The organism is Schaalia odontolytica (genome assembly GCF_005696695.1).
GTDB classification, from domain to species: domain Bacteria; phylum Actinomycetota; class Actinomycetes; order Actinomycetales; family Actinomycetaceae; genus Pauljensenia; species Pauljensenia odontolytica_C.
In genome coordinates, this window is the sequence record NZ_CP040006.1 from 1034318 (window position 1) to 1149660 (window position 115343).

The following is a 115343-nucleotide window of genomic DNA, read 5'->3' on the forward strand; positions in this document are numbered from 1 at the left end:
TCACCGCCGTGGGCGCTGCGCAAGATCCTCGGAGGCGGCGAGTTCATCGGCTGGTTCCAGACCTTCGTCTGCTTCGTCATCATGGTCTACTACGGCGCCGTCCTCGCGTGGGGCGTGCAGTATACGATCTACTCCGTGAACGAGGCCTGGGGCGCCGACCCGACGACGTTCTTCCTGGAGTCCTTCCTTGAGAAGGTTCCTGGCGACACCTTCTCGTGGGCCCCTGCATGGGCCGTCATGATCCCGCTTGCTCTCGTGTGGGTTCTCGTGCTCTTCGTCATCGGTCGCGGCCTGTCCAAGGGCGTCGAGGCTGCGAACAAGGTCTTCCTGCCGCTCCTCGTCATCCTCTTCCTCGCGCTCGTCGTCCGAGCACTCTTCCTGCCGGGCGCCGTCGAAGGCCTCAACGCCTTCTTCACCCCGAACTGGAGCGCTCTGGCCGACCCCAACGTGTGGCTGGCTGCCTTCGCGCAGATCTTCTACTCGCTGTCCGTGGGCTTCGGCATCATGCTGACCTACGCCTCCTACCTGAAGCCCAAGTCGAACCTGACGGGCACGGCTCTGGTCGCCGGCTTTGCGAACTCGTCCTTCGAGATCCTCGCGGGCATTGGCGTCTTCAGCGCCATCGGCTTCATGGCGCACCAGGACGGCGTGAGCGTCTCCAAGGTTGAGGGCCTGACTGGCCCGATCCTCTCCTTCGTGACCTTCCCGAAGATCATTTCGATGATGCCCGGTGGGCCTCTCTTCGGCGTGCTCTTCTTCTCGTCCCTCGTTCTGGCCGGTGTCACCTCGCTGCTCTCCCTGCTTCAGGTCGTCTCCGGTGGCCTGCAGGACAAGTTCGGCTGGTCGCCCGCCCGCTCGGCGCTGGTCCTCGGTGTGCCCGCGACCGTCATTTCCCTGGTGCTCTTCGGCACCCGATCGGGCCTGAACAACCTCGACATCGTCGACAACTTCATCAACTCGGTTGGCGTCGTGTCCTCGGCGATCCTGTTCGCTGTGCTGTGCGCAGTCGCTGGCCCCCGCCTCGGGGTGCTCCGTGCACACATCAATTCGGTGTCCAGCGTGAAGGTCCCCAAGCTCTGGGAGCCCCTCGTTGGCATCGTCATCCCGGTCGTCCTCTTCGTTATGATGGCGATGTCGATCGTGCAGGTCCTGCAGAAGGGCTACGAGGGCTACCCCAGCAGCTACGTGCTGATCTTCGGCTGGGGCTCCGTGGCGATTGCTGTTGTTGCGTCCCTGATTTTCACGTTCATCCCGTGGAAACACCGTCCGCTGGACACCCACGCGGCGGTCGCCCAGATCCTCGCTGACGACGCCGAAGACACCGCTTCGATCGAAGGAGGCGCCAAGTGACCGCTCCCGCTATCGCTCTCATGGTTTTGACGATCCTGCTCGTGTGGGGTGGCCTCGTCGCGTCCGTCGTGCTGCTGCAGGTCCTCTCGGTGCCCACCGATGAAGAGACCGAGGCCGCGCAGCGCGCTATCGAAGCCGCGGAAGCTGCAAAGCAGTAGGGTGGCATCGTGAAGCTCGTTGCCTTCGATCTCGATGACACCCTGGCGCCCTCGAAGTCGCCGCTGCCGGCCCGCATGGACGTCGCTCTGCGGTCCCTGCTGGACCACGTGGAGGTGTGCATCATCTCCGGCGGCCAGATGGGCCAGTTCCGCACCCAGGTGCTGGACAACCTGCACGCCACGGACGAGGAACTCTCTCGCCTACACCTGATGCCCACCTGCGGCACGCGCTACTACCGCTATGAGGATGGGGCCTGGGTCGAGCGTTACGCGCACGACCTGGATCCCGAGGTTGCCGCACGCGCGATCGCCTCGCTCGAGCGTCACGCCCGTGAGCTCGGCCTGTGGGAGTCCAACCCGTGGGGCAACATCATCGAGGACCGTGGCTCGCAGATTACCTTCTCCGCTCTGGGCCAGGAGGCTCCGCTCGACGCTAAGCGCGCCTGGGACCCGGACGGCACCAAGAAGGCCGCTCTGCGCGATGCCGTGCAGCCCGACGTGCCCGAGCTCGATGTTCGTGGCGGTGGCTCGACCTCGGTCGACATCACCACCCGTGGCATCGACAAGGCGTTCGGCATGGGCAAGCTCGTCGAGGAGACGGGCATCCCCGCTTCCGAGATGCTCTTCGTTGGCGACCGCCTGGATCCGGAAGGCAATGACTACCCCGTCAAGGCCGCCGGCTACGCGACGCGTGCCGTGTCCGGATGGGAAGAATGCGTGGACGTCATCGACGAGATCGTGGCATCCATGAGCTGACACGTCGCAGCAAACGCTGACGAGGCCGGGGCTGGGTATCCAGCTCCGGCCTCGTTGTGTGCGGCTGCGGCGCAATGCGGTGACGCGTTACTGCGCGCCGACGCCCCTGGTGGCCCAAAATACGACGGCGGATGCGGCTGCGACGTTGAGCGAGTCGACCCCGTGGTCCATGGGGATTTTGACGGTGTAGTCGGAGGCAGCGATGGTGCGCCGTCCCAGGCCGTCGCCTTCGGTGCCCATCACCATTGCGAGGCGGGCGTCCGGCCCCTGGAGGGCGGGCAGTGCGGCGAAGTCGTCGAGGGACACCGAATCGTCCGACAGAGCCAGCGATGCGACGGTGAAGCCAGCCTCCTGGAGGGTGACGATGTCGCCTGGCCAGGACTCGAGGCGGGTCCACGGCACCTGGAAGACGGTCCCCATGGAGACGCGCACGGATCGTCGGTAGAGGGGATCAGCGCACTGTGGGGTCACGAGGACAGCGTCGACGCCGAGCGCGGCGGCGCTACGGAATGCAGCGCCCACATTCGTGTGGTCGACGAGGTTCTCCAGGACGACGACGCGACGCGCCGGGGCGCCGCCCCGAGCAGTTGCGAGCAGGTCTGCGAGGGTCGGCAGGACGGGGCGCTGCATGGCGGCCAAGGCACCGCGATGCAGGTGGAAGCCGGTCATCTGCTCCAACACGTCCTCGTCGGCGACGAAGATCGGAATGTCCGCGCCGTCGGGGCCACCTGTTGCCACCTCGATGAGGTCGGTGAGGGTCGGTAGCCAGCGCTTCGACATGAGGAACGAGCGCGGGCTGTGGCCGGCGCGGATTGCGCGTTCGATGACGTTCGCGGACTCGGCCATGTACAGGCCGCGTTCCGGTTCGATTTTGGAACGAAGTTTGACGTCTTTCAGGCGCGTGTAGTCGTCCAGGCGCGAATCTGCTGCCAGGTCCGCGCTGGTGAGCTCGATAATCACGGCGGTCCCTTACGCGCGCTGGAGGGCGCGCGATACCTCGCCCGGCCAGGACGGGCCCTCGAAGATGAAGGCAGAGAACGCCTCGACCAGGTCGGCGCCCGCGCTGATCATGCGCAGCGCATCCTCGGGCGAGGAGATGCCACCCGTGCCGATGAGTATCTGGTCGTCGTCGAGATGACGTGCCACCAGGGAGACGACCTCCAGCGCACGGGGCAGAAGCGGAGCGCCGGAGACGCCGCCCTCGCCCAGGTCGTGGTTGATCGTCGTGTTCGTGGCGACGACACCCGCCAGGCCGAGCTCCTTCGTCAGCTCGACGACGGCGACGATGTCCTCGTCGGCCAAATCGGGAGCGATCTTGACGAAGAGCGGCATGGTGCGATCGGGGGCACCTGCCTCGCAGCCGCGGCGAGCGGCCTGCAGGATCGGGCGCAGGTGATCGACGGACTGCAGATCGCGCAGGCCGGGCGTGTTGGGGGAGGAGACGTTCACGACGACAAAGTCCACCCAGTGGGCGAGTGTCTTGGCGCAGTACTCGTAGTCGGCGGGGGCGTCCGCCTCAGATGTCACTTTGTTCTTGCCGATGTTGGCACCGACGATTGCAGCGCGGCCCGCAGGGGTCGAGCGCAGCTCGCGCAGCTTCTCGGCGGCGGCATCTGCTCCGGCATTGTTGAAGCCCATGCGGTTACGCAGGCCGCGTTCCTCCATGAGGCGCCACAGGCGCGGCGCGTCGTTGCCGGGCTGGGGACGAGGAGTCACGGTACCGATCTCGACGAAGGCGTAGCCGAGGGCGCACATGCCGAGCACTGCCTCGGCATCCTTGTCCATGCCGGCTGCCAGACCGAGGCGGGACGGGAGGCGACGTTCACCCAGGGTCAGGGGGACCTCGACGCCGCCAACCATTCGCGTGGGGGAGTGCGTCGGATCGAGGTAGCCCAGCGTGGCACGCATGAGTCCACGCGTCGGCGCGAATCGTCCAGCCAAGGAAATTGCTCCCAGACCCCAGTGGTGTGCATCCTCCGGGTTGGAACGCGAGATGAAGTGTGTGAAAGCCCAGTTGTACGCGCGTCGGATCATGTTTCCTAGGATAGTTGATCAGTCCCACCATGCCCACCACCACCGCGTGGCTGATCCGTCTCGAATGAGCACGCGCATTTCGTCCGGCGGAATCGCCTCCTCGCCGAGGCCCAGGACCGAAGCGAGGGTGAGCCAGTGCTGGTAGCTCGGATAGCGCTCCTCGTCGATGGGAGATCCGGCGTGAGCAATGATCGCGGATTCGGGGACGAGCACGGTGTCGATGCTGACGCGTTCGTCTCGTCGTGGCGCGCGAATGACGTAGCCTTCGAGGGAGAGTCCGTCGATGCGGGAGGCGGCGCGTAACAGATCGATGATCCGAGGAGCGTTGTTCTGCCGATCGTTGCGTGCATCCTTCGGCAGTAAGGATGCGAGACGACGAGCGTCGGTCCCGGATAGGTCCGCGAAGCGTGCGTAGTCCCCCAGGTCCCACCCATCGCACAGGTAGGGAGCTAACAAAGCGGAGATGCCTCGATCCTCGAGCCATCGAGGTGGGCCGTACATGCCGTCGGGGCAGGGCTCCTCCTCGTCGAGCATGACGTCGCAGGTGGCGGGCAGTGTGATCGTTGTGTGCATGATGCTTCCTTGTCGTTCGCGACGGAGCGCCGATGCTCCGACACGGACAGGATCATGCACACGAGGACGTGGCGGCCAGCGTCACGGCACCCGCTGTGGATAACGGGAGAGCCGCCAGGTGCCCTGTGGATAAAGCACATCGGCCCCGCACCCATGTGGATGGGGCGGGGCCGACGAAAGAACGACTACTTCGGGAACTGTCCGCGGTCGACCTGCGGGCGAGGCGAACGCCAGCGCCGCGGCATGATCATGCGGGAGAAGGCGTAGTAGGCGGTACCGGAGGGAATGTCCTCGCGCGGGTGTGCCTCGGTGAAGACACGCTTGATCGTGCGCCACACGAAGAACGCCTCGATGGCGGTGATGATGAAGGAGCCGTACATGAGGATGGACGAGCCATAGAGCATGTACGCCTGGTACTGCAGCGGGATCTTGTTGCCCAGCATCGACAGCACCATGATGAGGATGATGGACACCATCATGACGGCGAGGATCCACTCGGAGAAGGAGTGGCGCGCGTCGACGTAGTCGCGCACGAACCGTCGTGCACGTCCCTTGTCGCGGGCCGGCAGGTACTTTTCCTCGCCGGTGATCATCGCGCGCTGCTCGGCGTCGAAACGCGCGTTGCGGGCGGCGCGGGCGGCACGCTTGGCCTCCTTGCGGTCCTTGGGGACCAGGGGGCGGATGCGGGCGGCCTCGGCTGCCTTGCGCTTCGGCGTGGGGCGACCCTTCTTGCCGTCGGGCGTCGTGGAGACGGGCTCGACATTCATCGAGGTCTCGTCGTTGTTGTTCTTGCTTCGTCCAAACACGATTCAAGGCTAGCGGATAGCCCACCCGCCTCGCACTCCCATGGTCTACCCTGGTCGTATGGCTGATACTTCACATGCACTGTCCACGTCCGTTTTGAAGGAGCGCCTGGAGGCTGCTTTCCCGTCCCTGCTGGAGGAGCTCACGCAGCTCGTCGCGATTCCGTCGGTGTCGTCGGATCCCGCGCATGCAGCCGACGTGGAGCGCAGCGCTGAGCATATCCGCGAGCGTTTCGCCGCCCTGGGCCTGGAGGCCAAGGTTCTGCGCGAGACCGCCGCTGATGGCACCGAGGGCAAGCCTGCCCTCGTCGCGCACACGCCCCACATCGAGGGCGCGCCGACCGTCCTGCTGTACGCACACCACGACGTGCAGCCGGTTGGCGAGCTGAGCCGCTGGAGCATGGATCCCTACAAGGCCGAGGTTCGCGGCGATCGTATCTACGGCCGTGGTTCCTCCGACGACGGCGCCGGCATCACTGTCCACCTCGGCTCCCTGTCGATCCTCGGCGAGGACCTGCCGGTCAACGTCGTCGTGTTCATCGAGGGCGAGGAAGAGATCGGTTCCCCCTCGTTCACAGCATTCCTCGATGCCCACAAGGACGAGCTCGCCGCGGACGTCATCGTCGTGACGGACTCGTCGAACTGGAAGGTGGGCGAGCCCGCCGTCACGTCGACCCTGCGCGGCAACGCGATCGTGACCGTCGACGTGACCGTCGCCGATCACGCGGTGCACTCGGGCGCGTTCGGTGGCCCGCTCCTTGATTCCGTCGCGATCTCCTCAATGCTCATCGCCTCGCTCTTCGACGAGAAGGGTGACGTGGCGGTTCCGGGCCTGGGCGGCTCGGATCATGCGGACGTGGATTGGCCGGAGGAAGAGCTGCGTGCCGCGGCAGGCATGGTTGAGGGCCTGCAGCTGGCAGGCTCGGGTGACATCGCCGCCCGTATGTGGACCAAGCCGTCGATCTCGGTCATCGGTTTCGACGCTCGCCCGGTCTCCAATGCCTCGAACACGATCGCCCCGCACACGCGCTTCCGCCTGTCGATGCGCACGGTGCCGGGCGTGGATCCCACCGAGGCCCAGGCCAAGCTCGTCGACTACCTCCTCTCCCATGCCCCCTTCGGTGCGCGCGTCGAGGTCACTGCCGAGGATGCGGGTGCGGGCTACCAGGCCGACATGGATTCCCCCGTGACGAAGGCTCTGCACGAGTCCCTCACCGAAGCCTGGGGCGTTCCCTCGGTCAACATCGGTGTGGGCGGCTCGATCCCGTTCATCTCGGACTTCCAGCGCATCTTCCCCAACGCCCAGGTCGTCGTCACCGGCGTCGAGGATCCGCTGACGAACGCTCACTCCGAGGACGAGTCGCAGTCGATCTCCGACCTGAAGGCGGCGATCCTCGCCGAGGCGCTTCTGCTGACGCGCGTGGCCTCCCTGTGAAACGTGTCGTTGTCGCCGGTCGGTGGGATGGGGGAGTTCCCGCCTCGCCGACCGGCGAGGCACTCGACGCCATCCGCCGGGGTGTCGTAGCTGGCGCTTCAGAGCCCACAGTCGTCACGGTTCCGTTCGGAACCGGACCCACCTTCGACGAGGCCGTGGCTGCGCTGGGTTCTCAGGCCTCGTTCGTGCGCGTACCCACCCGGGCCTCGTCGTCGCGCGAGGCGGGTGAGCGCGTGGCGGATTCACTCCGCAACGGCGGCACCGTGATTGTCGAAGGTGGACATAATTCCTCTCCCGATTGCGGCGCCGGGTTTCTTGAAGGCCTCCTGGACGTCCCCGGCATCGATCCGTGGCACCCTGAGGCATTCGCCGATGGCCTGACGCGCGCGCAGAGCCTCGTGGCCGAAGCGGGTGTGGATCTCGTGTGCGCTGCCTCGACCGCGCGCCCGCTTCTGGGCCTCGACTCGGTCCTCGCTGTTGCTCCTGACCTGGAGCCGATTGAAGCACAGGACACCGCTCTCACCGCCGCTCTCACGCAGGCGTTCGCCCACCGTCCGCTCGGGCGCCACCAGCTGCTCGACGGAGCTGACGTGCACCCGGCTCGCCAGCGCGGTTCCGGTGCAGGTGGCGGCGTCGGAGCAGTCATCGCGGCCATCGGTGGACGCATCGTTGCAACGGGTGATCTGCTGTCTTCGCTTATGGGTCTGGAAGAGATGCTTGATGGTGCCGACCTCGTGATCGTCGCCGAGCCTGAACTGGCCTCTCCAGTGCTCGCCGAGTCGACCCTCGACTGCGTAACTCGCGTGGCTGCGACGCACGCGCTGCCGGTCGTCGCTATCACCCACAGGTCCAGCCTGTCGCACTTCGAGAAGGCCGAATGGGGGCTCCATGGCGTCTTCGAGACGGAGGGATCCGTCACGCTCGAAGACGCTGGACGCCGCGTTGCCCGCACCTGGTTACGCTGAGCGCGCATTCCACCCGTGGCGCGGGGCGCCTGCGGGGGAGTAGTGTGTCAAGGGAATACGTCTATCCGCAACAATAAGGAGCATCATGTCCGAGTCCGCAACTCAGGCTCCCACCCACGAGGTCATCCTCACCGACGTCGCTGCCGCGAAGGTCAAGAGCCTCCTCGAGCAGGAGGGTCGTGACGACCTGCGCCTGCGTATCGCCGTTCAGCCGGGCGGCTGCTCCGGCCTGATCTACCAGCTGTACTTCGATGACCGCACTCTTGACGGCGACGCGATTCGTTCCTTCGACGGCGTCGAGGTCGTCGTCGACCGCATGAGCGTGCCCTACCTGAGCGGTGCCACGATCGACTTCGCTGACACGATTGAGCGTCAGGGCTTCACGATCGATAACCCCAACGCCCAGAACACCTGCGCCTGCGGCGAGTCCTTCCACTGAGCCGAAAGAACACCATCTCATGATGTCCTCTCTGCGCCGCCTCGGCGCCCTCGCCGGCGCAGCCGCGCTTGTCCTCGGACTCGCCGCATGCACCGACGCGACCTCGTCGTCTTCGTCCTCGGCTCCCGCTGCTGCGGATATCGACTACTCCGCCTGTGCGACAGACGACTCCGCCGAACAGAACACGAACGTTGACCGTAGCGGCACGGGTAACTTCCCGTCCGTTTCCGGTGAGGACACTCCCGTGATTGCGGCGGGCAGTGGATCCCAGCCCACCTCGAAGGTCCTTGTCAAGACCCTCAAGCAGGGTGACGGAGCGGTCGTGTGCCCGGGTGCGACGATCAAGGCGAACTACGTGGGCGCCCTGTGGGACGGCACCGTTTTTGATTCGTCCTACCAGCGTGGCGATGCCAGCGAGTTCTCCCTTAACCAGGTCGTCAAGGGCTGGACCTACGGCCTCGCGCACACCCATGTCGGCGATCGCGTCGAGCTCGTGATTCCGGCGTCTCTCGGCTACGGCGGCCAGGCTCGCGGCAACATTCCCGCCAACTCGACCCTCGTGTTTGTCGTGGACATCGTGGGCGTCGCGACGCAGGACGTCGCGGATGACTCCGTTCTCAGCGGCGGAGTCGCGACCGGCGAGGAGCTTCCCGCGGGGATCACCGTTTCCGGTGACCCCGGCGTCGAGCCAACCCTGACGATCGACGAGAGCGTTGCTGCCCCGACCGAGCAGAAGATGTACACGATTTACAAGGGCACGGGAGAGGCGCTGACCTCTGATCAGACTGTCCTGTACAAGCAGGTTGTTGGTGGTTTTGGCGCTAAGGGCCAGACTCAGTCCTCGTGGAGCCAGGATCCTCTTCAGGCTCCCGTCGCGCAGGCTGATCTCGCGGGAGTGACCGTTGGATCGCGCATCCTCATCGTGGCTCCGATCCCGCATCAGGAAGCGCAGTCTGGGCAGGAGGCGCCCCCCGCGCAGGCGACGGTATTCGTCGTCGACATCGTGGGTACTTCTTCGATGCAGTGACCGCGTCACGACCTCGGTTGACGGTAGCGGGCGGCTCCCAGTGGGGGAGCCGCCCGCTACCCGTTAGAATGGGGTTATCGCGTCGATTTGGCCGACATATGCAAGGAGAGCTTCCATGAGTGAAGAAACCGTCACTATCCTGGTTTTCAGTGACGACAAGGATCGCCGTCACGCCGTCGTTAACGGCATTGGCCTGCGTGCCTCCAAGGACACGCCCCGCATCGAGTGGGTCGAGGCCGCAACCGGTTTCGGCGTTCGCGATGCGTTCGATCAGCAGGATTTTGCGATGCTGATCCTCGACGCTGAGGCGAAGAAGGAAGGCGGCATGTCCATCGCTCAGGACCTGCGCGAGACCCGTGACGGTGTTCCCCCGATCGTTTTCCTGACCGCCCGAGCCCAGGATGAGTGGCTGGCTACGTGGGCCGGAGCAGCAGCCGTCGTGGCCGATCCGATCGACCCGATCATTCTTCAGGAGACCGTCGCCGACGTGCTGCGTGGAGCCAAGTGATGGCCACGCAGGAGTGGGCGCCGATCATTGCTGCCCTCACCGCCGGCGAGAGCCTCGACTACGGCCAGTCCTACTGGCTGATGGACCAGGTCATGAGCGGCGAGCTCGGCGAGGCGCGTCTCGCATCCTTCCTGACCGCGATGGCCATCAAGGGCGCCACGGTCGATGAGATCCACGGCCTGGCTGATGGCATGCAGGATCACGCGGCACACGTTGAGCTGCCCAGTCGCGCTCTCGACATCGTGGGTACGGGCGGAGACGGATACAAGACCGTTAACATTTCGACGATGTCCGCCATCGTGCTTGCCGCGATGGGGATTCCGCTCGTCAAGCACGGTAACCGTGCATCGACGTCGAAGTCTGGCTCCGCGGATGTCATCGAGGCACTCGGCGTCAACCTTGACCTCGATGCCGACGCGCTGCGCCGCGTCTTTGACGAGGTTGGCATCGCCTTCCTTTTCGCGAACAAGATGCATCCGTCGATGCGCTTCGCAGCCCCGGTGCGGCGCGCTCTCGGCTTCCCGACGGCATTCAACGTCCTGGGGCCGCTGACCAACCCGGCACGCGTGCAGGCGTGCGCGATTGGTGCGTCTCGCGAGGAGAACGCGCGTCTCATGGCGGGCGTGTACGCCTCGCGCGGGCTCAGCGCGCTCGTCTTCCGTGGAGCAAACACCGGCCTCGACGAGCTGACGACGACCGATGCGAATCAGGTCTGGCTCGTGTCGGGTGGAGCGGTTGTGGAAACCACGTTCGATGCGCGTGAATCCCTGGGTATGGCCTCCTCCTCGATCGAGGACCTCGCGGGTGGCGAGGCGGCTGAGAACGCTGCGGTCGCTCGCGACGTTTTGTCGGGCGGTGGGGCGGACGCTGTTCGCGACGCTGTTGCCCTCAACGTTGGAGCTGGCATCCTGGCCTGGGAGGGGCTGGAGAACCCTGTGACGTGCTCCGACTTCGAGCCTCGCATGCGCGGCGCCGTCGAGCGCGCCCTGGCTGCGTTGGCCGACGGTTCGGGCGCCCGACTCGTTGAGCGTTGGGTGGCTGCCTCGAACGCGTAAGCAAAAAGCCTGCGTCAGGTGCGCGGGGACAGACGCTGCTGGGCGGTTGCGTGGGCTAATAGCTCGCGCAACCGCCCGTCGCGTAGCGGGCTGTCAACGTGCTGCGCCCAGGGGAGGGGACCGTTCCATTCGACGAGGCGCGTCCCTTCGCGGCACAGCTCGGCGCACAGGAGTGACGTCTCAGCCCACGAGGCGACGGATGCGGCCATCCCGCCGGTCTCGATCGGCTCCGTGGAGGTGAGAAGATCGATCCACGGCGACGGGGCGGAGCGCGGGGGCACGACGACCGAACTGAGGTGGCGTCCGTAGGAGGCAACATGCAGAATCCAGCCGGGTTCTCCACCGTCGCGACGCGCGCCCCAGACGATACGCGGGGCCGCCAGGATGGGGCGCATGGTTGCGCGCTCAACGCCAGCGATGTAGGCGCTCAGCTCGTCGCGCGCTCCAGCCGCGGCCTCGAACAGCCCCTGCGCGGACAGGCGTTCCATCAGGGAAGTGAGCGCGTTCGGGACCGCTAATGACGAGGCTTCCACGGCCTCGTCGAGGATGGCGCCCGAGGAGTCGTGATCGGCCTGGGCGAGGACCCGCTCGATCGCTCCTGCAGCCCGCTGAGCGTGCGCGCGCGTCCCGAACGGACCGAGGGCGCGGGGCAGGTCGCCCAGCGTCACGGACGAAACGACGCGGGCGCGGCCGGCCTCGGCGATGACCCAGTGCTGGGATCCCTGCCGTCTCGACGCGGAGTTGTAGGGCGGGGCGAGGGCCTTGATGTCGCGCAGTTCTCGGATCCTCGCCTCGAGAATCGAGGCGGTCGGATAGGGGCGCACGCCCGCGGCCAGGGACACCATGCGCTGCACCTTCGGGCGCTTCTCGCCCTTCGTGTAGTAACTGCCCACGCGCGAGCGCAGCGACGAGGCCGACCCCACGTAGAGAGTGTCTCCCGCGGTGTCGATGAAGTGATAGACCCCGGGAGAGGTCGGCAGGTCCGCGACGAAGTCGGGCGTTGATGGGCGCCGCGCCGGAGCCTGATCCGTCAGCACGATCAGGTCCTCGACGTCAGTCGCGCCGGCAGCGGCGAGCAGGTCGATGAACCCCAGGAGGATCTCTGCCGTCGCTCGCGCGTCTCCAAGTGCTCGGTGCTCGGGAACGGTGGCGGTACCGAAGTAGGAGGCGACTGTGCCGAGCTTGTGGTTACGCACGAGCGGGCGTGGCAGGGCGAGCCGCGCGAGTGCGAGCGTATCGACGACGCGCACACGAGGCCACGGGCGAGCACACGCGCGGGCCGCACGGCGTAGGAAACCCACGTCAAAAGACGCGTTATGTGCGACGAGGACGGGGGAATCCGAAGCTCCAAGGCCTGACCACTCCATGAAGCGTTCCAGAATGGATGCGATCGGGTCCGCCTCCGCCACCATCGCTGGTGTGATGCCCGTCAGCGACGTGATGAAGGGCGGGATAGGACGCGAGGGTTTCACGAGGGAAGAAAACTCGTCCACGACCGCTCCGTCGCGGATGCGCACAGCGCCGATCTCAGTAATTTCCGCGCCCGCACCCAGGCCCGTCGTCTCGAGGTCGACGACGATCCAGTGCCCGCCTGAGGCCGGCGTCCCGACGGCGTCGAGGCTGGGTTGAAGCTCCACCGACGAGGCCCTCGAAAGGGCCGCAGATACCACTGATCGAGCGAAAGGACGAGCCGATTCGCCGGGCGCTATGGTTTCCCCACAATCGCGCACGGGAGTTCGTTTCGTCATACAGTTGATACTAATTCGTTCGCGCGCTCGCGCGCCCCTCGAGACTTCAGGAGTGACAGTGGCGTTCTATCAGGCTCTCAAGGCGACCGGCAGCCCCATTCTGAAGGCCGCCTATCACCCGTGGATCCGCGGCAAGGAGAACATTCCCGCCGAGGGGCCCGCTATCCTCGCGTCCAACCACAACGCTGTGTGGGACTCCGTCTTCCTGCCGATGATGCTCGACCGTGAGGTCGTTTTCATGGGCAAGGCCGACTACTTTACGGGCACCGGTCTCAAGGGGTGGATGACAAAGGAATTCATGCGCGCAGTTGGCACCATCCCCGTTGACCGCACCGGCGGTCGCGCATCCGAGGCAGCACTGAAAGCGGGACTGAAGCGACTGCGCGAGGGCGAGCTCTTCGGCATCTATCCCGAGGGCACGCGCAGCCCCGACGGGCGCCTCTACCGCGGCAAGACCGGCGTCGCGCGCCTCGCACTCCTGTCCGGCGCCCCCGTCATCCCCGTCGCCATGATCGGCACCCATGCGGCACAGCCCATTGGCCAGAAGATCCCCTCGCGCACGAACATCGGCATGGTGATTGGCGAGCCCCTGGACTTCTCGCGCTACCGCGGCCTCGACAAGGACCGCTACGTCCTGCGCGCGATCACCGACGAGATCATGTACAACCTGATGCTCCTGTCCGGCCAGGAATACGTGGACCTGTACGCCGCCGACGTGAAGGCCCAGCTGGCAGCCGAGGGTGCCTTCGAGGGGCCCGTGCCCTCCAATGGTCGTCCCGCGCCCGGTGGGCGCACCGCCCCCGAGGTGCCCGTTCCGACCGCTCCCGAGGAAGAGGGCAGCGAGGACGAGAAGGCCTCAGACAAGGAGTAACAGGGCCGAGCCGTCACCGATGGTTGGTGCTTGCAATCGCGTTTCGTGGGACGGGCGTCCTTGGCGAAACGTGATGTGAGCCGGGTAGAATGAACTGTGCCCTGCGCACGCGCGCGGGCCCGTACCTAACCAACCTGAGAAAGGTGACATTCATGTCGGTCCGTCGTGTTGCCCTGCTGACCGCAGGTGGCTTCGCCCCGTGCCTGTCCTCCGCCGTCGGTGGACTCATCGAGCGCTACAACGAAATTGATCCCACGGTTGAGATCATCGCTTACCAGAACGGCTACCACGGCCTGCTCACCGGCAACTACGTGCTGGTCGACGAGGAAGCGCGCAAGCACGCTGCCGTCCTTCACCGCTTCGGTGGTTCCCCGATCGGTAACTCCCGCGTCAAGCTGACGAACAAGAAGAACCTCGTCGAGCGCGGCCTCGTGTCCGAGGATGAGGATCCGCTGCAGAAGGCCGCCGAGCAGCTGCGCGCCGACGGCGTTGACGTCCTGCACACCATCGGTGGCGACGACACCAACACGACGGCCGCCGACCTGGCCGCCTACCTGGAGGAGCACGACTACCACCTGACCGTCGTGGGCCTGCCCAAGACGATCGATAACGACGTTGTGCCGATCCGCCAGTCCCTGGGTGCATGGACCGCCGCTGAAGAGGTCTCCGAGTACTCCCAGAACGTCATCGGCGAGCACCGCTCCAACCCGCGCATGCTCATCATCCACGAGATCATGGGTCGCCACTGCGGTTGGCTGACCGCCGCCGGTTCGAAGTGCTACCACGACTGGCTGAAGACCCAGGAATGGGTGCCCTCGATCGGGCTGTCGCAGGAGCGTTGGGACATTCACGCTATCTTCCTGCCCGAGATGAAGATCGACCTGGACGCCGAGGCCGCGCGCCTCAAGGCGATCATGGACGAGCAGGGCAACGTCAACATCTTCCTGTCCGAGGGCGCTGGCGTCCCCGAGATCATCGCGGAGATCGAGGCTGCCGGTGGCGAGGTCCAGCGCGACCCCTTCGGCCACGTCAAGCTCGACACGATCAACCCCGGCCAGTGGTTCGCCAAGCAGTTCGCCGAGAAGATCGACGCCGAGAAGGTCATGGTCCAGAAGTCGGGCTACTTCTCGCGTTCCTCGCGCGCCAACGCTGACGACCTGCGCCTCATCAAGTCGATGACCGACCTCGCCGTCGAGTGCGCCTTCAAGGGCGAGTCCGGCGTTATCGGCCACGACGAGGAGGACGGCGATCGCCTGAAGGCCATCCCGTTCCCGCGCATCGCGGGCGGTAAGCCCTTCGACATCTCCCAGCCCTGGTTCCTCGAAATGATGGCCGAGATCGGCCAGACCGTCGAGCCTGCTGGCGAGTGAGTCGCTTCGCGTGATTCCTTCGATCACTCCCGGACGCGGCGGAGAGCCTGTGCGTAAGCCTCGCTCCCGCCGCGTCCCCGAGCGTCTCTGGTCGCCCGAGTCCGGGGAGCTTGCTCCCTGGGACACGTGGCGCGGCCTGGACGCTGCCCAACAGCCTTCCTACGCGGACGCGGAACACCTCAGTGACGTGACGGCGCAGCTGCGCCGTCAGCCGCCGCTCGTGTTCGCCGGGGAGGTTGACGACCTGCGCACGTGGATGGGTGCGGCTGCACGCGGCGAGGCCTTCGTCCTGATGGGCGGGGACTGTGCCGAGACCTTCGCCGAGGCGACGGCGGACCATGTGCGCCTGAAGATTCAGACGCTGCTGCAGATGGCGGTCGTCCTGACCTACGGCGCGTCGCTGCCGGTCATCAAGGTCGGCCGTATCGCCGGCCAGTACGCTAAGCCGCGTTCGTCGGATATGGAAACGCGCGACGGCGTCACGCTGCCCAGCTATCGCGGCGATGCCGTGAACTCCTTCGAGTTCACTCCCGAGGCGCGCGAGCCCGACCCGCAGCGCCTGCTGTCGCTGTACAACCACGCGGCTTCGACCCTGAACCTGATTCGCGCCTTCACGAAGGGCGGCTACGCCGACCTGCGCCAGGTGCACCGCTGGAATCAGGGTTTCATGTCGAACCCTGCCTACGCGCGCTACGAGTCGCTGGCAGAAGACATCCACCGGGCGATCAAGTTCATGGGTGCCGCGGGCGTCGACTTCGAGACGCTGCGCGACGTGGACCTGTTCTCGTCGCACGAGGCGCTGCTGCTCGAGTACGAGTCGGCGATGACGCGCATTGATTCGCGGACGGGCGAGCCCTACAACACGTCTGCCCACTTCCTGTGGGCGGGGGAGAGAACGCGCGAGGAGGAGGGCGCTCACATCGAGCTGCTGTCGCGTGTTCGCAACCCGATTGGGGTGAAGCTCGGCCCGTCGACCACGCCGGATCAGATGCTCTCGCTCATCGATCGCCTCAACCCGGATGGTGAGGAGGGGCGCCTGTCGTTCATTACTCGCATGGGCGCCGGTCGCATCCGCGAGGCGCTTCCGCCGCTGCTGGAAGCCGCGCGTGAGGACGGTCGTCCGCTCACGTGGATGACGGATCCGATGCACGGCAACACGATCACGTCGTCGACCGGCTACAAGACGCGTCGCTTTGAGACGGTCATGGACGAGGTGCGTGGCTTCTTCGAAGCACACGAGGCCGCGGGAACTGTCCCGGGTGGCTTGCACGTCGAGCTGACCGGTGACGATGTCACCGAGGTGATCGGCGGTAGTGAGCACATCGATGACGAGTCGTTGCGCGACCGTTACGAGACGCTTGTGGATCCACGCCTGAACCACCAGCAGAGTCTGGAGATGGCTTTCCAGGTCGCCCAGTACCTGGCGAAGGGGTCCTCCCACGAGGAGTGAGTTCACCGCACATAAGTATCCCCGGCCTCGTCTGTCATGGACGAGGCCGGGGATACTTATGACGGGCGAGTGTCTCGGCCGTGCTCAGACGATCGTGATCGTGACGACGCTGCCCTTTTTCAGCAGTGTTCCGGCGGCGGGATCGGTCTGTCGGACGGTTCCGAAGAAGCCGCCGAGGATTGCCTCCTCCTGCACGGTGAAGCCGGCTGCCTCGAGGGCGGCGCGAGCATCCTGGCGCTGTCGGCCGACGACGTCGGGCACCGCGACCTTCTCGGGTCCCTTCGATACCGTGTAAGCGACGGTGTCGCCACGGTGCAGGATCGTGCCCTCATTGGTCTGCTGCGAGATGACCTGGCCTTCGGCGACGGTGTCGGAGAAGGCCTCCGTTGGCACCGCGACGAGGCCAAGTCCCTCGATGGCGCTCTTCGCAGCATCAGCGCTCATCCCGTTCAGCGACGGCACGGTGAGGGGCTCGCGGCCCTTCGACAGCACCACGTCGACGGCGCTGTCGTGCGCCAGCTGTGAACCAGATGCCTGGGACTGCGAGATGACCTGGCCCTGCGGGACGTCCTCGGAGTATGCGTCGGTGATGGCCCCCAGTGCGAGGCCGGCCTCCGTGAATGCCTTGCGTGCGTCCTCCTGATTCTTACCAACGACGTCAGGGACCGTCTTCATGTCCACGCCCTTGGAGACGTGGAGTTGGACCTCGGCGCGTTTGTGGACGGGCTCGCCGCCTTCCGGATCGGAGCGAGTGATCGAACCGGCGGCGACGTCGTCAGAGAACTCCTCCTCAACGGAAGAAGCAAGTCCCATCGCGTTCAGCTCAGCCTGAACATCCGCGAGGGGGCGACCATCCGTCGCGGGCATGGTCAGGTAGGAGCCTGGGCCGTATTCGGTCCACCACCAGCGTCCACCAACGACTGCGGCGGCGAGGAGCAGAACGACGAGGGTAGCCCACAGGGCGGCGCGCTTGTACGTTTTGGTGCCGCCGTTCTCCGAAGCATTGGGAAGCGGGGCCGACGTGTGGACAGTGGCGACCGTCGATGGCGCCGGGAGGGGCAGAGGCCTCGTGAACTGAGCCGAGATCAGCTCGGTGTTGAGCGCGCTCGTTTCCGAGGCGCCCGCCCGGTCAGCCGGCGCGATGTCCGCGCGGTGGTTGGCCAGCTCCGACGGAATGGCGGCAGCAGCGCGAGTGACGAGGTCGATCGCGTCCGATGCGTCGGCGGGGCGCGAGGCGGGGTCGCGGGCGGTCAGGGCGGCGACGAGATCGTCAATCTCTCGTGGAATCCACGGCTGGGCCTCCGACGGGCTGGGTACGTCGTCGGAGACGTGATGCGTCGCGATCTGCAAAGGTGACTCACCCGCCCACGGAACGGAGCCCGTCAGCATTTCGTAGAGCATGATGCCGACCGAATAAATGTCCGAGCGCGCGTCGGCCTGCCCGGTCGTTGCAATCTCAGGGGCGATGTACGCAACCGTGCCGAGCATGTTGCCCGTCGAAGACATGGAGACTTCGGAGGCAGCTCGTGCCAGCCCAAAGTCGGTCACCTTCGCAGGACCGTCGGTCGGAACGAGAATGTTCTCGGGCTTGACGTCGCGGTGAATAACGCCGACGCGGTGGGCTGCGCGCAGCGCCTCAAGAATGTCAGTCGTGTAGCGCAGAGCCTGCGGGATCGTGAAGGCACCCTGCGCGCGCAGAAGCTGGCGTAGGTTCGTGCCGTCGATGAGTTCCATGACGAGGAACCCCTGGCCCGTCACCACGCCCTGGTCAAACACGGAGACGACGCCGGGATGAACGATGCGCGCGGCGGAGCGCGCCTCGCGACGGAAACGTGCGACGAAATCCTCGGAGTCCGCCAGGTGCGGGTGCATGACCTTGAGCGCGACGGGGCGATCAAGGCGTTCATCCTGCGCGATGTAGACGGTGGCCATGCCGCCACGCGCCAGCCTGCGCGTCACCCGGTACCGTTCGTCGACGAGGAGGCCGATCAACGGGTCCGTCTGGTCGAATGTCTGTTCATCGCTCACTTGCTCGATTCTATGGGAGTTTTCGCAAAATCATTGGAAGTGCCCACGTCGGTGCGGCGCATGAATGGGGTAGTCTTGCGCTCATGACCAGTGTTGATATCACCGTGCTCTCCACCGACGAGGTCTGCCGTCTCCTCGGCATCGAGGAACGCCGCCTCAAGCAGCTGATCCGCGATCGTGTGCTCATCGAAGCGCGCGACGCCAGCGGGGCGCGCGGCGTCCCGCAGGAGGTGATCGTCAAGGGCGACAATGGCTGGGAGCCACTGCCGTTCCTGCAGGGCACACTGACCCTGCTTGCTGATGACGGCTTCACGGCGGAGGAAGCAGCGGCGTGGCTGTACACCGTGCAGGAGGAGCTGGGCGAGCGCCCGATCGATGCGCTCACGTTGGGCCGTCATCACCGAGTGAATCGAATCGCCTCGACGCTGGCCTTCTGAGGCTAGCCCTTCTTTTCAGGCCCGCCTGGCGGTCAGGATCGAGCACAGTTCGCGCAGCATGGCGCGAGCATCCTCGTCGAAGGTGCTGGCCTCAAGAGCGGCATCTCCGTCGGCGACTAGCCGTGCAATCTCGGCCTCGTGCGCGGCGCGCCCGTTGCGCTCCACGATCTCGGTAGCAGTCGCAATCTGCTCTGCCGAGGCCTCGGCCACCCCGAGGACGTCGGTGAGAGCGCGCCGCTCGGCGGGGGAGGAGGCCTCCCACGTCAGCGCCAGGAGCGCAGTGCGCTTTCCTTCGCGCAAGTCGTCGCCGGCCGGCTTGCCCGTGACTGCCGGGTCTCCGAAGACTCCGAGATCATCGTCGCGCAGCTGGAAAGCCAGGCCCCACGGGGTCAGAATCGTCTCGAGAACATCGAGCAGGTCGGCGACGTGATCGAACGATGAAGCTCCGCAAATCGCGCCGAGGAGCGCCGGGTGGACGACCGAGTAGTGGGCCGACTTGTGCAATGCCACCTCGAGCGAGTCGCTTGTGCTGAGTGCATCGGTGCGCTCAGGATCGAGCGGTGTTTGTTCGGCGGTAATGTCGAGGTACTGGCCCAGCGCAACCTCCGCGTGCATATCGGCAAACCGGTGCGAAAAAGCACGTGCGCAGTCCTCACGCAGTGTCAGAGCCTGTTCGCCTGCGGCAGCCGTTGCCGCCGAAAAGAGGAAGTCGCCGACCAAAATAGCGCCATGTCGACCGAAGTCCGTCGACGATCCGATCCACGACTGCGTGGCGTGGTAATCCGCGAGCGTGCGGTGAGGGGTGGGCATACCGCGTCGTTCGTCGGCCTTGTCGATGATGTCGTCGTGGACGAGGGCGCTGGCCTGATAGAGCTCCAGTGCCGCGCTGAGATGGGGGAGTGAGACTTCCTCGATGGAAGTTCCGGAACTGAGCGCGTAGCCCACGTGAGCCATGAGGGCGCGGAAACGCTTCCCTCCGGATACGGAGGCGAGGACCGCACGAGAGAACTCCTCGGATCGGCCGGAAGCTCCTGTGCGGGCGAGGAGATGTGCGAGGCTGGTGGCCGTCGCCTGGTCGATTGATGGACGCAGCGTTGCGAAACTGTCGCTCAGAGTCATACGCCCACTCTAACCGAGGTTCGAGTTCGTGCGTGAGCCCAAGGCGGGGGATCCTCACACCTACCGTCAGGAAAACTAAACGGCAAGGCACTAGACTTGGCGCTGGTATGCCGATTTGCAATCGGCTCCGTTGTGCATGCCCATCAATGAAAGGGACCCGTGTGAGTGCATCTCGCGCTTCGGCAAAGGACTCCGCGACGACTGAGGAAACCACGGAGGTGAAGACCCCCGCGAAGAAGACCACGCGCGCCAAGAAGGCTGCCGCCACGGTCGACGCGGCGAGCGCCCCCGCCGAGGAGAAGAAGTCTGCCGCGAAGAAGGCCCCGGCGAAGAAGGCTCCCGCGAAGAAGGCTACTGACGCTGCAGATGCCGAGCCGAAGGCTTCGGCAAAGAAGGCAACTGCCAAGAAGACCACGAAGAAGGCCGCCGACGCCGCAGAGGCCGAGCCGAAGGCTCCTGCGAAGAAGGCGACTGCCAAGAAGACGGCGAAGAAGGCCGCTGACGCTGCAGAGGCCGCCGAGAAGGCCCCCACGAAGAAGACGGCTGCTAAGAAGACGGCGAAGAAGGCCACCGTCGCTTCCGAAGAGAAGACGACGAAGAAGCCTGCTGCGAAGAAGACGCGCGGTCGCAAGAAGAAGGAAGAAGAGATCGTCGAGGAGGCCGTCGAAGAGCTCGTTGACACCGTCGACGAGGACTTTGAGCCGACTGGCGAGGATCTCGAGGACCCCGAACTCGATACTGAGACCGTCGACGAAGACGAGGTCGACGCAGAGGACGAAGCGGAGGACGAGGATCCGAAGCTCGCTGAGGGCGCCGCACTCCGTGAACGCACGAACGACGGTATCCACGTCAAGGGAGGCTTCGTCGTCTCCGATTCCGACGAGACCGACGAACCCGTCCAGCAGGTGACGGTCGCCGGTGCAACCGCCGACCCGGTGAAGGACTACCTCAAGCAGATCGGTAAGGTCTCGCTGCTGAACGCCGAGCAGGAAGTGGACCTCGCCCGCCGTATCGAAGCCGGCCTCTACGCCGAGTACAAGCTCAAGAACCAGGCCGATGAGATGACCAGCCGCGAGCGTCGTGAGCTGCACTTCCTTGCACAGGATGGTCAACAGGCGAAGAACCACCTGCTCGAGGCGAACCTCCGCCTCGTCGTGTCGCTGGCCAAGCGCTATACCGGCCGCGGTATGCAGTTCCTGGACCTGATTCAGGAAGGCAACCTGGGCCTTATCCGCGCTGTTGAAAAGTTCGATTACACGAAGGGCTACAAGTTCTCCACCTACGCCACCTGGTGGATTCGTCAGGCAATTACCCGCGCGATGGCGGACCAGGCTCGCACGATTCGCATCCCCGTGCACATGGTCGAGGTCATCAACAAGCTTGCGCGCGTCCAGCGCCAGATGCTCCAGGACCTGGGTCGCGAACCCACTCCCGAGGAACTGGCGAAGGAACTCGACATGACCGCCGAGAAGGTCGTCGAAGTTCAGAAGTACGGTCGCGAGCCGATTTCGCTGCATACGCCTCTCGGCGAGGACGGCGACTCCGAGTTCGGTGACCTCATCGAGGACTCTGAGGCCATCGTGCCCGCGGACGCCGTGTCCTTCACCCTGCTGCAGGAACAGCTCCACCACGTCCTGGACACGCTGTCCGAGCGTGAAGCCGGCGTTGTGTCGATGCGCTTCGGCCTGGGCGACGGTCAGCCGAAGACTCTCGATGAGATCGGCAAGGTCTACGGCGTGACGCGCGAGCGTATCCGTCAGATTGAGTCCAAGACCATGTCGAAGCTGCGCCACCCCTCGCGTTCGCAGGTGCTGCGCGACTACCTCGACTGACGCGCTATCGACACGTTCGAGGGCCGGGAACAAACGTTCCCGGCCCTCGTGACAACATCGTCACAATGCGTGCATGTGCGGGTGGCATCGTCGCGCATTGAGGTTTTCGTAAGGCAGGATGATCACATGCTTGAGGGTGCATTGATTCTCGTTTTGACCGTCGTCCTGGTACTCGTCGTCGCTGGCGGCGTCGTCGCTGTCCTGGCGCTGTCGCGCCGTAGCGCGGACGAGTGGAAGGGTGTCATCAAGCGAGAGAGCGAAGAAATCGCCGACGAGGTGAAGACCCATCACTCGCTACCCAAGCGTGCCTCCTCCTCACCCGACGGACCCGTGGTTCCGCGTACGGCGTCCCTGCAGTCGCTCCTGCAAAGCGGCGACTCGAAGAGCGCCTACTTCGACGCTGACCGCCTACCCGGCATCGACCGCCTCGAAACGGTGACCGACCGCGTGAGCGTGCGCTTTGACCGTGGCCGTCGGAGCGCTGACGAAGGCGGCGAGTCCGTGCAGGAGTCAACGCAGTCATAAGGCAGTGATGCCGCACTCAGGTTTTCTGCCTGGAGCGTCCATAGGGGATAATGACCCTATGGACGCTTTTATTTCCACCCTCCAATCGCCGTGGGCAGTCGTTATCGCCCTGGCGGTCGCCGTGCTTATCGGCGTCGTTATTCGTCTCGTCGTGAGTTCGCGTCGCCGTTCCTCGCAGGACGTGACCCCTCAGCCGCAGGCTCAGGCTCCCGTCGAGGCTCGTCCCGATTCGCCTACCGAGGCATCGCTTGATACCGCGGACCAGCCTCGAGCGGGTCCGGCAGATGAGCTTGAGGCCACCCCCGAGCGCAGCCCTGAGGCTCCCGCAACCCCGGCCTCGTCCATCGAGCGCCCCGAACCCGTGCGCGGCCGCATGGAGCGCCTGCGCGAACGCCTCGCGTCTTCCGGCTCGCTCGGACGTGCGATCCTCGGCGTTCTCAGCCGCGGCCAGCTCGGTGCCGCCGACTGGGAGGAGATCGAGGAGTCTCTCCTCATCGCTGACCTTGGCCTGGAGGCCACTGACACGCTGATGGAAGCCCTCAAGCGTCGCGTCGCGGTCGAGTCCGTGACTGACGAAGCGCGCATCCGTGAGATCCTTCGCGAGGAGCTCCTGGCCCTCGTCGATCCCTCCATGGATCGCTCTCTCAACCTCGAGCGCCCCGAGGTCGACGGCTCCGTCAAACCCGCGGTTGTCCTGATGGTCGGTGTGAACGGCACCGGAAAGACCACGACCGTTGGCAAGCTCGCGCGCATCCTCGTCGCGGAAGACAAGTCCGTGATCCTGGGTGCCGCCGACACCTTCCGTGCGGCCGCCGCCGATCAGCTGGCGACGTGGGGCGAGCGAGTCGGTGTCGATGTCGTGCGCAGCGACCGCGAGGGCGCAGACCCGGCCTCTGTTGCTTTCGAAGCCGTGCGCGAAGGCGTCGAGCGTGACGTCGACGTTGTTCTCGTCGACACCGCGGGACGCCTGCAGAACAAGTCCACGCTGATGGACGAGCTCGGCAAGATCAAGCGCGTCATGACCAAGCAGGCCCCGGTCTCCGAGGTCCTTCTGGTGCTCGACGCAACCACCGGCCAGAACGGCATGAAGCAGGCCGAGGTCTTCGCGGAAGCTACCGGCGTGACCGGCATCGTTCTGACGAAGCTCGACGGTTCCGCCAAGGGTGGTATCGTCGTCTCCGTCCAGCGTGCGCTGGGCGTTCCCGTCAAGTTCGTCGGCCTCGGCGAGGGGGCCGACGATCTGGCTCCCTTCGATCCGCAGGGCTTCGTTGACGCGATCGTGGGTTCCGCGCAGGGCTGAACCCCGCCACCATGACGCGTACCTCGGCCCCGGTGAGACGACTCCCGGGGCCGAGGTGCGCTAACCTGTGCCTAGTACAGCCGCCATCTTGGGAGTAAACACGTGTTTGGAAACCTGTCAGATCGTCTGAGCCAGTCGTTCCGTAGCCTGCGTAGCCGCGGCGTCCTGACCGAGTCGGACGTCGATCACGCGATTTCCGACATTCGTCGCGCCCTCATCGACGCGGACGTTGCGCTCCCCGTCGTTCGCCAGTTCACCACGCAGGTTCGCGAAAAGGCCTACGGCGCAGCCCGTTCCAAGGCGCTCAACCCGGGCCAGCAGGTCGTCTCCATCGTGCACGAGGAACTCGTCGAGATCCTCGGTGGCGCCACGCGTGAGCTGACCTTCGCAGAGTCCGGCCCGACCGTCTTCATGCTCGCCGGCCTCCAGGGTGCCGGTAAGACCACGCTCGCCGGAAAGCTGGGTAAGTGGCTGCGCGAGGAGGGCAAGACCGTCCTGCTCGTCGCCTCCGACCTCCAGCGCCCCAACGCCGTCCAGCAGCTCCAGGTTGTCGGCGAGCGAGCCGGCGTCAAGGTGTGGGCACCCGAGCCCGGAAACGGCGTGGGCGACCCCGTCGAGGTCGCGCGTAGCGGCGTCGAGTTCGCCCGCCAGAGCGGCATCAACGTGGTCATCGTCGATACGGCAGGCCGCCTCGGCGTCGACCAGGAGATGATGGACCAGGCGATCGCCATCCGCGACGCCGTCAACCCCCACGAGATCATGTTTGTCCTTGACGCCATGGTCGGTCAGGACGCGGTCTCCACCTCCACAGCCTTCCGTGACGGCGTCGGCTTTACGGGCGTCGTCCTGTCCAAGCTGGACGGCGACGCGCGCGGTGGTGCCGCACTGTCCGTTCGCGGCGTGACCGGTGCTCCGATTCTGTTTGCCTCGACGGGCGAGGGCCTCGATGACTTTGAGCGCTTCCACGCCGACCGTATGGCCGGCCGCATCCTCGACATGGGTGACATCCTTACCCTCATCGAGCAGGCCGAAAAGAAGATGGATGCCGAGGAGGCGGAGAAGGTCGCGGCCAAGGCAATGGCCGGCCAGCTCACCCTCGGCGACTTCCTGAGCCAGCTGCAGCAGATCAAGAAGCTCGGCTCGATGAAGAAGATGCTCGGCATGATCCCGGGCGCTGCCCAGATGCGCGAGCAGATCGAGAACTTCGACGAGCGCGAGGTCGACCGCGTGGAGGCCATCGTCCGTTCGATGACCCCGGCCGAGCGCGAGGACGTATCGATCCTTAACGGCTCTCGTCGAGCGCGTATCGCCCGCGGTTCCGGCACGACTGTCACCGAGGTGAACCAGCTCGTGCAGCGCTTCGAGGCAGCGCGCGAGATGATGGCGCAGATGGGCCAGATGGGTGGCGGTGTTCCCGGTATGGGCGCACTCCCCGGCCGCGGCGGCAAGGCGAAGCAGAAGGCCAACGCCCGCAAGGCTCAGGCCCAGCGTGCCCGCATGAAGAAGAGCGCACGCTCCGGTAACCCCGCCAAGCGTCGCCAGCAGGAGCTGGAGGCCATGCTGCCTCCGTCTGAGCGCAGCGCACCCCAGGGTTCCTCCTTCGGTGTAGCCCAGGAGGCCCCCGCTTCGCGTCCGACGATCGACGATCTGCCGGACGACGTCAAGCGCATGCTCGGCCAGCTCTGAGGCATGGAGTTCAGTGGGCTCGCCCTGTGGGCGGATAACGAGACCGAGCGCCCGTCGTGGGTGCGCGGCACGTGGCGCGTCGACGGGGGAGTGATCCGCCGCGTCTCCGATAGGGAAGAGGCGCCGTCGGCGGGATGCATCGTCCCTGGCATGGTGGATACGCACTGCCACATTGGGTACTCGGATACCGGTTCGGTGTCCGAGGCTGAGATGGTCGAGCAGGCGCGCGCGACGCTCGCGAGCGGCGTGACCGTCGTGCGCGATTGCGGCGTGCCGGTCGATAACTCGCCTGCCGCTCGCGCAACCGGTCTGCACCTGATCCGCTGTGGCCGCCATGTTGCGCGTCCGAAGCGCTACATGCGTGACCTGCCGCTGGACGTCGACGATCAGAGCGAGCTTCCCGCGGTCCTCGCGTCGATGGCACACTCCTCCGACGGGTGGGTGAAGATCGTCGGAGACTGGATCGACCGCAGCGCCGGGGCAGACTCGGACCTCATGCCCCTGTGGGACCCCGCCGTGTTGATTGACGCTGTTGCCGCCGTGCACGAGGCCGGGGCGAGGATCGCCGTGCACGCCTTCTCCCACCGCGTCATCGACTCGCTCATTGAGGCCGGCGTTGACGACATTGAACACGGCAGCGGTATCGATGCGGATCAGGCTCGCGAGATTGCCGCACGCGGCATCGCGGTGACGCCGACGCTGCGCCAGGTCGAGCTCTTCAAGGATTTTGCGGCCCAGGCGGGTGCGAAGTACCCCGTCTATGCGGCGACGATGCAGGCAATGTACGACGAGCGACGCTCCCACTTCGAGATGCTCGTCGACTCCGGGGTCCTTCTCCTGATGGGAACCGACTCGGGGGGCTACCAGGATCACGGCACGATCGCCGGCGAGCTTGACCTGTGGCTCCAATGGGGCGCGCCCGCTGAGTTCACGATCGACGCTGCGACGTGGGTGAGCCAGCGCTACCTCAGTTACCCCGGCCTCGTCGAGGGGGCTCCCGCTGATTTCCTCATCCTGGACGAGGACCCGAGGGCCAACCCGGCGATCCTCGCGAACCCCGCGCGCGTGACGCTGGGTGGAACGCCCGTGTGGGAGCGTCTGCCCGCCTGAGCTCGCTGTAGTGATCGATTTAACCGATTCGCGCGACACGGCACTCGCTCCTGGCTTGGGATTCAGGGGCGAAATATGGCATAATCGCTAGCTGTACCCGGCGGTTCGTAGACCCTCTCACTGCGTGCCGTCGTGTCCCGGTCCAATGCGACCCCTGTGTTTCCCACCTTGGGACGCAAAGGTCCACACCAATCTGAAATGGAGAGACCACTCAAGTGGCAGTTCGAATTCGCCTGAAGCGCGTGGGTAAGATCCACGCTGCCCAGTACCGTGTTGTCGTTGTCGATTCGCGCAAGAAGCGTGACGGCCGCGTCATCGAAGAGGTCGGTTACTACGATCCTCAGCCCAACCCGTCGATCATCCGCATCGACTCTGAGCGTGCCCAGTACTGGCTCGGTGTTGGCGCTCAGCCTTCCGACCAGGTCCGCAAGCTGCTGGTCCTGACCGGTGACATCGCCAAGTTCAACGGCAAGGCCGACGCTGTTTCCCGCGTCATCGTCTCCGAGGCCGACAAGGCCGCCCAGGCCGAGCAGGCCATCAAGGACGCCGAGGCTGCTGCCGAGAAGTCCAAGGCCGCTGCTTCCGCCAAGAAGGCCGAGGAAGAGGCCGCCGCTGCTGCAGCCGCTGCTGAGGCTGAGGCCGGCGAGCAGGCTTCCGAAGAGGCCGCCGGAGAGGATGCCTGAGCATGCTCGCCGACGCGTTGGAGCACCTGGTCAGCGGCATCGTTGACCACCCCGAAGATGTCGAGGTGACGCCTCGTTCCATGCGACGTGGCCAGCTTCTTGAGGTTCGAGTGAACCCCGAGGATCTGGGTCGCGTCATCGGACGCGGCGGTCGGACGGCTCGCGCGCTGCGCACCGTCATGGGTGCGTTGTCCACGCGTGGCACCGTCCGTGTTGACGTCGTCGACACGGATCGCGAGTAAGACTCGCACACGTCACGAAGGGGTCCGGCACTGCCGGGCCCCTTCGTTGTATCCTTCGGGGGAGTCCCCGTTTATCGTCAGGAGAACACATGCAGCTCACAGCCGCTATCGTCGGCCCCGCCCACGGCTTGCGAGGCGAGGTTATCGTGGACGTGCGCAGCGACGATCCCGAGGTCATGGCACCCGGTTCGCGCTTGGACATTGCGGGAGATCAGCGCAGCCTCACTGTGCGCACCGTTCGCGTGCATAAGGATCGCGTGCTCGCATCGTTCGAGGAATGCGTGACTCGCGAGGATGCTGAGGCTCTGCGCGGTGCCCGACTGCTCGTCGATGCTCATCCCGAGGAGGATGCCTGGTATCCGCACGAACTCAAGGGTCTCCAGGCGCGTACTCCGTCCGGCGATGTTCTCGGTACCGTTAGCGGGCTGACCCCGGGCGCGGCTCAGGATTTGCTTCTCGTTGCCACGGATCGCGGCACTGTCATGGTTCCCTTCGTGACGGCCCTCGTTCCGACCGTCGACGTCGAGGGTCGATGTGTCGTCATCGATGCGCCCCCCGGCCTGTTTGACGACGATGCCGTGTCGGAGCGCGAGGGCGACTGAGACCGTGCGCTTCGATCTCATTTCGATTTTTCCTGACTATTTTGCGCCTCTTCGCCTCTCGCTGATGGGGAAGGCTGAGGACGCCGGCCTCGTGCATCTCCAGGCGCACGACCTGCGCGAGTGGGCGACCGGCAAGCATCGCAGCGTCGATGACACCCCCTACGGCGGTGGCGCGGGCATGGTCATGCGTGCGGATGTGTGGGCTCGCGCCCTCGACGAGGTCCTTGCCATGCCGCTCGCGGAGCGCGACGGCGATGGGTCCCAGGCCTCGCCGCGTCGCGTCCTCGCGATCCCGACGCCGTCGGGAACGCCGCTGACCCAGGCGCGGGTTGAGGATCTCGCGCGCGCCGACCAGATCATCGTCGCCTGCGGGCGTTACGAGGGCATCGACGCGCGCGTCGCTGAGCACTACCGCGGCGCTGGCGTCGAGGTCGTCGAGTTTTCTATTGGCGACTATGTCCTCAATGGTGGCGAGGTCGCAGCGATGGTTCTCACCGAGGCGGTCGCGCGCCTTCTTGACGGTTTTATGGGAAACCCGGACTCGCTCGTTGAAGAGTCTCACTCGGGTGCGGGCCTCCTCGAATACCCCGTGTTCACCAAACCCAGGGAGTTCCGCTCCCTCGCGATCCCCGAGGTGCTTCTCGGCGGTAATCACGCGGCGATCGAGCGGTGGCGCCGAGATCGAGCGATTGAGAAGACCGCTCGCGTGCGCCCTGATCTCGCGCTGTCACTGGATGCTTCGTCGCTGACGCGCGAGGACCGTGCGATGCTGGCCCGATGCGGTGTTGCGTACCCGCGAGGTGGAGCGGCGGAACGGCTCAACGTGCGACAGGCTGGGCTTGAGGACGTCGTTGCAGTCAGCGAGCTCGCGGCACGCACGTTCCCGGATGCTTGCCCGGAGAACCTGCCCGAGGAAGCGATTGCGGAGCACATTGCCACGCAGCTCACCGCCGACGTGTTTGACGCTCTTATTTCCGATCCTGAGCGTCACCGCCTGTTCGTCGCCGAGGTCTGGGGTGGCCTCGTCGGTTACGTGCTCACCCACGTCGGACCCGATGCGTTGCCGAGCGACATGGTGCGTCCCGGACGCGTGGAGGAAGGTAGTGCCTACCTGTCCAAGTGCTATGTTGACGAGGCGTGGCGAGGCAGCGGTGTCGCGGACGCGCTCATCGAGCGCGCCATTGCCGATGCGCGAGACTTGGGGCATGCCGCTGTTGTGCTCGGCACCAATCGAGGGAATAAGGAGGCGCAAGCCTTTTACAAGCACCACGGATTCCGTAAGCGTTCGAGCCGAACCTTCGATGTGGGCGGCGTACGCAACTACGACGTCGTCATGGTGCGTGATCTCACCGCATAACACGTCCGCGCACTAGCTCTGGTGCGTCCTACTGTGGGATAATAACCAGGATTGTGCGCGGTTCATCCTGCCGCAGGGGGACACCGAGGCGCACGATCACACGTCAAGTGAGCGGGTTCGACCCGCCCAACCAGGCGCTTCCGACCTGCGGCAGTTGCGTCAAGGAGAAGAAATGCAGAAGCTGGACGCCGTTGATGCGGCTTCGCTGCGCGATGACATCCCCTCGTTCCGAGCTGGCGACACCCTCAAGGTGCACGTCAAGGTCATCGAAGGTAACCGCTCTCGTATCCAGGTCTTCCAGGGTGTCGTGATCGCTCGTCGCGGTCACGGTGTGTCCTCCACGTTCACCATCCGCAAGGTTTCCTTCGGTGTGGGCGTCGAGCGTACCTTCCCGGTTCACGCCCCCACGATCGACCACATCGAGGTCGTCACCAAGGGCGACGTGCGTCGCGCTAAGCTCTACTACCTGCGTGAGCGTCACGGCAAGGCCGCGAAGATCAAGGAACACCGTTCCGGCAAGTCCGCCTGAGGCTTGCCAGGCATACGCCTTGGCATTTTTCACGGAAAGGCCCGACACCGCGCGCCGGTGTCGGGCCTCGCCGTATCCTGGGATGGTTGACGCAACGACAAGGAGATTGCATGACCCCGACAGCAGGACCGTCGCTCGGACCACTGCATTCGCCTTCTCTTCGGGATCGTGATCGCGCGGAGGCTCGCGCTCGTCGCAACCCGCTCGTGTGGCTGCGCGAGATCCTCATGATCATCGTGGTCGCCCTCGTGATCTCGTCGCTGCTGCGTGCCTTCATCGTCCAGGTCTTCTGGATTCCCTCACCGTCGATGCACAACACTCTGGTGGAGGATGACCGCATCGCCGTCTCGCGTATCGACGCGCTTCGTTCGAACGTGCACCGCGGGGATGTCGTCGTCTTCGATGACACGCTCGGCTGGCTGGGTTCGTCGCAGGCGACGTCTCCCTCAGTGCTGCGCCGTCTGGGGGAGTTCACCGGTTTCGTCCCGGGAGGCAGTGAGCAGACGCTCGTGAAGCGCGTCATCGGCGTCGGTGGCGATCGTGTGTCATGCACCAGTGCGAACGGCAAGGTGAGCGTCAACGGAGTTGAGCTTGACGAGACGTACGTGCCCGATGGGCAGGTTCCGTGTGGCGAGCGCACTTTTGATGTTGTCGTTCCCGAGGGACACCTGTGGGTGATGGGTGACAACCGTTCGAACTCGGCTGATTCTCGCTACCACATGGGGTCGGGACAGTCGCCCTACGTGCCGCTTTCCTCGGTCGTTGGTACCGTTCAGGCGGTCATCTGGCCCACGTCGCGTTGGACGACGGACATCGCGCACCACGAGGTGTTCGCGTCTGTTCCTGACGCCTCATGACGACCGCCTCGCGTGACCTCGAGGTCTCCCTCGCGCGTCGGTGGGGGATCGTTGCGGGGATGGACGAGGTAGGGCGCGGAGCGCTGGCCGGTCCGGTTGCCGTGGGTGTGGCGCTCATCGGTGTCGATGCCCCACCGGTTCCCGAAGGCCTCACCGACTCCAAAGCACTGACCGCTCGTCGGCGCGAGGCCCTTGTCGATCCCGTGCGTGAATGGGCCTTGGCTTGTGCAGTCGGCTACGCCTCCCCGCAGGAGATCGATGACTGGGGCATCATCGCCGCGCTTCGCCTGGCGGGCCGGCGCGCTCTGGCCGAGGTAGCCAGCCATGGCCTCGTTCCCGGCGGTGTTCTGCTGGATGGCTCCCATGATTGGCTGTCTGCACCCGACGATCTGTTCGGTGCCATCGACGGGCCTGAGGATCCTTTTGGCATCGAACTGCCTGTCCAGATGCAGGTGAAGGCCGACGCGTCCTGCGCGGTCGTTGCCGCAGCCTCCGTCCTCGCGAAGGTTGAACGCGACCACCTCATGCAGGAGCTTGAGGATCCGGGCTACGGATGGGCATCGAACAAGGGCTACGGGTCGGCCGCCCACACTCGCGCGATCGTCGAGCTCGGCGTGTCGGATCAGCATCGTCGCTCCTGGAAGATGCCGACGCAGGCCACAAAGTAGGGCGCGCCGGGGTGGCGTGGCTCGGCTGGGCGCGCGGCCCGGCATGATGGGTGCGTGAGCGAAGAAATCGAAGGTTACGAAAACAATCTGGAGCTGGAACTCTTCAAGGAGTACCGCGACGTCATCGGGTTGTTCAAGTACGTCGTGGAAACCGAGAGGCGTTTCTATCTGTGCAACCACGTTGATGTGCAGGCACGCCCGGTCGGCGGCGACGTCTTTTTCGAGCTGACGCTCAGCGACGCGTGGGTGTGGGACATCTACCGCTCGTCGCGCTTCGTGCGCTCGGTGCGCGTCATCACCTACAAGGACGTCAACGTCGAGGAGCTCTCCAAGCCGGAGCTCGACATCCCGTAATCGCGGATGAGCCGCACCGCGGTTATCCACAGGCCTTTTTGCGAACCGCTCCCTATCCACAGGGGGCGGTTTTCGCATTGTGTCACTGACTGTCTCGGGCGCACTGTGGGTGCGGAGGTGATCCGTGATGGGATGCTTAATACGGCCCGACCGTCGGGCCATTGGCGCTGCGGGAGAATATACCGCCCGACTGGCGCTCGAAGAGGAAGGCCTGCGCCTTCTTGACACCAACTGGCGAGATGGTCGTCGGGGCGAGCTCGATATCATCGCGCGTGACGAGACCGATCCATCGCGTTCGTGGACCGTGATCGTGGAGGTGCGCACCAGGGTCGGGCGCAGGAAGGGGAGTGCGCTCGCTTCGGTCGACCATCGCAAGGTGGCGCGGCTTCGAGCCCTGACGGGTGCGTGGTGCAGGGCCCACGGTCACCTCGCTTCGCGTGTGCGTATCGACGTCGTCGCCATCACCGTGGACGCGCGGACGCTGGAATCCTGGCCGGGGTCCATGGACGAGGTCGTGGATCTTCGCGCTCTGGGGGCACAGCTCGTGTGGTTACGGGGTGTGCAATGAGAGGGCCGGGACTTGCGCGCACGTATTCCATGAGTATCGTCGGCATCGAGGGGCACCTTGTCGACGTGGAGACCTACGCGGGGTCGGGCCTCGTGGCGTTCACGCTCGTCGGCCTGCTCGACACCTCCGTGCGCGAGGCGCGTGATCGCGTGCGCGCTGCGTTCGAGTCGTGCGGCCTGGACGTCTTGGACCAACGCATCACCGTAAATCTGTCCCCTGCGGGCATTCCGAAGTCGGGGTCGGCTTTCGACCTCTCGATCGCGGCGTCCATTGCTCTGGCCACGGGCCTCGTCTCGCCGGTGGCTTTTGAGGACGCGGTCCTCGTCGGCGAGCTTGCGTTGGACGGCAGTATCCAGCCGGTGCGCGGGGTGCTGCCGGCTGTGCTGGCCGCACGTTCGCGGGGCGTGCGCCGCGTGATCGTGCCGTCGGCATGCGCCCAGGAGGCGCGTCTGGTCAGCGGCATTGAGGTCCTGGACTTCGCGCATCTGGCTGACCTCATCGCGTGGGCCGGGGGAGAGGCTGTGAAGGCTCCGTTCCACGGGAGAATGGGCGTGCGCTGCGAGGGGGAACGTGACGGTGATCCGACCCTCGCAGACATGGCCGACGTGCGTGGTCAGCCCGAAGCAATTGCGGCGATGGAAGTTGCAGCTGCCGGTGGGCACCACGTGTTTCTTCTCGGAGAGCCCGGATCCGGCAAGACGATGCTCGCCTCCCGACTGCCGACGATACTTCCCGACCTCGACGCCGACACCGCTCTCGTCACCACCTCGTTGCATTCGGTGGCGGGCCTGTTGCCTTCCTCGATATCGCTGATGACGCGTCCTCCATTCCAAGCCCCACACCACTCGGTGACCATGCCAGCGCTGATCGGCGGCGGCACGCGCACGCTCGTCCCCGGGGCAGCGTCGCTGGCGCATGGAGGGATCCTCTTTCTCGACGAGGCCGCAGAGTTTGCGCCCTCGGTCCTTGACTCGCTGCGTGAACCCCTTGAATCGGGTGTCATCCATGTGCACCGATCCGGCGTTCAGGCGCGTTATCCCGCCCAATTCCAACTGGTAATGGCGTCCAATCCCTGCCCGTGCGGTGGCGGATACGGAGGGCGGCGGTGCACATGTTCCTCGATGAATCGACGCAGGTATCTCGCGCGTTTGTCCGGGCCATTGCTGGATCGGATGGACATCCGCATCGACGTGCATACCCCCAGTCGGGCGGACCTGGCGTCGACACAGACACGCGATTCCGCGTCGATACGTGGGCGTGTTATCGAGGCGCGCTCGAGGGCACGCACGCGCCTGAAGGGCACGCCGTGGACCATGAACGCGCAGCTTCCAGGAGCGTGGCTGCGCCACCACTCAGGCATCGATGCTTCTCTCATTCATCAACTTGATCGGCTCGTCGATTCCGGTCACTCGTCAATGCGCGGAATCGACCGGATGCTACGCCTGGCATGGACGCTCGCCGATCTCGAGGCTGCGCCTCGGCCGACCTTTGACCACATTGTTGCAGCGCAGCAGCTGCGGAACGGAGCGGATCACTATGAATGACACAGAACTGTGGGAGGCTGCCTGGTGGTCTGCCGTCGCTGAGCCGGCTGATCCGTGCGCACGCATCCTTCGTCGGGCCTTAGGGGATCGAGATGCGCGCGCATGGCTGATCGGAAGCTGGTCGGCACCGCCGTTGGTGCTTGCCCGTCACTCGAGGGTTGACTGGCACACGCAGTGGAATCGGTGGAGGCAGCGCGCCCTCTCGGTCGACATCGACAGTGAGCTCAACCGAGTCGCTCGTGCGGGCGGCGGATTCATGACACCTGGCGATCCACGCTGGCCAGAGCACCTTGCGTGCCTGGGGGAGGAGGAGCCGATGGGGTTGTGGTTCCTCGGCGACCTGCCCGAGGCTCCGCGGGCGGATCGTCATCTGTCTATCGTGGGAGCTCGCGCTTCCACCGGCGCGGGAAACAGGTGTGCACGCAACATGGCGGCATTCGTCGCTGCGGCAGGCGTGACGGTGGTGTCCGGGGGAGCGATTGGCATTGACATTGAGGCTCACCGCGGTGCCCTGTCTGCGCGTGGGCGCACGATCGGCATCCTCGCAGGGGGCGTGTGCAATCCCTACCCCGCGTGCCACGGTGGCGACTTTCGTGCCGTCATTGATGGCGGTGGTGCCCTGATCTCCGAGGTTGCTCCCACCGCGAGGCCGGCGAAGTGGCGCTTCCTCACGCGAAACCGACTCATTGCCGCATGGAGTGGGGCTACCGTGGTCGTCGAGGCGGGAGCGCGCTCCGGCGCCCTTGCGACGGCGCGTCGCGCCATGGAATACGGGCGTGAGCTAGGCGCAGTCCCCGGCGCGGTCGACGCACCGATGTCGGTGGGGTGCCTGGAGCTTGCACGCAACGGAGCGATGATCATCCGCGATGGGCGCGACGCTCTCGAACTCGTGCGCCCGGTGAGCGTTGACGCCGCCCAGCCTCTGTTCGGTATGCCCGTCGACGACGATCATGGGGTTGATGCCCTAGAGATGACTCAGCGTCGGGTGTGGGAGGCGCTTCCCAGGAGTGCTCCCGCGTCGGTCGAAGCGATCTGCGTTGCCGCGGCGCTGTCGCGCGAAGAAGTGAACTATGCGCTCATGGAGCTCTCGGTTGCGGGGCTAGTGTCCGGATCGACGCGTGGCTGGACGCGAACGGGCGGAGGTAGACCGTAGGATATCGATATGGCTGGCAACGTGGGGGAGCGCTGGGAAGAGTACCTGCGCCTTGGGCGGCGGATGAGCCCCCACACCGTTTCCGCGTACCTCGGGGATCTTCACTCGCTGATGGAGTTCCTTTCGCTCGACGTTGATACGAGCCCTGAGCAGCTCCAAGAGGCGCTCACACAGCGCGCAGTGCGTTCCTGGCTTGCTCGCACCCTCGCGGATGGGGGAGCGCGCTCGACGATCGCGCGCCACACCGCGGCGATTCGCAACTTCACCGCCTGGGCAATGCGTGAAGGAATATTGGCGAGCGACCCCGCGGCGCTTCTGTCATCTCCGCGTGCCGACCAGCGTCTGCCGTCTCCACTCGACGAATCCGACGCGAGGGTTCTCCTCAATACTGCTCGCGATGAAGCGGCGGCGGGAGGGGCCTCCCAGATCCGCAATTGGGCGATCCTCGAGCTGACGTACGCATGTGGCCTTCGCGTCTCCGAAGTCTGTGCCCTCGACATCTCGTCCCTGAACCGTGAGGCCCTCACCGTGCGCGTCGTCGGTAAAGGCAACAAAGAGCGGGTGGTTCCCTACGGTCCTCCTGCTGCCGACGCCCTCGACCATTGGCTGGTACGAGGCCGTCCCCAGTTGGCCGGGGAGCGCAGCGGGAACGCCCTCTTCCTTGGCGATAAGGGTGGGCGCATCGATCCGCGCATCGTGCGGTCGATGGTACACAAGATGGCGGCTCATGCAGGCGTGCACGACATCGCGCCACATGGGCTGCGCCATTCCACGGCGACGCATCTGCTGCAGGGCGGAGCCGACCTGCGTGCGGTCCAGGAGATGCTCGGCCATTCGTCGCTGTCGACCACTCAGCGCTACACCCACGTGGATACCGCTCGTCTGAGCGCGATCTATCAGCGGGCGCATCCCCGGGCCTAGGACCCGTGGGATGGGATGTGCTGTCTCGTCGGTGATCGCCGATCGCGTTCGGCAATTCGCATGAGGCTATCGAGCCAACGTGTCGTCCCAGGGGAGAAGGCGCGGGCGCCCAAGCGTCATACGTATTGGATCGATGTACGTACGCCTGCCGGTCTTTGCGCCCCAGTGCAGCGTGGGTGAGTCTCCTTCGACGAGGCCGATGATGCTTCCTTTCTGGACGTGATCGCCAACAGCAACGGATGGCGTCACGGGAAGATACGTCGACCAGACAACGCGGCCGCCGACCTCGTGCCGAATCGAAATGACGCCCCGGCCCGCGATGGGACCGGCAACAGTCACAGTGCCCGATGCGCATGCGTACACCGGGGAGGGAGCCGGATACTGCAACGTCACCCCACGCCGCCCGGGAAGCCAGTCGTGGGCGGGTGGGGCGAATCCTTCGACGACGGCCACGGGCCCACCTGTTGGCCACTGCCACCGCTCGCGGTGCGGGGTTGCTACGCCCGGCGGTACCGCGACAAGGAGTAGCGTGCCGACGAAGGCGGCGATTAGTGATAGCGTGCTGAAGCGGCCACGGTTCGGGATTACAGAGGTCATGACATCAGCGTGAGGGGACACGGCGCACAGGTCTAGTCGCCCGGTGTCGGTTGTGGATACTGGCGCGACGCGAAAGGACCCTGTGGATAACCAGCGAAGACGGCGTGTCTGTGCCGAGCTGCCCCGGCCTCGTCGAAGAAGAATCCAGTAGGCAACGTCTCATCCGCTTGGTTTCGGACATTTGTGCACTTGTGAGGTAAGATAGCCGGGCACTTGCCCTGTGCAGGTGACTTCGCGTGCCATTATCGCGACCCACGGGAAACCGCCAGGGGAGCGAGGCGCGGCGGCTTCGGTCCTTTCGGGGATGGTCGCCGGTCATGGCACCAGGGTGCGCAACGCGCACAGCAAACCGATAACCCCGGGGGAAACCCCACTGATCACTCGCGACTTGCGGGGAAAGGACGAACCATGGCAGTCGTTACCATGCGTCAGCTCCTCGAGTCCGGTGTCCACTTCGGCCACCAGACTCGCCGTTGGAACCCGAAGATGAAGCGCTTCATCCTCACCGAGCGCAACGGCATCTACATCATCGACCTGCAGCAGACCATTGCTGACATCGACATCGCCTTCGACTTCGTGAAGCAGACCGTCGCCCACGGTGGCACCCTGCTCTTCGTCGGCACCAAGAAGCAGGCCCAGGAAGCCGTGGCCGAGCAGGCCCAGCGCGTCGGCATGCCCTACGTGAACCACCGTTGGCTCGGCGGCATGCTCACCAACTTCTCGACCGTTGCCACCCGTCTGCAGCGCCTGAAGGAACTCGAGCAGATCGACTTCGACGACGTGGCCTCCTCCGGTCACACCAAGAAGGAACTCCTCATGATGCGCCGCGAGAAGGACAAGCTCTCGCGCACCCTGGGCGGCATCCGCGACATGACCAAGGTTCCCTCGGCCGTGTGGATCGTCGACCCCAAGAAGGAGCACCTTGCGGTCTCCGAGGCTCGCAAGCTGCGCATCCCGATCGTCGCCATCCTCGACACCAACGCTGATCCGGACGAGGTCGACTACCGCATCCCCGGCAACGATGACGCCATCCGCGCCGTCGCGCTGCTGACCCGCGTGATCGCCGACGCCGTCGCCGAGGGCCTGATCGCTCGCTCCGATGTCCGCAAGGGCAAGGGCGAAGAAGCCGCCGCTGAGCCGCTGGCTGAGTGGGAGCGCGAGCTCCTCGAGGGCGAGGTTAAGGCCGACGAGGCTGCCGCCGCAGCTGAGGCCGCCGAAGCCCCCAAGCAGGACTGAACTTTTAACTGAGAGGAATCATCCGATGGCGAATTTCACCGCTGCAGATGTGAAGGCGCTGCGTGAGCAGACCGGCGCCGGCATGATGGATGTCAAGAAGGCTCTGACCGAGGCCGACGGCGACGCCGAGAAGGCTCTCGAGATCATCCGCCTGAAGGGCCTGAAGTCCCTGTCCAAGCGCGAGGGCCGCCAGGCCTCCGCCGGCCTGCTGGCCGCGCAGACCGACGGCACCGTCGGCGTGCTGGTCGAGGTCAACTCCGAGACCGACTTCGTCGCCAAGAACCAGAAGTTCATCGACTTCTCCAACGAGGTTCTGGCCGCCGCCGTTGCCTCCAAGGCTGCCGACCTGGACGCGCTGCTCGCCGCCCCCATGGGTGAGGGCACCGTCAAGGACCGCCTGGATGCCTTCGCCGCCATCATCGGCGAGAAGCTGCAGGTTGGCCGCATCGTGCGCGTCGAGGGCGAGAACGTCGACCTCTACCTGCACCAGACCAACCCCGACCTGCCCCCGCAGGTTGGCGTCTTCGTCGTGACCGATGCCGCCGGCAAGTCCGTTGCCCACGACATTGCGATGCACGTTGCTGCTTACATGCCCGCCTACCTCGATCGCGATTCGGTTCCGGCCGACGTGCTCGACAAGGAGCGCGCTACCCTCGAGAAGATCACGCTTGAGGAAGGCAAGCCCGCCAACATCGTTCCTAAGATCGTTGAGGGCCGCCTGAACGCGTTCTACAAGGACAACTGCCTCGTCGACCAGGCCTTCGCGCGTGACCCCTCGAAGTCCGTTGGTCAGGTCCTCAAGGAGGCTGGCGCCACGGTCACCAACTTCGTGCGCGTGCACGTGGGTGCCTGATCTGGCCACGTCGTCAGCTTGCTGACAAATGGGAGCGGTCCCGCCGAACGGCGGGGCCGCTTCCCTTTTACCAGGTAGTATGGTTCTTAACCGTTCCGCCCTTCCCGGGCCGTTACAAAGGAGAAGCGTCATGTCGACGAACCGCCGCGTTTTGCTCAAGCTGTCCGGAGAAGCATTCGGGGGTGGATCGATCGGTTTGGACCCCAAGGTTGTCCGCAATATTGCGGAGCAGGTCGCGACGGCTGTGCGTGAAGGTGTCCAGGTGGCGATCGTCGTCGGTGGTGGCAACTTCTTCCGTGGTGCACAGCTTGCTCGCGAGGGTCTTGAGCGTTCGCGCGCGGACTACATGGGCATGCTTGGCACCGTCATGAACGCGCTCGCACTCCAGGACTTTATTGATCAGTCCGGTGTCCCCGCCCGTGTGCAGACGGCCATCACGATGGCTCAGGTTGCCGAGCCCTACCTGCCGCTTCGAGCGATTCGTCACCTGGAGAAGGGGCGCGTCGTTGTCTTCGGCGCTGGCGCGGGCCTGCCGTACTTCTCGACGGACACCGTGTCCGCTCAGCGTGCCCTGGAGATTCACTGCGACGAACTCCTCGTCGCCAAGAACGGCGTGGACGGCGTGTACGACGATGATCCGAACAAGAATCCCGACGCCCACCGCTTCGACACGCTGACCTATTCTGAGGCGCTGCGTCGCGATCTCAAGGTGATTGACGGTTCGGCGCTGGCCCTGTGCCGTGACAACGGACTGACGACGCGCATCTTTGGCATGGGTGGCGACGGTGCCGTGACCCGCGCGCTGATGGGCGATGAAATCGGTACCCTAGTGACGGCGTGATATAACCTTCACAGACCACTGACTTAAAGGAGCTCATAGTGATCGACGATATTCTCCTCGAGGCCGAGGAAAAGATGGACAAGGCCGTGGAAGCGGCCAGCCACGAGTTTTCGAACATTCGTACCGGGCGTGCGACGTCTTCGATGTTCGAGCAGCTTCTGGTGGACTACTACGGCGCTCCGACGCCGATGCAGCAGCTTGCTAGCTTTCAGATTCCTGAGGCCCGCACGGTCCTGATCTCTCCCTTCGATCGCACCGCGACCCAGGAGATCATCCGTACTCTGCGTGAGTCGGACCTTGGCGTGAACCCGACCGACGATGGCAACGTTGTGCGCGTCGTTCTGCCCGCCCTGACGGAGGAACGCCGTAAGGAGTACGTGAAGCAGGCCAAGAGCAAGGCCGAGGACGGTCGTGTGTCCGTGCGCGGCGTGCGTCGTAAGGCGAAGGATCAGCTCGACCGCCTGAAGAAGGACGGCGAGGCCTCCGAGGACGACGTCGAGCGCGCTGAAAAGCAGCTTGATGGCCTCACGAAGGCCCACACCGAGCAGATCGACAAGATGCTCGCGACGAAGGAAAGCGAACTGCTGACGATCTGATGGCATCGACGGATCCTTCACTTCTTGCCCGAGTCTTCTCCCCGGGCCCCACTCGCGACAATCATCCCGTGGGTGGGGCAACGGGGAAGGCTGGGCGTAATCTTCCGCAGGCGATCACAACCGCTGTTGTCCTGATTGCTGCGGTCGCCATTCCTCTTTTCACCTCGCTGCCTGCGTTTGTCGGCGTCATCGCCTTCGTGTGCCTGGTTGGAATCTGGGAACTCGCGGGTGCTTTCGCTCGCATGGGTATCACGCTGACGGTGACGCCCCTGTATGTCGGCGCTATCGGGATGGTGACCTGCGCGTGGTGGTTGGGCACAGAGGGCATGCTCTTCGCCCTGTACATCACCGTGTTCGTCTGTGCGGCGTGGAGACTCCTGGACCGTCGTCAAGAGTCGCGAATGAGCGACGTCGTGTCGTCAACGTTTGCTGCCGTCTACGTGCCGTTCCTGGCTTCGTTCGTGGTGCTCATGATGGCGGCGTGGCACAACGCCTGGGTGTTTGTCGTCTTTGAGCTGATGGTCATCGCCAACGACACCGGCGGCTGGGCTGCTGGCGTCATGTTCGGCAAGCACCCGATGGCTCCCGCACTGTCTCCCAAGAAATCCTGGGAAGGCTTCGCAGGTTCTGCCCTGACGGCCATCGCCGTCGGCGTGGTCGGGTTGTGGCTGCTGGGAGCTTCCTGGTGGTGGGGTGTCGTTGCGGGGATCTCCATCGCCTTTGTGGGTACGATGGGCGACCTGACCGAGTCTCTCATTAAGCGTGAGGCCGGTCTGAAAGACATGTCGCAGATCCTGCCGGGACACGGTGGTGTTCTCGACCGAGTGGACGCGCTGCTCATGAGCGCGCCGGTCGCCTACTTCATTTTCGCGTGGGCGCTGCCGGGTATTTCTTGGGAGTCTAGCCATTGAGTCAATCGACGAAGGGGCCCCGCGGGGCGCAGGCACGTACGCCGAACACCCTGGGGGTGTCGGATCTTCAGCGTCGCAGCCCGCGTCGTGAGGTTCGTCCGACCGATCAACCGCCGGAAGGGGCGACGCATAAGGACGCTAAGCCCGTCCTGTCGTTCACCGCGAAGCGGCGCGGAAAGGCCCCGTCGCATCTCGCTGATCTGGATGCAGCGTCCCGTAAGCAGGTGCTCAAAGACCTGGGATTGCCCGCTTTTCGCGCCGATCAGCTGTCGCGCCATTACTTCACGCATTTTGAGGCCGATCCTGCGAACATGAGCGATATCCCGGCCGGGATGCGCGACGCGGTCTCGGACGCCCTGTTGCCCAAGCTCGTGACGAAGGTTGTGTCACTGGAAGCTGACGGCGGGCGCACCATCAAGGATTTGTGGCGCCTGTACGACGGCGCGCAGGTCGAGTCTGTTCTCATGCGCTACACCCAGCGAACGACGCTGTGCGTCTCGTCGCAGGCGGGCTGCGGCATGGCCTGTCCGTTCTGTGCGACGGGTCAGATGGGCCTGACGCGCAATCTTTCGACGGCGGAGATTGTCGATCAGGTTCGCGAGGCCCATGCGTCGTGCCGTGACGGAAAGCTCGCGGGTGGGCCGACGAAGCTCTCGAACGTTGTCTTCATGGGCATGGGCGAGCCTCTCGCGAACTACAAGACGGTTGTCGCCGCGCTCCACCGTTTGATCGATCCGGCGCCGGAAGGCTTCGGTATGAGTGCCCGCAACATCACCGTGTCCACGGTAGGCCTCGTTCCCGCGATCAAGAAACTGGCGGGGGAAGGAATGCCGGTGACGCTCGCGGTTTCGCTCCATGCGCCCGACGACGATCTTCGTGACGAGCTGATTCCGATCAACTCGCGGTGGAAGGTCGGCGAGCTGCTCGATGCGGCGCGCGGGTACTTCCTCGCGACGGGTCGGCGCGTGTCGATCGAGTACGCGCTCATCAAGGACATGAACGATCAGGAATGGCGCGCGCAGCTGCTGGCCGATGAGCTCAATAAGCGCGGCCACGGCTGGGTGCATGTGAACCCCATTCCCCTGAATCCGACGCCCGGGTCTATCTGGACGGCATCGACGCGCTCTGCTCAGGAGGCGTTCGTCAAGCGTCTGCAGGACAACGGCATCGCGACGTCGATCCGCGATACGCGCGGCTCGGACATTGACGGTGCGTGTGGGCAGCTGGCGACGGCGGTTGCTGACGGTAAGCGCCCGGTCGGGGAGGTGCGCGCGTGATCCGGACAGATTTTTCCCGTAGTTTCCTGCGCATGGGCTACGACGTGAGCGAGGTCCTAACTTTTCTCGCGGACGTCGAACGCACACTGACTGGCGAGGAGACGGATCCTGAGCGAGTCGTCACGGCTCAGAAGGCTCTGGATGTGGAGTTTTCTACGAAATTGCGCGGCTTCAATGACGAGGAGGTCGACGCAGAGATCGACCGTCTCATTGAGATGCTGCGTCACGCCGAGCGCAGGCGAGTGACGCGCCGTGAGAACAGTGTGGGCAGTGACGTTCACGCTGCGACGCCGCCAGCTGCGGAGTCGACTACCGTTTCCTCTGAGTATGCTGATTTCGGCACGCCTGAGGCCGTCGAAAAGATTCTTCGTTCCATGACACAGGAAAAGGAGCAGTCATGACTGAGTTTCCTAGGGTTGGTCTCTTCTCGAAGGGCTACGACTGCGCACAGGTCGATGCGTTCTTTGAAGACGCTCGCCGCGCCTACGAGGGCGGTGTTCCCCCGGAGCAGTTCAGCTCCGAGCAGGTGCGCCTGGCCACTTTCGAGCTGAAGAATCGCGGCTACAACATCGATGCCGTGGACGGCGCGATGAACCGCCTGGAGGCGGCTTTCGTGAACCGTGATCGCGCGGATTCCGTCGCAGCCGAGGGTGAGGCAGCGTGGTACGACAGGGTTGCTGACCGTGCGACGACTCTCTACCCGCGTCTGCAGCGCCCTCGCGGCGAGCGCTTCGCACACCCGACCTCGGGACGTGGCTACTCCTGCGAGGAAGTCGACGATCTGCTGGATCGTATTGCAGCGTACTTCGACGAGGCCGGGGAGCTGACCGCTGACGAGATTCGTCTGTCGACCTTCCGCCCCAAGCGCGGCAAGAAGGCCTACATGGAGGGCCCCGTGGACGCCTACCTCGGGCGCGCCGTTGAAATTCTGCTTGCGGTTGACTGATGCCCGTGTCGGTGGAAGAACACACGTCCACTATCCCCGTCGTCCTGCTTGGCTCGACGGGATCGATCGGTACCCAGGCGCGTGAGGTCATTGAGGCGAACCGCGGGCGTTTCGACGTCCTTGGCCTCAGCGCCGGCGGTGCGTCGATCACCGAGCTTGCCGAGCAGATCGTCGCGTTGAGTCCCGCGTACGTGGGCGTGGCTCGCGACGTTCGCGAGGAACTGTCGGCTGCTGTGGAGTCGATGGGTGGCACGTGCCCGGAGCTTTTCGTCGGCGAGAACGCGTCCGTGGAGGTTGTGTGCGCGTCCGTTGAACGTGCGGTGCAGCTGTACCCGCGAGCGACGCCGGTGGTACTCAACGGCATTACGGGTGGCGTGGGCCTGTCGTCGACGCTTGCGGCTCTCAAGTGCGGTGCGCGCCTTGCGCTGGCGAACAAGGAGTCGCTGGTCGTCGGCGGTGCGCTCGTGAAGAACGCGATGCGTTTCCCGGGGCAGATCGTCCCGGTTGACTCCGAGCACTCTGCGATCGCCCAGGCGTTGGCTTCGGGCGTGCATGAACGTGGCCTGACCTCTCCGGTGGTTTCCGGCCGCTCCGAGGTCGCGGACCTGGTTCTCACCGCTTCGGGTGGTCCGTTCCGCGGGCGCAGGCGCGATCAGCTGCGCGGCGTGCGCGCCGAGCAGGCGTTGGCGCATCCGACGTGGCAGATGGGGCCCGTCGTCACGATCAACTCGTCGACCTTGATCAACAAGGGCCTGGAGCTCATTGAGGCTCACCTGCTGTTCGACGTCGCGCCCGAGCACATCATCGCGACCGTTCACCCGCAGTCCATCGTGCATTCGATGGTGACGTGGTGTGATGGCGCGACGACGCTCCAGGCCTCGCCTCCGGATATGCGTCTGCCGATTGCGCTTGGGCTTACCTGGCCCGAGCGACTTGCGGATGTCGAGAAGCCCCTGACATGGGCGTCCGCGTCTGAATGGACGTTTGAGCCGGTGGATAACGAGACGTTCCCCGCGATCAACCTCGCTCGCTTCGCGGTCGCGGCCTCTGCGACGCATCCCGCGGTGCTCAACGCCGCGAACGAGGTGCTGGTTGACGCGTTTATCGCGGGGGAGGTGCCGTGGCTTGCGATCGTGGACACGGTGTCGAGCGTCGTGCATGAGCACGAGGGCGTCGCTGACCCCTCGTTGGAAGACATTGTGGCCGCACAGCGCTGGGCTGACCAGCGTGCGCGCGAACTCGTTCGCGCCGGCCAGTGGAAGGATATGTGAGCGTGGGCTCAATCGTCGGTATCGTCGTTGTCGTTATCGGAATCTTGGCGTCGGTCGCCCTGCATGAGGTGGGGCATATGCTCCCCGCGAAGAAGTTCGGGGTGCTCGTCCCCGATTACGCGGTGGGTTTTGGTCCGGCGCTGTGGAAGAAGAAGATCGGCGACACGACGTACGCGCTGCGCGCGATTTTGTTGGGTGGCTACGTCAAGATCGTCGGCATGTACGCGCCGGCGCGTCCGGGCACTCGGCTCGTGGGTCGCGGCGGTAAGCCGACGCTCGCGCAGGAGGCCCGTGAGGCCTCGGCCGAGGAGATCCCCGAGGGCCAGGAACACCGTGCCTTCTACCGTCTGAGCGCCCCGAAGAAGATCGCGGTCATGCTCGGCGGTCCGCTCATGAATCTGCTGATTTGCATCGTCCTGTCGGCAGTGACGATGATCGGCATCGGCGCTCCCACGGCCTCGCGCACGATTGCGGACGTCCCGGCCACGATCATGAGCGCTTCCGGTGAAGTCGCTTCTCCCGCGTACGAGGCAGGGGTCCGCCCCGGGGACACGGTCGTCGCGTGGAACGGGCAGCCGGTTGCCACCTTCGCGGAGCTGCAGCGCGCGGTTGGGGCCACCCAGGAGGGTGAGTCTGCCGTGCTGACGGTGGAGCGCGACGGCACCACGGTTGACCTCACGGTCTCTCCAGTGACGGGCGCTCAGGGGGCGCGCTTGGTGGGCGTGACGGCTGGATACGAGTACGTGTCGGCGTCGCCCGCCGATGTGGCGGCGGCGAACTGGCAGATGTTTACCGGGACGACGGCGGTCGTCACCCGGCTGCCCCAGGCCGTGTGGCAGGTCGGCCGCTCCGTGTTCACTGACGAAAAGCGCGACTCCTCGGGTGTCGTGTCCGTCGTGGGCGTGGGGCGCCTGGCCGGTGAGGTGACGGGTGATTCGCAGGCGCTGGGTCTGCGCGACACTCGTCAGGTTGTCGCCGTGCTGCTGAGCCTCTTGGCGTCGCTCAACATGGCCCTTTTCGTCTTTAACCTGATCCCGTTGCCGCCGCTGGACGGTGGGCACATTCTCGGGGCGATCTACGAGGGCATGCGCCGAACGGTGGCCCGCGTGCGTGGGGCGGAGGATCCCGGCCCGGCGGACACGGCTCGCCTCGTTCCCGTTACCTGGGTTGTTGGCGGCCTGCTCGTCGCGATGAGCGTCATTTTGATCGTTGCAGACATCGTGAAGCCTGTGTCGCTCGGCTGAGATCCGGCACGACACACACATCTGCCCGAAAAGCGACTCTGACCACGCGTTCGTGGTCCGTGTGGGAAGGAAGGCCACTGTGCGCGATAATGACACGGTGAGTGAAATCAATCTTGGTATGCCCGAAGCCGCGGCGTCGCCGTTCCCGCGCAAGCAGACGCGTCGCATCATGGTGGGCGACGTTCCCGTGGGCGGTGGCGCGCGGGTCTCCGTCCAGTCCATGACGACGACGAAGACGCACGACATCGGTGCGACCCTCCAGCAGATCGCCGAGCTGACGGCCGCGGGCTGCGACATCGTTCGTGTCGCCTGCCCGACGGATAAGGACGCGGACGCGCTGCCGATCATCGCGAAGCAGTCGCGTATCCCGGTGATCGCTGACATTCACTTCAAGCCGAAGTACGTGTTCCAGGCGATCGAGGCCGGCTGTGGTGCCGTGCGCGTGAACCCGGGCAATATCCGCAAGTTCGATGACCAGGTGAAGGACATCTGCAAGGCCGCGTCCGATCACGGCGTGTCGCTGCGTATCGGCGTGAACGCAGGATCGCTCGATCCTCGACTCCTCAAGAAGTATGGCCGTGCCACGCCCGAGGCCCTCGTCGAGTCCGCGATCTGGGAAGCCTCCCTGTTCGAGGAGAACGACTTCCACGACTTCAAGATCTCGGTCAAGCACCACGACGTGCTCACCATGATCCAGGCCTACCGCATGCTGTCCGAGGCGGGGGACTGGCCCCTGCACCTGGGCGTCACCGAGGCGGGCCCCGCCTTCCAGGGCACGATTAAATCCGTGTCCGCTTTCTCGGTGCTTCTTGCCGAGGGCATTGGTGACACGATCCGTGTCTCCCTGTCCGCTCCTCCCGTTGAGGAGATCAAGGTGGGCACGAAGATGCTGGAATTCATGGGTCTGCGCGAGAAGACTCTCGAGATCGTCTCGTGCCCGTCGTGCGGCCGCGCCCAGGTGGACGTATGGACGCTCGCCGAGGACGTCACCGAGGGCCTGAAGGACCTGACGGTCCCGCTGCGCGTGGCCGTGATGGGCTGCGTCGTCAACGGCCCGGGCGAGGCTCGCGAGGCCGACCTGGGTGTCGCCTCCGGCAACGGCAAGGGCCAGATCTTCATTCGCGGCGAGGTCGTCGAGACCGTTCCCGAGGACCAGATCGTCGAGACCCTGATCCGGCGCGCGAACGCCCTCGCCGAGGAGCTGGGCCTGGAGCCCGGTTCCGGCAGCGTCGAGGTTGCCCCGATCACCGCCCCGGATGTCAAGCTCCCGGGCATCGACTTCTGAGTTGTTGATAAGGACTATCGCATGCGTATTCGCACTCTTGCCGCTCTGTCCCTCGTCGCCGGCGCATGCGCCGTTGCGGCTACCGGCTTTCCTCGTCGCATCGGCCTGACGGCCTCGCAGGCGGACGTGTCGCTGCCGGGAGATCTCATCCTGCCCGGCGCGAACGTCGTGGTAGATCGCGGTATCGCGATCGACGCGCCCGCGTCCGTCGTGTGGGATGTCCTCGGCCACGTGTTCGAGCCGGAGGATGAGTCGACGATCATTGATATTGAGGACGAGGACCATATCCTTATGCGCGTTGCGCCGCCGGCTGCCCCGGAAGGCGCCGATGCCTCGGGAACCTGTGTCATCGCTCTGCTGCCGCTGTCTCCCTCGCGCACGCTCCTGCACATCCGTGAACGTCACGAGGCGCAGGGACGCGACCGCGTGCTCGCGTGGGCCGGTGTCGCGGCCGAGTCGCTGTCCTCGCTGTCGATGCTGCGCGATCTGCGCGATGCATGCGTCGGCGGGCTCATTGATGCCTGATTAGTCTCGTTCCCGCCGTTTCGGTTGGACATTACTCCCCGTTGGTGTTGTAGTATCGGCCTGTACGCAACGCCAACGGGGATGTTGCATTGTCCGAAGGGGGACGCTGTGTCCAACTCCACCGCCGTCATCGCACTGGTCGGTCTCGTCATCGCATCCGTGTGGGCGTGGGCGTGGCTCGGTTTCGGCGCGAGCGCCCGACGTATGTCGGTGCGTCTGGAGATCGGCGGTGGCAGCGCGGCTGGTGAGATGTCGGCGCTCGTGTGGCCCCTCATGCCTTTCCTCTCCCTCCTGTGGTTCCTGACGGGCGATCTTGTGGCCCGTGAAGCCTCCGGCTTCGCTACGGCAGGCACCTGCATGCTTATCGCGCTCGTCCTTGCTGCGATGGTCGGCGTCGCCGTGCGCGCCCTGTACCTGGGGGGCCTTCCCGCGTGGGCGTACCCGGGTTGGATGGCTCGCCGCTACTACGCCTCGCACCCGGGTGCCCGTGAGCGCGAGCTCGGTGCCCGCGCGGTCATCTGAGGGGTTCGCCAACGCCTCGATGAGAGGCTCCACGGCTGTGCCAGTGGCCCCAGGGCCTTCGCGTGCCGTACTCTTGGAGCATGCTTCGAAATCTCTCGACTTTCTTCCTGCGAACCCTCCGTGAAGACCCGGCCGACGCCGAGGTCAATTCGCACAAGCTTCTGGTGCGTGCCGGCTACATCCGCCGCTCCGCCCCCGGCATCTACACGTGGCTGCCTCTCGGCCTGCGCACGCTGCGCAAGATCGAGGACATCGTCCGCGAGGAGATGGATGCGATGGGCGCTCAGGAAGTTCACTTCCCGGGCCTGATCCCCGCCGAGCCCTACAAGGCTACCAACCGTTGGGAAGAGTACGGTCCGACGCTGTTCAAGCTCAATGACCGTAAGGGCGGCGACTACCTGCTGGCCCCCACGCACGAGGAAATGTTCACCCTGCTGGTGAAGGATATGTACTCCTCGTACAAGGACCTGCCCGCCACGCTGTACCAGATTCAGACGAAGTACCGTGACGAGGCCCGCCCGCGCGCCGGTCTGATCCGCGGCCGCGAGTTCGTCATGAAGGACGCCTACTCCTTCGACATCGACGACGAGGGTCTGAACGCCTCCTACCAGGCTGAGCGTGACACCTACGAGCGCATCTTCCAGCGCCTGGGCCTGCGCTACGTCATTGTGTCCGCGATGAGCGGCGCGATGGGTGGCTCCCGCTCCGAGGAGTTCCTGCATCCCTCGCCGATCGGTGAGGACACCTTCGTGGCGTCCCCGGGTGGCTACGCCGCCAACGCCGAGGCCGTGACGACCCCCGTGCCCGAGGCCCAGGACGCGTCCGGTGTGCCCGCGCCTCTTGAGGTTCCGACCCCCGACGCTCCGACCATCGAGTCGCTTGTTGATCTGCTCAACGATCAGTACCCGCGCGAGGATCGCCCCTGGACCGCCGCCGACACGCTGAAGAACGTCGTCGTGACGCTGACGCACCCGGATGGTGAGCGCGAGCTCCTCGTCGTGGGCGTGCCCGGTGACCGCGATGTCGACATGAAGCGCCTGGAGGCCGCCGTGGCCCCCGCCGAGGTCGAGATGGCCTCGGATTCCGACTTCGAGCCGCACCCCGAGCTGGTGCGCGGCTACATCGGCCCCACGGTTCTCGGACCGAACTCCCCGAAGCGCGTCGTGGACGAGGAAGGCAACGCCTCCGGTTCCGTGCGCTACCTGGTGGACCCGCGCGTCGTCGAGGGCACCGCCTGGGTGACGGGTGCAAACGCCGAGCAGCGTCACGTCCTGAACCTCGTCATGGGTCGCGACTTCACCGCCGACGGCACGATCGAGGCCGCCGAGGTGCGCGAGGGCGACCTGGCTCCCGACGGCTCGGGCCCCCTCCACCTGGAGCGCGGCATCGAGATCGGCCACATCTTCCAGCTGGGCCGCAAGTACGCCAAGGCCCTGGGCCTGACCGTCCTCGACGAGAATGGCAAGACCCAGGTCGTCACCATGGGCTCCTACGGCATTGGCGTTACCCGCGTCATGGCAGCCCTGGCCGAGGCCAACTGCGACGACAAGGGCCTGAGCTGGCCCGCGCAGATTGCTCCCTTCGACGTGCATGTCCTGGCTACCGGCAAGGGCGACGATGTCTTCGAGACCGCGCAGTCTCTGGGCGAGCAGCTCGATGCGGCCGGCCTGGATGTTCTCGTCGACGATCGCCGCAAGGTGAGCGCCGGTGTCAAGTTCAAGGACTACGAGCTCGTGGGCGTGCCCTTCGGCCTGGTCGTCGGTCGTTCTCTGGCCGACGGCGAGGTGGAGATCCGCGTGCGTGCCACCGGCGAGACCATCGTCGTGCCCGTCGAGGAAGCTGTCGCGCGCCTGCGCGAGCTTCACGCAGCTGCCCTGAAGGGGGAGTGACATGGCTATTCGTCCCATCCGCATCATCGGCGACCCGGTCCTGCGTACCGTCTGCGATCCGATCACGGAGATCACGCCGAACGTGAAGGCGCTCGTCGAGGACCTGCTCGAGGGCGTCGACATGGAGGGCCGCGCCGGCCTGGCCGCGAACCAGATCGGCGTCAGCCTGCGCGCCTTCTCCTGGAACATCGACGGCGAGATCGGCTACGTGCTGAACCCTCGCATCGTCGCTCTGAGCGAGGATGAGTACCAGGACGGCGACGAGGGCTGTCTGTCTGTTCCCGAGCTGTGGTACCCGACTGAGCGCGCCTGGTATGCGCGCTGCGAGGGCACCGACCTGGATGGCAAGAAGGTCGTCGTCGAGGGTGAGGAGCTCATGGCGCGCTGCATCCAGCACGAGTGCGACCACCTGGATGGCCACATCTACATCGACCGTCTCGATCGGGCGACCCGCAAGAAGGCGCTGCGCGACATCCGCAACGCTGGCTTCTGAGCATCTGGCCTCGCAGAGGCATGGACGCGCCGGGGAATGGAGTGCATTCCCCGGCGCGTTCGACTATTCTGTAACCACATCGTGTGCGCCGTCTCGGCGCAGATCATTGCGACTCACGGCAGTTTAGGGCGTAGGGGAAGACGATCCTGACAAAGCCAACAGGAGGAACAATGAGAGGGTCATACACCCGCGGTGTACTTTTCGTGCACTCAACACCGCCTGCTCTGTGCCCGCACATCGAGTGGGCGCTGGGCACCGCGCTCGGCCAGGAGGTTCACCTCCAGTGGTCGGACCAGGAAGCGGCGCCGGGCATGGTTCGCTGCGAGTTCTCGTGGGTCGGACCGATCGGCTCGGGCGCCCGTTTGGCGTCCGCTCTGCGCGGTTGGGAGCACCTGCGTTACGAGGTCACGGAGGAGGCCACGGCCTCGAGCGACGGTGGCCGCTGGTGCCACACGCCCTCCCTCGGTATCTTCCACTCCCAGATGGACACCATCGGCAACGTCGTCGTTCCCGAGGATCGCATCCGTGCGGCCCTGGAGTCCGCCACGACGTACGAGGAGCTGCGCGAGGGTCTCGACCTGGCTCTTGGCCAGGCCTGGGACGATGAACTGGAATCCTTCCGCCACGCGGGTGCAGGTGCACCCGTGCGCTGGCTCAATAACCGGGTCGGCTGATGGGCTCCATCGCCGACCTGCTCGGTGACCAGCTGCGTGCAGGCTTAGCGCAGCTGGTCGACCCCGATGCGTCCGACGAGGCGCCCGACGCGGCCCCTGCCTCGTCCGAGAGCGCCGTTGAGACTGCCCAGGACCGCGCCCGCCAGGCCGCGATGGAGGCAGTTCTCGACGAGGCGGACCTCGACCCCGCCGGCGCGCGCGGAGAGCTCACGCTGCGCGGCGATCTCGACATGGACGACGTGTCCCTCTACGCCGTCGTCGCGCGCGTGGAGCGCGAGGCGAAGGTGACGCTGAATGACTCTCAGATTGAGCAGTGGGTGACGCTCGCTGACCTTCTTGACGCCGTTTCTGACGCCGCGTCCAATCACTAGCGAAAGGCCGCGCCAGCGGAGCTTCAACGACGCTTCCAATGTTCGTAAAGTGCCGGAATTTCGGGCCTACAGGGCCTACCATGGAGGCGCAGCCGCCGGAAAGACCCGGCAGGTGAACTGACGGAAGGAACAACGTTGACCCGCACCGAAGAAGATCTGCTCGGCACCCGCGAAGTACCCGAGGACGCGTACTGGGGCATTCATACGCTGCGAGCTATCGAGAACTATCAGATCTCGGGTCGCACCATCAATGAAGCCCCCGAACTCATCCGCGCGTTTGCGCAGGTGAAGAAGGCGTGCGCCATGGCGAACATGCAGCTGAAGGCGATGAAGCCGGCCAAGGCTGAGGCGATCATCGCTGCGTGCGACGAGATCATCGAAAACGGCCGCTGCATGGACCAGTTCCCCGTCGACCAGTTCCAGGGCGGTGCCGGTACCTCCGTCAACATGAATGCGAACGAGGTCATCGCGAACCTGGCACTCGAGATCCTGGGGGAGGAGAAGGGCCGCTACGACATCATCAACCCCAACGATCACGTCAACCGCTCCCAGTCGACGAACGACGCGTACCCGACGGCCTTCCGTATCGCCCTGTGGCGCAAGGTGAACCGCCTGCGCAAGGCGATCGACGAGCTCGCCGACTCCTTCGATGAGAAGGGTGCTGAGTTCCGCCACATTCTCACGATGGGTCGCACGCAGCTGCAGGACGCCGTCCCGATGTCTCTCGGCAGCGAGTTTTCCGCCTTCGCGCACACTCTGCGCGAGGAGGATGAACGCCTCGTCAACAACGCCGAACTGCTCTTGGAGACGAACCTTGGCGCAACCGCCATCGGCACCGGCCTGAACACCCCGGACGGCTACCAGCAGGTCGTCGTGCGCCACCTGCGCCGTATCACGGGGGCGCGCGTCGTCGGCTCCCCGAACCTCCTCGAAGCAACGTCGGATACGGGCGCCTACGTGTCCATGCACGCCACGATCAAGCGCAGCGCCGTCAAGCTGTCCAAGATCTGCAACGACCTGCGCCTGCTGGCTTCCGGGCCGCGCGCCGGCCTCAACGAGATCAACCTGCCGAAGATGGCTGCAGGCTCATCGATCATGCCCGCCAAGGTCAACCCCGTCATCCCCGAGGTCGTGAACCAGGTCTGCTTCAAGGTCATCGGCAACGACCAGACCGTCACCATGGCCGCCGAGGCCGGTCAGCTCCAGCTCAACGTCATGGAGCCCGTCATCGCACAGGCGCTCATCGAGTCCATCAACCTGCTCGTCAACGCATGCGATACGCTGCGGGACCGCTGCATCACCGGAATCACCGCGAACCCCGACGTGTGCCGTCACTACGTCGAGAACTCCATCGGTATCGTCACCTACTTTAATGACGTGATCGGTCACCACCTGGGCGACGTCGTCGGTAAGCGCGCCGCCGCTGAAGGCAAGACCGTCCGCGAGGTCATCCACGAGATGGAGCTCCTCTCGGAGGAGGAGGTCGAGCGCATCCTGTCGCCGGAGAACCTCGCGCACCCGAAGTACGCGGGCACCGACGAGAGCTGAGTAGCCTCTACGTACAGACGAGGCCGGGGATCCTGCGTGGGTCCCCGGCCTTTGTTGTTGGTACGTGGCATCGCTAGGGGAGGAGAGACTCCTTGAAGGAACGCACGAAAGTGCCAAAACGCTCCACACGGTCCGAGAAGTAGCGGTAGATGCGCCTGCGCGCGTCTCCGACGTATTCGACGGTCTGCAGATCCTCGTAGCGGAAACGGCCCTGCTCGTCGATGAGTGACGGGTTGACCAGGCGCTGGGTGATCTCGCAGCGGAAGTGCGTGTAGGTGCCGTCCTCCGTTGCCTCCAGGACGCGGCAAACGAGGCTCATCTGGGAGTCGTCGAGGATGGGGACGCCGTCATAGTTGCTTGATGCCACGTGGGCATCGCCAAGTTTATTCCCACCAGAGACGGTGCCCGCATACTCGAAGAGGCCCATGGCCTCGGGCCCGAAAAGGTTGAGCGAGCAAACTCCCGAGCGCTTGATCGAACGGGCAGCATGCGTGGTGGAGTCGCAGCCGATCATGACCATCTGCCCCAGCGAGTATGACGAGGAACCCGTGGTGATGCCGACGCCGACGGACTCGTCCGGGTAGGCCAGGATGTAGACGGGGAAGCCGTAGTAGAACTTCTCGGTTTCGTAGGGAACGTGCATGGGTCTATTGTCTGCCGGATAGGGCGGGCAGGCAGTGCCGATCCCATTGCTTGGCGCAAACGACGAGGCCGGGGACCCCGCGTGGGGCTCCCCGGCCTCGTTCTCATGACCGCTGGGCGCCGCGATGGAGGAGCGCGGGCCTAGCGACGATCACTCCTCGCCAGCGTGGTCGTTGCCCTGGATCGCGTAGTTGAAGAGCTCGTACTTGTCGATCGCCTGCTGGACGACCGACGGGTCAACCTGGCCCTTGTCGGCGAGGGCAGCCAGCGTGCGCACGACCATCGACTCGGCGTCGATGTGGTACCAGCGGCGGGCGGCGCGACGGGTGTCGGAGAAGCCGAAGCCATCCGCGCCGAGCACGTGGTAGTCGCCGGGGATCCACTGACGGATCTGGTCAGGCAGCATGCGGTCGAAGTCGGAGGAGGCCACGAACGGGCCCTCGCGACCCGCGAGCTTCGTCGACACGTAGGGCGTGCGGCGGGGCTCGGACGGGTGCAGGAAGTTGTGCTCCTCGGCATCCAGGCCGTCGCGGCGCAGCTCGTTCCACGAGGTCACGGACCATACGGCGGCATCCACGCCCCAGTCGCGGGCCAGCAGCTCGCGGGCCTCGCGCGCCCACGGCACGCCGACGCCGGAGGCAAGCAGCTGAGCCTTGGGGCCACCGAAGTTCTGGTGCTCATCGATGTTGTAGATGCCCTTGATGATGCCCTCGACGTCGACGTTCTCCGGCTCCGCAGGCTGATGAATCGGCTCGTTGTAGACGGTGATGTAGTACATGACGTTCGGATCGCGGCCGTCCGCGTCGCCGTACATGCGCTCCAGGCCGTCCGCCATGATGTGGCGGATTTCGTACGCGTAGGCCGGGTCGTAGGACACGAACGCGTGGTTGGTGGCAGCCAGGACCTGCGAGTGGCCATCCATGTGCTGCAGACCCTCGCCTGCAAGCGTGGTGCGGCCCGCGGTGGCGCCGATGACAAAGCCCTTGGTCAGCTGGTCACCTGCTGCCCAGAACTGGTCGCCGGTGCGCTGGAAGCCGAACATCGAGTAGAAGATGTAGATCGGCACCATCGGCAGATCGTGCGTGGCGTACGCCGTGCCGACGACCTGGAACGCGGCGGCCGAGCCGGCCTCGGTGATGCCCGTGTGCAGGATGCGGCCCTGCTCGGACTCACGGTAGGACAGCATCATGTCCGCGTCGACGGGCGTGTAGGACTGGCCGGTCGTGTTGAAGATCTTCGCCGAGGGGAAGATCGCGTCCAGACCGAAGGTGCGGGCCTCGTCGGGGATGATCGGCACGAAGTACTTGCCGACCTCCTTGTCCTTGAGCAGGTCCTTGATGAGGCGCACGAGGGCCATGGTCGTGGCGACCTCGAGCTTGCCGGAGCCCTTCGAGAGCGCCTCGAAGGGGCGGGTGGGCAGCTCGGGGAGCTTGGGCTGACGGTCGGCGCGGCGCTCGGGCACCCAACCGCCGAGGATCTCGCGGCGCTCCTTCATGTACTGCAGGGCCGGGTGATCGGCCGGCGGCATGTAGTACGGGGGCATGTAGGGATCGCGCTCGAGTTCCTCGTCCGTGATCGGGATCTGGAGGCGATCGCGCAGCTGCTTGGCGTCCTCGAGCGTCAGCTTCTTCATCTGGTGCGTCGAGTTACGGCCGGCGAAGTGCGTGCCCAGCGCGTAGCCCTTAATGGTGTGCGCGAGAACGACGGTCGGCTGGCCGGTGTGGTCCATGGCGGCCTTGTAGGCAGCGTAGACCTTGCGGTAGTCGTGGCCGCCGCGCTTGAGCTCCCAGAGCTGCTCGTCGGTCCAGTTCTTGACCATTTCCTTGGTGCGCGGGTCGCGGCCGAAGAAGTGCTCACGCACGTAGGCGCCGTCGTTCGCGCGGAAGGTCTGGTAGTCGCCGTCCAGGGTCTCGTTCATGACGTGGACGAGGGCGTCGTCCTTGTCGGCGGCGAGCAGCTGGTCCCAGCCGCGGCCCCAGATAACCTTGATGACGTTCCAGCCGGCGCCCTTGAAGAACGCCTCGAGCTCCTGGATGATCTTGCCGTTACCACGCACTGGGCCGTCGAGACGCTGCAGGTTGCAGTTGATGACGAAGGTCAGGTTGTCCAGGCGCTGCTGGGCGGCGAGCTGGAGCATGCCGCGGGACTCGGGCTCGTCCATCTCACCGTCGCCGATGAAGGCCCACGTGTGCTGCTGCGACGTGTCCTTGATGCCGTTCATGTGCAGGTAGCGGTCGAACCAGGCCTGGTAGATGGCCTCGGCGGGACCCAGGCCGAGCGAGACCGTCGGGAACTCCCAGAAGTGATCGAGCTGGCGCGGGTGCGGGTACGAGGGCAGGCCGTGCTCCGTGGAGACCTGCTGACGGAAGCCGTCCATCTCCTCTTCGGACAGACGCCCCTCGAGGAACGCGCGGGCGTAGGGGCCGGGGGAGGCGTGTCCCTGGAAGAACACGTGGTCGCCGCCGCCCGGGTGGTCCTTGCCGCGGAAGAAGTGGTTGAGGCCGACCTCGTAGAGGGTGGCAACCGATGCGTAGGACGAGATGTGTCCGCCCACCTTGACGCCGGGGCGCTGGGCGCGCGTCACCTGGACTGCGGCGTTCCAGCGGATCCAGCGGCGGTATTCGCGCTCCATGGCTTCGTCGCCGGGGAAGTACGGCTCCTGGTCAACGGGGATGGTGTTGACGTAGGGGGTCGTGTATTCCTGGGGGAGCTGAACGCCGTTGCGGCGCGCTTCGTCCAGCATGTGCAGCAGGATGTAGCGTGCGCGGGGGCCGCCCTTTTCGTTGATGAGCCCGGACAGGGACTCAACCCATTCGGCGGTCTCCTGGGGGTCGTTGTCGGGAACCTGGGGAATCAGGCCGTTGACGACGGGGTGGGACTCGTGGAGTTGGCTCACGGTGTACCTTCTCGCTTGACTCGGTGCTGCTTGCGCAGCGTGCGTGAGCGGTGTCCTCTGGCGACACCGCACATATCGGGACCATTGTCCCACTATTGGGGTGTCTTTGCGAGTGTTTGCCTTGCGTATCGACTATGAGGTGCGTATCACCGGACTGCGGGCGGCTAGCCTCGGGTAATTCCCCAGTTCAGACGGGGCAGTGCTCGTAGGGGTCTTTTATCGTGGTCCATCCCTTGCATTCGAGTAGCTCCAATGCCCTAGGATGAAGGCGTGAACGTTGATATGACACTGAGCGCCAGCTCGTTGATGGGCGGTGCTGCGTGATGGCAGTGAGCCTGGGTTTTGCGTCCGATGCGATCGTGCAGGAGTTCTACGTCGATGATGACGTCGATCAGCGCGTGCGCGATGCGATTGAAGGGGAGACGGGGCATCCGCTCGTTGACGTCGATTACGCGGACGTCGTGGACGGCGCGATCGTCTGGTGGCGCGCGGACGACGCCGAGGAAGAGGACCTCGCGGACGTGCTCGTGGACGCGATGTCGAACCTGGACGATGGTGGGCTTATTTGGGTGCTGATTCCCAAGCCGGGCCGCCCCAACTCCGTGCGCGTGGGCGACGTGGAGGAGGCTGCGGAGATCGCGGGCCTGCACGCGACGACGTCGACTGCGCTGGGGGATAACTGGGCGGGCGTGCGCCTGACCGCGCGTCCCCGGTCGCGCCGCTAGTTTCATTCACGAGGCCTGGGCGGGCCAGCGCTGTTCTGTGCTGTGACGCTCAGCCTCGGATGTGACCGTGCGTGCCAGTTCTGGTAGATTGGCGCGTGCGTGGGGCCTTTAGCTCAGTTGGCTAGAGCGTCTGGTTTACACCCAGAAGGTCATCGGTTCGAGCCCGGTAGGGCCCACAAACGGTAGGGGCCGGAAGCAAAAGCTTCCGGCCCCTCAGCGTTTGTTTGGAGCAGTGCGTGCGACGCGCGTCAGTCCTCCTGAGCGCGCTCCTCGGCGACGTCTTCACCGACGACAAGCTTGCCGGATGCGCCAGCGCCGAGCTGCTCCAGGGCCAGGCGGCCCACCAGCTGCTGGTTCGTGGTCGTGCGCTGGGGGCGTGCGCCGGACAGGAAGCTGAAGAACCAGCTGACCAGTGTGCCCACCTGGGACTTGAAGCCGACGATGTAGAGCAGGTGCAGGAAGCACCAGGCCACCCAGGCGACGAAGCCGGTCAGCTTCTTGTTGCCCATCTTCACGACGGCCTGGAAACGAGAGATGGTCGCCATCGAGCCCTTGTCGTTGTAGACGAACTCGGTGGTCTTGGGGGCGCGGCCCGCTAGGCGAGCGGCGATCGTGTCGGCGGCGAAGCGCGCGGACTGGATCGCGCCCTGTGCGACGCCGGGGACGCCCGGGAAGGCCATCATGTCGCCGAGCACGAAGATCTCGGGGTGGCCCGGCAGTGTGAGGTCCTTGTTGACGGTGACGCGCCCCGCACGGTCCACCTCGGCACCCGTCGCCTCACCCAGCGCGCGGCCCAGCGGGCTCGCCGCGACGCCAGCGGCCCACACCTTGCACACGGACTCGATCCGCTCTTCCTCGCCCGACTTGTACTTGAGGGTGACTCCCTCGGAGTCCACGCCGGTGACGAAGGCGTTCATCTTCATCTCGACGCCAAGCTTGGCCAGGGCCTCTTCGGTCTTGAGGCCGAGCTCCTCGCCGAACGGGGGGAGGGGGTGCTCTGCGCCGTCCACCAGGATGACGCGCGCCTTGGTCGGGTCGATGTTGCGGAACTCGCCCTTGAGCGTGTGCGAGGCGAGCTCGCGGATCTGTCCGGCCATCTCCACGCCGGTCGGTCCGGCGCCCACGACGACGAAGGTCAGGAGCTTGTCGACCGCAGTCGGGTCGGTCTCGATCTCGGCCAGCTCGAAGGCGCCGAAAATACGCGCGCGCAGCTCGAGGGCGTCGTCGATGGTCTTCATGCCGGGGGCGAACACCGCGAAGTGGTCGTTGCCGAAGTAGGACTGGCCCGCACCCGCCGCGACGATCAGCGTGTCGTATTCGGTGCGCTCGTGCTTGTTGTGGTTGCGCCACTTGACAGTGCGAGTCTTGACGTCGATTTCCTCGACGAGGGCCTGCAGGACGGTCACGTTCTTCTGGCCGCGCAGGATCTCGCGCGTGGTCGGGGCGATGTCGCCCTCGGAGAGAATGCCCGTGGCCACCTGGTACAGCAGAGGCTGGAAGAGATGATGCGAAGTACGGGCCAGGATGGTGATGTCGGCGTCGGCGTTCTTCAGTCGACGAGCTGCTGTCAGGCCTGCGAAGCCGGAACCGATGATGACAATGCGGTGGCGGGACATAAGACTCTCCTTCAATTAAGCAAGGCTAATCTTACCTAAATATGGTGCTTGCACTTTGTGAGGTCTGGCGCACTAGGGCCCAATGTCCTCACGCGTCGAAGAGGCGTGCTGCCGCGACCGGATCCGGCTTGCCCGTCGTCGTGGTCGGCAGCGCGTCGACGACCAGGGCTCGACGCACCTTCTCCCACGGAGCGAGGGAATCTCGCAGGGCATTGGACAGTGAATCAGCACTTATGGACGAGGCCTGGGCCCGGCCCTGCACAGAAGGCACGATAAGCGCCGCGACGATCTGCCCCCAGCGCCCATCCGGCAGTCCCACGACGAGCGCATCCGACACCTCGTCGAGGGAGCGCAGGGCGCGTTCGACCGTCGGGGGAGCGACGAGCTCTCCGGCCGTGTTGATCATGCGGTGGGCGCGTCCCACCATGTGCAGCCAGCCGTCCGTGTCTCGCGTCGCCAGGTCGCCGGTGCGCAGCCACTCCTCGCCGCTCACGACACCCGGACCGCGCACCCAGATCTCGCCCATCTCATCGACGGCTGCTTCGCGCTCGTCGGTGGCCATGACGCGCAGGTCCACGTAGGGGAAAGGAACCCCCAGCGATCCGGCTGGCGCCAAGGAATCAGGAGTCGCGACCGTGCCCGCACCGGAGGTCTCGGTCATGCCCCACACGTGAATGGGGGACAGGCCGACCGCTCGCATTGCATCCGCGAGGTCCGCCGTCATCGCGTCGCCGCCGATGAGGGGACGGATCCACGACGACAGGTCGCCGCCGGCGCGCTCATGCTCGTCGAGGATTGCACGGACGATCGCGGGTACGGCGAACATCATCGTGATCCCGTAGCGCTCGATCGCGTCGATGACGCCGCGCGCGTCGAAGGAGCCCGGAAAACCGAGCGTCACGAGGGTTCCGCCGTGAGTCCACACGTCCATCGAAGTGCCGTTGAAGCCTCCTATGTGGCTCGCGGGCGCGCACACACCCACGACGGACGACGTCGGCGCGTAATCGAAGCCCTCGCGGAAATTCGTCGATCCCCACCACATGACCTCGTGCGTGAGTTCGACGGGGCGAGGATTTCCTGTGGACCCAGAGGTAAACAAGATGGCGGCGAGCTCGGTTCCGCAGCGCGCGGGAGCCGTTTCGATGGGAGCCGTGCGATCCACCCACGCCGCCAGATCCGTGAACGACGCGACCTGTGCGCCCGCGTCGGTCAGTGCGGGAGAATGGGGCGCGCAGGCCTCGTCGAGAAACACCCACGAGACGCCCACCTGCTCGCACATCGAGGCGAGCGCAGCCGAGGGCATACGCGGGGACAGTGGAACCGTCACCGCGCGTAGCCACGAGGCCGCCACGTGGACGACGTAGTGCCACGGAGAGTTCGCCCCGATGACCGCGATGCGCGTTCCCTCTCCGATACCAGCAGCGTCGAAAGCAGCGGCGAGGCGAGCGACGGTGTCTGCCGCCTCGCGCACGCTCCACTCCTCGCCGGTCGCCGCGTCCACCAGGGACAGCCGGTTCGGAAGGCGGCGCGCCGCCGCGAGGAGCGCTCGCGCGGGCGAATAATCGGGGATCACGAGGCCGAGGCGGCCTTCGCGGCCATCGCCGCGTGACGCTCCGAGCGCTCCTTCAAGCGCGCCAGGACGGAGCCGGCCTCCTGCAGCGTCGACCCGGAGTTTTCGATGTGGCGCAGCTGCTCGGGGATCTCAAAGCCGCGGGCGCGCATGCCCTTAGCCCACAGCAGACCCGCGCGGTACGAAGAACGCACGAGAGGGCCTGCCATGACGCCGGCGAAGCCCAGCTCCTCGGCCTCGGCTGCGAGCTCGACGAACTCCTCGGGGTGGACCCAGCGGTCGATCGGGTGGTGCAGGGGAGAGGGACGCAGGTACTGCGTGAGGGTCAGCAGGTCGCAGCCCGACGCGTGCAAGTCGCGCATGGCGGCGCTGATCTCCTCGCGCGTCTCGCCCATGCCCAGGATGAGGTTCGACTTGGTGACCATGCCGCCGTCGTGGGCGCGCTTGATCATCGCGAGGGAGCGATCGTAGTTGAAGGCGGGGCGGATCTTCTTGAAGATGCGTGGCACCGTCTCGAGGTTGTGCGCGAAGACCTGCGGGCCTGCCTCGATGACCATGTCGATCGACTCGGCCTGACCGCGGAAGTCGTCCACGAGGAGCTCCACGCCAGTGCCCGGATTGAGCTCGTGGATGAGGCGGCAGGTTTCGGCGTAGAGCCACGCTGCGCCGTCGGGCAGATCGTCTCGGGTCACGCCCGTGATCGTCACGTAGCGCAGGTCAAGGTCTCGCACGGACTCAGCGATACGACGCGGCTCGTCCTTGTCGTACTCAGTGGGACGGCCCGTCGCGATATCGCAGAAGTCGCAGCGGCGCGTGCACAGTGCACCGCCGAGCAGGAAGGTCGCCTCGCGGTCCTGCCAGCACTCGTAGATGTTGGGGCACCCGGCCTCGGCACACACCGTGTGCAGGCCCTTCGCGTGCGAGAGTGAGCGCATGTCCTGATAGTTCTCGCCAGCCTTGGCGGTCGTGCGAATCCACTCGGGCTTCTTCTCGATCGGAGTTTGCGAGTTACGCACCTCGATGCGCAGGAGCTTGCGTCCTTCGGGATCGGGCAGGGTGCTCATAGCGTTGACCTCGTCGTGTAGGAAACGGAAGTGGGAGTGGTCGCCAGGCACGGGGAGATGTGCTCCACCATGCGCGGGAGAAGTTCGGATGCGGCGTCGGAGACGGTTGTGTGGATGCCTTCCCACGACAGGGAGGTCACGTCGGCGTCTGTGAGGCCGCAGGGGATGATGCCCTCGAAAGCGTGGGCCGGGTCGATATCGACGTTCAGGGCGATGCCGTGCAGGGTCGCTCCGCGCGCGACCTTCAGGCCGATCGCGCAGATCTTGCGATCGCGGCACCCCTCTTCGGTGAGCCACACGCCCGCGCGGCCCTCGACGCGGTGGACGGGCAGATCCCAGACCTCCCGTACGGTGTCGATCACTGAGGCCTCGACAGCGCGGATCCACTGCACGAGGTCGACGGGCTCGCGCAGGCGAACGACGGGGTAGACGACGACTTGTCCGGGGCCGTGCCACGTCGCGGAACCAGCGCGGTCGGTGCGAATCACGGGAACAGTCGTGGAAGGAATGTCCTCAGGCTTTGTGTGGCGGCCCGCCGTCCACGTAGGCGTAAATTGAGAAACGATGAGAGTGTCCTCGCCACCGGCGAGGACCTCCTCATGCAGGGAGCGCTGAAGCGCGTCAACCTGCGTGTAATCGACCAACCCCTGGTCGAGTAGGCTCAAAATCTGCACGTTGTGATCATAGTCGCGGGCAGGGTCCCTTGCTAGATGGGGGTCCGGTATGCTTGACGCATGCAGTCTTCGTCTCACCTCAACGGCCCGACGACCGCGGTCGATACGTCCACTTCGAATTGGACTGTCGGTGACGTCATGGCACTCATGGAGTCCTGGTATCCGGCGGCTACGGCGCAGTCCTGGGATCGGGTTGGTCTCATTGTCGGCGACCCTGCCGCGCCCGTGCGTTCGATCCTTCTCGCGCTTGATCCTACGGCGGCCATCGCGGACCAGGCCGTCGCCGGTCCCTCCGGTGATGAGCAGTCTTTCGACATGGTGATCACCCACCATCCGCTGCTCCTGCGCGGCGCGTCCTTCCTGCCCGTGACGGACCCGAAGGGCGGCGTCGTCACGACCCTGATCCGCTCCGGTATCGCACTGTTCAACGCTCACACCAACGCTGACGTGGCCTGCGACGGCGTCGCGACGGCGCTCGCCGATCTGATCGGCCTGCGCGATACCGTGCCGCTGGAGCCGTGTGGCACCGATGCCGAGGGACACGAGATCGGCCTGGGGCGCGTCGGCACCGTCACCGAGACCACGCTCGGTGCCTTCGCAGACCATGTGGCATCCGTCTTGCCTGCGGGACCCACGGGTCTGTTTGTTGGCGGCGACGAGAACGCCACGGTCCGGCGTGTAGCCGTTCTGGGCGGTGCGGGGGATAGCGCGCTCGAGGCGGCGCGCGCCGCTGGAGTTGACGTGTACCTCACGGCAGACCTGCGCCATCACCCCGCCTCCGAGCACCTCGAGGGCGGCGCTCCCGCGTTGCTGTGCGGATCCCACTGGGCGACGGAGTCCCCGTGGCTCCCCGTCCTCGCGCGCAAGATTCGCGAGGCCGCCCGCGCCGCCGATGTGGAACTTCGCGTCGAAGTCTCTACGATTGTCACCGAGCCATGGACCAGCCACCGAGTCACCCAGGGAGAACTAGCGTGAAAGCATCGCACACCGACCAGCTCGAGCTTCTCGAGCTCCAGAAGCTCGACCAGAAGGAGTCGGCGCTGCGCCACAAGCGCGATTCTCACCCCGCGCATGAGACGGTGCGTGAGTTTGCGGGCCGCGTCGCTGACCTTCAGCGCGCCGCGATCAGCCAGAGCGCCGTTATCGCGGACACGATGCGCGAGGTGACTCGCATTGAGGATGAGATCGCGAAGGTCACTGAGCGTCGGAAGCGTCAGCAGAGCCGTATCGACAACAACCAGGTCCCCCTGCGCGATATCTCGGCCATGGAACACGAGATCGCCCAGATGGACCGCCGCCTCGCCAAGCTCGAGGACGATCAGGTGGAGGCCGAGGAACGCGTCGAGGCAGCCCGCGCGGCTCAGGAACGGATGAAGGCCGAAGCTCAGGCCATCGCCGCCGACATCGAGGCGCTCAAGGCCCAGTTCGAGGCCGACGTCGCCGATTCCGATGAGGAACTGCGTCGCGTCATCGCAGCACGTCGTGAACTCGCCGATCGTCTGCCCGCGGACCTTCTCGAGGAGTACGAGGATGCGCGCCGCCGCAACGGCGCTCTCGCCGTCATCGAGGTCCGTGATGGCTACGGCATCGGCGTCGCCGCCGACCTGAGCCCGATGGAACTTGAGCGTATTCGCCTGACGCCCGCTGACGAGCTCTACCTGACCGAGGACACGGCACAGATCGTCGTGCGTACGGCGGCGAACACGCCGCGCTGAGGCTCAGGCCTCGATAGCGTAGGCGTCCGCCAGGTAGAAGCCCTGCCTGCTCTTCGTGACCGTCACCCGGACCTGGGTGGCGGTCACGGGCTTTTCCAGGGTGATGATGCGGCGGTATCCGACGCACTGGACACGAGCAATCTGCTGCTCATAGTCGTCGTCGACACACGCGGTCACCACGGCCTCGTCGATGCGCTGACCCTGGGCGATGTCCTCCTCAAGGACGATCGCGCCAACAGTGCGCGGCTCATCAAAGCGCAGGGTCACGACGTCGCCGTCGTCCTCGCGCGATGCCTCGATGCGACGCGAGCGGAAGTCCGCGATCTTTTCGCCCAGGCGTGCCAGGACCTCAACGTCGGCGTTCGCGAGGAGACCGTCGCGGTTCGGGGGCACGTTTAGGAGGAACGTCGCGTTGCCGCCGACCGAGCCCTTCCAGATCGAGAACAGCTCGTCGACGCTGCGCACCTGGGAGTCTTCGACGTCGTGGTGGAACCAGCCCTTACGCGTGGAGGTGTTGACCTCGGCGGGGTACCAGGCAAGAGGGCCAGAATAGTCGGCCAACGCCTCGCGCGAGCCCAGATCTTCGTCGCCGGAAGCCACCTGACGAGAGAACTCGCCGTCGTCGGCCTTCTGAGACTTCTCCGCGGTGCGCTCGGCCTCGCGCAGAGAAGCCGGAACGACCGACCATTCGTTGGCTCGCACAGAGCCGGCCTCGTTGCCACACCAGCGCACGTCGGGGCCGCACACGGAGATGACGGCCTCGGGTGCCAGCGCGCGAACCGTGTCGTAGATGCGCTGCCAGTCGTAGACCTGCACTTTGCCGTTGGGGCCCTCGCCGCACGCGCCGTCCAGCCACACGGAGAAGACCGGGCCGTAGTGGGTGAGCAGCTCGATAAGCTGGTTGATGTAGAAGTCGTTGTAGGCCTCGCCCTGGCCGTAGGTCGGCTCGGTCATGTCCCAGGGGGAGAGGTACACGCCGAACTTGAGGCCGTGACGCGCGGCCGCATCGGACACCTCGCGCACGAGGTCGCCGCGCCCGCCCTTCCACGGCGAAGACTCCACCGAGTGCTTCGTGTAGGCCGACGGCCACAGGCAGAACCCGTCGTGGTGCTTGCATGTGAGGATCACGCCGGTCATGCCGGCGCTGACGAGGGCGCGCATCCACTGATCGACATCGACGTTGCCCGGATTGAAGAGCGCCGGATCCTCGTGGCCCTCGCCCCACTCGCGGTCCGTCATCGTGTTCATGCCGAAGTGGATGAACGCGTACATCTCCATCTTCTGCCACTGAAGCTGACGGTGGGTGGGCCGAATATTGGCCAGGTAGTCCTCGTTGATCATGCCTATGGTTTCCGCTTGATGGCCGATGCCTCGGCCGGTCCTGCACCCTGCAGGTTCCGGAAAAAGGATAGCCTACCTATCAGTGCGTGACCAACGTTACTGTGCGTGTCGATCCGCCCTTTTTTGTCTGTTTTTCGGGGCCATATTCCACGTCAGTGACGCGGTGTTCGTGTCCCTTCGCGTCAGCCAGTGACAGCGAGTACGCGGCCTCCTCCAGGGCCTTCTCCGCTGCCAAGGTTTCTTCGGCCCGATAGCCGTCAGAGGCCAGCAGCAGGCCGGTGATGGCGCCGCGCCAACGCTTCGCATCGTGGGAGATGACCGAGCGCTTGCCGTCCGCCTCGCGCTCGACGCGCAGCTCCCAGACGCGCGCCCACGGTGCTTTGCACGCGGCGCGATAGGGGCCGGATCGGCCGTCGACGATGATCCGCTCCGATGCCTCGGGGGACAGGGCCTCATCGAGTCGCGGCGCCCACCAGGTCGACAGGACACCGAGGTCGGGCAGGGATACTCCCATCGCAAGGCGGTGGTCCGGAATGACGTCGCTGGGGGAGAGGACGCCAAAGAGCCCTGAGAAGATCGACACGTGCGCCGCACCTGTGCCCGACCACGCGTTCGGCGCGCACTCCTCGATCGCCTCGTAGAGGACTCCGGTAAACAGCGACGAGGCCGGGGCACAGGGAGCGGAATCGAGCGCGGTGTTGACGGACAGGTCGATTCTTGCGCCGACCTTCAGGACGGCAGCCGCTTCGGGACCGTCCCCGAGGGCCTGGAGAGTCTCGCACACGGCGCGGCGGCTCGATGCGAGGATGGGGCGGGACAGAGTGTTGACATCGAGAGACGGGCCGTGCGCAGGCGCGTTCTTTCCCTCTGACGGGGGCAACCAGATCAGCATGGTGACCACCCTATCGCGGGGGCGCGGCCATGCGCGCTATGATCGATGCGGATCTGCCGGCCGGGCGGCCGCGCGCGGAAACGCTCGAGGAACGTCCGGGCTCCACAGGGCAGGGTGATGGCTAACAGCCACCCGGGGTAACCCGCGGGATAGTGCCACAGAAAACAAACCACCGGCGCGTATGCGGCGGTAAGGGTGAAAAGGTGAGGTAAGAGCTCACCAGCGGCGCAGGTGACTGCGTCGGCTAGGTAAACCCCACCCGGAGCAAGACCGAGCAGCAGGCAGGGCGGCCCGTCCGATGCCTGCGGGTAGGTTGCTGGAGGCCGTCGGTAACGACGGTCCTAGATAGATGGTCGCCACCGCACGGCCGGTAACGGCGTGCGTGACAGAACCCGGCGTATAGGCCGACAGATGCCAGAAGGACCCCGACTCGCGTCGGGGTCCTTCTGTGTGCTCGGTGCGTCCGCGATCAGGCGCTGTGCTGTGCCGCGTAGTAGGCGGCGCCGACGATGCCGGCGGTGTTGAGAAGCTTCGCGGGGATCATCGGGGTCTTCAGATCCAGGAGCGGCATGAACTTCTCGTGGTTCTCAGATACGCCGCCACCGACCACGAAGAGGTCGGGGTTGAGCAGGAACTCGACGTGACCGTAGTAGCGCTGGAGGCGCTGCGCCCACTGCTCCCAATTCAGGCCCTGGAGGGTCTTCTGACCCGAGGAGGCGTTCTTCTCCGCGTCGGTGCCGTCGATCTCGAGGTGGCCGAGCTCGGTGTTGGTCAGGAGCGTGCCGTTGACGATGATCGCCGAACCGATGCCCGTGCCCTGGGTCGTAAACACGATGACGCCGTCGCGGCCCTTGGCTGCGCCATAGGCGACCTCGGCGATGCCCGCCGCGTCTGCGTCGTTGAGCGCGACGACAGCGCGTCCCAGGTAGCGCTCCATCAGCTCGTCCACATCGACGTTGACCCACGACTGGTCAAGGTTCGCCATGTAGGGAATGACGCCGTCAAAGACGGGAGCGGGGAAGGTCACGCCGATCGGAACGCCGACTTTGACGTCGAGCTGGTCGATGACCTCGCGGCACACCGCGGCGACGGCGTCGGGCGTCGCGGGATCCGGGGTGGGGATTCGAACCTGATCGCCGATGTACTCTCCGGTTTCCAGATCAACGAGCGCGCCCTTAACGCCCGATCCACCGATATCGATGCCGCATGCGACCTGAACCATGACCCCTCCTCGGGTAATGAAATCCTGTTGTCCGCGAGCCCCTGAAGCCCGTCGTACCCGAATTGTATGGGATGTCACGACCAATAGCGAAACCCGCCTCAGACTGTGAGAGTCAAAGGCGGGCCTCGGAGAATGAGGGTCACGGAAGGGTGAGAATCTCAGCCCCATCCTCTGTGACGACGATCGTGTGCTCGAACTGGGCCGTGCGGGAACGATCGGCGGTCACGATCGTCCAGTCGTCGTCCCACTGCTCCCACTCGACCGTGCCGAGTGTCAGCATCGGCTCGATCGTGAAGACCATGCCGGGTTCCATGACCGTGTCGTACGCCGGGGCTGCGTCATAGTGAGGGATGATCAGTCCGGAGTGGAAGGCCTCGCCGACTCCGTGTCCGGTGTAGTCGCGCACCACGCCGTAGTCGAAGCGCTTCGCGTAGGCCTCGATGACGCGACCGATGACGTTGATCTCGCGGCCCGGACGGACGGCCTTGATGCCGCGCATCATCGCGTTTTTCGTGCGCTCGATGAGCAGGTGCGACTCCTCGTCGACGGTGCCAACCTCGAACATTGCGCACGTGTCGCCGTGGACGCCGTCCTTGTAGGCCGTGATGTCGATGTTGATGATGTCGCCGTCTTCGAGTGGACGGTCGTCCGGAATGCCGTGGCAGATGACCTCATTGATGGAGGTGCAGATGGACTTGGGGAAGCCCATGTAGCCCAGGCATGAAGGGTAGGCGTCGTGCGCGATGAGGAATTCGTGGCCGATGCGGTCGAGTTCCTCGGTGGTGATACCGGGGGCAATTGCGGCGCCGACGGCTTCGATAGCGCCCGCCGCGATACGTCCGGCCTCGCGAATCTTCGCGATGGTCTCGGGGCTCTTGATCTCCGAGGCGGTGACGCGCTCGGGTCCGTCGTGGAACATGTACTCGGGGCGCTCGATGTGCTCGGGGACCGCACGCATCGGTGAGACGCGTCCCGGCTTCAAAGTGCCCAAAGGGGCGCGGCGAGCGAGTGCGGATGCTTCCATGGGGTGTTCCTCCTGCGATCGGGTAGCGTCAGTCGTTCTTGTAGTTGTCGGGTCCGGGGAAGGAGCGCTCGCGCACGGCCTCCACGTACTCTGATGCAGCCTCGCGCAGGGCTGCTCCGAGCTGGCCGAACTTGCGAACGAATGACGGCGTCCACTCGGAGTAGCCAGCCATATCGGACCAGACGAGCACCTGGCCGTCCGTGTTCGGACCTGCGCCGATACCGATGGTCGGGATACTCAGGCTCTCGGTCAATTCGGTGGCAATCGATGCTGGTACCATCTCGAAGACGACGGCGAAGGCGCCGGCCTTCTCGATGGCCTCGGCGTCTCGGCGAAGCGCATCGGCGCCGGCTCCACGGCCCTGCATGCGGGGGCCACCCAGGGTGTTTTCGGACTGGGGCGTGTAGCCCAGGTGTGCGCACACGGGGATACCAGCCGAGACGAGGCCCGCAATGATATGGGCGCGGCTCTGCCCGCCCTCTAGCTTCACTGCGTGTGCCCCGGCCTTCATGAGGCGCGTTGCGGAAGCAAAAGCATGCTCAAGCGTGTCCTCGTACGTGCCAAAAGGCAGATCCGCCACGATCATGGCGCGCGAGGTCGAACGAGCAACGGCGGCGGTGGCGCGCTCCATGTCCTCCAGGGTGACGGGCAGCGTCGAGCTGTGGCCGAGAATCACGTTGCCGAGCGAATCGCCGACGAGCAGCATGTCCACGCCCGCAGCCTCGAGAATGGGGGCGGTGAGAGCGTCGTAGGCGGTGAGCATCGTGAGGGGAATGCCTTCGGCCTTAGCACCCGCGATATGCTGGATGCGCACGCGCTGAGCGGAAAACAGGGCTGGCGTCTGCGACGAGGCTGGGGCCCCGCCCTCCGGTTGCGAAATGTGGGACACGGAAATCCTTCGGTGAGCTGTTGGAGCGCGAGAGCGCATTCACGTCTTACAGGGTAGCGCGCCCGTGGATCCGGTGAGCTGTGAGGAGAGGCGAACGGGTAGGATGGTGGGCGGTGCGCGTGATGCGCGCAGTAATGACCCCAGATGGAAAGAAGAAGGAAGCAGGACATGGCTGGCAATGCCCCTGACCTTGATCCTCTTGACGAGGCAGCCGTTAACGCCGTTCGCGAGGCCGGCCTCGCCGATATCGAAGCTGCGGATTCGCTTGACGCCCTGAAGGCCGTCCGAGCCGCCATCCTTGGCGATCAGGCTCCGCTCGTGACCGCGAATCGTACGATCGGCTCGCTGGAACCCGCGCAGCGCGGTCTCGCCGGTAAGAACCTCGGACAGGCGCGCAAGGCTCTGACCGAGGCGCTCGAGGAGCGCAAGGCCGTTCTCGCCGCTGAGCATGAGGCTCGCATGCTGGTCGAGGAGTCCGTCGACGTGACGCTGCCGACCACGCGTCGCCCGGCGGGTGCACGTCATCCCCTCGAGACCCTGATGGAAGAGGTTGCCGACTTCTTCGTGGCGATGGGCTGGGATATTGCCGAAGGGCCGGAGATCGAGCACGAGTGGTTCAACTTCGACTCCCTAAACTTCGACATCGATCACCCCGCGCGCCAGATGCAGGACACGCTCTACATCGATGGCCGTAGTGTCGGCGCCGAGACCGAGGACGGCGCGCACCTGGTGATGCGCACTCACACCTCTCCGGTTCAGTCGCACGCGATGCTGTCGCGCGGCGTGCCGCTCTACGTTGCCTGCCCCGGCAAGGTCTTCCGCTCCGATGCGCTCGACGCGACCCACACGCCGGTGTTCCACCAGGTGGAGGGCCTCGCCGTCGATAAGGGCCTGACGATGGCTCACCTGAAGGGCGTTCTCGACCACTTTGCCAAGGCCATGTTCGGTCCCGAGGCGAAGACCCGTCTGCGTCCCTCGTACTTCCCGTTCACGGAGCCCAGCGCCGAGATGGACCTGTGGTTCCCCCAGAAGAAGGGCGGGCCCGGCTGGATCGAGTGGGGCGGCTGCGGCATGGTCAACCCGAACGTGCTGCGCGCCAACGGTGTCGACCCCGAGGTCTACTCGGGCTTCGCGTTCGGCATGGGTATCGAGCGCACGCTGATGCTGCGTCACGGCATCGCCGACATGCATGACATCGTTGAGGGAGACGTTCGTTTCTCCCAGCAGTTCGGAGTGAATGGAAGGGGTAACTGACATGCCTATGGTTCCGCTGAGCTGGCTGTCCGACCACGTTGACGTCCCCGAGGGGACGGATGCACAGGCGCTTGCCGCCGCCCTCGTGAAGGTTGGCCTGGAAGAAGAAGAGATTCACCCCGCGCGTGTGACCGGCCCGCTCGTCGTGGGTCGTGTCCTGACCCGCGTGGAAGAGACCGCATCGAACGGCAAGATCGTGAACTACTGCCGCGTGGATGTCGGCGAGCACAACGACGCCCCGGGCACCGGCAAGGAGCCCTCGGATCTGCCGAGCCGTGGCATCATCTGCGGTGCGCACAACTTCGACGTTGATGACCTGGTCGTCGTGTCTCTGCCCGGAGCGATTCTGCCCGGAGACTTCCAGATCGCCGCGCGTAAGACCTACGGTCACGTCTCTGACGGCATGATCTGTTCCGCGCGCGAACTCGGACTGGGGGAGGACCATGACGGCATCATCGTGCTGCCGAAGTACTTCCCGGACCGCGAGATTCCTGCCGTCGGTACGGACATTGTCTCCTGGCTGGGGCTGGGTGAAGAGGTCCTCGAGATCAACGTGACCCCGGACCGCGGCTACTGCTTCTCGATGCGCGGCATTGCTCGCGAGTACTCGCACTCGACGGGTGCTTCCTTCCGCGACCCCGGCCTGCCCGGCGTGATCGCGGCTGAGCCGCCGACGGCAAACTCCGATGGTTTCCCGGTCGTCTTCTCCGATGACGCGCCGATCCGTAGCCGCGTCGGCGTGGACCGTTTCGTTGCGCGCATCGTGCGCGGCACGAACCCCAACGCTCCGACTCCGCGCTGGATGGTCGAGCGTCTTGAGGCCGCGGGCATGCGCTCGCTGTCTTTGGCCGTCGACATCACGAATTACGTCATGCTTGACCTCGGTCAGCCGATGCACGCCTACGACCTGGGCGACCTGGCCGCCCCGATCGTCGTGCGCCGTGCCCGCGCGGGCGAGACGCTTGTGACCCTGGACGAGGAAAAGCGCGAGCTCGACCCCCAGGATCTGCTCATCACTGACTCGCCCGAGGGAGAGGGCTCGCGCATCATCGGCATCGCCGGTGTCATGGGCGGTGCGTACTCCGAGGTGGGCGAGGGTACGACCGACGTGCTGTTCGAGGCAGCACACTTCGATTCGGTGTCCGTCGCCCGCAGCTCGCGCCGGCATAAGCTGCACTCGGAGGCCGCGAAGCGCTTCGAGCGTGGCACGGACCCGCAGCTTCCTGCGGTGGCTGCCCAGCGTGCGGTCGAGCTTCTCCTGGAATACGGCGGAGGCACCGTCGATGCCGGCGTCACCGACGTGGATCAGCGCGGCGAGGCCGTCGTCATTTCGTTGCCCGTCGGCGAGGTTGAGCGCCTGACCGGCGTTGCCCACGCTCCCGAGCGCATCGCCGAGCTACTGCGCACGGTCGGCTGCGTCGTCGAAGGCCCCAACAATGGCGCGTTCACGGTGACGGCTCCCTCGTGGCGTCCCGATCTCACGCTCCCGGCAGACCTGGTCGAGGAAGTCGCGCGTCTCGACGGCTACGACAACATTCCCGTGGTCATGCCTACCGCACCGGCGGGCCACGGTCTGACTGTCGCTCAGAAGGCGCGCCGTCTGGCCGCCGCTACGCTGGCCGATGGCGGATTGGTTGAGGTCGAGTCCTACCCGTTCGTGTCCGACACCTGGGATCGTCAGGGCATTCCCGCCGACGATCCGCGTCGCGAGGCCCTGCGCCTGCGCAACCCGATGGCGGATGACGCCCCCTGGCTGCGCACCACGGTGCTCGATACCCTTCTCGACGTCGCCGGCCGTAACGTGTCGCGCTCCAACGCAGATGTCGCAATCTTCGAGGTCGCCAAGGTTGCCCGTCCCGCGGGCACTGTCCCGGCGGACCTGCCCAGCGCCGAGGAACGTCCCTCCGACGAGGTGATCGCGGCGCTTGAAGCTGGTATTCCTGCGCAGCCGTGGCACATTGGCGGTGTTCTGACCGGCCAGGCTGTTCCGGCCGGTGTCCTGGCGAACGCCCGCGCTTACGACTGGGCCGACGCCCTCGAGTACGTGCGTCGCGTGGCGTCGGGTCTCGGCGTTCGCGTTGAAGTGACCCGTGCCTGGATGGATGAGGTGCCCGCGCACAAGGGTGCCCCGATACCTGCTCCGGCGACGGATCCCGCTGCGGTTGCACCGTTCCACCCCGGCCGCGTCGCGCGCGTCTTCGTGCGCGCTGGCCGTGACCTCGTCGATGTTGCTCTTGCTGGCGAGCTGTCGCCCGCTGCGTGCCGCGCCTTCGGCCTGCCGGCCCGTTCGTGCGCGTTCGAGATCGACATGGATGCGCTGATCTCTCAGATGAGCGAGGCGCCCATCCAGGTCAAGGGTGTCTCGACGTTCCCGCTGGCCAAGGAAGACATCGCTCTCGTCGTGCCCTCCGATATTCCCGCGTCGCGCGTCGAGCAGATCGTGCGCCAGGGAGCTGGCCAGCTTGCCGAGTCCGTGACGCTTTTCGACATCTATGAGGGCGATCAGGTGCCCGAGGGCCACCGCTCTCTCGCCTTTGCGCTGCGCCTGCGCGCGGCCGACCACACGCTGACTGCGAAGGAATCCTCCCAGGTACGCGAGCAGGTCGTCGCGAAGGCAGCCAAGGTCCTTGGGGCGTCGTTGCGCGCATAAGGTCCACGTAGCGACAGGCCGGTCGAATCGGCGGTGTGGCACCCCACTCATTTGGGGCGTTGCGCCCATCGATTCGACCGGTCTTCGCTTTACGATGGATACATGCACATCCTTGTTACTGCATCATCAAAGCACGGGGCGACGGATGAGGTCGCCGACGCCATCGCGAAGCGCCTCGAAGCGGCGGGTTTCACCGTCGATCGTGTCGCGCCTGCTGACGTGACCACGGTTGAACCCTACGACGCCGTGGTTGTCGGCTCTGCTGTCTACATTCTCCAGTGGATGCCTGAGGCTCACGACTTCATGGAGCGCTTCAAGGATGATCTGCGTGACAAGCCGGTGTGGGCTTTCTCCGTCGGCATGAATGGCGTGCCGAAGCACTCGGAGCAGGATGGCAACCGTGTCGGTCCGCTCCTCACCCACGTCAACTGCCGTGAGCTGCGTACCTTCCCGGGTCGCTACAAGCCGGCGCTTCTGTCGCTGCGCGAGCGCTCGGTTGCACGCCTCGCCGGTGTCGTTGAGGGCGACTTCCGCGACTGGGACGCGATCGAGGCGTGGGCCGACGATATCGCGGCTGCGTTGAAGGCCTGAGAGTCGTGAGAGCAAGCGGGTGAGGGACATCCCTCGCCCGCTTGCTTATTTATATGCATTCATGTGTATAATCATGCATATGAGTGCAACACCCGCATTTCCGAGCACCAAGAGTGCGCGGCATGAGATGATCCGCGATCTTCTGGCGTCCGAGTCGATCGGTAGCCAGGAAGGACTGCGCGCTCGCCTGGCCGAGCGGGGGATTGACGTCACCCAGACGACCCTCTCTCGCGATCTGATGGACCTGCGTGCGACGAAAATCCGTGACGCGTCCGGGGCTCTCATCTATACAGTGCCGGACCACGATGGCGGTCTGACCCACGACGCTGAAGCTGCCAACGTCCGTCTGGCGCGCTGGTGCCAGCTGCTCCTTGTCACCTCCGTGAAGGTGGGAAACCAGCTCGTCCTGCGTACCCAGGTGGGTGCAGCCAACCTCCTTGCGTCGTCGATCGACGCAGTGAGGCGCGATGAGATCGCTGGAACAATCGCCGGCGACGACACAATCCTCGTGATCTGCCGTAGCGAAGAAGGCGCGGCTGACGTCGAACGCTCGTTGCTGGCCCTCGCCGAACCTGGCGCGCTCCCCGAAAACTAACTCCGGCCTCGTTCATACGAACACTGCCCGGGCACCACGAACCCAACAATTGGAAGGAACCCACATGTCGAGCAAAGATCGCGTCGTCCTGGCGTATTCAGGCGGCCTGGACACCTCTGTCGCCATCGGATGGATCGGCGAGCAGACCGGCCGCGAGGTCGTCGCCGTCGCCGTTGACGTCGGCCAGGGCGGAGAAGACCTTGAGGTCATTCGCCAGCGCGCCCTCGACTGTGGCGCCGTGGAAGCGTACGTGGCCGACGCTCGCGACGAGTTCGCGGAAGAGTACTGCATGCCTGCGCTCAAGGCTAACGCTCTGTACGAAGGCAAGTACCCCCTCGTGTCGGCACTGTCGCGTCCCGTCATCACCAAGCACCTGGTGAAGGCGGCTCGCGAGTTTGGTGCGTCGACAGTCGCCCACGGCTGCACGGGCAAGGGCAACGACCAGGTCCGTTTCGAAGTTTCGATTACCTCGATGGCGCCCGACATGGACTGCATTTCCCCTGTCCGTGACCTGGCGCTGACGCGTGACGTTGCGATCGACTACGCCGAGAAGCACAACCTGCCGATCGAAACGACCAAGCACAATCCCTTCTCGATCGACCAGAACGTGTGGGGCCGCGCTATTGAGACCGGCTTCCTCGAAGACCTCTGGAATGCTCCGACCAAGGATGTCTACAACTACACCGACGACCCGACCTACCCGCCGCTGCCTGATGAGGTCGTCATCACCTTCGATAAGGGCATCCCCGTCGCCATCGACGGTCGTCCTGTGACGCCGCTCGAGGCCATTCAGGAAATGAACCGTCGTGCGGGTGCTCAGGGTATCGGCCGAATCGACATGGTCGAGGACCGCCTCGTCGGCATCAAGTCCCGTGAAATTTACGAGGCGCCCGGTGCCGTCGCGCTCATCGAGGCGCACCAGGCTCTCGAGTCGGTGACGCTGGAACGCATGCAGCGCCGCTACAAGCGCCAGCTGGAGCAGACCTGGGGAGAACTTGTGTACGAGGCGCAGTGGTACTCGCCGCTCAAGAAGTCGATGGATGCCTTCATTGAGCACACGCAGGAGTATGTCTCCGGCGATATTCGCATGGTGCTGCACGGCGGACGCGCGACCGTGAACGGTCGCCGCTCCGAATCCTCGCTGTACGACTTCAACCTTGCGACTTACGAGACCGGCGATACCTTCGATCAGTCCTCGTCGCGCGGCTTTATCGACATCTACGGCCTGCAGTCGAAGCTCGCAGCGGCCCGTGACGTGCGTTTCGGCGTGAACATGGGTTACTGAACGATAGGTTGAGGGCGTTCTCACAGAGAATGTCTCAGTTGGGTTTCAAGAGGCGGGAGCGGCGAGAAGGCCGCTCCCGCCTCGCTTACTGTTTCGTGTATGACGTATGAGGCGAGCGCCGTGAGCGATGCCGTGGGGAGCGATCGAGACGACGCCCTGCGCACGCGCATGATGCGCTACACAGTTGCTGCGATGTTCTTTGTCGGCTTTGCCGGCAAAGGTGTTCGTGGCATCTTCGGGGATATTGGCTCGCTTGTTCCGATGCTGATCCTGCTTGTGTCGTTTGTGGTGCTCTTCCGTACCTCCGGGCGCTCGCTGTCGCTGCGTCGCTTTCCGACTACCACGTGTCTCTTTGTTGCCTGGTGTGCCCTGTCGTGCGCGTGGTCCGTGGCCCCTCTACAAAGCCTGCAATACGCGGTCTTATCCTCGGCTCTGACGCTCGTCTCCATCGCCGTGGCCGTTGCGCTGCCGCTCACCGAGCTCGTGGGCGCGTTGATCCTCGCCTTCCAGTGGATTATTGGCTCTTCGTTCATTCTCGAGGCTCTGGTCGCCTTCTTTGGCCGAGGCCCTCTCGCTCCTCCCATCATGTGGGGGAGGGGGCTCTTGCCTGCGTCGTACTACTGGGTGGACGGATTGCTCCTGGAGGGCGGGCCGATCCAGGGGTTCCCCGGGAACAGGAATCCTCTTGCTTTCATCGCACTGCTTCTGGCGGTGTGTTTAGTTCTTCGATACATGCAGACGAGGGCCTCCCGGCTATCGACGTTCGTGTGGCTCGGCTTGTGCGGTGCAGTGTTGCTATTGACGCAGTCTGCGACGGTCGCTCTCTCGACTGTCGGCTGCTTCCTCGTCATCGCGGGCCTCGTCGTGCAGCGCCGAGTTCCGGTGCACCTGCGTCTACGTGTCGTCGGCATGTTCGCAGGCATCGGTGTTCTTACCGCGATTGCAGCGTTCTTCTGCCGCCACATGATCGCCGACGCTTTCGGTCGTAGCCCTGACATGAGCGGGCGTTCCGTCATCTGGCATGCGGTGGCGCCGCTCGTCAGGCAGCGTCCGATCGGCGGGTGGGGCTGGTTTATTGGTTGGCCCACGGAGATGGAACCTTTCGCATCTCTCGTCATCCGGCCCGATGGGACGCCGACTAATCAAGCGCACAACGTGTACGTCGAGGCGGCGCTCACGACCGGCTTTGTGGGCGCAGCCATGATCACCGTCGCCATCGTTTGGACGCTCTACCGCGTCGTGAAAGTCGCCGTGGCCCACATCGACGACAACCTGTGGGATGTTATTCCGGCGGTCATCATCATCGCGATGTTTATTCAGTCGTTTACTGAGTCGCGCCTGCTCTTCGAGGGCAACTGGATGCTCTTCGTCGTGATAGCGACGTGGGTGAAGGTCCGGGGCGAGGTTCCCGTGGTCTGGCCGTCGGCGGCCCGCCAACATCTCGAATATTCTTAAGACATACGAACGTCATCGTTGTCACCGACCCAGGAGGAAACTCATGTCGCAGTCCGAAAAGCACGTCTCGCTGTGGGGTGGCCGTTTTTCTGGTGGGCCTTCGCAGGCACTGGCTGCACTGAGCGTGTCGACGCACTTCGACTTCCGCCTGGCGCACGTGGATATCGCTGGCTCGCACGCGCACGCTGATGAGCTGCATCGCGTTGGGCTGTTGAGCGACCAGGAGTGCGCCGAAATGCACGATGCTTTGGCACGCCTCGACGCCGATGTTGCTTCGGGTGCTTTTGTGCCTGCGCCCGACGATGAAGACGTCCACACTGCGCTTGAGCGTGGCCTCATCGAGCGAGCCGGAGCGACGCTGGGTGGCAAGCTCCGCGCAGGACGTTCTCGCAACGATCAGATTGCCACGCTCATCCGTGTGTACCTGCGTGAGGAGGCTCGTCATCTGGCCGGGCGTGTTCTCGATATCGCCCAGGCTCTCGTTGGGCAGGCCGTGCGCGCCGGTGACGCGGTGATGCCGGGGCGTACGCACATGCAGCACGCGCAGCCTGTCCTCGTTGCGCACCACCTGTTGGCACACGTGTGGCCGCTGCTGCGCGACGTCGCACGTCTGCGCGACTGGGACAAGCGCGCGGCCATCTCCCCGTATGGTTCGGGCGCGCTCGCCGGTAATACGCTCGGTATGGATCCGCGTCGCATTGCGGCTGCGCTCGGCTTCACCGACTCCGTCGAAAACTCGATCGACGGCACGGCTGCTCGTGACGTGGTTGCTGAGTTCGCCTTCGTGTGTGCACAGATCGGCATCGACATTTCGCGCCTGTCCGAAGAGATTGTCATCTGGAATACGAAGGAGTTCGGCTACGTGACTCTGGACGACTCGTACTCCACGGGTTCGTCGATCATGCCGCAGAAGAAGAACCCCGACGTCGCGGAGCTGGCCCGCGGTAAGGCTGGCCGACTGATCGGTGACCTGACCGGTTTGCTCGCGGTGCTCAAGGGCATTCCGCTCGCCTACGACCGCGATCTTCAGGAGGACAAGGAGCCGGTGTTCGACCAGATCGACACCCTTGATGTCCTGTGTCCGGCCGTCGCCGGCATGATCGACACGATGACGATTCATCTCGACCGTCTCGATGAGCTGGCTCCCCAGGGATTCTCGCTCGCCACCGACATCGCCGAATGGCTCGTCAAGCAGGGCGTTCCGTTCCGTGATGCGCACGAGATCTCGGGTGCGTGCGTGCGCCTGGCCGAGGCCAGGGGAGTGGAGCTCGCTGACCTGACCGACGAGGAACTCGCCCAGGCCTCGGCGGCTCTGACCCCCGAGGTCCGTTCGGTGCTGACCGTCGAAGGCTCAGTCGGTGCCCGCCGTGGGCGTGGTGGCACTGCCCCTGAGCGCGTCCGTGAGCAGATCGCCGAGGCCGAGACTGGCCTCGCCGATGCGCGCGAGTGGGCGGCTACGGCGCTGCGCTAACGCCAGTACTCGCAAGCCGATACACTATGACGGTACTTATCCGTCGAATCCGCAAGGAAGGACAACTGTCGTGACAGACATTCTGGACGAACTGCAGTGGCGTGGGCTGCTCGCTCAGCACACCGACCTCGAGGCGCTCCGCGAGCACCTGAACGCCGGACCTGTCACCTTCTATTGCGGCTATGATCCGACCGCGCCGTCTCTGCACCACGGACACCTGGTTCAGCTGATCGTGATGCGTCACCTTCAGCTCGCCGGTCACCGTCCGCTCGCTCTCGTTGGCGGCGCCACCGGGCAGATTGGCGACCCCCGTCAGAGTGGTGAGCGTCAGCTTCAGTCGACCGAGGTCGTGAAGGGATGGGCGGATCGCCTGCATTCGCAGATCTCGAAGTTCCTCGACTTCGAGGGACCCGCTGCGGCCACGATGGTGAACAACCTGGACTGGACGCAGGAGATGAGCGCGATCGACCTGCTGCGCACTATCGGCAAGTACTTCCGCGTGGGCACCATGCTCAATAAGGACATCGTTGCCCGCCGTATTGCCTCCGACGAGGGCATCTCCTACACGGAGTTCTCTTACCAGGTGCTCCAGGCCAATGACTTCCTCGAGCTCTACCGCCGCAACGGCTGCACGCTTGAAACCGGCGGTAACGACCAGTGGGGCAACATGGTGGGTGGCGTCGACCTGATCCGTAAGGTCGAGGGCGTCGACACCCATGTGATGACCACGCCGATTATTACCAAGGCCGACGGAACCAAGTTCGGCAAGTCTGAGGGCGGTGCCATCTGGCTCGACCCCGAGATGATGACCCCCTACGCCTTCTACCAGTTCTGGCTCCAGGTCGCGGACGACGACGTCGTGCGCTTCCTGAAGATCTTCACGTTCAAGTCTCGTGAAGAGATCGAGGCGTTGGCCGTCGAGGTCGCCGAGCGTCCGCACCAGCGCGCCGCGCAGAAGGCACTCGCTGCATCGGTTACTGAGCTCGTGCACGGCGCCGATCAGCTCCAGCGTGTTCTTGCCGCGACGGACGCCCTGTGGGGCGGTGGCGACATCCGTGATCTTGATGAGGCTACCCTGGCCGCAGCAACCGCCGATCTGCCGCGCGCTTCCCTCACCGTCGGTGAGTCGACTGTGGTCGATGCGCTCGTTGCTCTCGGCTTTGAGAAGGGCAAGACCGCGGCACGCCGTACGATCTCGTCCGGCGGCGCCTCTATCAACAACGTCAAGGTTGAGGATCCCGAGGCTGTACTGCGCGAAGAAGACGTTCTCGCCGGTGGACTGGCTCTCATTCGTAAGGGCCGTAAGAACCTCGCGGTGCTGGAGCTCAGCTGACCTTTCTGGGAGAGAGGGTGTCCGATAACAATCGGGCACCCTCTTTTCGTTGTGTTTGGTGGGTTTGTGGGGTGTGTGGTGGGGGTCACGGTGTTTTGGTTTGACTTTGGGTGTGGGGGTGAGTAGATTATTCACCTGTCGCCGCGAGCTTGTGAGTGGGTTTGTGGTGGTGGTTCACCGCTCTGGTGGCTGGGTTTTTGGCTTGGTTGTCTGGGGTGTGTGGGTGTTGTTTGTGAACTCGATAGTGTGTTTGTTTGTTTTTTTATGCCTGTTTTTTGTTTTTGAGTGTTTTTGGTTGGGATTGCCGGCCGGGTTTTCTGGTTGGTTTTTCTGGGCTTTAACGTTTTTGTTTTTGTTCGGAGAGTTTGATCCTGGCTCAGGACGAACGCTGGCGGCGTGCTTAACACATGCAAGTCGAACGCTGAAGCCCAGCTTGCTGGGTGGATGAGTGGCGAACGGGTGAGTAACACGTGAGTAACCTGCCCCCTTCTTTGGGATAACGCCCGGAAACGGGTGCTAATACTGGATATTCACTGGCCTTCGCATGGGGGTTGGTGGAAAGGTTTTTTCTGGTGGGGGATGGGCTCGCGGCCTATCAGCTTGTTGGTGGGGTGATGGCCTACCAAGGCTTTGACGGGTAGCCGGCCTGAGAGGGTGACCGGTCACATTGGGACTGAGATACGGCCCAGACTCCTACGGGAGGCAGCAGTGGGGAATATTGCACAATGGGCGAAAGCCTGATGCAGCGACGCCGCGTGAGGGATGACGGCCTTCGGGTTGTAAACCTCTTTCGCTCATGGTCAAGCCGCAACAATGGTTGTGGTGAGGGTAGTGGGTAAAGAAGCGCCGGCTAACTACGTGCCAGCAGCCGCGGTAATACGTAGGGCGCGAGCGTTGTCCGGAATTATTGGGCGTAAAGGGCTTGTAGGCGGTTGGTCGCGTCTGCCGTGAAATCCTCTGGCTTAACTGGGGGCGTGCGGTGGGTACGGGCTGACTTGAGTGCGGTAGGGGAGACTGGAACTCCTGGTGTAGCGGTGGAATGCGCAGATATCAGGAAGAACACCGGTGGCGAAGGCGGGTCTCTGGGCCGTTACTGACGCTGAGGAGCGAAAGCGTGGGGAGCGAACAGGATTAGATACCCTGGTAGTCCACGCTGTAAACGTTGGGCACTAGGTGTGGGGGCCACCCGTGGTTTCTGCGCCGTAGCTAACGCTTTAAGTGCCCCGCCTGGGGAGTACGGCCGCAAGGCTAAAACTCAAAGGAATTGACGGGGGCCCGCACAAGCGGCGGAGCATGCGGATTAATTCGATGCAACGCGAAGAACCTTACCAAGGCTTGACATGCACGGCGACACTGCAGAGATGTGGTGGCATTTAGTTGGTCGTGTGCAGGTGGTGCATGGTTGTCGTCAGCTCGTGTCGTGAGATGTTGGGTTAAGTCCCGCAACGAGCGCAACCCTTGCCCTATGTTGCCAGCACGTTATGGTGGGGACTCGTGGGGGACTGCCGGGGTTAACTCGGAGGAAGGTGGGGATGACGTCAAATCATCATGCCCCTTATGTCTTGGGCTTCACGCATGCTACAATGGTTGGTACAGAGGGTTGCGAAATCGTGAGGTGGAGCGAATCCCTTAAAGCCAGTCTCAGTTCGGATTGGGGTCTGCAACTCGACCCCATGAAGGTGGAGTCGCTAGTAATCGCAGATCAGCAACGCTGCGGTGAATACGTTCTCGGGCCTTGTACACACCGCCCGTCACGTCACGAAAGTTGGTAACACCCGAAGCCCATGGCCTAACCGTTTATCGGGGGGAGTGGTCGAAGGTGGGATTGGCGATTGGGACGAAGTCGTAACAAGGTAGCCGTACCGGAAGGTGCGGCTGGATCACCTCCTTTCTAGGGAGCCCATTTTTGGGGAACAGTTCGGCATGGCTTGTTGGGTTGTGCCTGGTTGTTTTCTTGTGCCTGCATGTGTTCGCCACTCATGGTGGGTGGTGGGTGTGGGTGCGTGTTTTTGGGTTGGGCATAAAAAGTTCTAGCAGATGAACACACTGTCGGGTTCACGTTCAACACCGTGTGAGCGTCCGCCATCCGTTGTGGTGGTGGTTGCCTGCGCAGCCAGCCAGCAGTTGTTGGTGTGGGTTGTGTGTGGTGGGTTGTTTGTGATTTGTATAGTGGTTGCGAGCATATTTGTTCTGTACTGTTTTTTGTGTTTTGTTTAGTTTTATTGGGCATTCGGTGGATGCCTTGGCATCAAGAGCTGATGAAGGACGTTGCGGCCTGCGATATGCCTCGGGGAGCTGGCGAGCGAGCGTTATTATCCGAGGGTGTCCGAATGGGGGAACCTAACCTGGGTTGTGCTGGGTTACCATCATCTGAACGTGTATAGGGTGATGGGGGGAACGCGGGGAAGTGAAACATCTCAGTACCCGCAGGAAAAGATATTCCGTGAGTAGTGGCGAGCGAAAGCGGAGGAGGCTAAACCAGATGCGTGTGAGAGGCGGCGGCCGTTGCGTGTTTGGTGTTGTGGGGCCATATTGGATCCTTCTGCCGGGGGATCGCACCACTTGTTGTTGGGAGTTGAACAGTCTGGGAAGTCTGACCGTAGAGCGTGATAGTCGTGTAAACGGACCGGTGGCGTGTGGTGTGGGTGTGGTACCCGAGTAGCGCGGGACTCGTGAAATCTCGTGTGAATCTGCCAAGACCACTTGGTAAGCCTAAATACTACTTGATGACCGATAGTGCATAGTACCGTGAGGGAATGGTGAAAAGTACCCCGGGAGGGGAGTGAAATAGTACCTGAAACCGTGTGCCTGTAAGCCGTCAGAGCCTTGAGGGGTGATGGCGTGCCTTTTGAAGAATGAGCCTGCGAGTTAGTGATACGTGGCGTGCTTAACCCGTGTGGGGTATGCGTAGCGAAAGCGAGTCTGAAATATGGCGTTTGTCGCGTGTTCTAGACCCGAAGCGGGGTGATCTACCCATGGTCAGGTTGAAGCAGAGGTAAGACTGTGTGGAGGACCGAACCCACCAGGGTTGAAAACCTGGGGGATGAACTGTGGGTAGGGGTGAAAGGCCAATCAAACTCCGTGATAGCTGGTTCTCCCCGAAATGCATTTAGGTGCAGCGTCGCGTGGTCCCTGGTGGAGGTAGAGCTACTGGATGGCCGATGGGCCCTATGGGTTACTGACGTCAGCCAAACTCCGAATGCCATTAGGTGTAGCGCGGCAGTGAGACTGCGGGGGATAAGCTTCGTAGTCGAGAGGGAAACAGCCCAGATCATCAGCTAAGGCCCCTAAGCGTACGCTAAGTGGGAAAGGATGTGGAGTCGCGGTGACAACCAGGAGGTTGGCTTAGAAGCAGCCATCCTTGAAAGAGTGCGTAATAGCTCACTGGTCAAGTGGTTCTGCGCCGACAATGTAGCGGGGCTCAAGCGTACCGCCGAAGCTGTGGCAACAACACATGTAACTGGCGCCAGGAACTGGATGTCGGTGTGTTGTTGGGTAGGGGAGCGTCCTGCACGAGGTGAAGCCTGGAGGGAACTTCTGGTGGATTGTGTGGGAGTGAGAATGCAGGCATGAGTAACGAATCTGCGGTGAGAATCCGCAGCGCCGATTGACTAAGGGTTCCAGGGCTAGGTTTATCCGCCCTGGGTTAGTCGGGTCCTAAGGCGAGGCCGACAGGCGTAGTCGATGGACAACCAGTTGATATTCTGGTACCGCGTTATGACCGCCCATGCTGAAGTCATTGTGCTAACCAATTTGCTCACGCCCCCACATGACCTTCGGGTCGCGTGGTGTGTGTGGGTCCTGGGGCCCCGGTGATTGTAGGCAAGCGTGTTAACAGGGGTGACGCAGACAGGTAGCTGCAGTGCGCCGATGGTTGTGCGTATTTAAGGTTGTGGCCCGCCTCCCAGGCAAATCCGGGAGGCACTAAGGGTGAGAACTGATGAGGGACACACGCGTGTGTGGACTTGTGGTGATCCTAAGCTGCCGAGAAAAGCCTCGACGTGAGGGCATAACGCGCCCGTACCCTAAACCGACTCAGGTGGTCAGGTAGAGTATACCGAGGCGTTCGAGTGAATCGTGGTTAAGGAACTCGGCAAAATTCCTCCGTAACTTCGGGATAAGGAGGACCCCGTGACTTGCGCCCGCCATTGCGTGGGTGTTGGGTTGTGGGGTCGCAGAGAATAGGGAGAAGCGACTGTTTATCAAAAACACAGGTGCGTGCGAAGCCGTAAGGCGATGTATACGCACTGACGCCTGCCCGGTGCTGGAAGGTTAAGAGGAACCGTCAACACCCCTTGTGGGTGTGAAGCGGTGAATTTAAGCCCCAGTAAACGGCGGTGGTAACTATAACCATCCTAAGGTAGCGAAATTCCTTGTCGGGTAAGTTCCGACCTGCACGAATGGCGTAACGACTTCTCCGCTGTCTCAACCGCGAACTCGGTGAAATTGCAGTACGAGTAAAGATGCTCGTTTCGCGCAGAAGGACGGAAAGACCCCGGGACCTTTACTATAGCTTGGTATTGGTGTTCGCTTGGACTTGTGTAGGATAGGTGGGAGACTGTGAAGCTGCCGCGCCAGCGGTGGTGGAGTCGTCGTTGAAATACCATTCTGGTTCAAGCGGTCACCTCAACCTTGGCCCGTAATCCGGGTTGGGGACAGTGCCTGGTGGGTAGTTTAACTGGGGCGGTTGCCTCCTAAAATGTAACGGAGGCGCTCAAAGGTTCCCTCAGCCTGGTTGGTAATCAGGTGGCGAGTGCAAGTGTACAAGGGAGCTTGACTGTGAGACCGACGGGTCGAGCAGGTGCGAAAGCAGGAACTAGTGATCCGGCCATGGCACGTGGGTGCGTGGTCGCTCAACGGATAAAAGGTACCCCGGGGATAACAGGCTGATCTTGCCCAAGAGTCCATATCGACGGCATGGTTTGGCACCTCGATGTCGGCTCGTCGCATCCTGGGGCTGGAGTTGGTCCCAAGGGTTGGGCTGTTCGCCCATTAAAGCGGTACGCGAGCTGGGTTCAGAACGTCGTGAGACAGTTCGGTCCCTATCCTCTGTGCGCGCAGGAAATTTGAGAAGGGCCGTCCCTAGTACGAGAGGACCGGGATGGACGAACCTCTGGTGTGCCAGTTGTACCGCCAGGTGCATGGCTGGTTGGCTACGTTCGGAAGGGATAACCGCTGAAAGCATCTAAGCGGGAAGCCTGCTTCAAGATGAGATTTCCACGCCCCCCCGTGGGGTGAGAGGCCCCCGCCAGACTAGCGGGTTGATAGGCCAGAGGTGGAAGCACAGCAATGTGCTCGTGAGCCGACTGGTACTAATGGGCCAACACTAAACAACAACCCAACACAACGGGTAAGAGCAAAAAACACGAACAAAACGTCGTGCCGCAACCACTATACAAACCACGATCAACCCACACCCCCACACGAACCATAGTGGGGAGCGTGTTGAACACCAAACTTGTGGTGGTCATAGCACCGGGGAAACGCCCAGCCTCCATTCCGAACCTGGAAGCTAAGCCCGGCAGCGCCAATGGTACTGCAACCGCCAGGTTGTGGGAGAGTAGGACACCGCCACAACACACCTCAACGAGAGGGACGGAACGCAATTGCGTGCCGTCCCTCTCGTTTTTGCGGCCCGATGCCGCCGACTAGCCGCCCGTCGTCTACTATTGGGTGGTTGAACGCGCACGATGCGCACCATGAACAAGAGCGCGCCTTTGGCGCAGGAATAGAGGATAGACACCATGGCAGAAGAGACTCGAGGACGCGGCGAATTCGGCCGTGGTGGATACCAGAAGCGCCAGCCGCAGTGGCGCGACCGTGACGGCGAACGCTCCGACCGTGGCGAGCGCGGTGGTTTCCGTCGTGACGATCGCCGCGACGGCGATCGTGGTTTCCAGCGTCGTGATGATCGTCGCGGTGGTTTCCGTGACGACCGTCGTGATGGTGAGCGTGGTGGTTTCCAGCGCCGCGACAATGATCGTCGTGATTTTGGTTCGCGTGATGATCGTCGTGGGGACCGTGGTGGTTTCCAGCGGCGCGACGATCGCCGTGGGAGTTTCGAGGACCGTGGCGAGCGCGGTGGTTTCCGTCGTGACGATCGCCGCGATGGTGAGCGTGGTTTCCAGCGCCGGGATGACCGCCGCGGCAGTTTCCGTGATGATCGTCGTGACTTTGGTTCGCGTGATGATCGTCGTGGGGAGCGCGGTGGCTACCAGCGGCGCGACGATCGCCGCGGCAATTTTGACGACCGCGGCGAGCGCGGTGGTTTCCGTCGTGATGGTGAGCGTGGTGGCTTCCGTCGCGATGATCGTCGCGGTGGTTTCCGTGACGACCGTGGTGATGGTGAGCGTGGTGGCTTCCACCGCCGCGATAACGATCGTCGTGATTTTGGTTCGCGTGATGATCGTCGTGGGGAGCGCGGTGGCTACCAGCGCCGCGACGATCGCCGCGGCGGCTTCCAGGATCGCGGACGCGGGGGTGCGCCTCGTAACGACGGCGGTTACAAGAGCTACTCCTCGACGGATGAGTATGTCTCGCCCAACGGTAACGAGCCGACGATTCCTGCGGGTGTCAGCGCCGATGAACTCGACCGCGATGCTCTGCGCGCTCTTACCACCCTTTCTGGCCCCAATCGCGATATCGTTGCCCGTCACCTGGTGATGGCTGGGCAGCTGATCGATCTTGATCCCGAGGCCGCCTACCAGCATGCACAGGCCGCCGTTGCGCGCGCCGGCCGCGTTGACGTAGTGCGCGAGGCAGCTGCGCTCACCGCTTACGCCTCGGGTCGCTACGAGGAGGCGCTGCGCGAAGTGCGCGCTGTGCGCCGTATGCGTGGCGATTCCTCGTTGCGTGCCGTGGAAGCCGACGCTGAGCGTGGCCTTGGCCATCCGGAAAAGGCCGTCGAAATCATCGACGCCACCGATCCCTCGACCCTCGACCTTGCCGAGCAGGTCGAGCTCGTGCTCGTCTCCTCCGGCGCCCGCGCCGATCTTGGCCAGGCCGAGGTTGGCCTCGTGATCGTTGACGATGCGCTTGCAGCGCTGCCGGCTGAAGCTGAAGACGAACTTCGCCGTCGCCTGATGGAGGTCAAGGCGCAGCGACTGCTTGACCTTGGTCGCGAAGACGAAGCCGCAGAGGTCATTGCGTCGATGCCCGCCGAGGTTGAGGACGCGGAAATCGTCGATATCGCGATGTACGCCGATGCCGACGTGGATGGCAAGCGTTCTCCGCTGCGTGGCTCTGGCGCGGCTCTGGCTGAAGAATACGACTGCGCACTGCTCGACCTTGACGGTACCGCGTGGTCCGGTGACGAGACGATCGAGCACGCGGCCGCGTCGGTGATCGAGGCACGCGAGGCCGGCATGGCTTCCGCCTTCGTCACCAACAATGCGATGCGTACCCCCCAGCAGGTGACCGACAAGCTTAACTCCATGGACTTCCAGGCGACGCCTGACATGGTCATGACCTCCGCGATGGACATCGCAGCGATCATGGCTGAAGAGCTCGAGGAGGGCTCGAAGGTCTTCGTCATCGGCGGCGCTGGTCTGCGTCTCGCTCTCGAGGAGCGTGGCTTTGTCCTGGTGGAAAGTGCCGATGAGGAGCCTGTTGCCGTCGTTCAGGGCCTCGACAAGAAGGTCGACTGGGCGCTGCTGTCCGAAGGCGCTTTCGCCATCGAGCGCGGGGCCGCCTTCTACGCCTCGAACCTTGATGCGACCCTGCCTATCGAGCGTGGCCAGGCACTGGGCAACGGCTCGCTGGTCCGCGCTATTCAGCACGCGACGCGCAAGCGTCCGATCGCTGGCGGCAAGCCTGAGCCGGGTATCTACCGCCGTGCCGGCGAGCTCGTGGGCGCGCAGAACCCGCTCGCTGTCGGTGACCGTCTCGAGACCGACATCATGGGTGCTGTCGCCGCCGGTGTGCCTGCCCTGCATGTCCTGACGGGCGTTCACCAGGCGCGCGACGTCATCCGCGCCCCGCGCGGACAGCGCCCCACCTACCTCGCGATCGACATGCGTGGTCTGCTGGAGGCGCACCCGGCACCCAAGCACCACCGCGATGGTACCTGGACCTGCGGTGTCTCCCAGGTTGCCAAGGCCACGCGCTCCGGTGTGCTCACGCTCGACGACGTCGAACTGACCGAGCCTGTCACGATTAGCATCGACTCCTACCGTGCACTCGCCGCCGCGGCCTGGGAATATGCGGATGGCGCCGGCACGCCGGTCAGCTGCCCCGAGATCACGGTCGTCGACAACGACGATCCCGCTGGCATCGTCTCCCAGCCCGGCCCTGTTGCCGCCGCGGACGAGGATGACTTCTACGATGTGGCTGCGGATGCCGACAAGCTGCCCGAACCGGGGGCTTCGACCCCCGCGTTCCTACCCGGTGAGGAGGAGCTCGAGGAGCTCCTGGAACGCACGGCAGATCTGGACGAGCAGGCCTGATGGCATTACGCGAGCAGACTGAGGCCCGCCTGGTCGGTTTCGATCAGCTCGGCGCGTCCCTTCAAGTGGAGACGCTCCGGGCGATCGAGGCCGACCTGCGGCGGGCCCTGTCTGCCGATGCGCCGAGCGGCACGGTCCGCCCCGGCGTGCAACCAACGGGTTCAGGTAACGAGGGGAGTGGCGCATGAAGTTACGCAGAATCGACTCCGAGCTAGTGCGCCGCGGCCTCGCGAAGTCCCGTGCCGCTGCCGCACAGATGATCGAGGACGGGCGCGTCAAGCTCGATGGTCAGATCGTGCTCAAGCCCGCTCGCCAAATGGATCCCGCTCAGGCGATCGTCGTCGAGGAATCGGACGATCCGGAATACGTATCGCGTGGTGCTCACAAGCTTGCGGGTGCACTTGACGCGCTCGGCGACAAGGCACCGCTGATCGAGGGGCGTCGGGCTCTGGACGCTGGTGCCTCGACGGGGGGTTTTACTGACGTGTTGTTGCGCCGCGGTGCAGCATCCGTCGTCGCCGTCGACGTCGGGTATGGCCAGCTTGCGTGGAAGCTGCAGAGCGACCCCCGCGTGGAGGTGCACGATCGGACGAACGTGCGCACCCTCGATCCGGCTTCCGTCGCTCCCGCCCCGGAACTTGTGGTCGGCGATATGTCGTTCATTTCGCTGACGCTGGTACTTCCTGCGCTCGTCGCAGCGGCCGCGCCCGACGCCGATTTCCTCCTGATGGTCAAACCCCAGTTTGAAATCGGTAAGGAACGCCTCGGCCATGGAGGCGTCGTTCGTAATCCCGAGCACCATGTCGAAACCGTGGAAACGGTTGCGCGGTGTGCCATCGACCTTGGCTTGGATATCGCTGCGATCGCTGCGTCACCGCTGCCCGGTCCGTCCGGCAACGTCGAGTATTTCGTGCACATGCGGCGCGACTATCCGGATCCCATCGATCCCATGCAGCTCACTGACTACATACGGCGTGCGGTTGAAGCCGGTCCCGCTGGAGGTTCCCGATGACTCGTGTCCTGATGGTTCGTCACCGTCACCGGCCCAATGCTGTGACGAGCGCCGTAAGCCTCGCAGAGGCACTCAAGGAACGCGGCATCGACGTCGTCGACGATGCTTCGGTTGGCGACATCGATATGGTGCTCTCGATCGGTGGCGACGGCACTTTCTTGGTCGCTGCGTCGAGCGCGCGCGCTCTGGATGTCCCCCTTCTCGGTATCAACGCCGGCCACATGGGATTCCTGACGGAACTCGGTGATAAGGGCACGGGCGATCTCGCGCGCAAGATTGCCGATGGTGACTTTTCGGTCGAACGACGCATGACACTCGATGTCACGATGGAACGTCCTGACGGATCTCGGGCAGACGACTGGGCGCTCAACGAGGCTGTCGTCATGCACACCGACGTCGCGCATCCCGTTCATTTTGCGCTCGTCGTCGACGGCCAGGAAGTGTCGACGTACGGCGCTGACGGCATGATTTTGTCGACTCCGACCGGATCGACCGCCTACTCATTCTCCGCGGGAGGCCCGGTGGTGTGGCCCGATACCGAGGCGATCGTTGTCGCCCCGCTGGCCGCTCACGGCCTTTTCACCCGCCCGCTCGTTGTCGGCCCGTCGGCGTGCGTTGAGATCGTTGTTCTCGATGACATGTGGACGCCTCCGGAGATGTGGTGCGATGGCCTACGTCGTATGACAGTCCCTGCTGGCGCAGTGGTGCGGGCGCGCGTCGGTTCGTCTCCCGTTCAGCTTGTACGCGTGGACGATACGCCATTTTCTGCACGTCTCGTCCGCAAGTTTAATCTTCCCGTGCGCGGGTGGAGGGATGGTCCTCGGTGATCGAATCTCTCGATATTTCGCATCTCGGCGTCATCGAGTCTGCCCACGTCGACTTTGGCGAGGGCCTTATCGTCGTCACCGGTGAGACCGGTGCGGGTAAGACGATGGTGCTGTCGAGTCTCCAGCTGCTGCTCGGTGCCCGAGCGGATGCGGCGCTCGTACGCTCGGGTGCCGATCATCTGTCTGTCGATGGTATTTTCTCGGTGAACGAGGAGGTTGCAGCTCGCGTTGAGGAGGCCGGTGGCCTCGTCGAGGGCGGTGAGCTGATTGTCGGTCGTTCGGTGCGTGCCGCCGGCCGGTCGCGCGCGCACCTCGGATCGCGCCCCGTGCCGGCCTCGGTCCTGACGGATATCGTCGGGTCGATGGTGACGATTCATGGGCAGTCCGACCAGATCCGTCTCACGGGTGAGGCGGCACAGCGCCGCGCGCTCGATCAGTTTGGCGGTGAGGAGCACGCGGCTCTGCTTGAGGAGTACCGTGCGGCCTTTCGTCACGCGGTCGAGGTCAAGCATCGCCTGGATTCGCTGCGTGGCGATGCGAGTGAGCGTGCCGAAGAGTTGGAGGATCTGCGAGCCGCTCTTCGGCAGATCGAAGAGCTTGAACCTGCCATCGGCGAAGAGGAAGATCTCGTTCGCGAGGCCGCGCGCCTGACGAATGTCGAGGACCTGCGTGCGCTGGTGGGAGTGGCTCTGGGCTATCTCAAGGGTGACGATCGGGGCGACTTCACAGGGGCGGTTGAGGCGACCCGTCACGCCTACGCACAGCTCGATGACGCAGCTCGATTCGACGAGGCCGTGGCTGAGTTTGTGGGACGTGCGCGCAATCAGGTGCTCGAGTTGGAAGCACTTGCTGATGACGTTTCGTCGTACCTGTCGCGCCTCGACGCGGATCCGGAGAGGCTTGCGCAGATTCACGCGAGGCGCGCGGCTATCAAAGACGTGCTGCGTGGGCGCGCGGCTGACATCGAGCGCCTCCTCGCATGGGCTGATGAGGCTCGCTCTCGCGTTGAGGAACTTTCGTCGCCCGGGTCCGACCCTGAGTCTGTTGAACGTGAACTGGCGGCCGCGCAGGAGCGTGTGCTTGAGTGCGGGCGTCGCGTCACGCAGGCGCGTGTGCGTCTTGCGGGACAGCTCGCCCAGGGCGTGAACGAGGAGCTTCACGCCCTGTCGATGCCCGACGCGACGCTGCACATCGATTGTGAGCCGACGAAGCCAACGTCGAACGGATGCGAGACGGTCGTCTTCCGCTTGCAGCCGCATCCTCATGCTCCGGCCCGTCCTCTCGGACAGGGAGCCTCCGGCGGTGAGTTGTCCCGTGTCATGCTCGCACTGGAGCTGATGTTGGGGCGCACCGAGGCGTCGTCGACGTTCATCTTTGACGAGATCGACGCCGGTATTGGCGGACAGACCGCGACCGAGGTTGGCGCGCGTCTGAAGAGGCTTGCACAATCACGGCAGGTGATTGTCGTGACGCACCTGGCCCAAGTCGCAGCTTTTGGCGATCAGCACCTCGTCATCGAGAAGAACGACGGGACCACGAAGGTGCGCGAAGTGAGCGGTGCGAACCGCGAAGCTGAACTGACCCGCATGATGGGTGGGGATCCGCACTCGGCTGCGGCGCGCCGCCACGCTTCGCAAGTCTTGGCCTCTGCCGTGTCACAATCGCAGGGATGAGTGAGACACTTTCAAAGGAATCGAGCGCGCGCTCCGGGCGGATTCGCATTGACGACCGCCCCAAGCACCTGGCGACGCGCCTAGAACGCGGCGAGATCGCCGTCATCAACGTTGCGGACCTGGACCGCGAGAGCGCCGCGGCGCTCGTTGCTGCCGGTCCCGTCGCAGTGCTGAATGCGCAGCCGTCTCTGACGGGACGCGTAGCTGCACTGGGGCCACGGCTTATTCTCGAGGCTGGCATTGTGCTCGTCGACGACCTGGGGCAGGACATCATGTCCCTGCGCGAAGGCCAAGAAGTGACGGTCACAGGTTCGAAGGTCCTCGTGGACGGCTCCGTCATCGCGACCGGATCCATTGTGTCCTTGGACGACTTGGACGTTGACGTCGCAGACTCGTCTGCGCTGTTCGCCGCTGTCGACGCCTCGATTGAGGACTACCTGTCGAAAGATGGCGCGACGGTGCTGCACGGAGTCGACGTGCCCCAGCTCTCCGACCTTGGAAAGAGGCCGATTCTCCTCGTGACGGGCGCTGCCGACGCGAAGGCCGAGTTGCGCGCGCTCGCGCGATGGCGCTCCGAGGTCAGCCCGTTTGTGATCGCCGTCGACGGCGGAGCCGACGTGGCGCTGAAAGCCCGACTGTCGCTCGACCTCGTCGTCGGTGACGCCGAACTGATGAGTGAGAAAGCGATTCGCAAGGCTCGCTCCTTTATCGTCCGCGTCGGAGGAGACGGCCTCGCTCCTGGCGCAGACCGTCTCGACCGTATGGGCGTCGTTTACGATCGCATTGCCATGGCGGGCACCGCTCTCGACGCGGCTCTCGTTGTCGCCGCGCATTCGACGGCGCCCGCTGTCGTCACCGTGGGAGTGTCCTACGGGGAGGCAGAACTTGTTGACGCCGGCCGAGCCCTGGTCGCCCCCGCATTCTTCTCGCGCCTCGCGGTTGGCTCGCGCATTATCGGTGCGCAGGCGGTCGCAGCGACCTTCCGCCCGCGTCCGCGCGGTTGGACGCTTGTTCTGCTGGCCGTAGTCGCACTGGCCCTGATGGGCGTCGCCCTGTGGTCGACCCCGTGGGGCAACGACCTGCTGCACCCCGTCACTTCATTCTTCGTCTCGCTGATGCACTCCGCAGGAGGAGCCCAATGATTAACTTCCGCTACCACGTCGTCTCGATCATCGGGATCTTCATTGCTTTGGCCGTTGGCGTCGTTCTGGGGGCCGGCCCGCTGCAGAGCCGTATCCAGGCTGGCGTCAGCTCGTCGGCGACCACCTCGGCAGCGGACCCGCTGCTGAGTGCTCAAGCTGATGCGGAGGCCGCCGGCCTCAAGGCTCTCGCTTCCTCGACACTGACTGGCTCGCTGAGCTCTGCCAAGGTTGCTCTCGTTGTACTGCCCGGTGCGTCTGACGATGACGTGACTGCGATTCGTTCGACGCTGACCGATGCCGGAGCGAGCGTCGTCGGTCGAGTGACGCTCACCGATAACTGGCAGTCCACCTCGATGAGCCAGTACCGCACGACTTTGTCGACGACCCTCGCGTCGCACCTCCCGTCGGGTGCTGCCAAGACCGCTAGTGCCGATGGTGTCGTTGGCTATTCGATTGTCCAGGTGCTGACGACGACCGGAGCCGAGACCGACCTGCTGCGTCAGATTCTGACCGACGAATCCACGCCGATCATGGCCGTCGACGAGGATGCGAACGGAAGTGCCACGGCGATCGTCGCCGTTGGCCCGCGCGCACAGGCCACGGCTGCCTCCAACGCGACGCCCGCTGCGGTGACGTCGAGCCCTGATGCGTGGGTTGGCCTCGGCCAGGCCCTCGGCTCGACCAATGGCGTTCTCGTGGGTGACGCCTCCACCCGCGACGCGATGATTTCTCAGGTGCGCGCCAGCGGTACCGTTGTCACGACGGTTGACTCGGTCGGAACGACTCTGGCTGCTGTCGATACCGCTTTGGCGTTGTCAACGCCCGCGACGAGTGCCCGCGCTTTCGGTGTGGGCACCGGTGCGCAGTCGGTGATTCCCCCCGTCAAGTAGCACACAACGCTCTTTGCTGAGGCCCCGGTGGTTCGTAGTGACCTCCGGGGCCTCGTCGCGTTCCTCCTCGTGCAAGGCGCGGGCCTATACTCAATGGCGTACTGACGAATCCAGATGAAAGCGTGATCATGCGTTTCCTGTCCCCCCAAGAGGCTGTCGCCATCGAAGACCAGCACAAGCCCCGTACCGTGACCAAGAGCGAGACTGTGTGGAACGGCCGTATCGTCGACATGATCAAGGACCACGTCATCGTCGTCGAGGGCCAGGAACCCGTTGTTCGTGAATACACGCGGCACCCGGGTGCCGTCGCTGTCGTCGTGTTGCGCGGTGAGAGTGGGGGAGAGGAGATCCTCCTGGAACGACAGTACCGTCACCCCGTGAAGGCCGAGCTGTGGGAGATTCCCGCGGGTCTGCTCGATATTCCCGGTGAGGACCCGCGCATCGCAGCAGAGCGCGAGCTTGCTGAAGAGGCGGACCTGGTTGCCGATCGCTGGGACGTCCTCGTCGACTACTTCACCTCACCCGGCGGGTCGACCGAGCCGCTACGCATTTTCCTCGCTCGCGAGCTTCGTGACGCCGATGAGGCGTTCGAACGTGAGGACGAGGAAGCGACGATGGAATACGCGTGGGTGAGCCTCGACGATGCGCTGACCATGGTGCTGGAAGGGCGACTGCATAATCCGTCTGCCGTCATCGGTGTCCTCGCCGCGCACGCCGCTCGCGCGCGCGGGTGGGCCGGATTGCGGCCCGCCGACGCCGCGTGGCTTCGTTGAGTACTCTCAGGTAGGTCCTAGGTCCCTAGACGTGTGGGCCGTCCAACACTCCAAACGGCTTTTCGCAACGCCTATTTATCTAAATTGGCGTACACTCGTTCCCAGAGAAAAGCACACAGAGGCGCAGCAATGGAGCGTCGGAGCGGAGGACACGTGGCAGAAGAATCAGACGCCACTACTCGACAGCAGGTGCTCGATCTCATCGTCGAAAAGGGGCCGGTCACGGCCTCGTCGATCGCGAAGGTCCTGGGGCTGACGACGGCCGCCGTGCGGCGTCACATCACGCTCCTCTTGGACTCTAAGGAGATCGCCGAACACGAGCCTAGTGCTCCGTCGAAGCGTGGCCGTGGTAGGCCCGCACGTCACTACGTTGCGACCGAACGGGCGCACGTGCACCTTGCCGATGGATATTCCGACCTTGCCTCTAAGGCCCTCGGTTACCTCGGCCAGCTCGGTGGGGATGAGGCTGTTGAGTCTTTTGCTGCAGCGCGCTCGCGCGAGATCGAGCGGCGCTATGCCCCGATCGTGCGCGACGCGGGCTCAGACCCGCGGGTACGTGCCCAGGCGCTTGCCGATGCGCTCACGCAGGACGGCTACGCGGCCACTGTGCGCGACATCGGCGGCGGAACGCTCGCGGTGCAGCTGTGCCAGGGCCACTGCCCGATTCAAAATGTCGCGGGAGATTTCCCGCAGCTGTGCGACGCCGAGACGCTTGCCTTTGGCAAGCTGCTTGACGTCCACGTACAACGACTTTCCACGCTTGCTGGCGGGGGACACGTGTGCACAACCCACATTCCCGTGGGTATGCCCGTCATCCGCCCCGGAGCGCGGAACGTGCGACGCAAGTAGCACTTGGTTAAGAACGAGAGGTTGACACAACTATGACGCAGGCACCCGCCTCGGGCGCTGATGACCGTCGAATGACCGATGATGAGATCATTGAGTCGATTGGCGGTTACGAATACGGTTGGCACGACTCCGACGACTACTCGAAGGACGTCCCCACCGGAATTAACGAAGAAATCGTTCGCTTCATCTCCGAGGTGAAGGACGAGCCGCAGTGGATGCGGGAGCGCCGCCTGAAGGCGCTGGAACTGTTCGAACGTAAGCCGATGCCGGCGTGGGGTCCCGATCTGTCCCACGTGGATTTCGATTCGTTCAAGTACTACGTGCGTCCGACGGATCGCCAGGTCAACGACTGGGAAGACCTGCCTGAGGAAATCCGCGACACCTATGACCGCCTCGGTATTCCCGAGGCCGAGAAGTCGCGCCTGGTCTCCGGCGTCGCCGCTCAGTACGAGTCCGAGGTCGTCTACCAGCAGATCCAGGAAGACCTGGAACGCCAGGGCGTCATCTTCACCGATACCGACACCGGCCTGCGCGAGTACCCGGAGATCTTCGAGGAGTACTTCGGTAAGTGCGTGCCCGCGGGCGACAACAAGTTCTCCGCACTGAACACGGCCGCCTGGTCCGGTGGATCCTTCGTCTACGTCCCCAAGGGCGTTCACGTGACGATCCCGCTGCAGGCGTACTTCCGCATCAACACATCGGCAATGGGCCAGTTTGAGCGCACGCTGATCATCGCCGACGAGGGCTCTTACGTCCACTATGTTGAGGGCTGCACCGCTCCCATCTACGACGAGAACTCTCTCCACTCCGGCGTCATCGAGATCTTCGTGAAGAAGGACGCTCGCGTCCGCTACACGACCATCCAGAACTGGTCGACGAACGTCCTCAACCTGGTGACACAGCGTGCAATGGTTGAGGAAGGCGGCACCATGGAATGGGTCGACGGCAACATGGGTGCCGCGATCACCATGAAGTACCCGGCCTGCTTCCTGATGGGTGAGCACGCCCGTGGCGAGACGCTGTCCATCGGTTTCGCCGGCCCCGGCCAGCAGCAGGACACCGGCGCCAAGATGGTGCACATGGCCCCCCACACGTCCTCGTCGATCGTGTCGAAGTCCGTGTCCCGAGGCGGTGGCCGCACATCCTACCGTGGCCTCGTCCAGGTCAACGCCCGTGCGCGTCACTCCAAGTCGAACGTGCTGTGCGACGCCCTGCTCGTTGACAAGATCTCGCGGACCGACACCTACCCCTACGTTGACGTGCGCACCGACGACGTCGAAATGGGCCACGAGGCAACTGTCACGAAGGTGAGCGCCGACCAGCTCTTCTACCTGATGAGCCGCGGTCTCGACGAGAACGAGGCCATGGCGATGATCGTGCGCGGCTTCGTCGAGCCGATCGCCAAGGAGCTGCCGATGGAGTACGCCCTCGAGCTCAACCGCCTCATTGAACTGCAGATGGAAGGATCCGTCGGCTGATGACGACCCCCAACACTATCGTTGACACCATGAACAAGGCCCACTCGCACGGGGCTGACGCCGAGAAGGCTCACCCGTCGCGTGCGGACCGTCCGACCTCGTTCAACCTGGACGACATTGCCGTTCCGCACGGACGCGAGGAGGATTGGCGATTCACCCCGATGCGTCGCATCGAGCGCCTCTTCGAACCCGCCAACTACGACGCGGGCGATGCGCCCGTGACGGTTGACGCTCCGGCCCCCGTTGTCGTCGAAACGGTGACCCGCGACGACAAGCGCCTCGGAACCGTTCTTGCTCCCGGCGATCGCACCGCCGTTGTCGCATGGAACGGCTTTGAGCAGGCGACCGTCGTCCAGATCCCGGCAGAGGCCGAGCTCGACGCTCCTGTTCGCATCAACGTGGCGGATATCGAGGGCACCCGCGCGCAGCACATCGTGATTCGCGCCGACAAGTTCTCGAAGGCCACCGTTATCCTGTCGCACACCGGTTCCCCGCAGGCTGCGCTCAACCAGACCGTCGAGGTCGAGACTGGCGACAGCGCGAACCTGACCGTCGTGTCGCTGCAGGAATGGGACGATACCGTTCTGCACGCCTCGAACCAGCGTCTGGCGCTCGGCCGTGACTCCAAGCTCACGCACATCGTCGTTAGCTTCGGCGGCGACCTCGTGCGCGTGTGTGCCGACACCGACTTCCGCGGCCCCGGCGCCGAGCTCAACATGCTCGGCATCTACTTCGTGGACGGCGGCCAGCACCTCGAGCACCGCGTGTTCGTTGACCACTCCCAGCCGAAGTGCTTCTCGCGCGTCACCTACAAGGGTGCCCTCCAGGGCAAGGACGCGCACTCGGTGTGGATCGGCGACTGCCTCATTCGCGAGGCCGCTGACGGCACGGACACCTACGAACTCAACCGCAACCTGGTGCTCACCGAGGGCGCTAAGGCCGACTCCGTCCCCAACCTCGAGATCGAGAACGGCGAGATCGAAGGCGCCGGACACGCGTCTGCGACCGGTCGTTTCGACGACGAGCAGCTGTTCTACCTGATGAGCCGTGGTGTTCCTGAGCACGAGGCACGCCGCCTTGTCGTGCGCGGCTTCTTCGCCGAACTGATCAACCAGATTGGCGTCCCCGAGGTGGTCGACCACCTCATGGCAACCGTCGAGGCCGAGCTGGCCAAGTCCCGTAACAACTGAGCTGTAAGGAATACATATGTCGACTCTGCGTATTAAGGATCTGCACGTCTCCGTCGAGACCGCTGAGGGCCCCAAGGAAATCCTCAAGGGCGTCAACCTCACCATCAACTCCGGTGAAATCCACGCCATCATGGGCCCCAACGGCTCCGGCAAGTCCACCATGGCCTACGCCCTGGCCGGTCACCCCGACTACGAGATCACCTCGGGTGAGGCATGGCTCGACGACCAGCTCATCACCGAGATGAGCGTCGATGAACGCGCCAAGGCAGGCCTGTTCCTCGCCATGCAGTACCCCGTTGAGGTCGCTGGCGTGTCCGTCTCCAACTTCCTGCGTACCGCCAAGACCGCGATCGACGGCCAGGCCCCGGCCCTGCGCTCGTGGGTCAAGGACATGAAGAGCTCCATGGAGAACCTGCGCATGGACTCCGACTTCGCCGAGCGTGACGTCAACGTTGGCTTCTCCGGCGGTGAGAAGAAGCGCCTGGAGATCCTGCAGATGGAGCTTCTCAAGCCCTCCTTCGCCGTCCTCGACGAGACCGACTCGGGCCTCGACGTTGACGCTCTGCGCATCGTGTCCGAGGGCGTCAACCGCGTCCACGACGAGACCGGCTGCGGCGTCATGCTCATCACGCACTACACCCGTATCCTGCGCTACATCAAGCCCAGCCACGTTCACGTTTTCGTCGACGGCCACGTCGCCGCTCAGGGCGGCCCCGAGCTGGCCGACGAGCTCGAAGAGAACGGCTACGACAAGTACCTGGGTCTCTGATCACCGTGTCTACGGACTTCACCGCCGCCGAGCTCGACGCGATTCGATCGGACTTTCCGATTCTGAGTCGCGTCGGGCGCGGCGGCGCGCCCATTGCGTACCTCGACGCATCCGCGACCTCGCAGAAGCCCGCGTGCGTCATCGACGCCGAGGCCGACTTCTACCGTCGTAGCAACGGAGCGGTCCACCGAGGTACGCACCTTCTCGGCGACGAGGCGACTGACGCTTTCGAGAGCGCTCGGGGTACCCTGGCCTCGTTCGTGGGCGTTGCACCCGACGAGATCGTGTGGACGAAGAACGCGACCGAGGCGATCAACCTCGTCGCTCTGTCCATCGCAAACGCGTCGCAGGGCATGGGAGGCGCGGAGTCTGCTGCGCTGCGCGTGGGACCGGGCGACCGCATTGTCTGTACCCGCGCCGAGCACCACGCCAACATCGTTCCGTGGCAGCAGCTGTGTGAGCGTACGGGCGCCGAGCTTGCATGGCTCGATCTGACGCCCGACGGTCGCATCGACCTGGACACGCTGTCGGTGATCACGCCGAATACCCGTTTGGTCGCCTTTACCCACGTGTCTAACGTGACGGGTGCCGTTTCACCTGTTGCTGCCGTGACTGCAGCTGCCCGCGCCGTCGGCGCGCTTATTCTGCTCGACACGTGCCAGTCCAGCGCGCACATGCCGCTCGACCTATCCGCGCTCGACGTGGACTTCGCGGTGTTTTCATCGCACAAAATGCTGGGTCCGACGGGCGCCGGCGCGCTGTGGGGACGTCGTGCGCTTCTAGCTGCGATGCCACCCGTTCTCACCGGCGGCTCGATGATCGAATGGGTGACCATGGAGGAATCGACCTTCATGGCTCCTCCCGAGCGCTTCGAAGCCGGATCGCAGCCTGTCGCGCAGATCGCCGCCTGGTCGGAGGCACTGCGCTACCTGTCGACGCTCGGCATGGACCGCGTGGAGGCCCACGAGCATGCGCTTACCCGCATGATGCTCGACGGAATTTCGTCGATCGACGGTATTCAGGTCCTCGGCCCGGAATCGGACGTTGAGCGCATCGGTGTCGTCGCTTTCGCCGTCGACGGTGTACACCCGCACGACGTCGGTCAGTTCATGGACTCCGTGGATGTGGCCGTGCGCGTCGGGCACCACTGCGCAATCCCGCTCCATACGTTCTTCCAGGTGCGCTCTTCAGCGCGTGCGTCCGTCGCACCGACTACGACAGCGCAAGAGATCGACCGTCTCGTCGATGGGCTGTCGAAGGTACGCAGTTTCTTTGGCCGATAGAATCGACAACAGTACCGGAATCATTTGGAAAGGTTGCCATGGGAAGTCTTGAGCAGTTGTACCAGCAGGTGATCCTCGATCACGCTCGTGAGAAGCACGGTGCGGGGGATCCGAGCGGTATGGATGCTTCGTCGCACCAGGTGAACCCCACGTGCGGCGACGAGGTGACGCTGGGCGTCACGCTGGATGGGGAACGTCTTGCTTCCCTGCAGTGGGATGGTGACGGCTGCTCGATTTCGCGAGCGTCTCTGTCCATGATGACCGACCTGACCGAAGGCAAGTCCGCCGAAGAAATCGGCCGCCTGTACCGGGACATGGAGGTCATGATGCATTCGCGTAACCTCGGCGTTGACGATGAGATCCTTGACGACCTGGGCGACGCGGCCGCCCTCGAATCAACCTCGCAGTTCGCGAACCGCGTGAAGTGCGCCCTCCTGGGCTGGTACGCGCTGCGCGACGCGATGGCCAAGTCCGGCATCGATATTTCCACCGCGGGCGAGCCCGCTGAGCAGTAAAGGAACACCCATGAGTAACCCGATGGCTCAGTCTGAGCCCGTCGAGCAGCGCTTCGGAGCGCCTGCGCAGGAAGCGCCGGCCGCCGAGGTGCCCACCCGTCAGATTGATGGCACCGACGTCATTGAGCAGGGCACCCTTGCGGCCGAGAACGTGCTCGAAGCCCTCAAGGACGTTATCGACCCCGAACTCGGCATCAACATTGTTGATCTCGGCCTGGTCTACGGTGTCGTCATCGGCTCCGAGAATCAGGTGCGCCTCGATATGACCCTGACGTCGGCCGCCTGCCCGCTCACCGATGTCATCGAGCGCCAGGCACAGACGATTCTGTCTGCCGTCACCGACGAGGTGCAGATCAACTGGGTCTGGATGCCGCCGTGGGGCCCCGATCGCATCACGCCCGATGGCCGCGAGCAGCTGCGTGCCATTGGTTTTAACGTCTGATCAACACACAATCATCCCCCGGGGGCGTTGCCTCCCGGGGGATTGTTTTATGCGGTGGAGAGGGCGAGCCTGCCGGGAGCAAGAGAACTAGCGACCCAATGCCTCGCGCACGAGCTGGGCGACCTTGCGACGCAGGATCTTTCCCATCTGATTGCGCGGGAGCTCGGCGATAACGACGAGTTGGCGGGGGAGTGCGTAGTGCGCAATCGTCTTCTCTGCCCAGGCACGCACCTCTTCAAGAGTCAGCGGCGCGCTGCCCTCCTCCATGATGATGGCTGCGGCGACTTCCTCGGTCGCCTCCGAAATGGGAACCCCCACGACGGCAACGTCGTTGACCGACGGATGACTGCGAATCGCGGCTTCCACTTGGGACGGGTACACGTTGAACCCGCCGGACAAGATGAGTTCCTTCTTGCGGTCCGCCATCGAAATGAACCCGTCGCTGTTTACGCCGATGTCGCCGGTCTTAAACCAACCCTCAGATGTAAAGACGCGTGCTGTTTCTTCGGGTGCGTCCAGATATCCTTCGAAGACCTGAGGTCCGCGAACGATAATTTCCCCAGGCTGTCCATCCTCGACGTCGAGCGTATCGTCGTCGAGCGAGACGAGGCGTAGCTGCGTGGAAGGGAATGGCACGCCAAGAACGCCGTGACGGCGCTTATCCGACAGAGGCGCACCGGTCAACACCGGAGCGGTTTCAGACAAGCCATAACCCTCGACGATCATGCCACCGGTAGCTTCCTCCCACTCACCCGCAAGCGTCGTCGACAGCGGCATGGCACCGGCGACCGAATAACGAATGGAGGACAGGTCTGTCTTCGTTCGCGTGGCGAGTCGGAGGATCCTCTCAAACATGGGAGGAACACCGACAAAGAAGGTGATCGGGCGCCGTTTATACGCGTCAAGAGCCATCTGCGCATCGAATTTCGGGAGGAGGACCTGGGTGGCCGCCTTGCGCACGGACGCGCACAGGAAGAACGTCAGCCCGAAGGCATGGAAGTAGGGGAGAAGCGAAAAGAAGGTTTCCGCGCCTTCGTGCAGCTTCCACACCCAGAACATGCACTGGTTGACGTTGACTCCGATGTTGCGGTGGGTAAGGGGAGCAGACTTGGGGATGCCGTTTGTTCCGGAAGTATGCAGGATGACCGCACGATCGTCGGGTGAGGGCAGTGGGAACGACGGGTCAATGGGCGTCGACGAGGCCGTGGCTCGGTCCCACGACCGCGTGCCCGAAGGGACGGAGCCGCGCAGCTGATTGCGGGTCTCGCGTGCCCGAGCAACCGGAAGCCTCAAGAGCAGACGCTGCGAGGCCGGCATGCCGTGCGAAATATCCACCGTGAACACGGTGTCGAGAACGCTGAGCGGATAGGCATCCACACACTTTTCCCACACGATCGCCACCTTGCCGCCGTGGCGGCCAAGCTGGCCCGCGATCTCCGAAGCCGGAGCGAGTGGATTATGCTGCGCGGCGATCGCCCCAATTCGCATACACGCGTAGAAGGCAACAAACGCCTGCGGGCAGTTCGGCAGCGCGATGGCCACCGTATCGCCCGGCCCGACCCCGGCCTCGCGCAGAACCCGCGCGGCCTTCAGAACCTGATCGCGCACCTGCGCGTACGTGGTCGTTGCCCCGAAGTAGTCGAGCGCAATGCGGTCGGGATACAAACGCGCCGCATCGTCCAACAGACTGTACAGCGATTCATCAGGCACGGGCACCTCGTAGGGGACCGCGTCGTACATGTCGTGAGCCTGCTCGATGATGCTGCGTGTCATGACTTCCTCCTGCGAATCGGCGCACTCAATTGTACCGACGCAGGTGCGCTCACACTCGCGGAGCACTCCACGTGTCACACGTCGAGATATCGCCGGAATCAAGTCCGCGCTGCAGCCACGTCGCGCGCTGCTGGGCACTGCCATGCGTCCACGTCTCCGGGTTCGAAGACCCCTGGTACTTTTCCTGCAGACGGTCATCCCCGATTGCCTGAGCGGTCTGGAGCGCGCCCAGGACCTGATCGGCCGTCGGAGTCTTCAGGAACGGAGTGCCGGTCGAAGGATCCGGGGTGTTGGATGCCCAGTGCATCCACACGCCCGCGTAGCAGTCCGCCTGAAGCTCGCTGCGCACGCCCGCACCCTGTTCCCCGGACTCACGCGTATCGTGCGCGCGGAAGACACCCTGAATGTTCTGGATGTGGTGGCCCCACTCGTGGGCCACGACGTATTCCTGGGCGAGCACGGAATCGGATGCACCGTACTTGGAGACCATGTCATCGAAGAAACCAAGGTCGAGGTACACCGTCGAGTCTCCAGGGCAGTAGAAGGGGCCCACGGCGCTCGTCGCGTTACCGCACGCGGTGGAGACGGAGTTCGTGAAGATCTGGAAGTCGGGCAGCTGGTATGTGATGCCCGTGTCCTGGGCGGACAACTGCGTCTTCCACACTGCGTCGAGGGACTGAGCGGTGGCGACCATGCGGCACTCGACGCGAGTGTTAGCGTCCTGTCCCGTCTGACAGGTGGACGTGTCGACTGCCGACGACGAGGTCGACGACGTGTTGGAAGGCGAGGACAGTAGGCTCGTCAGATCGATGCCGGTGAAGTAGGAGAACCCGAGGATCAAGAGAACACCGAGCAGCGAGCCGCCGCCCGCACCAGCGATCTTGCGCCCTGCGCCGGACGTACCGACGCGCGAGGGATCCAAACGGATGTTGTCATTGAAACTCATGGTTGCTCCACACTTTCAGCGGCGGCGCCCGGCCTCGTAACGGCCAAGCATGTCGGAACGGAACTCGTCAAAGCACCCGTCGATGATCGATGCGCGGATTCCATCGACGAGACGCAGTGTAAACCACTCGTTGTGAATGGTCGCGAGTGTCGCCGACAAAATCTCTTTCGCCTTGAACAGATGATGAATGTACGCGCGGGTGTAGTGGGTGCAGGTGTAGCAACCGCAGCCCTCAACGAGCGGCGTGAAATCCCTCTTGAAGCGTGCGTTCGTAATGTTGAAACGCCCGTCCGGCGTATAGATCGCGGCGTTACGTGCGACGCGCGACGGATTGACGCAGTCGAAGGTGTCGGCACCGGCTGCGACGCCCGCGAACAGATCCTCAGGCTCGGAGATACCCAGGAGGTGGCGGGGACGATCCTCGCCCAGCTCCTCGCACACCCACGAGACGATTGTGCCGAGGTTCTCCTTCTCGAGTGCGCCACCGACGCCGAATCCGTCGAAGCGCTGGCCGTCGACCTCCATGTCCGCCATCGTGCGCGCGGCCTGGCGACGCAGGTCCTCCCACTGAGCACCCTGAATGACCCCCCACAGCTGCTGATACGGCTTGTGAGAGCGCTCTTCCGTCAGGCGTTTGTGCTCGGCGAGGCATCGGGCTGCCCACGCGTGGGTGCGCTCGAGGGATTCCTCCTGGTAGGAACGCGGGTGGAGGAGGCTCGTGAGCTCATCGAACGCGAACATGATGTCGGAGCCGAGCTGGTGCTGGATTCCCATCGACACCTCGGGGTTGAAGCGATGCTTCGTACCGTCGATGTGGCTGGAGAAGATGACGCCATCGTCGTCCACGACCGCGTTGGACGCCTTAATCGCCTGCATCTGGACCTTTGGGTCGGTCGGGTCGGCCTGACCGGAGAACTCCTGCGACAGAACCTTCTTAAAGCCGGCTCCAAGAGACAGGACCTGGAAGCCGCCCGAATCGGTGTAGGTGGGGCCAGACCAGTTCATGAACTGACCGAAACCGCCGGCCTCATCGACGATGTCGGACCCCGGCTGCAGGTACAGGTGGTAGGCGTTCGCAAGGACGGCCTGAGCACCCAGCGAGCGCACCATCTCGGGCGTGAGGGCCTTGACGTTGGCCTTCGTGCCGACGGGAATGAACGCGGGGGTCGCGATCGTTCCATGCGCGGTGTGGATGACGCCGGTGCGTCCGAGGCCTCCGTGTGACTCCATGCGGTGCCCGATGGTGAAGCCTCTATCGGGATGGTGCGCTCCCTCCGAGGCCGGTGCCTCGAAAGGCGTGAGTTGCTCGGGAGCGGGAGCGGACAGCCAGTTGTCGTTCATCGGTCGAAAACCTCGTCCTTCTTCAGTCCCTCCGTACGGCGAATGGCCGCGATGACCGGGTAGGTCAGGGGGAGCAGGATGACCTCAAGGAGCACCTTGTAGAAGTAGCCGGTGACGGTGTAGTTGATGAAATTGCCCAGCGACATCTCGCCGTAGAAGAGGATCGTGCAGAACAAGATGGTGTCTGCTGCCTCGCCTACGATCGTCGAGCCGATGAGGCGGGCCCACAGGTGCTTCGCGCCCCAGCGGCGACGAATCCACACGAGCACGTAGGAGTTGAGGAGCTGGCCAGCCAGGTAGCCAACGAGGGAAGCCAAGACCGCGCGCCACACGACGCCGAGGACCGCCGCAAAAGCGTCCTGGTTTTCGTAATCCGGGGCGGGAGGCAGATACTGCACGATGAAGAAAGTGAGGGAGGCCAACAGGGAGGCCACAAAACCCATGATGATGACACGCTTAGCCCGAGCAAATCCGTAGACTTCCGAGAGCACATCGCCGATGATGTACGTGAGCGGGAAGAGGATCGCGCCCCCGTCGAAAATGAGGTAGTGCGTGGACGTGCCGAGCATAAACGCCTTGGTTGCGGCGATATTCGATATGAGCAGCAGCGCCACGAAGGCAACGGAGACGATGTCAAGGGCGCGCGTGGGGCGCGCCGATCCAGACGGGACCGGGCTATCGGACATGGGATGAAACCTCGCAAAGCAGAGTAGATATCGGTTAATTCCGACACCCATTGTGCCCGCTCCTTGCGTGATCATGCGCAACAGCGCCGCCTCGCAGGCGGGTTGATTCGCCCACACGCACCCCTCCCTCTACTCTTGGAGGGTGATTAACGTCCAGGATTTCTCGTTGCGCATCGGCCCCCGCGAGCTCGTCAACCACGCGAGCTTCCGTATCGACAAAGGCATGTGTATCGGCCTCGTTGGCCGTAACGGCGCGGGTAAGACGACGACGATGAGGTTGCTAGCAGGCGAAGGCGACCGCGGAGGGGCCGCCGAATACACCGGCACCATCTCGTCGAATGGGACGGTCGGTTACCTGGCGCAGGACACGCACGTGGGTGATCCGTCGATGAAGGCCCGCGACCGCATCATTTCCGTGCGTGGCATCGACTCGATTATCGCCCGTATCCGCAAGGCCGAACACGAGATGTCAACGACCGAGGGCGCTCGTCAGCAGCGCGCGATGGAACGTTACGTGAAGCTCGACCAGCAGTTTACGAACTCCGGCGGCTGGGCGGCCAACGCCGAGGCGGCCCAGATTGCGCATTCGCTGGGGCTTGAAGACCGGGTGCTTGATCAGACCCTCGATACTCTCTCCGGTGGTCAGCGACGCAGGGTCGAGCTAGCCCGCGTGCTCTTCTCGGACGCAGACGTGCTGCTTCTGGACGAACCCACGAACCACCTTGACCACGATTCGATCGTCTGGCTGCGTGACTGGATCAAGACCTTCCCCGGCGGCGTCATGATCATTTCGCACGACGTCAAGCTGCTGGGTGACACTGTCAACCAGGTGTTCTACCTCGATGCGAACCGCGCACAGATCGACATCTATCACCTCGGCTGGTCGGCCTATCTCAAGCAGCGCGAGGAAGACGAACGCCGTCGCCGTAAGGAACGCGCCAACGCGTTGAAGAAGGCCGAACACCTCAAGGCCCAGGGCGAGAAAATGCGCGCGAAGGCCACGAAGGCTGTCGCCGCACAGCAGATGCTGCGCCGGGCCGAAGAGCTTTTCGCCCAGGCGGGTTCAGAGGTCGTCCAGGACAAGGTCGCGCGCCTACGCTTCCCCGACCCGGCACCATCGGGCCGCGTTCCCCTCACTGCTGAAGGGCTGTCGAAGTCCTACGGTTCTCTCGAAGTGTTTACCGGTGTGGACCTCGCGATCGACCGCGGCTCGAAAGTCGTCGTCCTCGGCCTCAACGGCGCCGGCAAGACGACGCTCCTGCGGCTCCTGTCCGGTATTGAGGAGCCGGACTCCGGCCGTGTCGTACCCGGACATGGCCTCAAGCTCGGCTACTACGCCCAGGAGCACGAGACCCTTGATGAGACCCGCACGATTCGTGAAAATATGGCCGAGGCCGCCCCTACCCTCGACGACACCCACGTGCGCAACATTCTCGGCCAGTTCCTCTTCCAAGGTGACGACGTCGAAAAGCCCGTGTCCGTGCTGTCTGGCGGTGAGAAGACCCGCCTCGCTTTAGCAACACTCGTCGTCTCGGGCGCAAACGTCCTGCTGCTCGACGAACCGACCAACAACCTCGACCCCGCCTCGCGCGAAGAGATCCTCGCGGCCCTGCGCGACTACGAGGGCGCCGTCATCCTCGTCACGCACGACCCCGGCGCTGTCACGGCACTCAACCCCGAGCGCGTCCTGCTGTTGCCTGACGCCGATGAGGACCTGTGGGACGACAGCTACCTGGACCTCGTTACCCTCACCTGACGACAGCATCGGCACCACTGCGGGCACCGCGGTGCGGGTACGACAAAGGCCGGGACTGGAACACGCCAGCCCCGGCCTTTGTCGTCAGAAGGTTACAGAACCTTGGAGAAGAACTCCTTGGTTCGCTCAGACTTCGGGTTATCGATGACCTCGGAGGGGGCTCCGGCCTCGACGATCACGCCACCATCCATAAAAACAACCTGGTCCGCGACTTCGCGGGCGAACCCGATCTCGTGAGTGACAACCGCCATCGTCATGCCCGATGCAGCGAGGTCCTGCATAACCTGGAGTACCTCGCCGACGAGCTCGGGATCGAGCGCTGAGGTCGGCTCATCAAAGAGCATGATCTCCGGATCCATGGCGAGCGCACGGGCGATGGCAACTCGCTGCTGCTGCCCGCCCGAAAGCTCCGCCGGGTAATGGTCCGCGCGATCAGCCAGACCGACGCGATCAAGCAGTTCGAGAGCCTGGGCGCGTGCCTCGCTCTTCGAACGCTTGAGGACCTGAACGGGGGCCTCCATGACATTTTCGAGCGCCGTCTTGTGCGGGAAGAGATTGAAGCGCTGGAACACCATGCCGATCCGAGAACGCTGAGCAGCGATCTCCTTATCGTGGCGCTCGTGGAGCACGCCATCCTTGTCCTCACGGTAGCCGAGCAGCTCACCGTCGACGTACACGCGGCCGGCGCTAATGTCCTCGAGCATGTTCAGGCAGCGCAGGAGTGTCGACTTGCCCGAACCCGAGGGACCAAGGATGACGCAGACCTCGCCGGAAGCGATATCCAGGTCGATGCCCCGCAGGACGTGCAGGTCGCCAAAGAACTTGTGGACTCCGCGAACGGAGACCATGGGCGTCGTAGTCGTCATGGTGTCACATCCAAAAACTTGAGCTTGGTGGCCTTGGCATCTTCGTCGTCATCGGAAGAAGATGACGTGGCGGGGGAGTGGGCACCGGCGTTGTCACGGCGCTCGAAGCCCTTGCCGTAGTACTTCTCGATGAAGGACTGAATCCACATCAGGAGACTCGTGATGACAAGGTACCAAATCGCAGCCGCAATCAGAAGCGGCACGGGAGCGAAAGTCGCCTGGCCACGCTGACGCGCAATGAACGTAAGTTCGAGGGTGAAGGGAATCGCCGAGACCAGGGAGGTCGTCTTCAGCATCGAAATTGTCTCATTTCCGATCGGCGGCACAATCACACGCATTGCCTGAGGAAGGATGATGCGGCGGAAGATCGTTCCACGCGGCATTCCCAGCGCGGTGGCGGCCTCCCACTGGCCCTTCGAGACACTCAGCAGGCCTGCACGCATAATTTCCGCGAGGTACGCGCCCTCGTTCAGGCCCAAGCCAATGAACGCCATCCAGAACGGCGTGAAGTAGGTGGCCGTATCGAACGTCAGCTCCCAGCCCCACAGCGAGCCGAGGAACGGCACACCGAAGGAGAGCTTCGGGTAGAGCGTGGGCAGCAGCGACCAGAAAATCAACTGCGTGTAGATAGGGGTTCCGCGGAAGAACCAGATGTAGGCCATCGCCACCCAGCGCAGGACCGGATTCACGGACTGGCGCATGATCGCCATCGTGATGGCGAGAGCGGTGCCCACCACCATTGCGAGGATCGTCAGGATGATCGTGAAGAGCACGCCCTGCATGATCGAACGCGAGAACAGCCACTGGAACACGACTGGCCACTGGAAGTTCGCGTTCGTTACCAGCGCGTGGGCTGCCATTGCCGCAAGGATTGCCGCGACGATTGCGCTTGCCCACCTCCCCGGGCGGGGGACTGGTTTCGCGTCGATCAGCTCAACGCCGTCTTTGATGGTTGCCATGAGATCCTCAGTCGTTCGTCGCCGGGTTCAGCTCGGCGGTGGTCAGCGCTGCGTCCTGAGCGCCATAGGTGGTCAGGATGTCCTTCAGGTAGCCATTGTCCATCAGGTACTGCATAGCCTTCTGGACGGCCTGTGTCAGCTGCTCGTCGTTCTTGTTGATGGCAACGCCCTGCGGGGCGGACTCGACGACGTCACCGACCTGCTCGATCTGGCCGCCCGATAGAGACGCGGTGTAGCCGATAACGGTCGAGTCAGCGAAGGTGGCGTCGTACTGGCCGCCAATGACCTTCGTAGCAATGTCGGTCTGCAGGTCGTGCGGCATGATGGTGATCTTGTCCTTGCCGTCGGCTACGCACTGTTCCGACAGCTCGGTTGCGTAGTCTTCCTGCGCGGTACCGGTCTGCACACCGATCGTCTTGCCACAGGGGTTGGTCGGATCGAAATTCTTCGGGTTGCCCGCAGCGACGCCGTAGGCGGAGCCCACCTCAACATAGGAGATCAGGTTCGCCTGCTCCTCGCGTTCGGAGGTGATCGTGAAGGAGGAGATACCCACGTCGAACTTCGTGCCCAGCGCCGGAATGATGGTCGGGAACTCAGCGTGGTTCGTGGTTCCCTCGTTCAGACCCATGACCTTGGCGAGCGCCTTGTTGATGTCGACATCGTATCCCTGAGGGGTCTGCGAATCGTCACCGAGGAACTCCGCGGGTGCGTAGTCGGCGGAGGCTCCGTTACGGAGCGTGCCGCGCTCCTTGACCTCGGCGGGAACCAGGGCGGCGATTTCGTCGACGGTCGGGATCTTCGACACGTCGTACGAGGCCGTGGTTGCCGCGGCCGAGGTGCTCTCAGATCCGCTGGTCGACGAGCTGGTCGACGTCGGATCCGCGCAGGCGGCGAGAGGGAGAGCAGCTGCGGCTGCGAGGACGATGAGGGCGTGTGCCTTCGAGATGGTCATGATCTGCCTTCCGATGGGAGTGGGCCGTGGCCCGTGATTGCTACCATTATGCACCCATATGCACATAAATGCATATTATGCGTAGCGTGCCGCGAATCAGTCGACGGTCGGGTTGAGTGCAGCTGTCGTCAGTACTGCATCCTCAGCGCCGTAGGACGCCAGAATGTCGGTGAGGTAGCCGTTGTCCATCAGGTACTGCATAGCCTTCTGGACCGCCTCAGCAAGCTGCGCGTCATCCTTCGCGACCGCCACGCCCTGAGGGGCTGACTCAAACGTGTCGCCAAGCTGCTCAATCTTGCCGGCAGACTGCGAGCTCGTGTAGCCAATGACTGTTGAGTCCGCGAGGGTTGCGTCGTACTGGCCGCCGATCAGCTTGGTGGCGATGTCCGTCTGGAGCTCGTGCGGCATGACGATGATCTTTTCCTTGCCGGCCGCGACGCACTCGTCAGAGAGCGTGGCCGCGTATTCCTCCTGAGCCGTGCCGGTCTGAACCGCAATGGTCGCGCCGCACGGGTTAGACGGGTCAAAATTCTTCGGATTGCCAGCAGCGACGCCCCATGCGGATCCGACGTTCAGGTAAGACACCATGTTGACTTGCTGCTCGCGCTCGGAGGTAATGGTGAATGACGAGATACCCACGTCGAACTTCGTGCCGAGAGCGGGGATGATCGTGGGGAATTCGGAGTGCTTCGTTTCCCCGGCATTCAGACCCATGACCTTGGCAAGCGCCTTGTTAATGTCAATGTCATAGCCAATGGGAGTCTGTCCATCAGCATCCATGTATTCGGCAGGTGCATATCCGGTAGAAGCTCCGTTACGCAGGGTGCCCCGCTTCTTAATGTCGTTCGGGACGAGCGCTGCAATCTCGTCGACGGTCGGGATCGATGAGACGTCGTAGTGTGAGGTGGTTGATGCGGCTGTCCCTGTCGTCGCGTCTGCGGTACTCGTACTCGTCGTGGGGTCTGCGCATGCGGCCATTGCGGTCGCGGTACTGGCCAGAGTGAGCGTGGCGAGAAGCTTCTTGGTGTGCATGATTATGTTCCTCAGTATCCGTGATTCGAGCGTTGTCGTGTACTGAATATGCAACCATGTGCATACTATGCGTGTCGAATGAGTCTCGGATCGTGGATACACAAGTGGGCAAGCACATGGTGCTTGCCCACTTGAGAGGTTCAGTTGCCGCGAAGTGCACGGCGTGACGGCTTGGCGCGGAGAGGATCGATGCCCTTTGGAATGGGAGGCTCGCCCGATCGGAGAGCGTTGATGCGTGCCGAGACCTGGGGAACTTCCTCGGGGGTCAGCACGTTCTTCAGCTTGCGCAGCTCGCGCTGCAGATCCTTCAGAGCGATCTGCCCGTCATCGTGACCCACCTGGATCTGATGAACAGGAACGTTGCGCATGACCTTGGTGACGCGCTTCGTTTCGGCCTGGAGGAGGGGGCGAACCCGGGACGTGGGGCCCTCGGAGATGAGAACGACGCCGGCCCGGCCAACAATGCGCCACACGAGGTCCTGCTCGCGCGTGTACGCCACGGGCTGCTCGGGAATCACCCAGCCGCGCTGAATCTGGGACAGCGCAACCTTCACGGCACCCGCCGTATCCTCGACCTGCGAGTACAGTGCGCGGCGGGTCAGAATGCTCAACAGCAAGAGGGCTGCGGTGAACGAGCCCATAATGCCGACGACAAGCCAGCCAATAAACGACATGTTGGTCAGCCAGGCGACCAGCATGAAGATGGCGATCACCGCAGCGGCCGTTCCGAGAAGCATCCACGGAAGTGCCGGGTAGGTGCGTTTGGTCAGTCGGTATGCGTCGAGGACGTTCTGATAGAAGCGCCTCTTGCCGGGGGGATTCGATTCACTCATAGCCTCATTATTGTACGTGCAATTGATGATCGAAAGTCCACCCGTCCGATCAGGCACTTTGTGAAATGAGTTGCATCACATTGATTCGCTTTGGACAATGTCGGTATGAACATTGGCGGTTACGACGTTGGCCAAATCTTCCATATCGGGGCGACGGGCCCCGTATGGCGTACGCGCACGGATGCGGGTGAGGCGCTATTGTCGCTACGCGCCGCCGGAGATGGAGAGCGCTGCCTCGAGCGGTGGAAGGCATGGGCCTCGATCACGTCGCGACACGTTGTTGCCCTGCGCGATGTTGCGCGATCAGATGACGGCCGCTGGGCAATCGTTTACGACTATGTGGCAGGACGTCCCCTCGATGCGGAAATTGGCTCGCCCGACTTGCGTCCAATCGCGACAAGGCGCCAGATCATCGAAGGAATTGCCGCCGGAGTCAGTGCTCTGCACAGCGCTGGAATCGTCCACGGGGATTTAACGCCCTCCAACATCATCGTGACGCCATCCGGCCGCGCGGTCATCATCGATCTCGTCGACGAGTTGGGAGAGCATGACGGAACCCCCGGGTGGAGCCAAGGGCTCAGTGGGCAGGGGGCTGATCGCGCGTGCCTGCGTCAGCTCGCGCACCTTCTGCACATGGACGAGGCACTGGCTGAGCTCGGCTTCGATGAGCCTAACGATTGTCTTGCAGAAGCGACGCCCGTTGTTGACGATCCTGTCGAGCACCCTATTTCGCGTGAGCCCGTGGATCCCGAGCGCGTCATCGCTGACTTGCGCGCTGCGGCACTGCGCGAAGATACCCTCAGAGATGGGCGGCCCGAGCGCCTGGCTGCGTCGACACCGCAGAATGTGCGTGGCGGAAGACAGGAATCACAGCGTGGTCGGCGCCGAGCGCTCGGCGTCCTCGCTATGGGGCTGACGGCGATCATCGCAGGTGTGTCCATCATGGCCTACGGCTTGCTGCGCAGCGGTGTAAGCGGTGGCCAATCGGGAGTATCTGTCCATAGCGATCCCTCACAATCGCTTGAGCAGTCGACTGGGAGCGCGTGCGATGTTTCTACCCTGTCAGAAACGATTAATCGTGCGATCCGCACACGCGACGAAGCCGTAGTCGCCGGTGACCCGACGTCTCTCGAGAGCGTTCTCGGTGGCGAGCTGCTCGATCAAGACAAGCAGCGCATCGCAACGATGCAAAGCGACGGAGTGCGCGTCTCGCAGTTGTCCTCCCAGATCGGTGATGTGTCCGTCTTAGCCTGTGAGCCGGGCGCCATCGATGTCGGTGCGACGTTGACGGTTCTCACCTCGGAAACATGTCGCGCTGGAACGTGTGAGAAGCGCTCGGAGCCCCAAGTAACCGATCTTCGCGTGCGCGTCGATCCAGTGTCGGGAAAGGTCGTGAAGGCTGAGCCCGTTGATCAGGATAGTGGTGCGGCGGCGCAATAACGCCGAAATAACGCCTAAGATGCTCGGTGAACGTCCAGGCGACAGTGATGGGGTGGGCCTCATGCGAGGCCCACCCCATCAGCGTTCGGTGAGGATCAGAGTCCGAGGTCGGACTCGAACGCGCCTTCCTCCAGGCGCTTCTTCACATCCATGAGGAAGCGCGAAGCGTCGGCACCGTCAACCAGGCGGTGGTCGTAGGACAGCGACAGGTAGACCATCGAGCGAATCGCGATGACGTCGGCGCCGTCGGCACCCTTCATCACGACGGGACGCTTCACGATCGTGCCAACGCCCATGATCGCGGTCTCCGGCATGTTGAGGACCGGCGTATCGAAGAGCGCGCCGCCCGAACCGGTGTTGGTCACCGTGAACGTCGAGCCGGACAGCTCGTCGGGGCCAATCTTCGAGTCGCGAGTACGAGCAGCCAGATCGTTGATCGAGGCGGCGATGCCCGCGATGTCCTTGTCTCCGGCGTTCTTCATCACCGGGACCAGCAGACCGCGCGGCGTGTCAACGGCGATGCCCACGTGCTCGTAATCGAAGTACGTGACCTCCTTGTCGTTGATCGTCGCGTTGATCTTCGGGTGGTAGGCGAGGGCCTCGGTCGCGGCCTTCACGAAGAAGGGCAGGAACGTCAGCTTGGTGCCGTGCTTGGCAAGGAACGCGTCCTTCGAACGCGCGCGCAGAGCGGCAACCTTCGTGACGTCGACCTCGATAACCGTGGTCAGCTGAGCCGCGGTCTGCAGAGACTCGACCATACGGCGGGCGATCGTCTGACGCAGTCGCGACATCTTTTCGGTCGTGCCACGCAGCGGCGAGGGTTCGCGAACGGCGGCTGCCTGCGCGGCGGGAGCAGCAACGGCAGCGCGGGCGGCAGCGGCGGCAGCCTCGATGTCCTCGCGGCGCACGCGGCCGCCGACACCCGTGCCCGACACGGACGCCAGATCGACGCCGAGCTCGCGGGCGAGCTTACGAACGATCGGGGTGACATACGCGGACCCGGTCACGGCAACAGGGGTTTCAACGACCGGAGCAGCGGAAGCCGTCTGCGCCAGCGTCGAGGCGTTCGGGAAGGGATCAACCGGAGCTGCCGGAGCTGCCGGAGCTGCCGGAGTTGCCGGGGCAGCGGGCGCTGCGGGAGCAGCTGGGGCAACCGGAGCGGCCGGTGCCGCGGGGGCGGCCGGAGCGGCCGGGGCAGCTGCCTCGGCGACGGGAGCAGCAGAGGGGGCCGACGACGAAATAATCGCGACGACGGTACCGACCTCGACGGTCTCGTCCTCGGGAACGCGGATCTCTGCCAGGAAACCGGCCACGGGGGAGGGGACCTCGGAGTCGACCTTGTCCGTGGAGACCTCGAGCAGCGGCTCGTCGGCGTCAACGGCGTCGCCCACGGACTTCAGCCACGTGGTGACGGTGCCCTCGGTGACGGACT

Annotated in this window: 106 protein-coding genes, 1 tRNA gene, 3 rRNA genes and 1 other RNA gene (2 of these 111 running past the window's edge); 81 read left to right on the forward strand and 30 right to left on the reverse strand. The window is 64.3% G+C overall.

Going from position 1 to position 115343, the window contains the following annotated elements:
* The 3 genes in view from FBF35_RS04510 to FBF35_RS04520 are tightly spaced (at most 9 nt apart) and all read left to right on the forward strand, a layout consistent with a single transcriptional unit that may run on beyond the window.
* Nucleotides 1-1350 carry the 3' portion of a sodium-dependent transporter gene (locus tag FBF35_RS04510; protein ID WP_060567043.1) on the forward strand. 237 nt of this gene lie to the left of the window's left edge, so 1350 of the gene's 1587 nt are visible here — the last part of the coding sequence; the start codon falls outside the window, past its left edge; the stop codon is at nt 1348-1350.
* Nucleotides 1347-1508 (forward strand): methionine/alanine import family NSS transporter small subunit, encoded by a 162-nt coding sequence (locus FBF35_RS04515; protein WP_003792855.1) that lies wholly within the window; start codon nt 1347-1349, stop codon nt 1506-1508. Before FBF35_RS04510 ends, FBF35_RS04515 begins: the two co-directional genes overlap by 4 nt.
* 9 nt (nt 1509-1517) lie before the next feature.
* Entirely contained in the window at nt 1518-2264 is a 747-nt protein-coding gene (locus FBF35_RS04520) for an HAD-IIB family hydrolase (protein WP_060567045.1), read from the forward strand.
* An 87-nt stretch (nt 2265-2351) separates the two neighbouring features.
* On the opposite strand, the gene FBF35_RS04525 is transcribed toward FBF35_RS04520, so the two are convergent.
* The 4 genes from FBF35_RS04525 to FBF35_RS04540 form a co-directional block, all read right to left on the reverse strand.
* A complete protein-coding gene (locus FBF35_RS04525) occupies nt 2352-3224 on the reverse strand; it encodes a TrmH family RNA methyltransferase (RefSeq protein WP_060567047.1) in 873 nt (290 codons plus the stop codon).
* 9 nt (nt 3225-3233) lie between these two features.
* Nucleotides 3234-4298 (reverse strand): quinone-dependent dihydroorotate dehydrogenase, encoded by a 1065-nt coding sequence (locus tag FBF35_RS04530; RefSeq protein ID WP_060567049.1) that lies wholly within the window; start codon nt 4296-4298, stop codon nt 3234-3236.
* 18 nt (nt 4299-4316) lie between these two features.
* Nucleotides 4317-4871 carry a hypothetical protein gene (locus FBF35_RS04535; RefSeq protein ID WP_060567051.1) on the reverse strand — a complete coding sequence of 185 codons (555 nt, stop codon included), beginning with the start codon at nt 4869-4871 and terminating at the stop codon, nt 4317-4319.
* A 185-nt stretch (nt 4872-5056) separates the two neighbouring features.
* Nucleotides 5057-5638 (reverse strand): DUF3043 domain-containing protein, encoded by a 582-nt coding sequence (locus tag FBF35_RS04540; RefSeq protein ID WP_060567199.1) that lies wholly within the window; start codon nt 5636-5638, stop codon nt 5057-5059.
* A 97-nt stretch (nt 5639-5735) separates the two neighbouring features.
* Between FBF35_RS04540 and FBF35_RS04545 the strand changes: the two genes are divergently transcribed.
* From FBF35_RS04545 to trpD, 6 genes are all read left to right on the forward strand, one after another.
* Nucleotides 5736-7109: a M20/M25/M40 family metallo-hydrolase gene (locus FBF35_RS04545; protein ID WP_187348972.1), complete on the forward strand. Its 1374-nt coding sequence runs from the start codon at nt 5736-5738 to the stop codon at nt 7107-7109.
* Nucleotides 7106-8074 carry a glycerate kinase gene (locus FBF35_RS04550; protein ID WP_060567053.1) on the forward strand — a complete coding sequence of 323 codons (969 nt, stop codon included), beginning with the start codon at nt 7106-7108 and terminating at the stop codon, nt 8072-8074. The genes FBF35_RS04545 and FBF35_RS04550 overlap by 4 nt, the downstream gene beginning before the upstream one ends.
* An 85-nt stretch (nt 8075-8159) precedes the next feature.
* Nucleotides 8160-8513, forward strand: coding sequence for an iron-sulfur cluster insertion protein ErpA (gene erpA / locus FBF35_RS04555; protein WP_003792846.1), 354 nt, complete (start codon nt 8160-8162; stop codon nt 8511-8513).
* Between the two features lie 19 nt (nt 8514-8532).
* Complete coding sequence (locus FBF35_RS04560; protein WP_060567055.1) at nt 8533-9540, forward strand: FKBP-type peptidyl-prolyl cis-trans isomerase; 1008 nt, start codon at nt 8533-8535, stop codon at nt 9538-9540.
* A gap of 115 nt (nt 9541-9655) precedes the next feature.
* Complete coding sequence (locus tag FBF35_RS04565; RefSeq protein WP_034467750.1) at nt 9656-10048, forward strand: response regulator; 393 nt, start codon at nt 9656-9658, stop codon at nt 10046-10048.
* Complete coding sequence (gene trpD, locus FBF35_RS04570; protein WP_060567057.1) at nt 10048-11103, forward strand: anthranilate phosphoribosyltransferase; 1056 nt, start codon at nt 10048-10050, stop codon at nt 11101-11103. The genes FBF35_RS04565 and trpD overlap by 1 nt, the downstream gene beginning before the upstream one ends.
* A gap of 14 nt (nt 11104-11117) precedes the next feature.
* On the opposite strand, the gene FBF35_RS04575 is transcribed toward trpD, so the two are convergent.
* The gene (locus FBF35_RS04575; protein WP_241772565.1) at nt 11118-12740 is read right to left on the reverse strand and encodes an exonuclease domain-containing protein; all 1623 of its coding nucleotides are present in this window, start codon (nt 12738-12740) and stop codon (nt 11118-11120) included.
* Nucleotides 12741-12909: 169 nt separating this feature from the next.
* On the opposite strand from FBF35_RS04575, the gene FBF35_RS04580 reads away from it, so the two are divergent.
* The 3 genes from FBF35_RS04580 to FBF35_RS04590 all read left to right on the forward strand — a co-directional run bounded on the left by FBF35_RS04580 (nt 12910) and on the right by FBF35_RS04590 (nt 16542).
* The gene (locus tag FBF35_RS04580; RefSeq protein ID WP_034467755.1) at nt 12910-13722 is read left to right on the forward strand and encodes a lysophospholipid acyltransferase family protein; all 813 of its coding nucleotides are present in this window, start codon (nt 12910-12912) and stop codon (nt 13720-13722) included.
* A gap of 152 nt (nt 13723-13874) precedes the next feature.
* Entirely contained in the window at nt 13875-15092 is a 1218-nt protein-coding gene (locus tag FBF35_RS04585; RefSeq protein ID WP_034467758.1) for a pyrophosphate--fructose-6-phosphate 1-phosphotransferase, read from the forward strand.
* A 10-nt stretch (nt 15093-15102) separates the two neighbouring features.
* The gene (locus FBF35_RS04590) at nt 15103-16542 is read left to right on the forward strand and encodes a class II 3-deoxy-7-phosphoheptulonate synthase (protein ID WP_060567062.1); all 1440 of its coding nucleotides are present in this window, start codon (nt 15103-15105) and stop codon (nt 16540-16542) included.
* Between the two features lie 84 nt (nt 16543-16626).
* On the opposite strand, the gene pknB is transcribed toward FBF35_RS04590, so the two are convergent.
* Nucleotides 16627-18570: a Stk1 family PASTA domain-containing Ser/Thr kinase gene (pknB, locus tag FBF35_RS04595; protein WP_060567064.1), complete on the reverse strand. Its 1944-nt coding sequence runs from the start codon at nt 18568-18570 to the stop codon at nt 16627-16629.
* A gap of 83 nt (nt 18571-18653) precedes the next feature.
* Between pknB and FBF35_RS04600 the strand changes: the two genes are divergently transcribed.
* Nucleotides 18654-19007 carry an Rv2175c family DNA-binding protein gene (locus FBF35_RS04600; RefSeq protein ID WP_060567066.1) on the forward strand — a complete coding sequence of 118 codons (354 nt, stop codon included), beginning with the start codon at nt 18654-18656 and terminating at the stop codon, nt 19005-19007.
* Between the two features lie 15 nt (nt 19008-19022).
* Here the strand turns inward: FBF35_RS04600 and FBF35_RS04605 are convergent, their stop codons facing one another.
* Nucleotides 19023-20126, reverse strand: coding sequence for a polyprenyl synthetase family protein (locus FBF35_RS04605; protein WP_060567068.1), 1104 nt, complete (start codon nt 20124-20126; stop codon nt 19023-19025).
* A gap of 146 nt (nt 20127-20272) precedes the next feature.
* Between FBF35_RS04605 and FBF35_RS04610 the strand changes: the two genes are divergently transcribed.
* The 17 genes from FBF35_RS04610 to FBF35_RS04690 all read left to right on the forward strand — a co-directional run bounded on the left by FBF35_RS04610 (nt 20273) and on the right by FBF35_RS04690 (nt 36057).
* The gene (locus FBF35_RS04610; protein WP_060567070.1) at nt 20273-21958 is read left to right on the forward strand and encodes an RNA polymerase sigma factor; all 1686 of its coding nucleotides are present in this window, start codon (nt 20273-20275) and stop codon (nt 21956-21958) included.
* Between the two features lie 126 nt (nt 21959-22084).
* Nucleotides 22085-22483 (forward strand): hypothetical protein, encoded by a 399-nt coding sequence (locus FBF35_RS04615; protein ID WP_060567072.1) that lies wholly within the window; start codon nt 22085-22087, stop codon nt 22481-22483.
* Between the two features lie 58 nt (nt 22484-22541).
* Nucleotides 22542-23783: a signal recognition particle-docking protein FtsY gene (gene ftsY / locus FBF35_RS04620; RefSeq protein ID WP_060567074.1), complete on the forward strand. Its 1242-nt coding sequence runs from the start codon at nt 22542-22544 to the stop codon at nt 23781-23783.
* Between the two features lie 102 nt (nt 23784-23885).
* Nucleotides 23886-25469 carry a signal recognition particle protein gene (gene ffh / locus FBF35_RS04625; RefSeq protein ID WP_060567076.1) on the forward strand — a complete coding sequence of 528 codons (1584 nt, stop codon included), beginning with the start codon at nt 23886-23888 and terminating at the stop codon, nt 25467-25469.
* A gap of 3 nt (nt 25470-25472) precedes the next feature.
* Nucleotides 25473-26579, forward strand: a complete 1107-nt coding sequence (locus FBF35_RS04630) for an amidohydrolase family protein (protein WP_060567078.1) — start codon at nt 25473-25475, stop codon at nt 26577-26579.
* Nucleotides 26580-26794: 215 nt separating this feature from the next.
* Complete coding sequence (rpsP, locus tag FBF35_RS04635; RefSeq protein ID WP_034466400.1) at nt 26795-27262, forward strand: 30S ribosomal protein S16; 468 nt, start codon at nt 26795-26797, stop codon at nt 27260-27262.
* A 2-nt stretch (nt 27263-27264) separates the two neighbouring features.
* A complete protein-coding gene (locus FBF35_RS04640; protein WP_003792828.1) occupies nt 27265-27504 on the forward strand; it encodes an RNA-binding protein in 240 nt (79 codons plus the stop codon).
* An 89-nt stretch (nt 27505-27593) separates the two neighbouring features.
* Complete coding sequence (gene rimM, locus FBF35_RS04645) at nt 27594-28106, forward strand: ribosome maturation factor RimM (RefSeq protein ID WP_060567080.1); 513 nt, start codon at nt 27594-27596, stop codon at nt 28104-28106.
* Between the two features lie 4 nt (nt 28107-28110).
* The gene (trmD, locus tag FBF35_RS04650; RefSeq protein WP_187348973.1) at nt 28111-29463 is read left to right on the forward strand and encodes a tRNA (guanosine(37)-N1)-methyltransferase TrmD; all 1353 of its coding nucleotides are present in this window, start codon (nt 28111-28113) and stop codon (nt 29461-29463) included.
* A gap of 172 nt (nt 29464-29635) precedes the next feature.
* On the forward strand, nt 29636-29992 hold the full coding sequence (gene rplS / locus FBF35_RS04655; protein ID WP_003792825.1) for a 50S ribosomal protein L19: 357 nt from the start codon (nt 29636-29638) through the stop codon (nt 29990-29992).
* A gap of 110 nt (nt 29993-30102) precedes the next feature.
* Nucleotides 30103-30849, forward strand: coding sequence for a signal peptidase I (gene lepB / locus FBF35_RS04660; protein WP_060567084.1), 747 nt, complete (start codon nt 30103-30105; stop codon nt 30847-30849).
* Nucleotides 30846-31517 carry a ribonuclease HII gene (locus FBF35_RS04665; RefSeq protein ID WP_060567086.1) on the forward strand — a complete coding sequence of 224 codons (672 nt, stop codon included), beginning with the start codon at nt 30846-30848 and terminating at the stop codon, nt 31515-31517. The genes lepB and FBF35_RS04665 overlap by 4 nt, the downstream gene beginning before the upstream one ends.
* A gap of 54 nt (nt 31518-31571) precedes the next feature.
* On the forward strand, nt 31572-31871 hold the full coding sequence (locus FBF35_RS04670) for a DUF2469 domain-containing protein (RefSeq protein ID WP_003795316.1): 300 nt from the start codon (nt 31572-31574) through the stop codon (nt 31869-31871).
* Nucleotides 31872-31998: 127 nt separating this feature from the next.
* A complete protein-coding gene (locus tag FBF35_RS04675; protein ID WP_060567088.1) occupies nt 31999-32439 on the forward strand; it encodes a YraN family protein in 441 nt (146 codons plus the stop codon).
* A complete protein-coding gene (locus tag FBF35_RS04680) occupies nt 32436-33983 on the forward strand; it encodes a YifB family Mg chelatase-like AAA ATPase (RefSeq protein ID WP_241772566.1) in 1548 nt (515 codons plus the stop codon). The genes FBF35_RS04675 and FBF35_RS04680 overlap by 4 nt, the downstream gene beginning before the upstream one ends.
* A complete protein-coding gene (gene dprA / locus FBF35_RS04685) occupies nt 33976-35136 on the forward strand; it encodes a DNA-processing protein DprA (RefSeq protein ID WP_060567092.1) in 1161 nt (386 codons plus the stop codon). Before FBF35_RS04680 ends, dprA begins: the two co-directional genes overlap by 8 nt.
* A 9-nt stretch (nt 35137-35145) precedes the next feature.
* Nucleotides 35146-36057, forward strand: a complete 912-nt coding sequence (locus FBF35_RS04690; protein WP_060567094.1) for a tyrosine recombinase XerC — start codon at nt 35146-35148, stop codon at nt 36055-36057.
* Nucleotides 36058-36123: 66 nt separating this feature from the next.
* On the opposite strand, the gene FBF35_RS04695 is transcribed toward FBF35_RS04690, so the two are convergent.
* Nucleotides 36124-36654: a M23 family metallopeptidase gene (locus FBF35_RS04695; protein ID WP_241772567.1), complete on the reverse strand. Its 531-nt coding sequence runs from the start codon at nt 36652-36654 to the stop codon at nt 36124-36126.
* Nucleotides 36655-37062: 408 nt separating this feature from the next.
* Between FBF35_RS04695 and rpsB the strand changes: the two genes are divergently transcribed.
* The 18 genes from rpsB to aspA all read left to right on the forward strand — a co-directional run bounded on the left by rpsB (nt 37063) and on the right by aspA (nt 53136).
* The gene (rpsB, locus tag FBF35_RS04700) at nt 37063-37890 is read left to right on the forward strand and encodes a 30S ribosomal protein S2 (RefSeq protein WP_048671070.1); all 828 of its coding nucleotides are present in this window, start codon (nt 37063-37065) and stop codon (nt 37888-37890) included.
* Between the two features lie 25 nt (nt 37891-37915).
* A complete protein-coding gene (gene tsf / locus FBF35_RS04705; RefSeq protein WP_060567096.1) occupies nt 37916-38743 on the forward strand; it encodes a translation elongation factor Ts in 828 nt (275 codons plus the stop codon).
* Nucleotides 38744-38873: 130 nt separating this feature from the next.
* Nucleotides 38874-39584 (forward strand): UMP kinase, encoded by a 711-nt coding sequence (pyrH, locus tag FBF35_RS04710; protein ID WP_003795332.1) that lies wholly within the window; start codon nt 38874-38876, stop codon nt 39582-39584.
* 38 nt (nt 39585-39622) lie between these two features.
* Nucleotides 39623-40180 carry a ribosome recycling factor gene (frr, locus tag FBF35_RS04715; RefSeq protein WP_003795334.1) on the forward strand — a complete coding sequence of 186 codons (558 nt, stop codon included), beginning with the start codon at nt 39623-39625 and terminating at the stop codon, nt 40178-40180.
* A complete protein-coding gene (locus tag FBF35_RS04720; protein WP_060567098.1) occupies nt 40180-41091 on the forward strand; it encodes a phosphatidate cytidylyltransferase in 912 nt (303 codons plus the stop codon). Before frr ends, FBF35_RS04720 begins: the two co-directional genes overlap by 1 nt.
* Entirely contained in the window at nt 41088-42368 is a 1281-nt protein-coding gene (rlmN, locus tag FBF35_RS04725) for a 23S rRNA (adenine(2503)-C(2))-methyltransferase RlmN (RefSeq protein WP_410060746.1), read from the forward strand. Before FBF35_RS04720 ends, rlmN begins: the two co-directional genes overlap by 4 nt.
* A complete protein-coding gene (locus tag FBF35_RS04730; protein WP_241772568.1) occupies nt 42365-42769 on the forward strand; it encodes a DivIVA domain-containing protein in 405 nt (134 codons plus the stop codon). The genes rlmN and FBF35_RS04730 overlap by 4 nt, the downstream gene beginning before the upstream one ends.
* Nucleotides 42766-43314, forward strand: a complete 549-nt coding sequence (locus tag FBF35_RS04735) for a DivIVA domain-containing protein (protein ID WP_048671066.1) — start codon at nt 42766-42768, stop codon at nt 43312-43314. Before FBF35_RS04730 ends, FBF35_RS04735 begins: the two co-directional genes overlap by 4 nt.
* The gene (gene dxr, locus FBF35_RS04740) at nt 43314-44585 is read left to right on the forward strand and encodes a 1-deoxy-D-xylulose-5-phosphate reductoisomerase (protein WP_060567102.1); all 1272 of its coding nucleotides are present in this window, start codon (nt 43314-43316) and stop codon (nt 44583-44585) included. The genes FBF35_RS04735 and dxr overlap by 1 nt, the downstream gene beginning before the upstream one ends.
* Nucleotides 44586-44587: 2 nt before the next feature.
* On the forward strand, nt 44588-45829 hold the full coding sequence (locus FBF35_RS04745) for a M50 family metallopeptidase (protein ID WP_060567104.1): 1242 nt from the start codon (nt 44588-44590) through the stop codon (nt 45827-45829).
* Nucleotides 45830-45947: 118 nt separating this feature from the next.
* Nucleotides 45948-47114, forward strand: a complete 1167-nt coding sequence (gene ispG, locus FBF35_RS04750) for a flavodoxin-dependent (E)-4-hydroxy-3-methylbut-2-enyl-diphosphate synthase (RefSeq protein WP_060567206.1) — start codon at nt 45948-45950, stop codon at nt 47112-47114.
* Nucleotides 47115-47135: 21 nt separating this feature from the next.
* Entirely contained in the window at nt 47136-47639 is a 504-nt protein-coding gene (locus tag FBF35_RS04755) for a hypothetical protein (protein ID WP_060567106.1), read from the forward strand.
* Between the two features lie 81 nt (nt 47640-47720).
* Nucleotides 47721-48161 carry a hypothetical protein gene (locus tag FBF35_RS04760; protein WP_060567108.1) on the forward strand — a complete coding sequence of 147 codons (441 nt, stop codon included), beginning with the start codon at nt 47721-47723 and terminating at the stop codon, nt 48159-48161.
* A gap of 80 nt (nt 48162-48241) precedes the next feature.
* Nucleotides 48242-50050, forward strand: a complete 1809-nt coding sequence (locus FBF35_RS04765; protein WP_060567110.1) for a proline--tRNA ligase — start codon at nt 48242-48244, stop codon at nt 50048-50050.
* Nucleotide 50051: 1 nt separating this feature from the next.
* Nucleotides 50052-50543 carry a peptide deformylase gene (gene def / locus FBF35_RS04770; RefSeq protein ID WP_060567112.1) on the forward strand — a complete coding sequence of 164 codons (492 nt, stop codon included), beginning with the start codon at nt 50052-50054 and terminating at the stop codon, nt 50541-50543.
* A 170-nt stretch (nt 50544-50713) separates the two neighbouring features.
* Nucleotides 50714-51217, forward strand: coding sequence for a DUF3145 domain-containing protein (locus tag FBF35_RS04775; RefSeq protein ID WP_003792798.1), 504 nt, complete (start codon nt 50714-50716; stop codon nt 51215-51217).
* The gene (locus FBF35_RS04780) at nt 51217-51588 is read left to right on the forward strand and encodes an acyl carrier protein (protein WP_060567114.1); all 372 of its coding nucleotides are present in this window, start codon (nt 51217-51219) and stop codon (nt 51586-51588) included. The genes FBF35_RS04775 and FBF35_RS04780 overlap by 1 nt, the downstream gene beginning before the upstream one ends.
* 135 nt (nt 51589-51723) lie before the next feature.
* Nucleotides 51724-53136 (forward strand): aspartate ammonia-lyase, encoded by a 1413-nt coding sequence (gene aspA, locus FBF35_RS04785; protein WP_060567116.1) that lies wholly within the window; start codon nt 51724-51726, stop codon nt 53134-53136.
* Nucleotides 53137-53209: 73 nt separating this feature from the next.
* Here the strand turns inward: aspA and FBF35_RS04790 are convergent, their stop codons facing one another.
* Both FBF35_RS04790 and aceE read right to left on the reverse strand, forming a co-directional pair.
* Nucleotides 53210-53779, reverse strand: a complete 570-nt coding sequence (locus FBF35_RS04790; RefSeq protein WP_060567118.1) for a flavin reductase — start codon at nt 53777-53779, stop codon at nt 53210-53212.
* A 150-nt stretch (nt 53780-53929) separates the two neighbouring features.
* Nucleotides 53930-56674 (reverse strand): pyruvate dehydrogenase (acetyl-transferring), homodimeric type, encoded by a 2745-nt coding sequence (aceE, locus tag FBF35_RS04795; protein ID WP_060567120.1) that lies wholly within the window; start codon nt 56672-56674, stop codon nt 53930-53932.
* 323 nt (nt 56675-56997) lie between these two features.
* Here aceE and FBF35_RS04800 point away from each other — a divergent pair, with 323 nt between their 5' ends.
* Nucleotides 56998-57399: a DUF3052 family protein gene (locus FBF35_RS04800; RefSeq protein ID WP_060567121.1), complete on the forward strand. Its 402-nt coding sequence runs from the start codon at nt 56998-57000 to the stop codon at nt 57397-57399.
* Nucleotides 57400-57501: 102 nt separating this feature from the next.
* Nucleotides 57502-57575, forward strand: a tRNA-Val gene (locus FBF35_RS04805).
* Nucleotides 57576-57647: 72 nt separating this feature from the next.
* Here FBF35_RS04805 and FBF35_RS04810 read toward each other — a convergent pair.
* From FBF35_RS04810 to lipB, 4 genes are all read right to left on the reverse strand, one after another.
* Nucleotides 57648-59015 carry an NAD(P)/FAD-dependent oxidoreductase gene (locus tag FBF35_RS04810; RefSeq protein WP_060567123.1) on the reverse strand — a complete coding sequence of 456 codons (1368 nt, stop codon included), beginning with the start codon at nt 59013-59015 and terminating at the stop codon, nt 57648-57650.
* Between the two features lie 88 nt (nt 59016-59103).
* Nucleotides 59104-60588, reverse strand: a complete 1485-nt coding sequence (locus FBF35_RS04815; protein ID WP_060567126.1) for a class I adenylate-forming enzyme family protein — start codon at nt 60586-60588, stop codon at nt 59104-59106.
* Entirely contained in the window at nt 60585-61649 is a 1065-nt protein-coding gene (lipA, locus tag FBF35_RS04820) for a lipoyl synthase (protein ID WP_060567128.1), read from the reverse strand. Before lipA ends, FBF35_RS04815 begins: the two co-directional genes overlap by 4 nt.
* Entirely contained in the window at nt 61646-62323 is a 678-nt protein-coding gene (gene lipB, locus FBF35_RS04825) for a lipoyl(octanoyl) transferase LipB (protein ID WP_060567129.1), read from the reverse strand. Before lipB ends, lipA begins: the two co-directional genes overlap by 4 nt.
* A gap of 60 nt (nt 62324-62383) precedes the next feature.
* Between lipB and FBF35_RS04830 the strand changes: the two genes are divergently transcribed.
* Entirely contained in the window at nt 62384-63298 is a 915-nt protein-coding gene (locus FBF35_RS04830; protein WP_060567132.1) for a Nif3-like dinuclear metal center hexameric protein, read from the forward strand.
* A complete protein-coding gene (locus tag FBF35_RS04835; protein WP_060567134.1) occupies nt 63295-64038 on the forward strand; it encodes a zinc ribbon domain-containing protein in 744 nt (247 codons plus the stop codon). Before FBF35_RS04830 ends, FBF35_RS04835 begins: the two co-directional genes overlap by 4 nt.
* Nucleotides 64039-64041: 3 nt before the next feature.
* Here the strand turns inward: FBF35_RS04835 and FBF35_RS04840 are convergent, their stop codons facing one another.
* Nucleotides 64042-65379, reverse strand: a complete 1338-nt coding sequence (locus FBF35_RS04840; protein ID WP_060567136.1) for an alpha-L-fucosidase — start codon at nt 65377-65379, stop codon at nt 64042-64044.
* A 79-nt stretch (nt 65380-65458) separates the two neighbouring features.
* Nucleotides 65459-66271 (reverse strand): YaaA family protein, encoded by an 813-nt coding sequence (locus FBF35_RS04845; RefSeq protein ID WP_060567208.1) that lies wholly within the window; start codon nt 66269-66271, stop codon nt 65459-65461.
* A 52-nt stretch (nt 66272-66323) separates the two neighbouring features.
* Here FBF35_RS04845 and rnpB point away from each other — a divergent pair.
* An RNA gene (gene rnpB, locus FBF35_RS04850) (RNase P RNA component class A) lies at nt 66324-66687 on the forward strand.
* A 53-nt stretch (nt 66688-66740) separates the two neighbouring features.
* Here rnpB and ppgK read toward each other — a convergent pair.
* The 3 genes from ppgK to panB all read right to left on the reverse strand — a co-directional run bounded on the left by ppgK (nt 66741) and on the right by panB (nt 69406).
* Nucleotides 66741-67493, reverse strand: coding sequence for a polyphosphate--glucose phosphotransferase (gene ppgK / locus FBF35_RS04855; RefSeq protein WP_138134110.1), 753 nt, complete (start codon nt 67491-67493; stop codon nt 66741-66743).
* A gap of 139 nt (nt 67494-67632) precedes the next feature.
* Nucleotides 67633-68517 (reverse strand): type I methionyl aminopeptidase, encoded by an 885-nt coding sequence (gene map, locus FBF35_RS04860; RefSeq protein ID WP_187348974.1) that lies wholly within the window; start codon nt 68515-68517, stop codon nt 67633-67635.
* A 28-nt stretch (nt 68518-68545) separates the two neighbouring features.
* The gene (gene panB, locus FBF35_RS04865) at nt 68546-69406 is read right to left on the reverse strand and encodes a 3-methyl-2-oxobutanoate hydroxymethyltransferase (protein ID WP_060567140.1); all 861 of its coding nucleotides are present in this window, start codon (nt 69404-69406) and stop codon (nt 68546-68548) included.
* Between the two features lie 168 nt (nt 69407-69574).
* On the opposite strand from panB, the gene pheS reads away from it, so the two are divergent.
* From pheS to rrf, 11 genes are all read left to right on the forward strand, one after another.
* Complete coding sequence (gene pheS / locus FBF35_RS04870; RefSeq protein ID WP_060567142.1) at nt 69575-70660, forward strand: phenylalanine--tRNA ligase subunit alpha; 1086 nt, start codon at nt 69575-69577, stop codon at nt 70658-70660.
* 1 nt (nt 70661) lies between these two features.
* Complete coding sequence (pheT, locus tag FBF35_RS04875; protein ID WP_060567144.1) at nt 70662-73310, forward strand: phenylalanine--tRNA ligase subunit beta; 2649 nt, start codon at nt 70662-70664, stop codon at nt 73308-73310.
* A 102-nt stretch (nt 73311-73412) separates the two neighbouring features.
* Nucleotides 73413-73901 (forward strand): flavodoxin domain-containing protein, encoded by a 489-nt coding sequence (locus FBF35_RS04880; protein ID WP_060567146.1) that lies wholly within the window; start codon nt 73413-73415, stop codon nt 73899-73901.
* 73 nt (nt 73902-73974) lie between these two features.
* Complete coding sequence (gene argR, locus FBF35_RS04885) at nt 73975-74496, forward strand: arginine repressor (RefSeq protein WP_034466489.1); 522 nt, start codon at nt 73975-73977, stop codon at nt 74494-74496.
* Nucleotides 74497-74560: 64 nt separating this feature from the next.
* Nucleotides 74561-75781, forward strand: coding sequence for an argininosuccinate synthase (locus FBF35_RS04890; RefSeq protein ID WP_003792771.1), 1221 nt, complete (start codon nt 74561-74563; stop codon nt 75779-75781).
* Nucleotides 75782-75880: 99 nt separating this feature from the next.
* A complete protein-coding gene (locus FBF35_RS04895) occupies nt 75881-77236 on the forward strand; it encodes an O-antigen ligase family protein (RefSeq protein ID WP_060567148.1) in 1356 nt (451 codons plus the stop codon).
* A gap of 43 nt (nt 77237-77279) precedes the next feature.
* A complete protein-coding gene (gene argH / locus FBF35_RS04900; protein WP_060567150.1) occupies nt 77280-78707 on the forward strand; it encodes an argininosuccinate lyase in 1428 nt (475 codons plus the stop codon).
* A gap of 70 nt (nt 78708-78777) precedes the next feature.
* Complete coding sequence (gene tyrS, locus FBF35_RS04905) at nt 78778-80040, forward strand: tyrosine--tRNA ligase (protein WP_060567151.1); 1263 nt, start codon at nt 78778-78780, stop codon at nt 80038-80040.
* Nucleotides 80041-80393: 353 nt separating this feature from the next.
* Nucleotides 80394-81931: ribosomal RNA gene (locus tag FBF35_RS04910) — 16S ribosomal RNA — on the forward strand.
* Between the two features lie 319 nt (nt 81932-82250).
* A 23S ribosomal RNA gene (locus FBF35_RS04915) occupies nt 82251-85375 on the forward strand.
* A 124-nt stretch (nt 85376-85499) separates the two neighbouring features.
* Nucleotides 85500-85617, forward strand: a 5S ribosomal RNA gene (gene rrf / locus FBF35_RS04920).
* The 16S, 23S and 5S rRNA genes sit together here, the layout of an rRNA operon.
* Nucleotides 85618-85706: 89 nt before the next feature.
* On the opposite strand, the gene FBF35_RS04925 is transcribed toward rrf, so the two are convergent.
* Nucleotides 85707-86696 (reverse strand): hypothetical protein, encoded by a 990-nt coding sequence (locus FBF35_RS04925; RefSeq protein WP_131726645.1) that lies wholly within the window; start codon nt 86694-86696, stop codon nt 85707-85709.
* A gap of 6 nt (nt 86697-86702) precedes the next feature.
* Between FBF35_RS04925 and FBF35_RS04930 the strand changes: the two genes are divergently transcribed.
* From FBF35_RS04930 to FBF35_RS05000, 15 genes are all read left to right on the forward strand, one after another.
* Entirely contained in the window at nt 86703-88484 is a 1782-nt protein-coding gene (locus tag FBF35_RS04930; RefSeq protein WP_060567215.1) for an HAD-IIA family hydrolase, read from the forward strand.
* Nucleotides 88484-88672 (forward strand): hypothetical protein, encoded by a 189-nt coding sequence (locus tag FBF35_RS04935; RefSeq protein ID WP_060567217.1) that lies wholly within the window; start codon nt 88484-88486, stop codon nt 88670-88672. Before FBF35_RS04930 ends, FBF35_RS04935 begins: the two co-directional genes overlap by 1 nt.
* Nucleotides 88669-89496, forward strand: coding sequence for a TlyA family RNA methyltransferase (locus FBF35_RS04940; RefSeq protein ID WP_060567220.1), 828 nt, complete (start codon nt 88669-88671; stop codon nt 89494-89496). The genes FBF35_RS04935 and FBF35_RS04940 overlap by 4 nt, the downstream gene beginning before the upstream one ends.
* Nucleotides 89493-90323: an NAD(+)/NADH kinase gene (locus tag FBF35_RS04945; protein WP_060567222.1), complete on the forward strand. Its 831-nt coding sequence runs from the start codon at nt 89493-89495 to the stop codon at nt 90321-90323. The genes FBF35_RS04940 and FBF35_RS04945 overlap by 4 nt, the downstream gene beginning before the upstream one ends.
* Entirely contained in the window at nt 90320-91996 is a 1677-nt protein-coding gene (gene recN, locus FBF35_RS04950) for a DNA repair protein RecN (RefSeq protein WP_060567225.1), read from the forward strand. The genes FBF35_RS04945 and recN overlap by 4 nt, the downstream gene beginning before the upstream one ends.
* Complete coding sequence (steA, locus tag FBF35_RS04955; protein WP_060567228.1) at nt 91993-93138, forward strand: putative cytokinetic ring protein SteA; 1146 nt, start codon at nt 91993-91995, stop codon at nt 93136-93138. The genes recN and steA overlap by 4 nt, the downstream gene beginning before the upstream one ends.
* A complete protein-coding gene (locus FBF35_RS04960) occupies nt 93135-94028 on the forward strand; it encodes a copper transporter (RefSeq protein WP_060567230.1) in 894 nt (297 codons plus the stop codon). Before steA ends, FBF35_RS04960 begins: the two co-directional genes overlap by 4 nt.
* 128 nt (nt 94029-94156) lie before the next feature.
* Nucleotides 94157-94801 carry an NUDIX domain-containing protein gene (locus tag FBF35_RS04965; RefSeq protein ID WP_060567519.1) on the forward strand — a complete coding sequence of 215 codons (645 nt, stop codon included), beginning with the start codon at nt 94157-94159 and terminating at the stop codon, nt 94799-94801.
* A gap of 129 nt (nt 94802-94930) precedes the next feature.
* A complete protein-coding gene (locus tag FBF35_RS04970; RefSeq protein WP_187348976.1) occupies nt 94931-95650 on the forward strand; it encodes a helix-turn-helix transcriptional regulator in 720 nt (239 codons plus the stop codon).
* A gap of 32 nt (nt 95651-95682) precedes the next feature.
* Nucleotides 95683-97128 carry a Fe-S cluster assembly protein SufB gene (gene sufB, locus FBF35_RS04975; protein WP_034467058.1) on the forward strand — a complete coding sequence of 482 codons (1446 nt, stop codon included), beginning with the start codon at nt 95683-95685 and terminating at the stop codon, nt 97126-97128.
* Nucleotides 97128-98318, forward strand: a complete 1191-nt coding sequence (sufD, locus tag FBF35_RS04980; protein ID WP_060567233.1) for a Fe-S cluster assembly protein SufD — start codon at nt 97128-97130, stop codon at nt 98316-98318. Before sufB ends, sufD begins: the two co-directional genes overlap by 1 nt.
* A gap of 16 nt (nt 98319-98334) precedes the next feature.
* Nucleotides 98335-99087, forward strand: coding sequence for a Fe-S cluster assembly ATPase SufC (gene sufC / locus FBF35_RS04985; protein ID WP_060567234.1), 753 nt, complete (start codon nt 98335-98337; stop codon nt 99085-99087).
* Between the two features lie 5 nt (nt 99088-99092).
* On the forward strand, nt 99093-100370 hold the full coding sequence (locus tag FBF35_RS04990; RefSeq protein ID WP_138134112.1) for a SufS family cysteine desulfurase: 1278 nt from the start codon (nt 99093-99095) through the stop codon (nt 100368-100370).
* Between the two features lie 38 nt (nt 100371-100408).
* Nucleotides 100409-100885, forward strand: a complete 477-nt coding sequence (gene sufU, locus FBF35_RS04995; protein WP_034467049.1) for a Fe-S cluster assembly sulfur transfer protein SufU — start codon at nt 100409-100411, stop codon at nt 100883-100885.
* Nucleotides 100886-100895: 10 nt separating this feature from the next.
* Nucleotides 100896-101327, forward strand: a complete 432-nt coding sequence (locus tag FBF35_RS05000) for a metal-sulfur cluster assembly factor (RefSeq protein WP_060567236.1) — start codon at nt 100896-100898, stop codon at nt 101325-101327.
* Nucleotides 101328-101414: 87 nt separating this feature from the next.
* Here FBF35_RS05000 and FBF35_RS05005 read toward each other — a convergent pair whose 3' ends face one another.
* Genes FBF35_RS05005 through FBF35_RS05020 form a run of 4 tightly spaced genes read right to left on the reverse strand, consistent with a single transcriptional unit; the run spans nt 101415 to nt 106073 of the window.
* A complete protein-coding gene (locus FBF35_RS05005) occupies nt 101415-103100 on the reverse strand; it encodes an AMP-binding protein (RefSeq protein WP_060567237.1) in 1686 nt (561 codons plus the stop codon).
* 49 nt (nt 103101-103149) lie between these two features.
* Nucleotides 103150-104046, reverse strand: a complete 897-nt coding sequence (locus FBF35_RS05010) for a neutral zinc metallopeptidase (protein WP_060567238.1) — start codon at nt 104044-104046, stop codon at nt 103150-103152.
* A gap of 15 nt (nt 104047-104061) precedes the next feature.
* Nucleotides 104062-105387, reverse strand: a complete 1326-nt coding sequence (tgt, locus tag FBF35_RS05015) for a tRNA guanosine(34) transglycosylase Tgt (protein ID WP_060567239.1) — start codon at nt 105385-105387, stop codon at nt 104062-104064.
* Complete coding sequence (locus tag FBF35_RS05020) at nt 105384-106073, reverse strand: queuosine precursor transporter (RefSeq protein WP_060567240.1); 690 nt, start codon at nt 106071-106073, stop codon at nt 105384-105386. Before FBF35_RS05020 ends, tgt begins: the two co-directional genes overlap by 4 nt.
* A gap of 142 nt (nt 106074-106215) precedes the next feature.
* Between FBF35_RS05020 and FBF35_RS05025 the strand changes: the two genes are divergently transcribed.
* On the forward strand, nt 106216-107829 hold the full coding sequence (locus FBF35_RS05025; protein ID WP_060567241.1) for an ABC-F family ATP-binding cassette domain-containing protein: 1614 nt from the start codon (nt 106216-106218) through the stop codon (nt 107827-107829).
* A 92-nt stretch (nt 107830-107921) separates the two neighbouring features.
* On the opposite strand, the gene FBF35_RS05030 is transcribed toward FBF35_RS05025, so the two are convergent.
* The 5 genes from FBF35_RS05030 to FBF35_RS05050 form a co-directional block, all read right to left on the reverse strand.
* Nucleotides 107922-108695 (reverse strand): amino acid ABC transporter ATP-binding protein, encoded by a 774-nt coding sequence (locus FBF35_RS05030; protein ID WP_060567242.1) that lies wholly within the window; start codon nt 108693-108695, stop codon nt 107922-107924.
* The gene (locus FBF35_RS05035) at nt 108692-109654 is read right to left on the reverse strand and encodes an amino acid ABC transporter permease (RefSeq protein WP_060567243.1); all 963 of its coding nucleotides are present in this window, start codon (nt 109652-109654) and stop codon (nt 108692-108694) included. Before FBF35_RS05035 ends, FBF35_RS05030 begins: the two co-directional genes overlap by 4 nt.
* A gap of 7 nt (nt 109655-109661) precedes the next feature.
* A complete protein-coding gene (locus tag FBF35_RS05040; protein WP_060567244.1) occupies nt 109662-110606 on the reverse strand; it encodes an ABC transporter substrate-binding protein in 945 nt (314 codons plus the stop codon).
* Between the two features lie 96 nt (nt 110607-110702).
* Nucleotides 110703-111638 carry an ABC transporter substrate-binding protein gene (locus tag FBF35_RS05045; RefSeq protein ID WP_060567245.1) on the reverse strand — a complete coding sequence of 312 codons (936 nt, stop codon included), beginning with the start codon at nt 111636-111638 and terminating at the stop codon, nt 110703-110705.
* 140 nt (nt 111639-111778) lie between these two features.
* Nucleotides 111779-112471, reverse strand: a complete 693-nt coding sequence (locus FBF35_RS05050; protein ID WP_060567246.1) for a DUF4191 domain-containing protein — start codon at nt 112469-112471, stop codon at nt 111779-111781.
* A 105-nt stretch (nt 112472-112576) separates the two neighbouring features.
* Between FBF35_RS05050 and FBF35_RS05055 the strand changes: the two genes are divergently transcribed.
* Nucleotides 112577-113911 (forward strand): protein kinase domain-containing protein, encoded by a 1335-nt coding sequence (locus FBF35_RS05055; protein WP_060567520.1) that lies wholly within the window; start codon nt 112577-112579, stop codon nt 113909-113911.
* 95 nt (nt 113912-114006) lie between these two features.
* Here the strand turns inward: FBF35_RS05055 and sucB are convergent, their stop codons facing one another.
* A protein-coding gene (gene sucB, locus FBF35_RS05060; RefSeq protein ID WP_060567247.1) for a 2-oxoglutarate dehydrogenase, E2 component, dihydrolipoamide succinyltransferase crosses the window boundary here: on the reverse strand, nt 114007-115343 show its 3' portion. Its footprint extends 385 nt past the window's final position; only the last 1337 of its 1722 coding nucleotides appear in the window; its start codon lies beyond the right edge, outside the window — the gene reads right to left on this strand; its stop codon occupies nt 114007-114009.

Excerpts from the sequence above, each read along its gene's own strand:
- FBF35_RS04530 (WP_060567049.1), bottom strand. The coding sequence starts at position 4,298 with ATGATCCGACGCGCGTACAACTGGGCTTTCACACACTTCATCTCGCGT.
- FBF35_RS04535 (WP_060567051.1), bottom strand. The coding sequence starts at position 4,871 with ATGCACACAACGATCACACTGCCCGCCACCTGCGACGTCATGCTCGAC.
- FBF35_RS04540 (WP_060567199.1), bottom strand. The coding sequence starts at position 5,638 with ATGAATGTCGAGCCCGTCTCCACGACGCCCGACGGCAAGAAGGGTCGC.
- FBF35_RS04545 (WP_187348972.1), top strand. The coding sequence starts at position 5,736 with ATGGCTGATACTTCACATGCACTGTCCACGTCCGTTTTGAAGGAGCGC.
- erpA (WP_003792846.1), top strand. The coding sequence starts at position 8,160 with ATGTCCGAGTCCGCAACTCAGGCTCCCACCCACGAGGTCATCCTCACC.
- FBF35_RS04560 (WP_060567055.1), top strand. The coding sequence starts at position 8,533 with ATGATGTCCTCTCTGCGCCGCCTCGGCGCCCTCGCCGGCGCAGCCGCG.
- FBF35_RS04565 (WP_034467750.1), top strand. The coding sequence starts at position 9,656 with ATGAGTGAAGAAACCGTCACTATCCTGGTTTTCAGTGACGACAAGGAT.
- trpD (WP_060567057.1), top strand. The coding sequence starts at position 10,048 with ATGGCCACGCAGGAGTGGGCGCCGATCATTGCTGCCCTCACCGCCGGC.
- FBF35_RS04585 (WP_034467758.1), top strand. The coding sequence starts at position 13,875 with ATGTCGGTCCGTCGTGTTGCCCTGCTGACCGCAGGTGGCTTCGCCCCG.
- FBF35_RS04600 (WP_060567066.1), top strand. The coding sequence starts at position 18,654 with ATGACCAGTGTTGATATCACCGTGCTCTCCACCGACGAGGTCTGCCGT.
- FBF35_RS04605 (WP_060567068.1), bottom strand. The coding sequence starts at position 20,126 with ATGACTCTGAGCGACAGTTTCGCAACGCTGCGTCCATCAATCGACCAG.
- FBF35_RS04610 (WP_060567070.1), top strand. The coding sequence starts at position 20,273 with ATGAAAGGGACCCGTGTGAGTGCATCTCGCGCTTCGGCAAAGGACTCC.
- FBF35_RS04615 (WP_060567072.1), top strand. The coding sequence starts at position 22,085 with ATGCTTGAGGGTGCATTGATTCTCGTTTTGACCGTCGTCCTGGTACTC.
- ftsY (WP_060567074.1), top strand. The coding sequence starts at position 22,542 with ATGGACGCTTTTATTTCCACCCTCCAATCGCCGTGGGCAGTCGTTATC.
- FBF35_RS04630 (WP_060567078.1), top strand. The coding sequence starts at position 25,473 with ATGGAGTTCAGTGGGCTCGCCCTGTGGGCGGATAACGAGACCGAGCGC.
- FBF35_RS04640 (WP_003792828.1), top strand. The coding sequence starts at position 27,265 with ATGCTCGCCGACGCGTTGGAGCACCTGGTCAGCGGCATCGTTGACCAC.
- rimM (WP_060567080.1), top strand. The coding sequence starts at position 27,594 with ATGCAGCTCACAGCCGCTATCGTCGGCCCCGCCCACGGCTTGCGAGGC.
- rplS (WP_003792825.1), top strand. The coding sequence starts at position 29,636 with ATGCAGAAGCTGGACGCCGTTGATGCGGCTTCGCTGCGCGATGACATC.
- lepB (WP_060567084.1), top strand. The coding sequence starts at position 30,103 with ATGACCCCGACAGCAGGACCGTCGCTCGGACCACTGCATTCGCCTTCT.
- FBF35_RS04665 (WP_060567086.1), top strand. The coding sequence starts at position 30,846 with ATGACGACCGCCTCGCGTGACCTCGAGGTCTCCCTCGCGCGTCGGTGG.
- FBF35_RS04675 (WP_060567088.1), top strand. The coding sequence starts at position 31,999 with ATGGGATGCTTAATACGGCCCGACCGTCGGGCCATTGGCGCTGCGGGA.
- FBF35_RS04680 (WP_241772566.1), top strand. The coding sequence starts at position 32,436 with ATGAGAGGGCCGGGACTTGCGCGCACGTATTCCATGAGTATCGTCGGC.
- dprA (WP_060567092.1), top strand. The coding sequence starts at position 33,976 with ATGAATGACACAGAACTGTGGGAGGCTGCCTGGTGGTCTGCCGTCGCT.
- FBF35_RS04690 (WP_060567094.1), top strand. The coding sequence starts at position 35,146 with ATGGCTGGCAACGTGGGGGAGCGCTGGGAAGAGTACCTGCGCCTTGGG.
- FBF35_RS04695 (WP_241772567.1), bottom strand. The coding sequence starts at position 36,654 with ATGACCTCTGTAATCCCGAACCGTGGCCGCTTCAGCACGCTATCACTA.
- rpsB (WP_048671070.1), top strand. The coding sequence starts at position 37,063 with ATGGCAGTCGTTACCATGCGTCAGCTCCTCGAGTCCGGTGTCCACTTC.
- tsf (WP_060567096.1), top strand. The coding sequence starts at position 37,916 with ATGGCGAATTTCACCGCTGCAGATGTGAAGGCGCTGCGTGAGCAGACC.
- pyrH (WP_003795332.1), top strand. The coding sequence starts at position 38,874 with ATGTCGACGAACCGCCGCGTTTTGCTCAAGCTGTCCGGAGAAGCATTC.
- FBF35_RS04720 (WP_060567098.1), top strand. The coding sequence starts at position 40,180 with ATGGCATCGACGGATCCTTCACTTCTTGCCCGAGTCTTCTCCCCGGGC.
- FBF35_RS04735 (WP_048671066.1), top strand. The coding sequence starts at position 42,766 with ATGACTGAGTTTCCTAGGGTTGGTCTCTTCTCGAAGGGCTACGACTGC.
- dxr (WP_060567102.1), top strand. The coding sequence starts at position 43,314 with ATGCCCGTGTCGGTGGAAGAACACACGTCCACTATCCCCGTCGTCCTG.
- ispG (WP_060567206.1), top strand. The coding sequence starts at position 45,948 with ATGCCCGAAGCCGCGGCGTCGCCGTTCCCGCGCAAGCAGACGCGTCGC.
- FBF35_RS04755 (WP_060567106.1), top strand. The coding sequence starts at position 47,136 with ATGCGTATTCGCACTCTTGCCGCTCTGTCCCTCGTCGCCGGCGCATGC.
- FBF35_RS04760 (WP_060567108.1), top strand. The coding sequence starts at position 47,721 with ATGTTGCATTGTCCGAAGGGGGACGCTGTGTCCAACTCCACCGCCGTC.
- FBF35_RS04765 (WP_060567110.1), top strand. The coding sequence starts at position 48,242 with ATGCTTCGAAATCTCTCGACTTTCTTCCTGCGAACCCTCCGTGAAGAC.
- def (WP_060567112.1), top strand. The coding sequence starts at position 50,052 with ATGGCTATTCGTCCCATCCGCATCATCGGCGACCCGGTCCTGCGTACC.
- FBF35_RS04775 (WP_003792798.1), top strand. The coding sequence starts at position 50,714 with ATGAGAGGGTCATACACCCGCGGTGTACTTTTCGTGCACTCAACACCG.
- FBF35_RS04780 (WP_060567114.1), top strand. The coding sequence starts at position 51,217 with ATGGGCTCCATCGCCGACCTGCTCGGTGACCAGCTGCGTGCAGGCTTA.
- FBF35_RS04790 (WP_060567118.1), bottom strand. The coding sequence starts at position 53,779 with ATGCACGTTCCCTACGAAACCGAGAAGTTCTACTACGGCTTCCCCGTC.
- FBF35_RS04800 (WP_060567121.1), top strand. The coding sequence starts at position 56,998 with ATGGCAGTGAGCCTGGGTTTTGCGTCCGATGCGATCGTGCAGGAGTTC.
- FBF35_RS04810 (WP_060567123.1), bottom strand. The coding sequence starts at position 59,015 with ATGTCCCGCCACCGCATTGTCATCATCGGTTCCGGCTTCGCAGGCCTG.
- lipA (WP_060567128.1), bottom strand. The coding sequence starts at position 61,649 with ATGAGCACCCTGCCCGATCCCGAAGGACGCAAGCTCCTGCGCATCGAG.
- FBF35_RS04830 (WP_060567132.1), top strand. The coding sequence starts at position 62,384 with ATGCAGTCTTCGTCTCACCTCAACGGCCCGACGACCGCGGTCGATACG.
- FBF35_RS04840 (WP_060567136.1), bottom strand. The coding sequence starts at position 65,379 with ATGATCAACGAGGACTACCTGGCCAATATTCGGCCCACCCACCGTCAG.
- FBF35_RS04845 (WP_060567208.1), bottom strand. The coding sequence starts at position 66,271 with ATGCTGATCTGGTTGCCCCCGTCAGAGGGAAAGAACGCGCCTGCGCAC.
- ppgK (WP_138134110.1), bottom strand. The coding sequence starts at position 67,493 with ATGGTTCAGGTCGCATGCGGCATCGATATCGGTGGATCGGGCGTTAAG.
- map (WP_187348974.1), bottom strand. The coding sequence starts at position 68,517 with ATGGAAGCATCCGCACTCGCTCGCCGCGCCCCTTTGGGCACTTTGAAG.
- pheS (WP_060567142.1), top strand. The coding sequence starts at position 69,575 with ATGGCTGGCAATGCCCCTGACCTTGATCCTCTTGACGAGGCAGCCGTT.
- pheT (WP_060567144.1), top strand. The coding sequence starts at position 70,662 with ATGCCTATGGTTCCGCTGAGCTGGCTGTCCGACCACGTTGACGTCCCC.
- FBF35_RS04880 (WP_060567146.1), top strand. The coding sequence starts at position 73,413 with ATGCACATCCTTGTTACTGCATCATCAAAGCACGGGGCGACGGATGAG.
- argR (WP_034466489.1), top strand. The coding sequence starts at position 73,975 with ATGCATATGAGTGCAACACCCGCATTTCCGAGCACCAAGAGTGCGCGG.
- FBF35_RS04890 (WP_003792771.1), top strand. The coding sequence starts at position 74,561 with ATGTCGAGCAAAGATCGCGTCGTCCTGGCGTATTCAGGCGGCCTGGAC.
- FBF35_RS04895 (WP_060567148.1), top strand. The coding sequence starts at position 75,881 with ATGACGTATGAGGCGAGCGCCGTGAGCGATGCCGTGGGGAGCGATCGA.
- argH (WP_060567150.1), top strand. The coding sequence starts at position 77,280 with ATGTCGCAGTCCGAAAAGCACGTCTCGCTGTGGGGTGGCCGTTTTTCT.
- FBF35_RS04930 (WP_060567215.1), top strand. The coding sequence starts at position 86,703 with ATGGCTGGGCAGCTGATCGATCTTGATCCCGAGGCCGCCTACCAGCAT.
- FBF35_RS04935 (WP_060567217.1), top strand. The coding sequence starts at position 88,484 with ATGGCATTACGCGAGCAGACTGAGGCCCGCCTGGTCGGTTTCGATCAG.
- FBF35_RS04940 (WP_060567220.1), top strand. The coding sequence starts at position 88,669 with ATGAAGTTACGCAGAATCGACTCCGAGCTAGTGCGCCGCGGCCTCGCG.
- FBF35_RS04945 (WP_060567222.1), top strand. The coding sequence starts at position 89,493 with ATGACTCGTGTCCTGATGGTTCGTCACCGTCACCGGCCCAATGCTGTG.
- steA (WP_060567228.1), top strand. The coding sequence starts at position 91,993 with ATGAGTGAGACACTTTCAAAGGAATCGAGCGCGCGCTCCGGGCGGATT.
- FBF35_RS04960 (WP_060567230.1), top strand. The coding sequence starts at position 93,135 with ATGATTAACTTCCGCTACCACGTCGTCTCGATCATCGGGATCTTCATT.
- FBF35_RS04965 (WP_060567519.1), top strand. The coding sequence starts at position 94,157 with ATGCGTTTCCTGTCCCCCCAAGAGGCTGTCGCCATCGAAGACCAGCAC.
- FBF35_RS04970 (WP_187348976.1), top strand. The coding sequence starts at position 94,931 with ATGGAGCGTCGGAGCGGAGGACACGTGGCAGAAGAATCAGACGCCACT.
- sufB (WP_034467058.1), top strand. The coding sequence starts at position 95,683 with ATGACGCAGGCACCCGCCTCGGGCGCTGATGACCGTCGAATGACCGAT.
- sufD (WP_060567233.1), top strand. The coding sequence starts at position 97,128 with ATGACGACCCCCAACACTATCGTTGACACCATGAACAAGGCCCACTCG.
- sufC (WP_060567234.1), top strand. The coding sequence starts at position 98,335 with ATGTCGACTCTGCGTATTAAGGATCTGCACGTCTCCGTCGAGACCGCT.
- sufU (WP_034467049.1), top strand. The coding sequence starts at position 100,409 with ATGGGAAGTCTTGAGCAGTTGTACCAGCAGGTGATCCTCGATCACGCT.
- FBF35_RS05000 (WP_060567236.1), top strand. The coding sequence starts at position 100,896 with ATGAGTAACCCGATGGCTCAGTCTGAGCCCGTCGAGCAGCGCTTCGGA.
- FBF35_RS05005 (WP_060567237.1), bottom strand. The coding sequence starts at position 103,100 with ATGACACGCAGCATCATCGAGCAGGCTCACGACATGTACGACGCGGTC.
- FBF35_RS05010 (WP_060567238.1), bottom strand. The coding sequence starts at position 104,046 with ATGAGTTTCAATGACAACATCCGTTTGGATCCCTCGCGCGTCGGTACG.
- tgt (WP_060567239.1), bottom strand. The coding sequence starts at position 105,387 with ATGAACGACAACTGGCTGTCCGCTCCCGCTCCCGAGCAACTCACGCCT.
- FBF35_RS05020 (WP_060567240.1), bottom strand. The coding sequence starts at position 106,073 with ATGTCCGATAGCCCGGTCCCGTCTGGATCGGCGCGCCCCACGCGCGCC.
- FBF35_RS05030 (WP_060567242.1), bottom strand. The coding sequence starts at position 108,695 with ATGACGACTACGACGCCCATGGTCTCCGTTCGCGGAGTCCACAAGTTC.
- FBF35_RS05035 (WP_060567243.1), bottom strand. The coding sequence starts at position 109,654 with ATGGCAACCATCAAAGACGGCGTTGAGCTGATCGACGCGAAACCAGTC.
- FBF35_RS05040 (WP_060567244.1), bottom strand. The coding sequence starts at position 110,606 with ATGACCATCTCGAAGGCACACGCCCTCATCGTCCTCGCAGCCGCAGCT.
- FBF35_RS05045 (WP_060567245.1), bottom strand. The coding sequence starts at position 111,638 with ATGCACACCAAGAAGCTTCTCGCCACGCTCACTCTGGCCAGTACCGCG.
- FBF35_RS05050 (WP_060567246.1), bottom strand. The coding sequence starts at position 112,471 with ATGAGTGAATCGAATCCCCCCGGCAAGAGGCGCTTCTATCAGAACGTC.
- FBF35_RS05055 (WP_060567520.1), top strand. The coding sequence starts at position 112,577 with ATGAACATTGGCGGTTACGACGTTGGCCAAATCTTCCATATCGGGGCG.